Below are 115,343 nucleotides of genomic sequence, written 5' to 3' on the forward strand. Positions count from 1 at the left end.
CCAGGCTGACCGCTGCGCACACGTCGTCCGACCCGAGCGACCACTCGCCGTCGGACGACCCGAGCACGTCCCCGTCGGGGTTGCGCAGCTCGAGCGAGAAGGCGGTGCCGTCGGAGAGACCCCTCACCGCGAAGTGCGCGAAGAGGGTCGCGGGGAGCTCCACCCCCGACAGCGTCTGCGGGTCGTCCAGGGTGCTCGGCTCCGAGCAGTCGTTCTCGCCGTCTATCGACCAGCCGGCGCCACCGGCGCTGGCCTGGCCCATCGGGTCGGACGGCGGGGCCGGTACGTCGTCGAGGTACGGCGACACGTACTCCGGATCGCCGCCCTTCTTCGCGATCTCGACAATCTCCCTGGTCAGGTTGACCGGCCGGATCCGGGCCGAGCCGCCGGTGAAGCTGCCGCCCGCACCGGACTGTCCGACCGTCGCCTCGGTGACGACGGCACTGTTGACGCCGACGAGCTCGCCGTCGAGGTTGATCGAGGCGCCGCCCGAGTTGCCGGACCCGATCCGGATGTCGCTGTCGATCCAGGCGCGCGGGCTGTCGACCGCGGACTCGGTCAGGAACGTCGACACGACGCCACGCGTGACGGTGAGGCCGCTCTCGATGCCGTCGTCCGACGCCACGTGCGCAACCGCAGGGAAGCCGAGCGCCGTGATCTCGTCACCGGTGCGCAGCTCGTCGCTGTCACCGAGCTCCACCGGCGCGGGCAGGTCGAGGTCGCCCTTGATCTCCTTGCCGTCGGCATCCGCGGTGATCTTGAGGACCGCGAGGTCGAGCACCCCGTCGGCCACGATCGGCTCCGCCGTGTACGACGCAGCGACGGGCACGTCGTCGTTCATCGAGGTGAGCGCGATCCGCAGCGCGGCCGGGTCCTCGGCCGGTGGCTGCTGGCCCGGTGCGCTCGGCTTGCCGACGTGCGCGTTCGTCAGGATCAGGCCGTCGTCGCTGATGATCGTGCCCGAGCCGGTGTAGAGCGGCTCGTTGGAGTCGTCGACCGCGATGATCAGGACGCTGGCGAGCTTGGCGCGGTCGAGCTCGGCGGTCGTCAGGCCCTCATCGGAGCCACCGGGCCCGTTGGCGTTCGACGTGGTGTCGTCGTCGCCACCGAGCAGGACCGCAGCCGTGACGCCGCCACCGAGGAGCACCAGGGCAGCGGCGATGCCGCCGACCAGGGCCAGGGTGCGCTTGCGCTTCTTCTTCGCGATCGACTTCTGGGCCTTGCCGGCCGCCACGATCGGGACCACCTCGACCTCGGCGCCCGCAGTGGGGTGGCCGAGCATCAGCGTGGTCGGGTCGACGAGCTTGCGCTGGGCGACCCGGTCCTCCTCGAGGTACGTCCCGGCGGTCGACCGGTCGACGTACCACCAGCCGTCGGGACGGCCCTCGATCACGCCGTGCAGCCGCGACACCGACGGGTCGTCGATGGTCACCTCGTTGGCGGGGTCGCGGCCGATCCGCACGACGCTGCCCGGCGGGAAGCGCAGCGGGCCGGACGCCGTACGCACGAGCAGGCCGGGGCCGCTGACGTAGTTCGGGCCGAGCGGGCCGACGCCCGGGAGCACGGTCTGGGCGAGTCCCGGAGGGATGCCGGCGACGTCGACGGTCGGGGTCGGGCGCTGGGCGGTGGCGGCCGGGGTGAGGACCAGTTCCTCGCCGTCGTGGGAGCCGAACCGGATCGCCGTACGGCCGTTGATCCGGACCTCGGTCACGCGCACGCCGCCCTGCCAGGTACCGCTGCTGGACCCGCTGTCGACGAGCGACCAGCCCGAGCCGTCGTACTGCAGGCGGGCGTGCTGGCGGGAGACGGACGGTCCGCTGAGGACGATGTCGCAGCCGGGGTCGCGACCGATGGTCACGGCACGCTGGCCATCGAAGTCCCACGCTCGGCCCGCGACCTCGACATGAAGGGTGCTCACGGGGTCGAACGCTAGCCCCGGTGGGCGGTCGCGGCGAGCCGCACCGCCGGGTTCGGGTGTCGGAGCCGCTGCCTACGATGGCGGCCATGAGCGAGCTGCGCATCGGTGCCCACGTCGACCAGACCGACCCCATCGGCGAGGCCCGCGCCCGCAACGCCCCGCTGGTGCAGTTCTTCCTCGGCAACCCGCAGTCCTACAAGGGCCCCGTCCTTGCGTACGACGGCGGGCCGGCCCAGCTGCGTGCCGACGCCGAGGAGGCCGGCATCGACCTGTACGTGCACGCGCCGTACCTGATCAACGTGGCGACGACGAACAACCGCCAGCGGATCCCGAGCCGCAAGCTGCTGCAGCAACACGTCGACGCCGCGGCCGAGATCGGCGCGAAGGGGCTGATCGTCCACGGCGGGCACGTCACCGACGAGGACGACCCGGCCAAGGGCTTCGACAACTGGCGCAAGGCGATCGAGGCCACCGACCTCAAGCTCCCGTTGCTGATCGAGAACACCGCGGGCGGCACCAACGCGATGACGCGCTACCTCGACCGGATCAAGGGCACCTGGGACGCGATCGCGGCGGCCGAGGGTGCCGACATGGTCGGTTTCTGCCTCGACACCTGCCACGCCCACGCGGGCGGCAACCGGCTCGAGACGATCGTCGACGACATCCGCGCCATCACCGGCCGGATCGACCTGGTCCACGCCAACGACAGCCGCGACGACTTCGACTCCGGCGCCGACCGGCACGCCAACTTCGGCGCCGGGCGGATCGACCCCGACCTGCTCGCCCAGGTCGTCCGCGACGCCGGTGCCCCGGTGGTCTGCGAGACGCCCGGTGGAGCGGACGAGCACGTCACCGACTTCGCCTGGCTCCGCGAGCGGCTCTGACTGCCCCGGGCAGACCCGATAGCCTCGGGGCCATGCCCAGCGTGCGCCCGATCACCCCGACCGAGCACCGCGACTACCTCGCCACGCTCCCCTCCGCGAGCTTCCTGCAGACGCCCGGGTGGGCGCAGGTGAAGAGCGAGTGGCGCAGCGAGTCGATCGGCTGGTTCGACGACGCCGGCAAGCAACAGGGGGTGGCCCTGGTGCTCTACCGCCAGCTCCCGAAGCTGAAGCGCTCGCTCGCGTACCTGCCCGAGGGTCCGGTCCTGGACTGGACCACCGACCAGCTCGGCGACTGGCTCGCGCCGATGGTGGCGCACCTGAAGAAGCAGGGCGCGTTCGCCGTCCGGATCGGTCCGCCCGTCGTGACCCGGCGCTGGTCGACCGCCCAGGTCAAGGAAGGCATCGCCGACCCCGAGGTCAGGCTGCTCAGCCAGATCCCGCCGGTCGAGCGCGCCCCCGCCGGTGCCCGCGTCGTCGCCCAGCTCCACGAGCTGGGGTGGCGCCACCAGGGCGTCGAGGGCGGGTTCGCCGCGGGGCAGCCGCAGTTCGTCTTCCAGATCCCGCTCCGGGACGCCGACGGCACCCAGCGCACCGAGGACGACCTCCTCAAGGGGATGAACCAGCTCTGGCGCCGCAACATCAAGAAGGCCGCCAAGGAAGGGGTCGAGGTTGTCCGCGGCACGCGCGACGACCTGGCCGCCTTCCACGAGCTGTACGTCCACACCGCCGAGCGCGACCACTTCACCCCGCGCCCGTTGCGTTACTTCGAGACGATGTACGACGCCCTGACGGCCGACGACCCCGACCGGTTCGTGCTCTGGCTGGCCCGCCACGACGGCGACCTGGTTGCCTCGACGATCGCGATCCGGGTCGGCGAGCACGCCTGGTACTCCTACGGCGCCTCCTCCACCGAGAAGCGCGAGGTCCGCGGCTCCAACGCCATCCAGTGGGCCATGATCCGGGACGCCGTCGCCGCCGGTGCGGCCGTCTACGACCTGCGCGGCATCACCGAGACCCTCGACACCGACGACTCGCACGTCGGCCTGATCCAGTTCAAGGTCGGCACCGGCGGCGAAGCCGTCGAGTACGCCGGCGAGTGGGACCTGCCGATCAACCGGGCGCTCTACAAGGCGTTCCAGGTCTACCTGGCTCGGCGGGGCTGAGCCGTGTCCCTCACCCTCACCGTCGACGGCCCGCGCTGGCGCGAGCACCTCGAGTCCGTCGCCACCGCCCACCCCGGCCTGGTGCCGGTCGCGAAGGGCAACGGCTACGGCTTCACCAACGCCCGCCTCGCCCGCAAGGCGCAGTGGCTGGTCGAGCGCGGCCACGACGTCCACGCCCTCGCGGTCGGGATGTACGACGAGCTGCCGGACGTCGTCCAACGCTGGCACGGTGACGTGCTGGTCCTCACGCCGTGGCGCCCGTGGGTGGCCCTGCCCGAGCCTGCACTCGCGCGTCGACTGATCCACACCGTCAGCCGGGTCACCGACCTGCGCGACCTGCTCCACGCCGACCCGACCGCCCGCGTCGTCCTCGAGCGGATGACCTCGATGCGCCGCCACGGCATGGCCGCGCGCGAACTGTGGGAAGCCGGCGACCTGCTGCGCAAGCACCCGGGCGCCCGCGTCGAGGGCCTCGCGCTGCACCTGCCGCTCGGCCAGGGCACGCACCTGGGCGAGGTCACCCGGTTGATGAACGACTACGTCGCCGCCGAGCTCCCTTCCGAGTCACCCGCGCACCGGCCCACGGTCTGGGTCAGCCACCTGACCGACGCCGAGCTGGCGACCCTGCGCAGCCAGTACGGCGACTTCACCTTCCGCCCGCGCATCGGCACCGGCCTCTGGCTGGGTGCGCGGTCCGCGCTGCGCGTGACCGCGACCGTCCTCGACGTGCATGCCGTCGACCGGGGCGACGCCTTCGGGTACCGCGGCCGAACCGCCCCCAAGTCCGGCCACGTGCTGGTCGTCTCCGGTGGCACCGCCCACGGCATCGGCCTGGAAGCGCCGACCGGCGAGCAGACCATCAAGGCGCGCGCCGCGACGCTCGCCCGGGGCGGCCTCGACGCGGTCGGATTCGTGCGGTCGCCGTACTCCATCGACGGGAAGCAGCGGCTCTTCGCCGAGCCCCCGCACATGCAGGCCTCGATGCTGTTCCTCCCGCACGGTTCGCGGGTGCCCGAGGTGGGCGAGGAGGTCGACGTACGGGTGCGTTACACCGCGACCGCGTTCGACCGGGTCGTGGTCACGCCGTAGGCGTCTCGATACGCCCTCGCCTAGCGGCTCGGGCTACTCGACGAGCCTGCCTGCGCAAGGTCGTCCGGTGCGTCGAGACGAACGGGGTCGTGGTCGGGGCGGTACAGGTCGCGCACGATGACCGCCGCGAGGTAGAGCTCCCCGAGCACCCGGACCGCGATGCCGACCCAGTAGAACCCGGCGTCACCGCCGCCCGCCGGGGTCAGGTAGCCGCCGAGGTACCACCAGATCGTGCAGAAGTAGAAGACCTCCGTGCCCTGCCAGATCAGCTGGTCGCGCCAGCGCGGCCGGGCGAGCACGGCGAGCGGCAGCAGCCACAGGACGTACTGCGGGGAGTAGACCTTGTTGACCAGGAGGAAGCCGACCACGATCAGGTAGCCGAGCTGGGCTAGGCGCGGGGTGACACTGTCGGCGCACCCACTTCCTGACGTCTTCTGACGCTTCTTGCCCGTTGCAACGGGCAGGAAGCGCAGGAATACCCGCTTCAGCGGGGATTCCTGCGCCCCTCGCCCAGCGGTCATGCCGATCACGAACACCCCGAGGCACCAGGCGCCGAAGATGATCCACGACCACACGTTGATCGTGTGTGCCTTGAAGCCGATGTCGCCGGCCTGGTCGATCAGCATCCACACCGACCCGAGGTCGGCGGTGCGTTCGGCGTTGAAGCTCCAGAACACTTTCCACTGGTCCGGGCCGGTGAGGAACCCGGGCGCGTTCGCGACCAGCCAGGCCAGCGCGGCGGAGACGGTCACGGACCCGAACGTCCAGTACTGGCGCCGGCGCAGGCAGATCACCAGGATCGCGCCGAGCAGGAAGAGCGGATAGAGCTTCGCCGCCGTCCCGAGCCCGATCAGGATGCCGGTCAGCACGGGCCGGTCGCGCGACCACGACCAGAGCGCCCCGGCCACCAGCGCGACGGCGATCAGGTCCCAGTTGATCAGGCCGGTGAGCAGCAGGGCGGGTGAGAGGGCGAACGCCGCGGCGTCCCAGGGACGGCGCTCGTGGGTGCGCGAGAGGAGCCACACGGCGGCCAGGGCGAGGAAGGCGAACCCGATCGCGTTCACCAGCAGGAAGATGGTCTGCTCGTCGTCGACCTCCTCGTCGTCGTACAAACGGTCGACGGGCGACTGGTAACGCTGCTCGACGTCGGGCGAACCGTTCAGCCAGTGCGTCACCCACGCCGTGCCCCACGCCCAGTAGGCGATGCCGACGGGGTACTCCATCACCTCGTAGCGCGCCCGGGTCTGCTCGTCGTCGGAGTACGGCCAGGCGTGCTCGGCCAGCCCCCGCGGCACGTAGAGCGGCCGCAGGTCGGTGTAACACATGTGGGAGTAGACCCAGTTCTGGTCCTTGCCGTCGACCAGCGAGCACGGCGCCTTCTGGACCAGGCCCAGGCAGCAGGTCAGCGCGGTCAGCAGCAGCAGCACCCGCATCGGCGTCCACCAGCGGTGCGGCCGCGCGCGCTCACCCATCGGCCCGCCGACCACCTCGCTCAGCGCGGTGACGACGGGATCGTCGTTGGTGGCGTGGACGTGCGGCATCCGCTCGCGGGGCATCGAGCCGTCGGCCTCAGGCGGCGGTACGACGACGGCCGACCCGCACCCGGTTGTTGCCGTTGCCATTGCCCGGCACGGCCGGGTTCAGCGGTTGCGGATCCGAGACGTCCGGCACGCCGTCGCCGTCGTCGTCCTCGTCGAAGACGTCCGGGTTGCCGTCGCCGTCCGTGTCGGTCGTCGGGTCGGGCGGCGTGCTGGACGGCGGACCCGGCTCCTTGGTCGGCGTCGGGGTGGGCGTCGGCGTCGGGGTGGGCGTCGGCGTCGGCTTCGGCGTCTTGCTCGGCGTCGGCTTCGGCGGCGGGGGCGGCTCGTGGCCCTCGCCGGGCGCCTCGCCCTTGACGTACGCAGCCGGCGGGAGGTCCTCGATGTCGACGTCCTCCATGGCCCGCTTCATCACCTCGGTCCAGGTCTGCGCCGGATAGGCGCCACCGAAGTACGACGGCAGCCAGCCCTGCAGCTGCTCGTTGCCCTTGCCTCGGACGTACATCACGGCGGTGGCCAGCTGCGGGGTGTAGCCGACGAACCAGGCCGAGGAGACCTCGCCCTTGCCGTTGGTGGCGGTGCCGGTCTTGCCGCCGACGGGACGACCCAGGGCGAGCGCTGCCGAACCGGAACCCGACTTCACGACCTGCTGGAGCGCGAAGCCGACGTCGTCGGACACACCTTCACGAATGGCGCGGTGGTCGGTGACCTTGTGGGCGTAACGGACCACGCCGTCGCCGTCGACCACCTTCTCGATGATGTAGGCGTCCGCCGCGACACCGCGGTTCGCGATCGTCGCGTAGCCGTTGGCCATGTTGATCGGGCTGACCGTCTGCGAACCCAGCGCGACACCGGTGTTCGCCTGCAGGCCGGGACTGGAGGTCGGGAACCCATAGGGCTTGGCGGCAGGCTCGGCCGGCGGGACGCCCATCTTGTTCGCCGTCTCGATGATCTTCTCGGGGCCGTCGGGCGTCGCCAGCGTCAGGTCGATGTAGGCGGTGTTGATCGAGTCCTCGGTGGCCTTGATCAGGTTGACCTTGCCGTAGTCCTGGTCGCCCTGGTTCTCGATCGGTCGACCGCCTCCGGGCAGCTCGTAGGGCGAGTTGCCGTCGAAGGTGTCCTTGAGCTCCCAGCCCGACTCGATCCCGGCCGCCAGCGCGAACGGCTTGAACGTCGACCCGGCCTGGCCACCGGCCACGGCCCAGTTGAGCTGCGACTTGAGGAAGTCGTGGCCGCCGTAGAACCCGCGCACCGCGCCGGTCCCGGGCTCGACCGAGGCGACTCCGATGTGGAGGTTCGCGCCGAAGCCTTCGGGCCGCGCCGCCTGGACACCCTGCTGGGCGGCCCGCATCGCCTTCCGGGTGAACGTGGTCGTGACCTTCAGGCCGCTGCCGTCGATCTCGTCCTCGCTGAACCCGAGGCGGATCAGCTCCTTGCGGACCATCGTCAGCGCGTGGCCCTTCTGGCCGGCGTACTGGTCGCCCTGCTTGATGACCGGGAACTTCGGCAGGCCCTCCTCGAGAGCCTTCGCCGCGACGTCGGGGTCGACGGTGTCCATGTCGAGCATGGCCTTGATGATGCGCTCGTGGCGGCTCTCGAGCCGGGCCGTCGCGGCCTCGCCGTTGGCGGGGTCGAAGAGGAGCGGGTTGTTGAGGACAGCCGCCAGGACGACCGACTGGCTCAGCGTCAGGTCCTTCGCGTCCCGCCCGAAGTACGCCTGGGCAGCCGCCTGGATGCCATACGCACCGCGCCCGAAGTAGATGGTGTTGAGGTAGCCCTCGAGGATCTCCTGCTTGCTCAGCTGGTTCTTGATCTTCAGCGACAGCAGCGCTTCCCTGGCCTTGCGCTTCCAGGTGCGGTCCTGGGTCAGGTAGAGGATCTTCACGTACTGCTGGGTGATGGTGGAGGCACCCTGCTTCGAGTTGCCCTGGGCGTTGCTGAACGCGGCACGCAGGATGCCCTTGGGGTCCAGCCCGCTGTCGGTCCAGAACGTCTGGTTCTCCGAGGCGACGACCGCGTCCTTCACGAACTGCGGCATCTCCTCGTACGGGATCGAGTCGCGCTTCTGGATCGCGAACTCACCGAGCTCGGCCTTGCCGCCGGCGTAGAAGACCTGGGTGGTCTCGGTCAGGAACTCCGCGTTGGGGTCCGGAATGTCGATCGTCCGGTAGGCGATGAACAGGGAGAGCAGGCCGAGCAGGCCGAAAACGACGCTGGCGACCATGCCCCACAGGGCGAACCGCTTCACCTTCTGCTTGAACGTGCGCGGCGCCTTGCTGCCCGACTTGCCCTTGCCGGCCGACTTGCCCGACTTGCCGGACCTGCCGCGCGACGACGACGTCCCTTGCTTTCGCTTTCCCTCGACCACGCACCACAGGGTACGGCGCACACCTGTGTCACCCGATTCGTGACGGGCGGTCGGCCGCTGGACACTCCCGATCCATCGAAAGTTCACGTTCCGTGGATATATCGCTACGATAGGTCGCATGGCACGGCGTGGCGACACCATCGAGTTGGCAGTCCTCGGACTGCTGCACGAGGGACCCATGCACGGCTACGAGCTGCGCAAGCGGCTCAACCTGATGCTCGGATGGGGCCGCCTGCTGTCGTACGGCTCGCTCTACCCGGCGTTGAAGAAGATGCTCCGCGGCAATCTCATCGAGGAAGTCGTTCCGTCAGGCCCCCAGAGCCGCCGGCAGCGAATCGTCTACGAGGTGACACCGCAGGGCACCGCAGAGTTCCAGCGCCTCATGTCGGAGGTGGGTCCTGCCGCATGGGAGGACGACAACTTCGACATCCGGTTCCGGTTCTTCTCCTCCACCGACATGGAGATCCGCCTGCGCGTCCTCGAAGGACGACGTTCGCGCCTCCAGGAGCGGCTGGAACGGGTTCAGCGCGACCTTGCGATGACCCAGAAGGAAGCCGACCGCTACGCCTCCGAGCTCCAGAGGCACGGCGTCGAATCGGTCGAGCGGGAGGTCCGATGGCTCTCGGACCTCATCAACGCCGAGCGCGGCGCCCAGTCGCGCGCCGAAGCAGCGCCCGAGACGCCGACACCGTCGACGTCTTGATCTCCACCTCCAGCACACGTTCATGAACAGTCACCAGTCATGAGTACCAAGGAAGGAACACACCCCATGGGTTCGGTTCGAGTAGCGATCGCCGGCGTGGGCAACTGCGCCACCTCCCTGATCCAGGGCGTGCAGTACTACCGGGACGCCGATGCGACGAGCACCGTCCCGGGGCTCATGCACGTGAAGTTCGGTCAGTACCACGTCTCTGACGTCCAGTTCGTCGCGGCGTTCGACGTCGACGACAAGAAGGTCGGCAAGGACCTTTCCGAGGCCATCAACGCCTCGGAGAACAACACCATCCAGATCGCCGAGGTCCCGACCCTCGGTGTCGAGGTCCTCCGCGGCCCGACGCTCGACGGTCTCGGCAAGTACTACCGGATGACGATCGAGGAGTCCGCCGCCGAGGCGGTCGACGTCGTCCAGGCCCTCAAGGACGCCGAGGTCGACGTGCTGGTCTCGTACCTGCCCGTTGGTTCCGAGGAGGCTGACAAGTTCTACGCCCAGTGCGCCATCGACGCGGGCGTGGCCTTCGTCAACGCCCTGCCCGTCTTCATCGCCTCCGACCCCGAGTGGGCCAAGAAGTTCGAGGACGCCGGCGTCCCGATCGTCGGTGACGACATCAAGTCGCAGGTCGGCGCCACCATCACGCACCGCGTGATGGCGAAGCTGTTCGAAGACCGTGGCGTGGCGCTGGACCGCACGTACCAGCTCAACGTCGGCGGCAACATGGACTTCAAGAACATGCTCGAGCGTGAGCGCCTCGAGTCCAAGAAGGTCTCCAAGACCCAGGCCGTGACCTCGAACCTCACCGGTTCGCTGGCCAACCTGACGGACAGCAAGAACGTCCACATCGGCCCGTCCGACTACGTCGCGTGGCTCGACGACCGCAAGTGGGCCTACGTCCGCCTCGAAGGTCGCGCCTTCGGTGACGTTCCGCTGAACCTCGAGTACAAGCTCGAGGTCTGGGACTCCCCGAACTCCGCCGGCATCATCATCGACGCCGTGCGCGCCGCGAAGATCGCCCTGGACCGTGGCGTCGGTGGCCCGATCATCGCCGCGTCGGCGTACCTCATGAAGAGCCCGCCGGTCCAGATCGAGGACACCGAGGGTCGCCTCCTGCTGGAGCAGTTCATCTCCGGCGAGTGACCTGACGACCAGATAGCCGAAGGGCCGGTTCCCCCACGGGGAACCGGCCCTTCGTCATGGTCAGGTGGGGCTCAGGCCGCCTCGGCCTCGGCCTTGATCTTCTCGAGCGTCGCGCGGATGCCGGCGCGCAGTTCCTCGGCGAACGGCTCCTGGCCACCGAGGACCAGCTTGGTCAGCACCTGCGACAGCTGCGAGATGCCGTCGGGGGCCTCGCGGCGCTCGGTGAGGCGGGTGCCACCGGTCGCGGTCGGCTCGATCTCGAACGACCAGACGGTCCAGTTCTCGCGGATCCGGAACGCGAACTCGCCCACGGAGGAGTCGGTGGGAGGGGTGAAGCGCACCACCTTGCCGGCCGTCGGCCAGCGCTTGATGCCCTGCTTGTTGAGGTTGCGGAAGGTCGCACCTTCCTTGACCACGCCACCCTTGACGGTCGACTTCACGACCTGCGGGCTTCGCCTGGACATGGCGGGGATGTCGGTGACGAGCGCCCACACCTTGTCCGCGGGAGCGTCGATCTCGATGGAGTCTTCGAGGAGCTTGTCGATCGTGTCAGTCATGCGCGGAGGCTACCGGCCAGTAGGGATCGCCGGCATCCGCCCCAGGTAGGACATGTCAGGCGCGCGCGGCCCACCACTCCTTGAGCGCGACGATCGCGTCGGCCTCGGCCATCGGACCGTTGTCGAGGCGCTGCTCCATCAGGAACTTGTAGGCCTCGCCCACCTCGCGGCCGGGGCCGATGCCCAAGATCTCCATGATCTGGTTGCCGTCGAGGTCCGGGCGGAGGGAGGCGAGCCCCTCCTCCTCGTTGAGCCGGTCGATGCGGGCCTCGAGGTCGTCGTACGTCCGGCTGAGGCGGTCGGCCTTGCGCTTGTTGCGCGTCGTGCAGTCGGCGCGGGTCAGCACGTGGAGACGCTCGAGCTGGTCGCCGGCGTCGCGGACATAGCGACGTACGGCGGAATCGGTCCACTCGCCGGAGCCGTAGCCGTGGAAGCGCAGGTGCAGCTCGACCAGGTCACCGACCGCGTCGATCTGGTCGTTGGAGAAGCGCAGCGCCTTCATCCGCTTGCGGGTCAGCTTGGCGCCGACCACGTCGTGGTGGTGGAACGTGACGATGCCGTCGTCCTGGAAGCGCCGCGTCTTCGGCTTGCCCACGTCGTGCATCAACGCGGCGAAGCGGGACACGAAGTCGGGGGCGGCGATCCCGGCCCGCTCGGTCAGCCGCGGCTCGAGGTCGATCGCCTGCTCGAGCACGGTCAGGGTGTGGTCGTAGACGTCCTTGTGGCTGTGGTGCTCGTCGCGCTCGAGCTTGAGCGCCGGCAGCTCCGGCAGCACGTGCTCGGCCAGCCCGGTCTCGACGAGGAGCGACAGGCCCTGGCGCGGGTGGGCGGCGCAGATCAGCTTGACCAGCTCGTCGCGGACGCGCTCGGCGGAGACGATCTCGATGCGGTCGGCCATCTCGGTCATCGCACGGACGACGTCCGGGTCGACCGTGAAACCGAGCTGGGACGCGAAGCGGGCAGCCCGCATCATCCGCAGCGGGTCGTCGGAGAAGGACTGCTCCGGCGTCCCGGGCGTGCGGAGCACCTGGTGCGCCAGGTCCATCACGCCGCCGAACGGGTCCTCGATCACCCGACCCGGAACCCGGACCGCCATGGCGTTGACGCTGAAGTCGCGGCGACCCAGGTCGCCGGCCAGCGTGTCGCCGTACTGCACCTCGGGCTTGCGGGAGTCGGCGTCGTACTCCTCGGAACGGTAGGTGGTCACCTCGACCACCCAGTCGCCCTTGCGGCAGCCGATGGTGCCGAAGTCGCGGCCCATGTCCCACCAGGCGTCGCCCCAGGCCTTCAGCAGCTTCTCGGTCTGCTCGGGGCGCGCGGACGTCGCGAAGTCGAGGTCGTTGGAGCGCCGGCCGAGCATCGCGTCACGGACCGGTCCGCCGACGAGCGCGAGCTCGTGGCCAGCCGCTTCGAAGAGGCGGCCGAGGTCGTCGATGACTGGTGCGATCCGGTCCAGCTCGGCGGTGACGGCCGCTTGTACGTCGACCAGCCGCAGTGGGGCAGCGGGCGAGTCGTCAGCGGGGTCGGTCACGGCGCAGGAGTCTAGGCCGTAGGAGCCATGACCCCTTCCTCGCCGAGGTTGATTGATGTCAATCAACCTCGGCGAGGGCACCTGCGCCGTGGGGTCCGCTGGGTGCCGGGGTGGCCCCACTACCCTCGGGGGGTGGTCGTCCGTCGTTCTCCCCTGCGCTCTCTCGCGGGTGGACTGACCGGACTGCTGCTCGGCGCGGCCGTCCTGGCCGGGCCTGCGGCCAGCGCCGACGACAATGCCGACGACAGTGCCACCGCTGCCTACGAGGGCGGCCACGCCACCACTCCACGCGTCGCGGCAGGCCCCGATGACGACGGTGACGACGCCCCGCTGGCGATCACCATCGACGAGCTGACCCCCGGTGGACTGCCCCGCTCCGGACCACTCGTCGTCAGCGGCACGATCACCAACGTCGGCCTGGAGACCTGGGAGGACGTCAGCCTCTACCCGATGTTCAGCTCCGGGCCGGGCTGCACCATCTGCGCCAGCGTGATGACCACGTCGGCAGAGCTGGAGGTCGCTGCCGACCTCGACGCGGAGGCACCGGTCGGCGAGCGCTACACCGCCGTGCAGTCGCAGGTGAGCGCACTCGTGCCGGGCCAGGTGGCTTCGTACACCCTGCGGATCCCGCAGGCGGCGCTGCGGGTCCTGTTCCCGGCGCCGACCGCGGGCGTCTACTGGTTCGGCGTGCACGCCCTCGGCGCCAGCCAGAGCACGCCGCGCGACCTGATCGCGGACGGGCGGGCGCGCACCTTCCTGCCGTACATCCCGGGCAACGTCGACGGAACCGTCGAGACCGCCGTCGTGGTGCCCCTGCGCGGCCCGGTCACCCACGCCAGCGACGGTTCCCTCAGTCGTACGGCGTCGTGGCAGGAGGCGCTCACCCTCGACGGCAACCTCGGCGGACCGCTGGCCTTCGGCGCGGCCAGTGGGATCAACCCCGTGACGTGGCTGGTCGATCCCGCCGTGCTCGACGCCGTGCGGCACCTGTCCCTGCGCAACCTGCCGCGCGACGTGGCACCGGCACCCGATCCCGAGGAACCCCCGGCCAGCGAGGAACCCGCGGGCAACGAGGACGAGGAACCCGCGGGCAGCGAGGACGAGCCCGGCCTGCCGGCCGACCATCCCCTCGTCACCGCCGCAACGTCGTGGCTGCTGCAGGCCAAGACCGTCCTCACCATCGACACCACCGCCGCGCTGCCCTACGGCGACCCGGACCTCTCCGCCGCCGCCCACCACCTGCCCAGCCTCTACGACACGGCCCGCAAGCACCCGAGCGCCGAGTTCGACGCATGGGACGTCGAGCCGCTCCCCGTGGTCACGGGCCCCGACGGCTTCCTCAGCCCGGGCGGCATCGACACCGTGGACGACGGCGCCGCGGTGCTGCTGGGCGACCAGATGTTCCCGACCGAGACCTTCTCCGGCCGACCGCCGACCGACGGGCTGATCGGCGACCGGCCGGTCATCGTGACGGCGACGACGGCTGCCAGCGGCGGCCCCGGACCCGACCCCGTCACCGCGCCCGTGGCCCTGCGCCAGCGGATCCTGAGCGAGGCCGCGGTGCGACTGCTGGGCGCGAAGGGCCAGGCGCCCGAGCCCCTGGTCGTGGTCGTGCCCGACACCGTCACCGCGACCGATGCCGCGGCCTTCTGGACCGGGCTCGACGTCCGCTGGCTCGACCTCACCGACCTCCGCCAGGTCGTCGCCACGGCGCAGCCGACCGAGGGCACCGGCACCGACGAGCGGCAGATCGACGCCAGCACGCTGACCTATCCGAAGTCCCAGGCCAAGGCGGAGCTCAGTTCCAGCGTCCTCGTCGAGGCCGGCCAGCTGGTCCGGGCCGCGCGCTCGCTCCAGGCGATCCTCGGCGACGACTACGACATCGGCGACGAGCTGATCGCGGAGGCGATCGCCGGGACGTCGTACGCCCTGCGCGGGGACCGCGACGCCGCCGTACGCCTGACCCGCACGCGGCAGTGGATCGAGGAGCAGCTCGGCCAGGTCACCATCGACGCCCCGAACGGCGTGACCCTGTCCGGCACGTCCGGCGGCTTCAGCGTCTCGGTGCGCAACGCACTGCCCTACCCCGTCACCGTCAACGTCGATGCCCGCACCGACGACGGCGCCAGGATCGGCGTCGCCAACCCGGTCCGCCTCGCCGCGAGGAGTCGTACGTCGGTCCCGATCACCGCCGACATGACCCGCACCGGCGTCCACAACGTCACCCTGCGCCTGACCGACCCCGACGGCGCCGCGATCGGCGCGGACGACGCGCTGCCGCTGCGTTCGGGCCAGGTCGGCGTCGTCATCTGGATCATCATGGGCACCGGCGCCGCGATCCTGTTCCTGGCGATCGGGATCCGCCTGGCCCGCCGGTTCCGGAGGCGCAGCGAGCAGGACGCCGAGGCCGTCGAGGCGACACCGTGAGCGAGACCTCCGCCGGCACCGGCTCCACCGAGCAGAAGCGGATCCTCGCCAACACCGCCGTGATGGCGGCCGGGACGGTCGTGTCGCGGTTCAGCGGCTTCATCCGGTCCACCCTGCTGGCCGCCGCGCTGGGCATCTCTCTGCACGCGGACATCTTCACCATCGCCAACACCGTCCCGAACATGCTCTACATCCTGATCGCGGGCGGGGTCTTCAACGCGGTCCTCGTGCCGCAGCTCGTGCGCGCGATGAAGAACGACACCGACGGCGGAGCCGCGTACGTCGACCGGGTGATGACGCTCGCGATCTGCTTCCTCGCCACCGTGACCGTGCTGCTGGTCGTGGCGGCACCGTGGGTCATGCAGGTGATGCTCAACCACGACTACAACGAGCCGGCGCTCGCCGACCAACGCCAGTCCGCGATCGACTTCGCCCGCTTCTGCCTGCCGCAGGTCTTCTTCTACGGGATGTTCGCGCTGATCGGGCAGATCCTCAACAGCCGCGGCAAGTTCGGACCGATGATGTGGGCGCCGATCGCCAACAACATCATCTCGATCGCGGTGCTGGTGACCTACCTCGTCGTGTTCGGCGCGGCGACGAGCTCCGAGCAGCAGGGGGCGTTCAGCGCGAACCAGGAGCTGCTGCTCGGCATCGGCTCCACCCTCGGCATCGCCGCCCAGCTGCTGATCCTGGTCCCGTACCTGCGCGCCGCCGGCGTGCGCTACCGACCCCGCTTCGACTTCCGCGGCGTGGGCCTGGGCCAGACCTTCAAGCTCGGCGTGTGGACCGTCCTGTTCGTGGTCGTCAACCAGATCGCGTACGTCGTCGTGGTGCGCCTCGCGTCCGGCGGTACCGCCTCCTCGGCCGAAGGCACCGGCATCACCATCTACTCCAGCGTGATGCTCGCGGTGATGGTGCCGCACTCGGTCATCACCGTCTCGCTGGCCACCGCCATCCTGCCCCGTCTCTCGGCCTCCGCCGCGCGCGGCGACCTCGCCGCGCTGGGTGCCACGCTCGGCAGCACCCTGCGCACGGCGCTCGTCGTCGTCGTACCGTTTGCGGCGCTGCTGCCGGCCCTGGCGCTCCCGTTGGCGACGGTGCTGTGGGGACACGGTGCGACCGCCGGGAAGGCCGGCCGGTTCGAGCCGTCGATGGTGCTGTTCGGGCTGGGCGTCGTGGCGTTCACGGTGCACTACCTGGTGCTGCGCGGGTTCTACGCGCTGGAGCGCAACCGCGCCGTCTTCTTCGTGCAGTGCGTGATCGCCGCGACCAACATCGGCCTGGCCACGCTGCTGGTGGGCCGGGTCGACGAGGACCACACCGCGCCGATGCTGGTCGTCGCCTACACCGGCGCCTACACCGTCGGCGCCACCCTCTCGACGATCGTGCTGCTGCGGTTGCTCCGCTCGGGCGAGGAGCCCGCGCCCCGGCGGATCGGGGAGTGGGTCGGGTTCGTGGTGCGCCTGCTCGTGGCCGCCGCAGTCGTGCTCGGCGTCGGCCTCTTCCTCGACCTCGTGGTCACCGACACGATCGCCGAATTCGTGAGCCGCCCGCACTGGACCTGGTCGGTGCTGGAGGCCGCGATCGTGAGCGCCGGTGCCGGTGGAGCCTTCCTCGCGGCGGCCCAGCTGCTCCGCCTGGACGAGGTGACCTCGGTCGTCTCGACGGTCACGGCACGCGTTCGACGCAGGTGACCCCCGTGATCTCGGGGGTCTCCTAGGATGGCAAAGGATCCGAGGAGATCGGAGGGGGACTGGGTGGCGACGTCGACGCGGTCGGGGGATGTGCTCGCTGGCCGGTACCGGTTGATCGACCTGTTGAGCGAGACCGGTGGCGGTCGGTTCTGGCGCGCGCGCGACGCCGTCCTCGAACGCTTCGTCGCCCTGCACGTCATCGCTGAGGACGACCCGCGGGCGCCCGGCCTCTTCGACGCTGCCCGTACGTCGGCCTCCGTGCTCGACCCGCGGATCCTGCGCGTGCTGGACGCCGAGAGCGAGGACGGCCGCTCCTTCGTCGTCAACGAGTGGGGCACCGGGATCTCCCTCGACATCCTGGTCACCAACGCCGGCCCGCTCGGTCCACGACGGGCCGCCTGGCTGGTCGCCGACGTGGCGTCCGCCATCGCCCGCGCCCATGCCGCAGGCGTCACCCACGGCCGGCTGAACCCCGAGAACATCCTGATCGACCGGTACGGCTCGGTGCGCATCATCGGCATGTGCGTCGATGCTGCGTTGCACGGCCTGCCCCCCGGCGAGGTCCGCGGCGACCTCGAGGACCTCGGCGGACTGCTCTACTGCGCGCTGACCGGCACCTGGCCCGGCCCCTCGGGCTCGATCGTCCCGGCCGCGCCCCGCGAGAACGACGCCTTCCTCAGCCCGCGCCAGGTCCGCGCCGGCGTCCCGAAGCCGCTCGACCTGCTCTGGCGCGAGTTCGACTGCAACCAGGACCACGGCCGCCGGCGCCGGCTCGGCTCGGACCATCCGGACGTCACCACGGCCCAGGGCATCGCGGCCGAGCTCCTGGAGTTCGTCGGGGACCCGGCGGGGATGCCGGACGCGCTGGCACAGTCGATCCCCCCGATCAACGAGCTGCGGCCGATCTGGCTGCCTGCGGTCCTCGACCCGCTGCCGCACGACGCCTCCCAGGACGACCTGCCGGTGGTTCCGCCGGAACGGGAGGAGCCCGAGCCCGCGCCCGTCGTGATCGAGGTCGACGAGCGGACCCAGGAGAGCGTCGACGCACGTCCGACGCCCGAGCCCGACGAGCCCGACGAGCCGCCCATTCCGCTCGTCTCCGAGCTTCCCACCGAGGCCGGCATCCCGCTCTTCGGTGGTGACGACGACGACGAGGTCCAGTGGCTGCGCACCCGCAGCACGCCACCGCCGCCCCCACCGCCGTTCGAGGACCCGCCCGAGCGCCCCCTCTTCGTGCCCGACTCCCCCGACGGTCCCGCCGTACGACGCCCGCGACCCGACGCCGTACCCCTGGATCCGCACCCCGGCGATCCCGGCGAGGACGGCGTGCGCCCGCACGGCTACTGGCCGTGGGACCCGAGTGGTGCCCCGGCGACGGACGCCGACGACACCACGGAAGCGGAGGCCGTACCCGGCCGCAACTGGCTGCGCCTGGCCATGGCGGTGGCGATCGCCGTGATCCTCCTGGTGGCGGTCGCGATCGCGTTCAACCTCGGGCGCGGCCGCACGGCGCTGGGCGGCGACCCGGACCCCGATCCGACCGAGCCGACCACCAGCGCGGCCACCCAGGCGCCCGTGATCACGGGAGTGCGCGCCACCGACTTCGACCCGCTCGGCGAGGACGGCGAGAACCCCGACGGGTTGCCGAACCTCTTCGACGGCGACAACGCGACGAGCTGGAACACCTCGACCTACAAGGACCAGTTCGGCCCGCCCCTGGGACTGAAGACCGGGGTCGGCCTGGTCCTCGACCTGGGCCGCAAGCGCGACGTCCGCAGCGTCAACCTCCGCCTCGCCCAGGGCACCGCGACCGTCGAGCTCTACTCCTTCGACACACCTCCCGAGGCCGCGCCGACCGGCAAGCCCGTCGCCACCGCCACCGGCTCGGGTCGGCTGACCCTTGCTCCGCCGGCTGAGGGCGCGGCGGCTGCTCCGGTCACCGGCCGCTACCTTGTCCTCTGGTTGACGGCATTGCCCGAGGTCGATGGAGACTTCCGGGCCGAGATCTCTGAGGTGGTGGTCCGTGGAGAGTGAGCCCCGCGAGCTGCCCGACTCCGACCTCCTCGCCGCCCACATCGCCGGTGACCCCGACGCCTTCGGCATCCTCTTCGCCCGCCACCGCGACCGCCTCTGGGCCGTCGCCCTGCGCACCTGCAGCGACCCCGAGACCGCGGCCGACGGGCTCCAGGAGGGCGTGATCGCGGCGTTCCGGCGGGCGTCCTCCTACCGTGGTGACGCCCAGGTCACCACCTGGCTGCACCGGATCGTCGTCAACGCCTGCCTCGACCGGCTCCGCTCGGCCAAGGTACGACGGGCAGAACCCCTGCCCGAGGACCTGGACGAGCACGCGAGCAGTGCCCGCACCACCGTCGGCGACAGCATCGACCCGGCCGAGTCCAGCGTCGCGCGCGAACGCCGCGACCGGGTCCGCGCCGCCCTGGCCACCCTGCCGGTGGAGCAGCGTGCGGCCGTGGTGCTGGTCGACATGGAGGGCTACCCCGTCGCCGAGGTCGCCCGGATCCTGGACTGCGCCGAGGGCACCGTGAAGAGTCGCTGCTCGCGGGGGCGCGCGCGCCTCGCCGGGCTCCTGGCCGATGTACTCCACGACGGTGAGGACGAGGCCGACATCACCTCGCCCACCGCAGCCCGCGACGCCGTACCGGGGAACCCGGCGGCGGACCCGCACGTCGGACCCTTGGCGACGCGTGGGCCTCCCCCGGCCGGCGCGCCGACAACCGACTGACTCCGACCGCACCCGGCCGGGGTCCGAATGCCAGGGGACCTGATGACTGACCCGATCGACCCGATCGACCCGAGCGCCACCGATGGTGCCGACGACGCCGAGGACACCGGTGCGCCGTTGACGCCTGCCCAGGACGCCGCCGTACGACGCGCGCTCGCCGAGGCCGGCGGTCCGGAGCCGATGCCCGAGGAGGTCGTCGCACGACTGGACGCCGTGATCACGTCCCTGGCCGCCGACCGCCCCGTCACCCCCGAGATCTCGCACCCCGAGGACCACCGGATCCTCCCCCTGGACCCGTTCGCCCGGCACCGGCGCGTCCGCGCCCGCTACCTGCTCGCCGCTGCCGCGGTGGTCGTCGCCGGTGCGGTCGGCGCCGGCATCGTCAGCGACCGCGGGGGCTCCGACGACGCCATGACCGCGGCCGACCAGATGTCCGACGACGACCCCGCCCGCAGCGACGCCGGCGGTGATTCCGGCCTGGCCGAGTCGCCGGCGTCCGGGGACGACAAGGCCGTCGTACCGTCCACGGCGGGCCAGGAGGCCGCGCCCTCACAGCCGTCGTCGCTCCCGGTCGAGCCCCGGCGCATCGTGACGGACGAGCCGCTGCGCGAGGTGCGCGCGGACTCGCTGCGCGAGGACCTCGTCGCGCTCCAGCACATCACGCTGCCGCACCCGGCAGCCGCCGAGTACGACGGCGCGACGCTCACGGCACCGAAGGACTTCATGTGCGAGCCGGCCGACTTCGGCCTCGGCTACCTCGTCGGCATCGTGTACGACGGCAAGTCGGCCGTCGCTGCCTTCCGCGAACCCGTGGGCCAGACCCAGGAGGCCGAGGTGCTGGCCTGCGGTACCGGCGACGTGCTGCACTCGACCACGCTGGCGGCCACGGGCTGACTCCCTCGTCACACGGGGAACAGGGCCGCCTACCATCGGGTTGTTCCGTCGAGCCCACTGTCGACCCATCGGGGAGTTCCATGTCCACCGCCGCCACGTCCGAGACCCGCAACGTCATCGTCATCGGGTCCGGTCCCTCCGGCTACACCGCGGCGATCTACGCCGCCCGCGCCCAGCTCGCGCCCCTGGTGTTCGAGGGTTCCGTGACCGCCGGTGGTGCGCTGATGAACACCACCGAGGTCGAGAACTTCCCCGGCTTCCGTGACGGCATCCAGGGCCCGGCCCTGATGGACGAGATGCGCGCGCAGGCCGAGCGCTTCGGCGCCGAGCTGATCGCCGACGACGTCATCGAGGTCGACCTCACCGGTGACATCAAGGTCGTCAAGACCGCCGACGCCACCTACACCGCCCGCTCGGTGATCCTCTCGACCGGCTCCGGCTACCGCCACCTCGACCTCCCGAACGAGGAGAAGCTGTCCGGCCGCGGCGTCTCCTACTGCGCCACCTGCGACGGGTTCTTCTTCCGCGAGCAGCACATCGCCGTCGTCGGTGGTGGTGACTCCGCCGTCGAGGAGGCCACGTTCCTGACCCGCTTCGGCTCCAAGGTGTCGCTGATCGTGCGCCGCGACGAGCTGCGCGCCTCGAAGATCATGCAGGAGCGGGCCTTCGCTGACCCGAAGCTCGAGATCATCTGGAACTCCGCCGTCGAGACCATCAACGGTGAGGAGTCCCTGGAGTCGCTGACCCTGAAGGACACCGTCACCGGCGAGCTCAGCGAGCTGCCCGCTACCGGCCTGTTCATCGCGATCGGCCACGAGCCCCGCTCCGAGCTGCTCGTCGGCCAGGTCGACCTCGACGACAACGGCTACGTGCTGGTCAAGCCCGGCTCGACCGCGACCAACATCGACGGCGTGTTCGCGGCCGGCGACCTGGTCGACCACGTCTACCGCCAGGCCATCACCGCCGCCGGCACCGGCTGCGCCGCCGCCCTCGACGCGGAGCGCTACATCGGCTTCCTCGACCACGCCGCAGCGACCGCAGGGAATACCCCCGCGAACGCGTAGGTTCTACGACCAGACGTTTCGTTCAAGATTCAAAATACCCCTGAAGGAGCCCTCGTGGCCGACAACATCTCCGCAGTGACCGACGCCGAGTTCGACGCTCAGGTCCTCAAGTCCGACAAGCCTGTCCTCGTGGACTTCTGGGCCGAATGGTGCGGTCCGTGCCGCCAGGTCGCCCCGATCCTCGACGAGATCGCCGGTGCCCACGGTGACAAGATCACGTTCTACAAGCTGAACGTCGACGAGAACCCGGTCACCCCGGCCTCGTACCGCGTCACCGGCATCCCGACGATCAACGTCTACCAGGGTGGCGAGGTCGTGAAGACGATCGTCGGCGCCCGCCCGAAGGCCGCGATCCTCAAGGAGCTCTCGGAGTTCATCGACGCCTGAGCACGACCGCTGGTTGAGGTGCGAGGCCGCCCGCGGCCGAGCCTCGAAACCACGCAGACGCCCCCGGGGACTCAACCCCGGGGGCTTCCTGTTTCCCGTGAAACAGGCGTCGGCGCCGGCTTCGGCCGTCGTACGACGCCCACGATCCGCTCCCACGCAGCCTCCACCTCGCCCCGCCAGGTGATGAGCGAGCGCATCTCCATCCGCATCCGCGGCGTCCGCGGGTGCGCCCGGTGCGTCTTGAAGCCCACCCGGGCCAGGAATTCCGCCGGTACGACGCAGGTCGGGCTCTTCCGGGCGCCCGGAACGGCCACACCGGTGCTGGCGAACGCCTCCACGGCGCGGATGTCGTCGCGGCCGACCAGGTCGCGGGCCATGCCCTGCACCAGGAGGCGTCCCAGGCCGGCTCCGGTGAACTCCGGACGCACCCAGGCCGTCGTCAGCAGCACGGCATCGGCCGAGACGGGGGCGGTGGGGAACGCGGCGGATCCCGGCACGAACGCGGGCGGGGCGTAGGTCAGGTAGCCGACCGGCTCGCCGTCGACCAGGGCCACCCGACCGCAGGAGCCCCACTCCCGCAGCACCTCGGAGATCCAGGTCTCCTTCTCGCGCGCCCACTCGGGCTCGGGGATCGCGTCGCGGTGCACCGGTTCGCGCTCCCAGAACAGGCAGGAGTGGCAGGGCGCGTCGAGGGCCTCGAGCAGGTCGAGGGTCAGCGGAACCGTCGTACGCGCCATCGCGCTCTCCTTGGCGGGGTGCTGTCGATGGTAGTCCCGAAATCCGCTGGCGCGGACCTGCGAGAATGCCGTGTGCGCAAGATCCGCCAGAGCCAGAAGCTTCGCAATGTCCGGTACGACGTCCGGGGACCCATCCTCGTCGAGGCCCAGCGCCTCGAGGCCGAGGGCCACCGGATCCTGAAGCTCAACATCGGCAACCCGGCACCGTTCGGGTTCGAGGCTCCGGAGGCGATCCTCGCCGACGTGATCCACCACCTGCCCGAGGCGCAGGGCTACAGCGACTCGCGCGGCATCTACTCCGCCCGCACCGCGGTCGCGCAGTACTACCAGTCCCGCGGGCTCAAGGACACCGACGTCGAGGACGTCTTCATCGGCAACGGCGTCTCCGAGCTGATCTCGATGGTGCTCCAGGCGTTCATCGACGACGGCAACGAGATCCTGGTGCCGGCGCCCGACTACCCGCTGTGGACCGGCGCGGTGTCGCTGTCCGGTGGCAAGCCCGTGCACTACAAGTGCGACGAGGACAACGACTGGATGCCGGACCTCGCCGACATCGAGTCGAAGATCACCGAGAACACGCACGCGCTGGTCATCATCAACCCCAACAACCCCACGGGTGCCGTCTACAGCAAGGACATGGTCGCCAAGCTCGTCGACATCGCGCGGCGCCACGACCTCGTGGTCTTCGCCGACGAGATCTACGAGAAGATCCTGTTCGACGACGCGGTGCACCACCACGCAGCCGCAGCAGCCGGTTCCGACGTCCTGTGCCTGACCTTCAGCGGCCTCTCGAAGGCCTACCGCGTCTGTGGGTACCGCGCCGGCTGGGTGATGATCTCGGGCCCCAAGGAGATCGCCGAGGAGTTCCTCGAGGGCCTCACCCTGATCGCGAACATGCGGATGTGCGCCAACGTGCCTGCCCAGCACGCGATCCAGACCGCCCTGGGCGGCTACCAGTCGATCAACGAGCTGATCGTGCCCGGAGGCCGCTTCTACGAGCAGTCGATGCTCGCCGACCGGCTCCTGAACGAGATCCCCGGCGTCTCCTCGGTCCGCCCGCGCGGCGCGCTCTACTGCTTCCCCCGCCTGGACCCCGAGGTCTACGCCATCGACGACGACGAGCAGTTCGTGATCGACCTGTTGCGCTCGAAGAAGATCCTGGTCACCCACGGCTCCGGCTTCAACTGGCCCGCCCCCGACCACTTCCGCCTCGTCACGCTCCCCGACGTCGACGTGCTCGAAGAGGCCATTGGCCGGATCGCGGAATTCCTCGCCACACGACGCTGACACACTGGGGGGTATGCGCGACATCACGTACCCGCCCGTCATCATCACGGCCAAGGTCCTCTTCAAGGCCCTCGGCCAGAAGTTCCAGCTGTCCGGCACGGAGAACGTGCCGAGGACCGGCGGGGCGCTGCTGGCGATCAACCACACCGGGTACGTCGACTTCATCTACGGCGGCCTCGGCGCCAACCCGTCCAAGCGGCTGGTCCGGTTCATGATCAAGAAGGAGATGATGGACACCCCCGGGGTGGGCCACCTGCTGCGTTCCTTCCACCACATCACCGTGGACCGCTCGTCGGGCGCACAGTCGATGCTCGACGCGAAGGCCTACCTGGAGGCGGGGGAGGTCGTGGGCATCTACCCCGAGGCCACCATCTCGCGTTCCTTCGAGATCAAGGAGCTGAAGGTCGGGGCGGTCAAGATCGCCGCCGAGACCGGCGTCCCCCTGATCCCGATGATCGTGTGGGGCGCCCACCGGCTGATGACCAAGGACCACGCGAAGGACTTCTCCCGCAAGCGCAAGACGATCGCGGTCAAGGTCGGCGATCCGATGTACCCGACCGGCGAGGACCTCGCCGCCGAGACCGCCGCCCTGCGAGCGGCGATGCAGAAGATGCTCGACGAGGTCATCGCGGAGTACCCCGAGGACGAGAAGGCCCCGGGCTCCTGGTGGACCCCCGCCCGCTTCGGTGGCTCCGCGCCGACGCCGGAGAAGGCCCTCGAGATGGACGCCGCCGAGCTCAAGGAACGGGCCGCCAAGCGTGCGGCCAAGGCGGCCGAGAAGCGCGCTGCGAAGAAGGACAAGTAGACCTACCGATATATCGGTTTGTCGCCTTGTCGCTTTGTCGACAATCGGTGTTTCCGCAGGTCAGCCCGGTGGTTGAGATGCGAGGAGCGCCAGTGACTGGCCTCGGAACCTCCGAGCTGATCCTGCTGCGGGTTCATCAAGGTATGTCGGCGAATCTGCACTTCCCCGGCATTGCACGTCGAGGGAAGTGTCGCCTCGACCACATCCCTTGATGAACCCGCACGAGGTCAGATCGGCCGGTCCTGGCGGTTGCGCGGGTCGATCAGGTCGACGATGCGCTGTAGGTCGCCGGTGTTGGCGAACTCGATACTGATCTTGCCCTTGGCCTTGCCCAGGTCGATCTTGACCCGCGTCTCGAGCCGGTCGCCGAGGCGATCCGAGAGCTCGACCAGCCCGGGCGCCTTCGGGCGGGCCCGGGGCGGACGCGGGGCAGCGCCGCCGACGTCACCGACCGCGACGATCTCCTCGAGGCCGCGCACCGAGATGCCCTCGGCCACGACCCGCTGCGCGAGCCGGTCCTGGAGGTCGGCCTCGGAGACGCCGAGCAACGCCCGGGCGTGACCGGCGGACAGGACGCCCGCTGCGACCCGGCGCTGGACGGCCGGGGAGAGCTTGAGCAGGCGCATCGTGTTGCTGATCTGCGGACGCGAGCGACCGATCCGCTGGGCGAGCTCCTCGTGCGTGCACGCGAAGTCCTCGAGCAGCTGCTGGTAGGCCGCGGCCTCCTCCAGCGGGTTCAGGTTGCTGCGGTGCAGGTTCTCCAGCAACGCATCGCGGAGCATCGCGGTGTCGTCGGTCTCCCGGACGATCGCCGGGATGGTGGCGAGGCCGGCCTGCTGGGTCGCGCGCCAACGCCGCTCCCCCATGACCAGCTCGAAGGTGTCCGGGCCGCTTCGTCGTACGACGACGGGCTGGAGCAGGCCGATTTCGCGGATCGAGTGGACCAATTCGGCCATCGCGTCCTCGTCGAAGACCGTCCGCGGGTTGACCGCGTTGGGCTTGATCTGGTCGACGGGCAATTCGGCGAAGTAGGCCCCGTCAACGGGCGCCAGACCCGAATCTTCGATCTGAGGGCCTCGCGCCGATTCGGTGGACCCGGGGTCCACGGACGCGCTGGAAGTGGCTCCTGCGGAAAGGTCCGCATCCTGAAATGTCGAGTTGACAGGGGGAGCCGTCGGGATGAGCGATCCGAGGCCGCGACCGAGGCCGCGACGAGGTGCCCCGGCGTTCACTGAAGACTGCCCTTCGTGACGATCTCGCGCGCCGCTTCGAGGTAGCTGAGGGCCCCCGGCGAGCCCGGATCGTAGGTCATCACGGTCTGTCCGTACGACGGTGCCTCGGAGACGCGGACCGATCGCGGGATGGCCGTCTTCACGACCTGGTCACCGAAGTGGTCGCGGACCTCCTGGGCGACACCGGCCGCGAGGCGGGTCCGGGCGTCGTACATCGTCAGCAGGATGGTGGAGACCGCGAGGTCGGGGTTCAGGTGGGCGCGGACCATGTCGACGGTCTTGAGCAGCTGGCCGAGGCCCTCCAGGGCGTAGTACTCGGCCTGGATCGGGATCATCATCTCGGCACCCGCGACGAGCGCGTTCAGGGTGAGCAGGCCGAGCGACGGCGGGCAGTCGATGAAGACGTAGTCGAACCGGTCCTCCCCCACCTTCTCCGCGGAACCGATCCGCGGGTGGGCGTCGATCGCCTTCTTCAGGCGCTGCTCGCGGGCGACGACGCTGACCAGCTCGATCTCGGCTCCGGCGAGATCGATGGTCGCCGGGACGACCCAGAGACCGGCCGCGTCGGGGCACGGCTGCGCGATGTCGGCGATCGCCAGGCCGTCCACGAGGAGCTCGTAGGTCGAGGGGGTGCCCTGGTGGTGATCGATGTTCAGCGCGGTCGACGCGTTGCCCTGGGGGTCGAGGTCGATGACCAGGACCTTCTGGCCGAGCTGGGTCATCGCCGCAGCGAGGTTGACGGTCGAGGTGGTCTTGCCGACCCCGCCCTTCTGGTTCGCCACGACGAAGACGCGCGTCTCCGAGGGTCGGGCGAGGTGCTCCTGCGGGATGCCGGCGCGCACCAGGACGGTGGCCTGTGCGGCCCGCGCCAGGGGCGTCAGGTCGTCGTCGAAGTCGGCGGCGGCCTCGGCCAGCTGAGCCGCGGTCCGGACCTGGCTCGACATCGGCGGGTACGGCGCCGTCACCGTTTCACGTGAAACGTCAGCGTCCTCGGCGGGACCGGTTTCACGTGAAACATCGTCGTTGGCCGCGACATCACTCGACACCGCTACCTGTGGATAACCAGGGCCGGTCTGTGGATGGGCACGCTCAGGACCGGTACTCCCATCGGTGGAAAACCCTTCGGGGGTGAACGGGTCGCTCACGACTTCCTCCTCTTGGAACGTGACGTACCGGGACGTGATTCGCGAGAACCACGGGTGCCACGAGGGGGCAACGATACGCGTGTTGGGTCGGCCCAGGTGACCCGGACGACCTGAATCGGATCGACACCGTCCAGGCCACCAACCTCGGCGCCGAGGGTGTCGATGGTGGGGGGAGCGCACCGCAGCTTCGACAGCGTCGGACCCGCGGCGGCGACCTCGTCGGCAGCCGAGCTGCCCTTCATGGCGACGAGGGCTCCGTGCGGTGCGACGAGCGGCATGCTCCACCCGAGCAGTCGCTCCAGGGGAGCCACCGCGCGGGACGTGACGACGTCGTACGTCGCCTTGCCGTGCAACGCGTCGGCGCGGCCCCGGACGACCGTGACGTTGGACAGGTCCAGTTCCGCCACGACCTCCTCCAGGAACGTCGTACGACGCAGCAGGGGCTCCACCAGGGTGATGGAGAGGTCAGGGCGGGCAACAGCCACCACGAGGCCGGGCAGGCCCGCCCCGGAGCCGATGTCGACCACCGTGGCGCCCTGGGGGAGCGCGGGCGACAGCAGCGCGCAGTTGATCAGGTGCCGGTCCCACAGGCGCGGGGCTTCACGCGGCCCGATCAGGCCGCGGATCACTCCCTCGGTGGCCAGCAGCTCGGCGTACCGGATCGCCAGCGGCAACCGGTCGGCCGGGAAGACCTCGGCGGCAGCGGCCGGGACGGGTCCCACAGAAGACCGCACCCCCGGGCCTTCCGGATCCTGCGGATCCGGAGACACCGGGGGTGTGGTGGAGTCGTCTTGTTTCACGTGAAACGTCGACTGGGCCGCGGAGGCTCAGGCGTCCGCGGGGAGCACGACGACGTAGCGACGCGGCTCGACGCCCGCGGACTCCGACCGGAGACCGGCAGCGGCGACGGCGTCGTGGACGATCTTGCGCTCGAACGGCGACATCGCGTCGAGCGACACCGGCTCGCCGGAGGCGATGACCTGGGCGGCCGTCTCCGCACCGAGCTGGGTGAGGCGGGTGCGCTTGTCCGCACGGAAGCCGGAGATGTCCAGCATCAGGCGCGAACGCTCGCCGGTCTCGCGGTAGACGGCGAGGCGGGTGAGCTCCTGCAGGGCTTCGAGCACCTTGCCGTCGGAGCCCACGAGCTGCGAGAGGTCGGCACCGACGATCGACACGGCGGCTCGGTCGGCCTCCACGTCGATGTCCAGGTCGCCGTCGAGGTCCGCGATGTCGAGCAGCTCCTCGAGGTAGTCGGCGGCGATGTCGCCTTCCTGCTCGAGGCGGGCAACCCGGTCGGCCTCGGTCTTCGGGGCGGCAGCGGCCGGAGCGTCGACGTCCGCGGCGTCCGTCTCCTGCGCGTCCGTCTCCCGCGCGTCCGTCTCCACGACCTCGTTCTCGGTCACGGCTTCGGTCTCGATGTCGGCGCTCATTCGGGTTCTCCCTGGTTCGTGGTGGGCTTCGTCTTGTTGGCGGCGCTGTTACTGGCGCCGCCGGCGTTCTTCTTGCGCTGGGCCTTCGTCTGGCGCTTGGGCTGCTGTCGTACGGCGGCCGCACGGCGCTCCTCGGCGGCAGCAGCCTCAGCGGCCTCCGCCTCGGCGACGAGGTCGACCTTGCCGTGCTTCAGGGCCTTGGCGCGGTCGCGCTCCTTCTTGGCCTGCTCGGCCGGCGTTCCGGGCGCAGGGTTGTTGCGGATGACGTAGAACTGCTGGCTCATCGTCCACAGGTTCGAGGTGGTCCAGTAGAGGAGCACGCCGATCGGGAACGCGACGCCACCGAGGCCGAAGGCCACCGGGAGGATGTAGAGAAGCATCTTCTGCTGCTGGGCGTACGGGCCGCTCATCGCCTCGGCCGGCATGTTCTTGGCCATCAGCTGGCGCTGGGTGAAGAAGGTGGTGGCGGTCATCGCGAGCACGAGGACGAGCGCGACGATCATGACGGCCGTCTGGGGCTCGGGGCCCCAGGTGCGCGAGCCCCAGAACGAGTCGGCGAGCGGGATCTTGCCGAAGACCTCGGACTGGCCGAACTGCTTGGCGCGGTCGGCGTCGAGGAAGCCGTGGGCCTTGTTCTTCTTGGCGGCCTGGTCGAGCAGGCGGAACAGGGCGAAGAAGATCGGCATCTGCAGCAGGATCGGCAGGCAGGACGCGAACGGGTTGGTCCCCGCGTCCTTGTAGAGCTTCATCGTCTCTTCGGCCAGCTTCTGCCGGTCGTGGCCGTACTTCTTCTGCAGCTCCTTGACCTTGGGCTGCAGCAGCTGCATGTTGCGGCTGGACTTGATCTGCTTCACGAACAGCGGGATCAGCGCCGCCCGGATCACGAGCGTCAGGCCGATGATCGACAGTGCCCACGACAGACCACCGGCGGGATCCAGGCCCAGCAGGCTGAACAGCTCGTGCCAGCCGATGAGCACCGCGGAGATGATGTAGTAGAGCGGCACCATGATGAAGTGGCCGATGTCGCCGAAGATGCCCACGGATCAGGCTCCTTGCTGAGTGTGAGGTCCGCCGGCGGACGCCGTACGGAGTTCGGGGGAGCGCGGAGTGCGCTCAGGGACGTGGTCAACGCCCCCGGGAGACCAGGGGTGGCACCGCAGCAGGCGTCGTACGGCCAGCCAGGTGCCCTTGAAGGCTCCGTGCACCTGCAGCGCCTGGACGGCGTACGCCGAACAGGAGGGGTAGTAGCGGCAGGTGGGACCCAGCATCGGGCTGATCAGGAGCTGATAGCCGCGCACCAGACCGATCAGCAGCCACTTCATCACGCCTCCCCGGCCATGGCGTCGGACGGGACCACGCGTTGCAGACAACGGTCGAGGTCCGCCACCAGTTCCGGGTACGACGCCGTGGCAGCCGGTGCCTGGGCCCGCACCACGAGCAGGGAGCCCGCGGGAAGCGCGTCCAGGCGATCGCGCATGGCGTGCCGCAACCGGCGCTTGACCTGGTTGCGGACCACCGCCGTACCGACGGCCTTGCTGACGACGAACCCGACGCGCGCGGAACCTGCTCCGGACACGCCAACGACCTGCGTGCCCTCAGGGGGCAGCAGGTGGGTGACGACGGAGCGGCTTCCGGCGCGACGGCCGCGACGACTCGCCGCCCGAAAACCCTCGGGGTCGGTGAGCCGGGAACCGGCGGTGAGCACGGTCAGCCCCACGGAATGCGCTGGGCGGACACGAGCCGTCCTCAGACGGACAGGCTCTGACGGCCCTTTCGGCGACGGTTCGCCAGAATCGAGCGACCCGCGCGGGTCCGCATACGAAGGCGGAAGCCGTGGACCTTGTGCCGGCGGCGGTTGTTCGGCTGGTACGTGCGCTTGCTCACGATGACCTCTCAGGTGCAAATGTCGGGAAGGGTCAGCCGGCAGCCCAGGAGAGGCTCCGGTCAGGAGCCGCAGGACCTGTCGGCCGGCACCGCGCAGCCACGAGGCGGTCAGGGCCTCGTGGACATGCGGCACCGGTCGACTCCGGTTGACCAATCAACGGTACGCGCAGGCCCAATCCGGGGTCAAACCGACGGCACCCCCGCCCTCCTTGCACAGATGAAGGTGAAAACCTGTGGATAGCGGGTTGATCCGCAGGCCGATCGGCGTCTAGGTTCGATGGATCCGGGTTTCCCCGCCGGACCTCGAAGCAGCCCGTCGACACCGTGACCCGCAGCACCATCAACCCCCACCACAAGGCGTTGACCTGCGGAAACAGTGATCGGAGCGCCGATTCGAGGCGGCCTCGGTTTCGTATCACGCGCCAGTGATGCAAATGTTCACAACCTGTGGACAAACTTGTGGAGCCAGCCCCTTGAATTCGGCCGGCACCACCCGAAGGCCGCCCACCGGCGGACCGGACAAGACGAACAGCGAGAGGTGTGAGGCGTGACCGGCAACCCCGATCAGCCCCAGAACGACCCCAACCCGGACTCGGTCCCGGACTCGGCGACGACCCGTCTCGGCGTCGAGTGGTCCGCTGTCGTCGGTGAGCTCCAGGCCCATCAGCGTGCCTGGCTCCAGGCGAGCCGGCCCGTCACGCTGCACGGCACCACCGCGATCGTGGCCGTCCCGGACGACTTCACCCGCAAGCGCCTCGAGGGTCGGCTGCGCAGCCAGCTCGAGGACGCCCTGACCGAACGCTTCGGCCAGGAGGTGCAGCTGGCGGTGACCGTCGACAGCACGCTGCGCCATGACGTGCCGTTCGAGGGTGGCCCGGCGCCGTACGACCAGGGACCCGGCTACGACCAGCCGACGTTCGAGCAGCCGGCCCCGACGCCGCAGATCGACTTGTCGACAAAGCCACAAACCGATTCGTCGACGTACGACGCGGCCGCAGTCGTCGCCGCCCCCGGGTACGACGCCACGTTCACCCCGCCCGACCTGAACGCCGCCAACGCGGCCGGCCCCTCGGCCACCGGGACCGGCGAATCGCGCCTGAACCCGAAGTACACCTTCGAGACGTTCGTCATCGGCTCGTCCAACCGCTTCCCCCACGCCGCGGCCGTCGCGGTCAGCGAGGCGCCGGGCAAGAGCTACAACCCGCTGCTGGTCTACGGGGAGTCCGGCCTCGGCAAGACGCACCTGCTGCACGCGATCGGGCACTACGTCCGCACGATCTATGCCGGTTCCAAGGTGCGCTACGTCTCCAGCGAGGAGTTCACCAACGAGTTCATCAACGCGATCCGCGACGACCGGCAGGACCGGTTCAAGCGGAAGTACCGCGAGGTGGACGTGCTGCTGATCGACGACATCCAGTTCCTGGCGGGCAAGACGCAGACCCAGGAGGAGTTCTTCCACACCTTCAACACGCTCCACAACGCGAACAAGCAGATCGTGCTGACCTCCGACCGGCCGCCCAAGCTGCTCGAGGCGCTGGAGGACCGGCTGCGCAACCGCTTCGAGTGGGGCCTCATCACCGACGTCCAGGCGCCCGACCTCGAGACCCGGATCGCGATCCTTCGCAAGAAGGCCGCCATGGACCGCCTCACCGCGCCCTCCGACGTCCTCGAGTTCATCGCCAGCAAGATCCAGACGAACATCCGCGAGCTCGAGGGCGCCCTGATCCGGGTCACCGCCTTCGCGAACCTCAACCGCCAGGACGTCGACATGACGCTGGCCGAGATCGTGCTCAAGGACCTGATCCCCGACGGTGGCGAGCCGGAGATCACCGCGCCGCTCATCATCGCCCAGACCGCGGCGTACTTCGGCCTCTCCATCGAGGAGCTCACCGGTCCCAGCCGCGGCCGGCACCTGGTGATGGCCCGTCAGATCGCCATGTACCTGTGCCGTGAGCTCACCGGCCTGTCGCTGCCGAAGATCGGTGCGCAGTTCGGCAACCGTGACCACACGACCGTGATGTACGCCGAGCGCAAGATCAACCAGCTCCTCGGCGAGCGTCGTGCCGTCTTCAACCAGGTCAGCGAACTGACCAACCGCGTGAAGATGCAGGCCCGGCAGGGCTGATCCTGCGGCTCGTGCCAGAAATCTTCTGGTGATTCCAGCCTGTGGAGAAACCACCCCGAATTGTGCGAACTACACGGGGAGGATTCCGTGGAACCACCTGGAGCTCGTCGTACGACCGGGGGTTCGTGCACAGGGGCACCCCGTTCGTACCGATTTCATCCACACCCTTCATCCACCGGTCATCTGCGGTCTGACCTGCGAAGACGTCGGTCATCCACAGTTTCCACCGCACCTATGACTACTCCCTCTTGAACTCCAACACTTCGAAGCGCAGCACCTCTCCGGGCCCTTTCCCTGTGCACTCAGCGGACCGGGACCGATCCCCGAGGGGCTTCGACGAGGTTCTGGGTGCAGGTCTTGGGAATGACATGGCAGGATGCAACCCCACACGGGCACGAACTCCAGATCTGTCATTCCCCGGCAGGCGCACCGCAGCGAGTTGGGCCCGGCTCCTTCGAACTAGTGATGAGGTACGACGCCGTGAAGTTCCGTGTCGACCGTGACGTCCTCGCCGACGCCGTGGCCTGGGCTGCCCGCAGCCTTCCGGTGCGCCCCAGTGCCCCTGTCCTCGCCGGCCTGTTGATCGAGGCCAGCGACGAGGGCCTGATCCTCTCGACGTTCGACTACGAGACGTCGGCCCGCGCCACGCTCAACGCGGAGGTCAGCGACGAGGGCAAGGCACTCGTCAGTGGCCGGCTGCTCGCCGACATCTGCCGCAGCCTCCCGAACAAGCCCGTCGACATCACCCTCGACGGCACCCGCGTCTCGCTCACCTGCGGATCCTCGCGCTTCTCGCTGCAGACGATGCCCGTCGAGGACTACCCGTCGATCCCGGACATGCCGAGCGCCACGGGCACCGTCCCGAGCGAGGCGTTCGCCCACGCCGTCGCCCAGGCCGTCACGGCCGCGGGTCGCGACGACATGCTTCCCGTCCTCACGGGCGTCCGGGTCGAGATCGAGGGTGACACCATCGCCCTGCTCGCCACCGACCGGTTCCGGCTGTCGCAGCGCGAGCTGACCTGGAACCCCGGCACCCCCGACGTCACGATGGCCGCCCTGGTCCCCGCGAAGGTCCTCGGCGACACCGCCAAGTCCCTCACCGCCGGCCCCGAGGTCACCATCGCGCTCTCCGCATCGGGTGCCGGCGACGGCATCATCGGCTTCGAGGGCACGGGCCCCGGCGGTGTTCGTCGTACGACGACCCGACTGCTCGACGGCGAGTTCCCCAAGGTGCGGGCACTCTTCCCGAGCGAGAAGCTGACCGTGGCGCGCATCGACCGGGCCGAGCTGATCGAGTCCGTCAAGCGCGTCTCGCTCGTCGCCGACCGCAACACCGCCGTCCAGCTCAGCTTCCGCGACGGCGCCCTGGTGCTCGACGCCGGCTCGGGCGATGACGCCCAGGCGTCGGAGTCGGTGCCCGCGCAGATCGACGGTGAGGACCTGGTGACCGGCTTCAACCCGGCGTTCCTGCTCGACGGCCTCGGCGCCATCGACGAACCGGTCGTGGAGCTCGCGTTCACCCAGGCCTCCAAGCCCGTCGTCATCAGCGGCACCGGTGACGAGAGTGCGCCCACCGATGGTGGTTCCTTCCGCTACCTGCTGATGCCGCGCCGCCTGCTCAGCTGACCCGTAGCACCCTTCGTCGTCACCCATTCGTCGCCAGCTGGAGGAATGCGCCATGGACATCGGACTGGTCGGACTCGGCAAGATGGGTGGCAACATGCGCACCCGGTTGCGCAATGCGGGCCACACGGTCGTGGGCTACGACCGCAACCCCGAGCTCGCCGACGTGGAGAGCCTGGCCGCGCTGGTCGAGGCACTCCCCTCCCCCAAGGTCGTCTGGGTGATGGTTCCTGCCGGTGACCCGACGCGGTCCACGATCGAAGAGCTCAAGGGCCTGCTCAGCGCCGGCGACGTGGTCGTCGACGGCGGCAACTCCAAGTACACCGACGACGCCATCAACGCCGCCTCCCTTGCGGAGAACGGCATCGGCTTCGTCGACTGCGGCACCTCGGGTGGCGTGTGGGGCCTGCAGAACGGCTACGCCCTGATGTACGGCGGCTCCGTCGAGGACGCCGCCAAGGTGATGCCCGCGTTCGAGGCGTTGAAGCCCGCCGACACCGAGGACGGGCTGGTCCACTGCGGCCCGACGCCGGGTGCCGGCCACTTCGCCAAGATGGTCCACAACGGCATCGAGTACGCGATGATGCAGGCCTACGCCGAGGGCTGGGAGCTGCTCGACAAGGTCGACATCGTCGAGAACGTGCCCGAGATCTTCGCCTCCTGGCGCACCGGCACCGTCGTCCGGTCGTGGCTGCTCGACCTGCTGGTCGACCAGCTCCGTGCCGACGAGCACCTCGACGGGATCCGTGGCTACGCCGACGACTCGGGTGAGGGCCGCTGGACCGTCGAGGCCGCGATCGAGAACGCCGTGCCGATGCCGGCGATCTCCGCCTCGCTGTTCGCGCGGTTCGTGTCGCGGCAGCCGGAGGACCACGCCATGAAGGCGATCTCGGCGATGCGCGCCGGCTTCGGCGGCCACGCCATCAAGAAGGACTGAGTCGAAGAAGGCTCAGATGGCCAGGGCCAGGCGGATCAACCCGTAGCCCAGCCAGATCGCACCCAGGCCGATGGCCACCGGGTGCCGCAGCATCCTGTCCAGTGAGGGCGGCGGCAGTCGCCGCGCCCGTCGTACGACGACCAGGACCACGAACGTCACGACCGCCGCGAGGGCGACCAGGCCGAACGGGTTGGCGGCGAACGACTCCGGCCACCAGCCGTGGGCGCCGTAGACCCACGACCGGGTCAGGCCGCAGCCGGGACACGGGAGTCCGGTGACGGCGCGGAACGGGCAGAGGACCGGCCCGTCCTCGATGTGGTCGGGCGACAGCAGGAACGCCGTACCGACGGCAGCGACCCCACCCGCCGCGACGACGTCCGCGCTCGAGAGGCGGACGTGTCGGAGGAGGCTCCTGGTGGAGGGCTCCTCGGTGGCGGGTGGGGTCGTGGTCACGCGTGTGCTGCCGGGGTGATGATCAGCGGAAGGGGCGGCCGTCGGCGTCGTGCTGCTTGCGCAGCGCGAACATGATCAGGTCGTAGATCGCCCAGATGCCGCAGCCACCGCAGGTGAAAAGCTTGCCGAGGCCCAGGCCGGTCTGGCCGAGGTAGAAGCGGTCGACACCGAAGCTGCCGAGCAGCCAGGAGAGCAGGACAACGGTCAGCCACTCCTTGTCGGAGTACAGGCCGGGGACGTCCTTGGCCGCGATGTACTGCTGGCTGTCAGCCGAACGCACCGGGGCGTCGGACTTGATCTGGCCGGAGACAGCCATCTGCGCGAGCGTGTTGAAATCGATCGGGCCCTGCTCCTGGCCGAGCACGTTCACGTAGAAGGGGCCGCCGGAGGGGATGGGCGCGGGGGCGCCGTAGCCATAGCCGCCGGGGGGCGGAGGGTTCTGAGGAGGTTGCGTCATGGACGTCAGCCTAGGTCCCCGAGGGCCTCTTCAAACATGTTGCCCCGGAGGATGTCCGATGAGGCACGTAAAAGTTGTCGTCGGTGAGGGGGATGATGGGGCTGTGCACGTCTCGCATCTGACCCTCCACGACTTCCGGTCCTACGCCGATGTCGACGTGGCGCTCGACGCCGGGGTCACCGCGTTCGTGGGACGCAACGGGCAGGGGAAGACCAATCTGGTCGAGGCGATCGACTACCTGTCGCGGCTCTCGTCGCACCGGGTCGCGACCGATGCCCCGTTGATCCGGGCCGGTGCCGACCAGGCCGTGATCCGCGCGGCGGTCGTCCGCGAGGGGCGTACCGCGATCCTCGAGGTCGAGCTCAACCCCGGTCGCGCCAACCGTGCCCGCATCAACCGTTCACCCCTGTCGCGCGCACGCGACCTCGCGGGAATCGTGCGCACCGTCGTGTTCAGCCCCGAGGACCTCGCCCTCGTGAAGGGCGACCCGAGCCAGCGCCGCCGGTTCCTCGATGACCTGATCGTGCTCCGCACGCCACGGATGGCGGGCGTGCTCTCCGACTACGAGCGCGTGCTGCGCCAACGCAACACCCTGCTGAAGACGATGTACGCCGCCCGGGGCTCCTCGCGCGACGGCGCCCTCGCGACGCTGGCGGTGTGGGACGACCACCTCGTCGCCACCGGCACCGAGCTGCTGCGGGCCCGGCAGGCGCTCGCGACCGACCTGGCGCCGTACCTCGGCAAGGCGTACGAGGCGGTGGCCCGTGGGGCGTCGCGGGACGACGCGCGCCTGGAGTACCAGCCGAGCGTCCCGCCGCCCGGGCCGGAGGTCGAGGAGCTTGCTCTGCAAGCGTCTCGAGACCCCCTCACCGACAGCTTCCGCGCCGAGCTCGAGCGCCGCCAGCACGACGAGATCGGGCGCGGGGTCACGCTCGTCGGCCCGCACCGCGACGACATCCTGCTGACCCTCGGTCCCGGTGACGAGCAGCGGTTGCCCGTGCGCGGCTACGCCAGTCACGGCGAGTCCTGGTCGTTCGCGCTGGCGCTGCGGCTGGCGTCGTACGACCTGCTGAGGGCCGACGGCGACGACCCGATCCTGGTCCTCGACGACGTGTTCGCCGAGCTCGATGCCGAACGGCGTACCCAGCTGGCCGAGCTCGTCGCCGGCGCCGAGCAGGTGCTCGTCACCGCAGCGGTCGAGGCCGACGTCCCGCCCCAGCTGCGGGGTGTCACCTTCCACGTGGCCGGCGGTGAGGTGACCCGTGACTGAGCCGCCGATCGAACCCGACGACGCAGCAGCCGACACCGCAGCCGACGTTGCTGATGACCTCGACGAGATCGCCGTCGAGCCCGATCCGGACCACCACGCCGACGGCCTCGACCTGGCCCGCGCGCAGACCCTCGGCACCGCCGGGTCGAGCACGACGCCCGCCAAGCACCGCGGCGGACGGTTCTCCGACACGACGGCGTCGGCCAACGGCACCTTCCGTCCGGGCTCGTGGGCCCGGCGCGGTGACCCGCAGTTCAGTGGCGCCTTCCCGGACGGCCGCGACCCGCAGGGGCTCTCGGGCGAGCTCGGCAAGCTGATCAAGGACCGCGGCTGGGCCCTGGACCTGCAGGTGCGCGGGGTGTTCGGTCGATGGACGGAGATCGTCGGCGACGAGATCGGCGCCCACTCGACCCCCGAGTCGCTGGTCGACGGCGTCCTGGTCGTCCGGACCGAGTCGACCGCGTGGGCGACCCAGCTCAAGCTGCTCGCCACGACCATCGTGCGTCGCCTGAACGAGGAGCTCGGGACGGGCACGGTCACGGTCGTGGAGGTGCTCGGACCGCTCGCGCCGACCTGGAAGCACGGCAAGCGCGGCGTCCGCGACGGCCGCGGTCCGCGGGACACCTACGGGTGATCCGGTTGCGGCGGATCTGCGGCCCGAACAGCCCTCTCGGCCGTACGGGGACACATCGGACCCCCTCGCAGGCCCTCCAAACCGGCGTTATGAGCCGCTCAGGGCCGGTTTTCCACAAGGATCCCCCCGTACCGAGGGCTTAGAACGTGTTCTGAGGCCCTCAGCAGGCTAGAATGGCCATCTGGCCGGGAACGCGTCACCTGTGTGCACGACTCGGCCTTCGCCATGCCTCCGGCATGGCGGTGAAGAGGTCCAGCCAGAAGAGGTCCTGCGTGTCCAACGACAACCAGCCCGTGTCCGCGGTTCCCGCCGATGAGGTCGAGTACGACGCCTCGGCAATCCAGGTGCTGGAGGGGCTCGAAGCCGTCCGCAAGCGCCCCGGCATGTACATCGGTTCGACCGGTGAGCGCGGCCTGCACCACCTGATCTGGGAGATCGTGGACAACGCGGTCGACGAGGCGCTGGCCGGCTACTGCGACACGATCAACATCACGTTGAACGCCGACGGCTCGATCAGCGTGATCGACAACGGCCGCGGCATCCCGACCGACACCGCACCCGGCCAGGACCTGCCGGCGGCGACGCTGGCCCTGACCGTCCTGCACGCCGGCGGCAAGTTCGGTGGCGGCGGCTACAAGGTCTCCGGCGGTCTGCACGGCGTCGGTTCGTCGGTCGTCAACGCGCTCTCGACGCACCTGCACCTGGAGGTGAAGAACCGCGGCTACCTCTGGGAGCAGGAGTTCTCCCTCGGCGTACCCGACTATCCCCTGCGCCAGGTCCGCCCCCTCGAGGACGGCGAGAGCACCGGCACCACCGTCACGTGGTGGGCCTCCCCCGACATCTTCGAGACGACCGACTACAGCCTCGAGACGATCGCGACCCGCTTCCGCGAGATGGCCTTCCTGAACAAGGGCCTCAAGATCGTGCTCGTCGACGCCCGGCCCAAGGCCGAGGAGCTGGCCGACGCGGTGGAGGACGGCACGGTCGAGGTGGAGGGCGTGGCTGCTGCCGCGACCGAGATCCACGCGACCGAGGTCGACGGCCACAAGGCCCTGGAGCAGGTCTTCCAGTACGAGCGCGGCCTGGCCGACTACGTCGACTTCCTCAACCGTCGCAAGACGGTCGTCGGCTCGATCATCGACTTCGATGCCGAGACCCCGGTCGACGCGAACAACCCGATGAGCCTCGAGCTCGCGATGCAGTGGCAGACGACGTCGTACAACGAGTCGGTCCACACCTTCGCGAACACCATCAACACCCCCGAGGGTGGCACCCACGAAGAGGGCTTCCGCGCTGCACTCACCACGCTCATCAACAAGTGGGGTGAGGAGTGGGGAATGATCAAGAAGAAGGAAGATCGCCTCACCGGTGACGACATCCGCGAGGGCCTGACCGCGATCATCAGCCTCAAGATCTCCGAGCCCCAGTTCGAGGGCCAGACCAAGGCCAAGCTCGGCAACACCGAGGCCAAGGGCTTCGTCCAGTCGATCGTCAACGACCGCCTCGGCGCGTGGCTCGAGCAGAACCCGAGCGACGGCAAGGAGATCATCCGCAAGGCGCAGGCCGCGGCGACTGCCCGGATCGCCGCCCGCAAGGCGCGCGACCTGGCCCGCGGCCGCAAGGGCCTGCTCGGCAACGGCAGCCTGCCCGGCAAGCTGTCGGACTGCCAGTCGACGAACCCCGCCGAGTGCGAGGTCTTCATCGTCGAGGGTGACTCCGCCGGTGGCTCGGCGCGCCAGGGTCGCGACCCGCGCATCCAGGCGATCCTCCCGATCCGCGGAAAGATCCTGAACGTCGAGAAGGCGCGCATCGACAAGGTGCTCGGCAACGCCGAGGTCCAGTCGATCATCTCCGCCCTCGGCACGGGCATCCACGAGGAGTTCAACGAGGACAAGCTGCGCTACCACAAGGTCGTGCTGATGGCGGACGCCGATGTCGACGGCCACCACATCAACACCCTGCTGCTCACGCTGCTGTTCCGCTTCATGAAGCCGCTCATCGAGCACGGCTACGTCTACATGGCCCAGCCGCCGCTCTACCGGCTGCGCTGGAACAAGCCGCACGAGCACGAGTTCGTCTATTCCGACCATGAGCGCGACTCGCTGATGGCCGACGGCCTGAGCAAGGGCAAGAAGCTCCCCAAGGAGAACCCGGTCCAGCGCTACAAGGGTCTCGGCGAGATGAACGCCAAGGAGCTGTGGGAGACCACGATGGACCCCGACCAGCGCCTCATGCTGCAGGTGACGCTCGACGACGCGGCCCAGGCCGACGAGATCTTCTCGATCCTGATGGGCGAGGACGTCGAGCAGCGTCGTTCCTTCATCCAGCGCAACGCCAAGGACGTCCGATTCCTCGATATCTAGAACTCTCGCGGTTTTCTTAGATATCGATAGACGACGCCAGAAAGACCAATCGTGACTGAGACTCCCACTCCCCTCGGCGGCCGGATCGAGCCGATCGAGCTGCAGACCTCCATGCAGCGCGCCTACATCGACTACGCCATGGCCGTCATCGTCGGCCGGGCGCTGCCCGACGTGCGCGACGGCCTCAAGCCCGTGCACCGCCGCGTCCTCTACGCCATGTACGACGGCGGGTACCGCCCCGATCGCGGCTTCTCCAAGTGCTCGCGCGTCGTCGGTGACGTCATGGGCCAGTACCACCCGCACGGCGACACGGCGATCTACGACACCCTCGTCCGGCTCGCCCAGCCGTGGGTGATGCGCGCGCCGTTGATCAACGGCCAGGGCAACTTCGGTTCGCCGGGCAACGACTCCGCCGCAGCCATGCGGTACACCGAGTGCCGGATGGCGCCGCTGGCGCTGGAGATGGTCCGCGACATCGAGAAGGAGACCGTCGACTTCCAGCCGAACTACGACGGTCGGTCCGCCGAGCCCGTCGTCCTCCCGGCCCGGTTCCCGAACCTGCTGGTCAACGGCTCCGCCGGCATCGCGGTCGGCATGGCCACCAGCATCCCGCCGCACAACCTGCGTGAGGTCGCGGCCGGCGCGACCTGGGCGCTCGAGCACCCGGACGCCACCCGCGAGGAGCTCCAGGAGGCGCTGCTCGAGCGGATCAAGGGCCCCGACTTCCCCAACGGTGCGCTGATCGTCGGCACCACCGGCATCGAGCAGGCGTACCGCACCGGTCGTGGCTCGATCACCCAGCGTGCGGTGATCGAGGTCGACGAGGACAGCAAGGGCAGGACCTGCCTGGTCATCACCGAGCTGCCCTACATGGTGAACCCGGACAACCTGGCGCTGAAGATCGCCGAGCTCGCCGACTCCGGCAAGGTGCAGGGCATCAGCGACGTCCGCGACGACACCTCGGACCGCACCGGCCAGCGCCTGGTGGTCGTGCTCAAGCGCGACGCCGTCGCCCGCGTCGTGCTCAACAACCTGCTCAAGCACACCGAGCTGCAGACCAACTTCAGCGCCAACATGCTGGCACTGGTCGACGGCGTTCCGCGCACGCTGACGATCGACCAGTTCATCAGCAACTGGGTGACCCACCAGATCGAGGTCATCCGACGTCGTACGGAGTACGAGCTCCGCAAGGCCGAGGAGCGCGCCCACATCCTGCGCGGCCTGGTCAAGGCGCTCGACATGCTCGACGAGGTGATCGCCCTCATCCGGCGCTCCCCCGACGCCAACGAGGCCCGCACCGGCCTGATGGCGCTGCTCGACGTCGACGAGGTCCAGGCCGAGGCCATCCTCGGCATGCAGCTGCGCCAGCTGGCGGCGCTGCAGCGCCAGAAGATCATCGACGACCTGGCCGAGATCGAGATCGAGATCGCCGACTACAAGGACATCCTCGCCAACGTCGGCCGCCAGCGGCAGATCGTCATCGACGAGCTCGGCGAGATCGTCGAGAAGTACGGCAACGACCGCCGCTCGCAGATCATCGCGGCCGACGGCGACCTGTCGATGGAGGACCTGATCCCCGACGAGGAGCTCGTCGTCTCCATCACCCGCGGCGGCTACGCCAAGCGGACCCTTGCCAGCCAGTACCGCACCCAGAAGCGTGGCGGGAAGGGCGTTCGTGGCGCCTCGCTGCGCGGTGACGACGTCGTCGAGCACTTCATCTCGACGACCAACCACCACTGGTTGCTGTTCTTCACGACCGCCGGCCGGGTCTACCGCACCAAGGCGTACAACCTGCCCGAGGCGTCGCGCGACGCCAAGGGCGGCCACGTCGCCGGACTGCTGTCGTTCCAGCCGGACGAGTCGATCGCCCAGGTGCTCGCGATCCGGGACTACGAGCAGGCGCCGTACCTCGTCCTCGCGACGCGACGCGGCCTGGTCAAGAAGACCCGCCTCGGGGACTACAACAGCCCCCGCCAGGCCGGCGTCATCGCGATCAACTTCCGCGAGGACGACGACGAGCTGATCGGGGCCGAGCTGGTCAACAGCGAGGACCACATCCTGCTGGTGTCCCGCAAGGGACAGGCGATCCGATTCCCCGCGGACGACTCGCAGCTGCGGCCGATGGGCCGGGCCACGTCCGGTGTCACGGGCATGAAGTTCCGCTCGGGCGACGCACTGCTGTCCATGGCGGTGATCCGGGCGGCCGACGTGGCGCACGAGGAGTCCGACGCCGATGTCCAGTACGTCTTCACGATCACCGACGCCGGCAAGGCCAAGCGGACCCGGATCTCCGAGTACCGCCTCCAGTCGCGCGGCGGCCTCGGCATCAAGGCGATGACCCTGACCAACGAGGACCGCGGTTCGCTGGTCGGCGCGTTCATCGTGATCGACGGCGACGGGATCCTCTCCATCACTGCCACCGGCCAGGTCGTGCGCAGCCCGATCAACGAGGACTTCCGGGTCACCGGCCGGTCCACGCAGGGCGTCAACTTCGTCACCCCGAAGAAGGGCGACTCGGTTGCGGTCGTCGCTCGATCGGTCGAGGCGAAGGAGCTGGACGAGGAGGGTGCGGGCGAGGAGGCCGACGCCTCCGCGCCGGCGACGGAATCGCCCGATCAGGCTCCGGATGCCACAATCGAAGGATCCGAATCCGGAGAGAGTGAGAGCTGATGACCGAGCGCATCGATGACACGGCGAGCCGCACCGCCTTTGCAGCGGCGCCGGGCGCAGGTCAGTCGGCGCGCGCTCCGATGCCGCAGGCGACACCGGCCGCTGCGGCGGCCGGGGCCGCCGCACGGGGGCGTGCTCCGCGTCGCGCACGGCTGCGCCTGACGCGGATCGACCCCTGGTCGGTCATGAAGACGGCGTTCCTGTTGTCGATCGCGTTCGCCGTCGTCACCGTGGTCTCGGTCGCGATGGTGTGGCAGGTCCTCGGCGCTGCGGGCGTCTGGGACTCGATCAACTCCACGATCCAGGAGAGCATCGGCGGTGAGGACGTCGCCGGGTTCCGGATCGAGGACTACGTCGGCACCAGCCGCGTGCTCGGCTTCACCATGCTCGTGGCAGCCATCGACGTCGTACTCATCACCGCGACGGCGACGCTCACCGCGTTCCTCTACAACATGGCCGCAGCCCTGCTGGGCGGCATCGAGATCACCCTCGCCGAGGACCCGCACTGATCCACCGCACACCGCGTTTTGTTCGGTGATCCAGTGCTCCGGTAAGGTTCCTTCTCGGTCTGCTGCGGAGGGGCTTCCACCCAGAAGCAGCAGGCCACCCGGGCCTATAGCTCAGACGGTTAGAGCACCACACTGATAATGTGGGGGTCAGAGGTTCAAGTCCTCTTAGGCCCACAAGTTGCCCCGGCTGCGGACACGCAGACCGGGGCTTCTTCGAAAAAGGAGTGGACCAGTGAAGAAGCTGATTCTCGCAGCGCTCGCCGCTGCCGGAGCCGTGTTCGCACGCAAGAAGCTCCAGGAGAGCAAGGCGGAGCAGGCCCTGTGGGCCGAGGCCACCGACACCCTCCCCAAGAACTGAACAACCCGACCGGAGGTCGAGGAGGTTGCCCAGCAACCGTCTCGAGACCCCCGGCCAGGGGCCTTAGCTCAGCTGGTAGAGCGCTGCCTTTGCAAGGCAGATGTCAGGAGTTCGAATCTCCTAGGCTCCACCGATGAAACCGCAGCTCATGCTGCGGTTTCTTCTCGTTGTGGGGTTTGTCGGGACCGGACCGGGGGGAGGGTCGCCATCCATGAACCTCTCTGGAGTCCGGCGTGCTCCCCTCGCCGTACTGGTGGCCTGCGTGGTCCTGGCCGTCGCGGGCTGCAACGACCAGGACCGGTCTGGCGGACCCGGAGGGGAATCGCGGCACGAACCGACCAGTCCCAGCGCCGCGACCTCGGACGCTGCTGTCGACGAGCAGGCGATGCACGCCCCGGTCGACACGTGTGCGCTGCTCTCCGCCGACGACCAGGTCGAGGTGATCGGCGCCGAGAAGGTGACGGGTGTCGGTGCGGAGATGGATCCCACAGACGCACGACTGGCCCGCTGTGTCGTCGCCGGCAACGACGGCGTCGCACTCATCTACTACGGCTTCAGCCAGGTTCCCGGCCGGAAGTTCGCCGCTGACCTTCGTAGTGCGGCCGAGTTCCGGGGAAAGCTGATACCCCTCGCTGGTGTGGGCGACGAGGCGCTCTACGTGCGCGGCTCGAAGTACGGCTTCGACGCGTGGGCACGCGAGGGTGACTATGCGGTGTTCGTCGGCTCGGGGTGGTTCCAGGGCTCTCCGGCAACCGTCCAGGAGCTCCTCACCAGGTTGCTCGACCAGGCGACTCCGGGAATGCACGAGCATCCGATCCAGGTTCCGCGCGCCTGCCCGTCGCCGCGCTCGAAGATGGTCACGGCGGCGGTCGGCGAGGTGAAGTACGCCACCGGGCATGACAACGACGAGGCCGGGCTCCTCTGCACGTACGCCGGAAAGCGGGTGCGGGTGTCACTGGCCGCTGGGCGCAGCACCCGGAAGGAGGTGGCCGACAGCTACGACCGGTTGAAGGCAGCCCCGAAGTTCGGCGACGACGAGTCGGTGGAGTTCAGGATCGTGCCCGATGCACTGACCGTCCTCGAACCGTCCGTGTACGGACCGTGGGCCAATACCTATGCGTCCAAGCCGCCGGCATTGATCCGGGTCTCGATGAATGAGTCGATTGACCCGACGGGCGGGCGGGACATCAGGTTCTCCCAGGCCGACTTCCGCCGCGTCAACGAGGCATGGGTGCGCAACCGGCTCGCCGCGTTGCGCTAGGTGCGTTTCGAGCCAGGTGCGTTCGAGGGTGACGCGCAGGTGGGGGCCACGCCGGCGTCAGCGGTACTCGGGGTTCTCGTGGTCGAACCGGGCACCGGCGTCCCAGGCCGAGCGCTGGTTGCCGTACGCCGGGATCCCGCCGGCCTGCTTGAGCATCCGTGCCAGGTGCAGCAGGTTCCAGGTCATGAACGTGGTGTTGCGGTTGGTGAAGTCGTTCTCGGGGCCGCCGCTGCCGGGGTCGAGGTACGACGGCCCCGGCCCGGCTTCGCCGATCCACCCGGCGTCGGCCTGCGGCGGGATCGTGTAGCCGAGGTGCTGGAGCGAGTAGAGGATGTTCATCGCGCAGTGCTTGACCCCGTCCTCGTTGCCGGTGATCAGGCAGCCGCCGACCCGCCCGTAGTAGGCGTACTGCCCGCGATCGTTGAGGTCGGCGCTGCCGCCGTACAACCGCTCGATGACCTGCTTCATGACGCTGCTGTTGTCGCCCAGCCAGATCGGTCCGGCGAGGACCAGGATGTCGCTGGCCATCACCGTGCGGTGGATGTCCGGCCACGCGTCGACCTCCCAGCCGCGCTCGCGCATGTCCGTGTAGACACCGGTCGCGATCGGGTGGTCGACGGCACGGAACTTGTCGACGGTGACGCCGTGCTTGCGCATGATGGCGGCGCTCACGTCGACGAGTCCCTCGGTGTGGCTGAGGTCGGGTGACCGCTTCAGGGTGCAGTTGATGAAGGTGGCCCGCAGGTCACTGAAGTCGTAGCTCTCGGACATCCGACCAGCATGGACCCTTCGGTTTGTCGGTGCACTCTCCTAGGCTCAAGTCATGACTGCTGGACAGTGGACTGCAGACTCGATCCTTCAGCGGTACGACGAGGTCCGCTCCCACACCGAAAGGCTCGCGGCACCGCTCTCGCCCGAGGACCAGACGGTCCAGTCGATGCCCGACGTCTCGCCGACCAAGTGGCACCGCGCGCACGTGACGTGGTTCTTCGAGACGTTCCTGCTGGCGGACAACGAGGCGGGCTTCGCGCCGTACCAGGACACGTACTGGTTCCTCTTCAACAGCTACTACGAGGCGGTGGGTCCTCGCTATGCGCGCGCCGAGCGCGGCGTGATCAGTCGCCCCGGGGCCCATGACGTCGGGGTCTACCGCAGCAACGTCGATGACCGGGTGCGCACGCTGGTCGACGCCCTCGACCAGGGCAGCATCGACAAGCTGGCCGCCACCATCGAGCTCGGCTTCCACCACGAGCAGCAGCACCAGGAGCTGTTGTTGATGGACATCAAGCACGTGCTGTCCCTCAACCCGCTGCAGCCGGTCTACGCGGGCGCACCTGCAGCGACCGCGTCCTCCGACCAGCTCGGCTGGGTCGAGATCGAGGGCGGGCTGGTCGAGATCGGCCACTCCGGCAGCGGATTCTCCTTCGACAACGAGCTCCCCGAGCACCGCGTGCACCTCGAGCCGTACCGGCTGGCCGACCGGTTGGTCACCAACGAGGAGTGGCTCGCGTTCATGGCCGACGGCGGCTACCAGCGTCCGGAGCTGTGGCTCTCCGACGGCTGGGCGGGACTCGACAAGGTCGACCAGCGCAACAACGCGCCCTTCTACTGGCAGCAGGTCGACGGGGTCTGGTTCGAGCACACCCTGAACGGCACCTGGCCGGTCAACCCGGGCCTGCCCGTGAGCCACGTCAGCCACTACGAGGCGGACGCCTATGCGACGTGGGCGGGCAAGCGGCTGCCGACGGAGGCGGAGTGGGAGCACGGCGTCTCCGTCGCCGGGGACGTCGAGGCCGTCGGCCGCCCCGACACGTGGCACCCGCAGGCAGCCGGCCCGGCCACCGGCCGGCTCCGCCAGGTCGGCGGCGACTGCTGGGAGTGGACCTCTTCGGCCTACCTCCCCTACCCCGGCTTCCATCCGGCCGCCGGGGCCATCGGCGAGTACAACGGGAAGTTCATGTCGAACCAGATGGTCCTTCGGGGCGGGTGCGCGTTGACGTCGCCCGACCACGCCCGCGTGACGTACCGCAACTTCTTCCCGCCAGGTGCCCGCTGGGCGCTCAGCGGGGTGCGCCTCGCCGACGGGGGCGTGCCGGCATGAGCGAACGACTCGAGCCCGAGCTGGCGGTGCTGCTGGACCCCGACTGGGCCAGCGGCAGCCTCGTCGACGACGTACGCCGTGGCCTGACCCGGCACCCGCGGACCCTCCCCCCGAGGTGGTTGTACGACGACCACGGGTCGGCCCTGTTCGACCAGATCACCCGGCAGCCCGAGTACTACCCGTTCAACGCCGAGCGGGCGATCCTCGAGGCGCACGCCGACGAGATCGTGGCCGCCAGCGGTGCGACCGCGCTCGTCGAGCTCGGCAGCGGCACCAGCGAGAAGACGCGGCTGCTGCTCGACGCGTTCACCCGCACCGGCCAGCTGACGCGCTTCTCCCCCGTCGACGTCTCCGAGGGGACCCTGCGCGAGGCAGCCGCGCAGATCGCCGATGCCTATCCCGGCCTGGAGGTCGCGGGTGTGGTCGGTGACTTCACGCTGCACCTGTCCCACCTGCCCGAAGGCGGTCGGCGGATGGTGGCCTTCCTGGGCGGCACGATCGGCAACCTGTACCTCGAGGAGCGCAAGGCGTTCCTCAGCATCCTCGCCGACCTGCTGGAGCCCGGGGACTCCCTGCTCCTCGGCACGGACCTGGTCAAGAGCACCGACCGGTTGATCGCCGCCTATCACGACGCGGCCGGCGTGACCGAGGACTTCATCCGCAACTCCCTCACGGTCATCAACCGCCAGCTCGGCGCCGACTTCGACCAGTCGGGGTTCACCTACATCCCGTTCTGGGACGCCCACATGGAGCGGATCGACATGCGGCTGCGCTCCGAGGTCCCGCAACGCGTCACGGTTCCCGGTGCCCTGGTGCTCGACCTGGACGTGGGTGAGGAGATCCGGGTGGAGATCTCGACCAAGTTCCGGATCAGCAAGGTGGCCGCCGAGCTGGAGGCCGCGGGCCTCGTGGTCGGTCGGGTCTGGACCGATGAACCCGGCGACTTCGCTCTGACGCTCGCGACCAAGCCCTGATCCGGCGCCGGGCGTGGCAAGATCAGCGCCGTGATGGGCGTGCGGATGGGTGCAGCGCTGGCCGGGCTTGCCCTGCTGACCGCCTGCAGTGGTGACCCGAAACCGGTCTACCAGGACGCACCCGCGCCGGCCGCCGTCGTGTCGCAGTACGACGAATCGCTGGAACCCTCGGCCGCCGTACTCGCCCTGGTGCCGGCCGACGCCACCACCGTGATGGTGACGGACTTCGACCAGCTACGCCTCGTGCTGGGCTTCGGGTCCCTGGCCAGGGACAGTGCGCCGACCGAGCGCGACGAGTTCTGGGCCGAGGTCCCGCGCACGGCAGCGCTGTCGCGTGGCATGTTGCGCCCGTTCGAGGCTCGCCTGCGCGACGACTTCGGCATCAGCCAGGACGACGTCGCGTGGGAAGCCACCTACGCCGGCGCCGACGGGACCGGCTGGGTGCTGGCCTTCCGGCCGACGACCGCGATGGCCGCCGTGTCGCGCGCGGTGCAGGCCGGCGTCGGTCCGCTCAAGGGCGCGTCGGTCGACACCGCCCGCCGCCTGGTCACCTCGGCCGCGGCGCCGGACGTCGCGGATTCCTGGGGTGCCGAGCCGACGTTGGTCGCCCTGTCCGGACGCGAAGCCGTGTCGACGTACGTCACGCGCGGTTGTCTCGACTTCGACACCGTCTTCGGCGCCGGGATGGAAGCCCAGCTGGCGGCCGCACCTGCCGCCGCGCTCGGGTCCCTCGACGAGCTCGACGGGTTCGCCGTGGCGCTCGGTACCGAGCTCGCCACGGTCCTGTTGGGTGACGACCGCTCCGATGCCTTCGAGCGCGCTCGCCTCGCCGAGGTGATGCCGCCGACCGATCCCGAGTTCCCGCTCGCGATGAGCCGCCCCGTGGCCGACCCGTCGACCGGCCGGCTCGGCTACACGCTGAGCAACCCGGCGGCCGCCGCCGAGCTCACCCGGACCCAGCACCTGCCGTTCGCCGTCTGCCGCGGCTAGTTCAGCGCCCCAGGTCGTGCAGGCGCTGCACGGTCGGCGAGGTCGGGACGCTGCTCGGCTCGGGCGCCGTACCGAAGAGCCGGTCCGCCGTACCCGCGGAGGTGACGGTGAACCAGTAGTGCTCGCTCTTGTAGTGGTGCAGGCGGTGGTTGCGCCAGATCTTGCGGTAGTACGCCGACTTCGGCCGGTAGTCGCTGTGCAGCAGGTAGTGCGTCCACTCGTAGCCGGACATCAGCGTGTAGATGGCGATCAGCAGCGAGAACATGGCGCTCGGGTCGGGTGTCGTCACCCAGGCGAGCGCGGTGTACGCGGGCGCCAGCCACAGCTGGGCCTGCCACGGGATGAAGACGAGCGGGATCTCGCGCGGGTTGGCGTGGTGGGCGCGGTGCTTGCGGGCGAGCAGCGGGTCCAGGGTCAGGCCGGCGAGCTTCCGCGGCCGCCAGTGCAGGATGAAGACGTGGACCAGCCACTCCACCACGGGCAGGATCGCGACCAGCCCCAGCGGGATCGCGAGCTCCCACCAGGAACCGCCACCGTCGCGGCCGGCCAGCACGCGGCCGGTGATCGCCGCAACCAGGCAGGTGCTGAGCAGGTACGGGCTCGGGTGCTTCCAGTACTCCCGGAACACCTCCCCCGGGCTGAGGTTGGTACGACGACCGGTGGCCTTGTCGCCGACGATCAACCGGGCTTCGTCGGCATCGACCCGCTGGGCCGCGAGGGTGGATCTCGAGACGGTCGCTGCGCGACCTCCTCGATCAGCGGAACGCGGGCTCACAGGTCGTCTCCGCTCAACGCGGCCAGCGCACCGAGCAACGAGCTCGCCGTCGGGGTGAGGACACGGGTCGCGGCGGCGCGGGCGGTGGCCGGGTCGCCGGCCCGGATCGCGGCGGCCAGCAGGCGGTAGGGCTCGACCTGTCCGACCTCGTCGGCGAGCACGGCCGCGAGGGCCGGGAGGGCGGGCTCGTAGGCCGCGCGGAGGCTGTTGTACATGAGCCGGAAGACCAGGGAGTCGGCTCCGTCGACGAGCAGGTCCCAGTAGTCGAGGGCGAGGCGCTGCCAGGTGATCGCGTCGTCGGTGGCCGCCAGGTCCTGGACGACGGCGTCGAGCGCCACCGCCAGTGCCGGGCCTCCGCGTTCCGCAGCCAGCGCCGCGATGCCGGGGCCGACCTCGGCGCGGGCCTCGACGACGCTGCGCGCGATGGCCGCGTCGAGGCGCCCGCCGCGCACCAGGAGCTTCGGGAGGAGGTCCAGTCCGGCGGACTTCCGGAAGTCTCGGACCGTGGTGGCGCCGCCGTGGCGGACCTCGACCAGGCCGGTCTGTCCGATCCGCTGGAGCGCCTCGCGGACCGCGGGGCGGGAGATGCCGAGCACCTCGGCCAGTCGGCGTTCGCTCGGGAGGGCTTCGCCGACCGCGATCTCGCCGTCGACGACGTCGTCGACCAGCTGGTCGAAGACCTGATCGGACACGGAGCGGCGGGTGACGGGTCGCAGGGCCATGGCAGGACCGTAAGCCGGATGTGGCCAGCTGGTCAAGTGGTCAGACCAGTACGCTTCAAGTGTGGTCCAGGAGTCGAGAGTGCGCCCCTGGAGCCCGCGTCTGCTGGGCGCCCACCTGCTCGCCCTGGTCTGCATCGCGTTCGCCGCCGGCATGGGCCTGTGGCAGTACGACGCCTGGCAGGAACGGCGCGCGGCCGAACGGGTCGACCTGACCGAGGCCGAGCCGGTGCCACTGACCGACGTCCTCGGACCCGACCAGCCCTTCCAGACCGCCGGACTCGGGCGCCCCGTGGAGGTGCGCGGCACCTTCCTGGCGGAGGGCACCGTGCTCGTCTCCGACCGCGAGAGCGCCGACGGCAAGCCGGGCCGCTGGCTGGTCACGCCGATCAGCGTGGGTGCGCCCGGTGCGCCCGCCGTACCCGTCGTGCGCGGCTGGGTCCCCGCCGACACTGCGATCGAGGACCTGCCACCGCCGCCGTCGGGAGAGGTCGACGTCCTCGGCTGGCTCCAGCCCACGGAGGCAGCGGGCGAGCCCGACGACGACCCGAAGGACGCCGTCGTCCCCGCACTGCGGATCGCCGACCTGCTCCAGCTCCTCGACGAGGACCAGGACCTCTATGAGGCCTACGTCGTCACCGAGGAGCCGTTGGCCACCGACCTCGCCGACGGCGTCACCGCGGCCACGCTCGACCAGCTCCCGCCCGCCAGCCGGTTCACCGGTCTGCGCAACATCCTCTACGCGATCGAGTGGTGGGTGTTCGCTGCGTTCGCGGGGTTCCTGTGGTGGCGCTACGTGCGCGACGCCGTACGCTCGCAGTCGTGACCAAGCTCTTCAACACCTACCGCGTGCTCGCCCTCGTGGTCGGCGTACTTCTCGTCATCGGCACCCTCGGCTCCGTCCTGAAGTACCTGCTCGAGGACGGCAGCGGACTGCAGCAGTTCGGCGACGACCTGACGCCGATCTGGCTGGTGCACGGGTGGATCTACATGGTCTACGTCGCCGTGGCGTTCGTGCTCACGCAGAAGGCCCGCTGGACGCTGCCGCAGTTCGGCCTGATGATGATCGCCGGCCTGATCCCCGGTCTGATCTTCTGGGTCGAGCGCCGGGTGGCTGATCGGCTGCGCGAGGAACATCCCGAGCTCGTCAGCTCCTGAGAAGGGTGCCTGCTCGCAGGTTGATTGATATCAATCAACCTGCGGCATGGGGCGGTGTTTCGGGGCCACCGATCTCGCTTGTGGAGAGTCCGTGTCGATGTCGGCGCCGGGTGTCACCGTCGTCCACATGCGATTGATCAGCTCCCCCTACGAGCGCCCGTTCCTTCGGCCGGCCTCACTGAATCCCTTCGACATCATCGGGGACGGCGTGGTGGAGACCCTTCGTGACCGTGGCGCCCAGGAGCTCAGCATCAGGTCCGTGGCCAAGGCCCTCGGGGTGACATCGCAGGGCCTGCACCAGCGATTGCAGAGTCACCGTCATGACGACACCGAGACGCCGACCGCGGTCCTGTGCCGCATGGCATCGGTGGCACTGGGGCAACGATGGTTCACGTGGGTCCGTGAGTCGCTGATGGCACTCGCCCCGGAGGTTCCAGAGATCCGCCTCCCGCAGACAGAGCACGAGCGCATGGGAGTCGCGGTCTGGACGGCCTGGCATGAAGTCGCCCGGGGACGGGACCTCCTCGGGGATCCGGTACCGGGCGAGATCCTTGCCGCGACGCGGGACGACGAGCGCCAGTTGCTCGCGGACGAGATGGATCGGGCCATGGGTCGGCGGCCGTCCGATCACCAGCTGGTGACCCTGCTGGCTCTGGCCGATGGGTTGCGTGCCCAGTTGGTGCAGCCGGCTTCGAACTTGCCGGTGGGTACTGCGCAGGAGGTGATGGCCCGACAGGTGGCCTCTGTTCTCCAGGTGGAGACGCGACCGGCCGCCTGACGGCCATCACCGGGATCGGTCAGGCGGTCGGCCCTGCCGACTGCCACTGGGAAGCTTCGGCGCTGCCACCCTGCAGCTTCTTGGCCACGGCGGCCACGACCGCACCGAGTGCGGCAACCAGCACGAGCGTCTTCAACTTCTTCATCCCGAGTACTCCTTGCGGTGGTGGTTGTACGGGTAGGACCCAGCATGTCCCATCGCGCAAGCACGGTGCCCGTAGGATCGACCGCGCACGAAGACGTACCCATCACCGAGACGAGGATTTCATGGCAGACCAGGCCATCCTGAAGACGAACAAGGGCGACATCAACGTCACCCTGTTCCCGAACCACGCGCCGGAGACGGTTGCGAACTTCACCGGCCTCGCCACGGGCGAGAAGGCGTACGACGCCGGCAACGGCAAGACGGGCCCGTTCTACGACGGCCTCGGCTTCCACCGCATCATTCCGGGCTTCATGATCCAGGGCGGGTGCCCCCTCGGCACCGGCACCGGTGGCCCCGGCTACACGTTCAAGGACGAGCCGCACCCCGAGCTCGTCTTCGACAAGCCGTACCTGCTCGCGATGGCGAACGCCGGCCCCGGCACCAACGGTTCGCAGTTCTTCATCACCGTCGGCGCGACCACGTGGCTGAACTTCAAGCACACCATCTTCGGTGAGGTCGCCGACCAGGCTGGCCGCGACGTCGTCGACGCCATCGCCGCCGTGCCGACCGGTCGCAACGACAAGCCGGTCGAGCCGATCGTCATCGAGTCCGTCGAAATCGTCGGCTGACCTCGGGTCACGACAGGCTCGACCACCGAGAAAAATGACCAACCCTCCGGTCGGGGTGCCGACCTGTTACCGGCACCCCGACCGCGAGTCCTGGATCCGCTGCCAGCGCTGCGACAAGTCCATCTGTCCGGACTGCATGAATGACGCGGCCGTCGGTTTCCAGTGCCCTGACTGCGTGGCCGAGGGCCGCAAGTCAGTCCGCCAGGCAACAGCGGCGTACGGCGGCGCGCGCTCCACGAACCCGGCGCTGACGTCGCAGGTCCTGATCGGCATCAACGCCGTGATCTGGATCGCGATCATGGCCACCGGCCGGTACGGCAGCTGGCTGTACCAACACTTCGCGCTGCAGCCCACGGGCTCGTGTCGCGAGAGCGACGGGTCGTACTACCCGTTCATCACCGACTCGGCGACGTGCACCAGCGGTGCCACCGCGCAGTGGGTGCTTGGTGTCCACGACGGCGCGTACTGGCAGTTGCTCACCAGCATGTTCACCCACGTCGAGCCGTGGCACCTCGGCTTCAACATGCTGGCGCTGTGGGTGCTCGGCCCCCAACTGGAGCAGGTCTTCGGCCGGACCCGTTTCCTCGCCATCTACCTCCTCTCGGGCCTCTCCGGCTCGGTCGCGGTCTACTGGCTCTCCGCCGAGGCCGGCAGCACTGTCGGTGCCTCCGGCGCGATCTTCGGGATGATGGGCGCGCTGGTCATCGTCGGCCTCAAGGTCGGCGGCCAGCTCCAGGGCCTGCTGATGTGGATCGGCATCAACGTCGCCCTGACGTTCACGTTGTCCAACGTGTCGTGGCAGGGCCACTTCGGCGGCCTGGCCGGCGGCGCGCTGATCGCGGCGGTCATCGCCTACGCGCCGAAGGGTCGTCGTACCCAGCTCCAGGTGATCGGCCTGAGTGCCGTGGGTGTCGCCCTGATCGCGGCGACCCTGGTCCGCACGCTCACCCTGTCCTGATCCGGCCGTGGGCGGCACCTTCATCCACAGGGTTATCCACCATTGTGGATGAATAACACCGGTGTAGTTCTCCACAGCTGGGGACAAGCCTGTGGAACGACAAACGCCGGCGGACCCTGAGGTCCACCGGCGTTCGGGTCTCGAGACGGTTGCTACGCAACCTTCTCGACCAACGACGTCACTCCCAACGCGTGGCGAAGGTGAAGCCGACCGCCATGAAGGCGATGCCGACGAACAGGTTCTTCTGACCGAGGTCGTTGAAGATCGCCAGGTCCTTCGGGTCGTTGCCCGTGAGGAAGATGTAGAAGATGCAGATCCAGATCAGGCCGATGATGAAGCAGCCGAGCATGCCGACCACGACACCGCGGCCACGGCCCAGCGGCGTCTTCGGGTGGGCCGAGATGGCCAGGCCGAGGAACAGCGCGATGAACCCGATCAGGTAGTTCTTGCCCTCGAGGTCCTGGAGGAACGACGGCCCGGTCGGCTGGTTCGGCTTGCCGTCGGCGTTGATGCTGCCGAAGCCGTCGGTCGGACGGACGCCGAAGTAGTAGAAGAGGATCCAGGCGATGCCGCCGACGATGAGCAGCAGGGCGAGCGCGAACCGCAGTGTGAACAGCGGACCGCGGTCCGGCGCGAGCACGTCGCGTTCCTTGCTCTTCAACAGGCGGGGCAACTTGGCCACGGAGGGCTCCTCGATCGTTCTGGGACTTGGGTAGTAGACACTGTCAGTATGACGGGTACGCACACCGGAGGTCCGACGGGCCATCGCTCAGGCCGCTCGTTGGCCTGGCGCATCGGTACGCCCGCCGTTGCCGTGCTGTGCGGCAGCCTGCTCGCGGTGTCGGCCACCAACAGCGACGGCACCGACCTGCGGCCCGGTCGCTACAACGATCTCGCCGGTCTCGTCGAGGGTGAAGCGGCCGACTACCAGGACGTCGAGGACCAGTTCAACACGCTGTCGGCCGAGGTCGACCGGCTCGGCGCCGACGTCAGCGACGAGGGCGTCGACAGCGCCCGTGCGAAGGTCGAGGAGCTCAACGACCCCGCCGGGTTCACCACCCGGCGCGGCGAGGGCCTGCGGATCACGCTCGCCGACGGCCCCGAGGACCTCCTCGAGGAGGCCGCCGAGCGCAACCGCGACCTCCCGCCCGAGAAGCGGCTGAACCTGAACCGCTTCGTCGTGCACCAGCAGGACATCCAGGCCGTGGTCAACGCCCTGTGGAGCGGTGGCGCGCGGGCGGTCACGATCGCCGGCCAGCGCGTCATCAGCACCACCGGCATCAAGTGCACGGGGCCAGTCGTCCAGCTCGCCGGTGTGCCGTACCCGCAGCCGTACGTCATCGAAGCGGTCGGGGACCAGACCGCCCTGCTCGCCTCGGTGGAGAACGACGAGCTGGTCAGTCGCTACCGCTCGGACTCCGACAACCCCGAGATCCAGATCGGCTGGACACTCGAGGAGCCTGACCTGGTCACGGCGCCGGCGTACGACGCCGTCCTCGACCTGCAGTACGCCCGACCGCTGCGCTAGCCGCCGGGTGGCGGGTCGAGCGGGTTGAGCGGGTCGGTGCCGGCGGTGACCTCCGCGCCGTCGCTGACGCCGTCCAGGTCGGTGTCAGCGATCGTCGGGTTGGTGCCCCGCGTCGCCTCGTCCGCATCGGAGAGTCCGTCGCCGTCGGTGTCCACCGGCTCGGGCGGCTTCACGTAGATCGACACGTACAGGACGACCCGGTCGCCCTGGCGCAACGGCTCACCGGCGACCGGGTCCTGGCGCGTGATCCGGCCCTTGGGCTGGGTGTCGTCGTCGGCGGCCGCATTGTTGACGACAGGGATGAACCCGGCGTCGCGGATCGCCTTCTCGGCCGCCGCCTGCGTGCGCCCGACGACGTTCGGCACCTTGGCCGGACCGTCGGACACGCACAGCTCGACGATGGCGGACGTGTCGACGGCCATGCCCGCGTCGGGCGACTGGCTGACGACGGTGCCCGCCGGGTCGTCGGACTCCTTGCACTCGGTCTTCTTGATGTTCGCACGCAGGATGCCGACGTCGAGCAGGTCGTTGACGGCGTCCTTGAACAGCTGGTCGGTGACCGGCGGGAGCGGGAAGTCGCAGGGTCCGGTGGACAGGGTCAGGAAGACCGTCCCGGTGGGCTCGATGTAGCGGTCGCCCAGCGGGTCCTGCTTGATGACCTGCCCGCCTTCGGGGTAGTCGTCGCTGCACTCGGTGGTGCGGTCGTCGATGGCCAGGCCGACGTCGCCGATCCGGTCCCGGGCCAGGTCGCTGTCGAGGCCGATCACCGACGGCACCTTCACGTCGGGCGCCTCGGTGTCGAAGAGCTTCGGCCACACGACGGCTGCCGTGGCGAGCAGGGCGAGGAGGAGGACGCCGAGCACGACCCACAGTGCGACCCGGCTGCGCCGGTCGTCGTCGCGCACCGGCGGCACTGCCGAACGGACGGCGGTCTCGTGGTGCGCGTCGGTCGTGCTGGTCGCGGGCCCCGTCACGACGGGAACGGGCGACACGAGGGCCGTGTTGTCGGCCACGGCCGCCTGGACCGGGCGGCCGGCGAGGTAGCGCTCGATGTCGGCGCGCATCTGCGCGGCGGACTGGTAGCGGTCCTCGACGCGCTTGGCGAGCGACTTCATCACGATCGCGTCGATCTGCGGCGTGAGGTCACCCTCGTGCGTCGACGGGGGTACGGCGGGCTCCCGCACGTGCTGGTACGCGACGGCCACGGGTGAGTCGCCGACGAACGGCGGCCGTCCGGTGAGGAGCTCGTAGAGCAGGCAGCCGGCGGAGTACACGTCGGAGCGGGAGTCGACGGTCTCGCCCCGCGCCTGCTCCGGGGAGAGGTACTGCGCCGTACCGACGACCGCAGCGGTCTGCGTCATCGACGACTGGGCGTCGCTCATCGCGCGGGCGATGCCGAAGTCCATCACCTTCACGTCACCCGACGGCGTGAGCATCACGTTGCCGGGCTTGATGTCGCGGTGGATGATCCCCGCGCGGTGGCTGTAGTCCAGCGCGGACAGCACGCCGCTGGTGATCTCCAGGGCGCGCTCGGGCAGGATCTTGCGACCCTCGCGCAGGATGTCGCGCAGGGTCCGCCCGGCGACGTACTCCATGACGATGTAGGGGACGATCTCGCCGTCGTCGACGCCGCCGACGGTGCGTTCCTCGCCCGTGTCGTAGACCGACACGATCGAGGGGTGGTTCAGCGAGGCGGACGACTGTGCCTCACGGCGGAACCGGGCCTGGAAGGTCGGGTCGCTGGCGAGGTCGGTGCGCAGGCGCTTGACGGCGACGACGCGGCCGAGTCGCGTGTCGGTGCCCTTGCGGACCTCGGCCATGCCGCCGCGGCCGAGGAGCTCGGCGAGCTCGTAGCGGCCGCCGACCGTGGTGCCGCTGGAGCCGGGTTCGGTGGGGGGAGTCGTCATCCGTCTTCACCCCCTGGGAGTTCGGTGAGCGGGTTGCTCGGGTCAGTGGTCTCGTCGGTCGGGCTGGTCTCCTCGGACGGTTCGACGACCGGGCCCCAGTAGTAGACGGTGATCGGGTCGCCCTCGTTCAGGGTGCCGTTGGTGGAGAAGCGGCTCACGGTGTCGGCGGGGCAGGTGCCGTCGTTGACGGTGGAGTCCTGCTCCCAGGTGACCTGGAGACCGTCGTCCTGCAGGTCGGCCACCGCATCGCGGTAGTCGGCGGTGCAGGAGTACGGGGTGTCATCGACCTGGACCGTGGTGGCTTCGGGGGTGGTCTCGGTGGTCTCGGTGGGCTCGCTCGAGGACGACTCCGTGGTGGCCTCGGAGGTCACGTCGGAGGTGGTGTCGTCGGCGGCCGGGTCGTCGTCGCGGTCGCGCCCGAGCAGCAGCGCGGCCACGACCACTGCGGCGATGACGAGCAGGATGACGGCGATCGCGACGGGCCACGGGGAGCGCCCCTCGCGCTGGTTCTCCGGGGAGCCGGCGTAGGCGCCCGGCGCGTCCAGGCGCTGGATCGGCTGGGCGGGCACGGGGACGGGCATCGGGGTGTGGGTCGGCGTGGCCGGCGGGATCGGACCGGTGACCGACGGCAGGACCTGGGTGGAGCCCTCGGACGGCGGCGGGAACGCGCCGGGAACCGGACCGGCCCCCAGGTCGGCCCCGCGTACGGCGGCGGCGAACGCCGCTCCGTCCGGGTAGCGGTCGGCAGGGTCCTTGGAGAGGGCGCGCGTGACGATCGCGGCCAGCGCCGGCGGCACCGTCGAGGGCAGCGCCGGGACGGGCTGCTGCAGGTGCGCGAGGGCCGTGGCGACGGGTGTCTCGGCATCGAAGGGACGCCGGCCGGTGAGGCACTCGAAGGCCACGACACCCAGCGAGTAGACGTCGGAGGCGGGCGTGGACGGGTTGCCGCGGGCCTGCTCAGGGCTGAGGTACTGCGGGGTGCCCATCACCGATCCGGTGCGGGTCAGCGCCACGGCGTCGGCCGCGCGGGCAATGCCGAAGTCGGTGATCTTGACCCGGCGGTCGGCGGTGATCAGCAGGTTTGCGGGCTTCACGTCGCGGTGCACGGTCCCGGCCCGGTGCGCCACGGCCAGCGCCTCGCCGGTCTGTGCGATGAGGTCCTGCACGACGGCGGTGTCGAGCGTGCGGTCGTTGCCGCGCGCGGTCGCGAGCAGGTTCGAGAGCGGCTGGCCGTCGACCAGCTCCATGACGAGGTACGGCGGCATGTTGCCGCTGACCTCGCCGGCGCCGTAGTCGTAGACGCCCGCGATGCCCGGGTGGTGCAGGGCAGCGGCACTGCGCGCCTCGGCCTCGAAGCGGGTGCGGAACATCGGGTCGTCGGCGTACTCGGGCTTGAGCACCTTCACGGCGACGGAACGGTTGAGGCGCGTGTCGGTGCCCCGCCACACCACGCCCATGCCGCCGGTGGCGATCACGGAGTCGAGGTGATAGCGACCTGCCTGGTCTGCGAACTGCCCCTGTGCCGAGTTCACTTCTTCAACACCGCTTCCATCACTGCCTTTGCGATCGGGCCGCCGAGCTGGCCGCCCGCGATCTGCTTGCCGGGTGCTTCCTGGATCATCACGGCCACCGCGACCTGAGCGTCTTCCGCAGGCGCGAAGGACACAAACCACCCGTACGGTGCCTTCCCGGTCACACCGCGCTGGGCGGTACCGGTCTTGCCGGCGACGCTGACGCCGTCGATCGCGGCGGGCGAGGCGGTGCCGTCGTCGACGGTCGCGACCAGCAGGTCCGTGAGCTGGTCCGCGGTCTGGGGCGAGATCGCGTCACGGAGGCTCTCCGGCTCGGTCGTCTCCAGGACGTCGAACGTCGCGGTCTGCACCTCGTCGACGAGGTAGGGCCGCATCAGCGAGCCCCGGTTGGCGATCGCGGAGACCACCATCGCCATCTGGAGCGGCGTCGACTGGACCGAGAACTGGCCGAAGCCGGAGCGGGCCGTCTCGGCGTCATTGAGATCGCGCGGGTCCTGCTGGACGCCGTCGATCGTGTCGATGACCTCTTCGGGGAACACCGACCGCGCCTGCGGGCCGAGATCCCGCAGGTAGTCGCTGTTGAAGCCGAACGCCTCGGCCTGCTCGCGCAGCTTCTCCGGTCCCAGCTCGACCGCCATCTTCGCGAAGGCCGTGTTGCAGGAGTTCTCCATCGCCGCCGAGAACGAGATCTTCGCGGGGTTGCAGCCGCTGCGACCCTCGTTGTCGATCACGTTCTGGGAGCCCGTCGTGCCGGGGGCCTGCCAGGTCGCGCCCGCGGGGACGTCGTCGTCGGCGTCATAGAGCCCGTTCTCGATCGCGGCGGCAGCGGTGACCACCTTGAACGTCGAGCCGGGGAAGAGCCGGGTCTGGATCGCGCGGTTGAGCAGCGGCTGGCGCTTGCTGGCGTCGAGGCGGTCGTACGCCTTCTCGCGGACCTCCCGGTCGTGGGAGGCCAGCTGGTTCGGGTCGTACGACGGGAAGGACACCATCGCGAGGATCCGGCCGGTCTTCGGCTCGATCGCCACGACCGCACCCTCGCCCTCGGGACCGACGGTGTCGCGCAACGACTTGTAGGCAGCGCGCTGGGCGGCCGGGTCGAGGGTCAGCAGGACGTTGCCGCCCTGGTTGGTGTCGCCCTTGAGCAGGTCGACGAGGCGGTTCACGAACAGCCGCGGGTCCTCTCCCGAGAGCACCTCGTTCTGGCTGCGCTCGATGCCGGTCTGGCTGCCGAGCTGGAGGTAGCCGGTGACCGACGCGTACAGCTGCTTCTCGGGATAGACCCGGAGGTACTTGTACTGGTCGTCGACCGGTTCACTGCGGGCGATCGGCTCCTCGCCGACCAGGATCAGGCCCCGCTCACGGCTGAACGCGGCGGCCGCGACCCGGGAGTTCTTCGGATCGGTGTTGTAGTCGTCGGCCTTCCAGAACTGCAGGAACGTCACGTTCGCCATCAGGGCGAGGAACAGGAACATGCAGAAGATGGAGACCGCGCGGATCGGCTTGTTCACTGCGGCACCACCTTCACGATCTGGGTCTGCTGGTCGTCGGGGTCTTCCTGCTGCTCGTTGAGGTCGGGCACCGGGCGGCGGGCCTGGTCGGAGATGCGCAGCAGGATCGCGATGATCACCCAGTTCGCGACCAGGGAAGAACCGCCGTACGACAGGAACGGTGTGGTGAGGCCGGTCAGCGGGATCAGCCGGGTGACGCCGCCGATGACTACGAAGATCTGCAGCGCGAACACGGCCGCGAGGCCGGTGGCGACCAGCTTGCCGAAGCCGTCGCGCGAGATCAGGGCTGCACGCAGGGCGCGCTCGACGACGAGTCCGTAGAGCAGCAGGACAGCCATGACAGCGGTCAGGCCGAGCTCCTCGCCGATCGCGGCGAGGATGAAGTCGGACTCGGCGTACGGCACCCGCTCGGGCATGCCTTCACCGAGGCCGCGCCCGATCAGGCCGCCCCAGGCGAAGCCGTAGAGGGCCTGGACCAGCTGGTAGCCGCTGCCGCTCGGGTCGGCGAACGGGTCGAGCCAGATGTCGACACGGTTCTGCACGTGGCCGAAGATCCGCACGGCCGTCGCGGCGCCGCTGAAGAACATCAGCGCGCCCACCACGATCCAGCCCGGGCGCTCGGTGGCGACGTACAGCATCACCAGGAAGAGGCCGAAGAACAGCAGGCTGGAGCCGAGGTCGCGCTGCAGGATGAGGATGCCGAGGCTGACGACCCACATCATCAGGATCGGCCCGAGGTCGCGGCCACGGGGCAGGTCCAGGAACAGCACCCGGCGGCCGGCCAGGGCGAGCGCGTCGCGGTGGACCACGAGGTAGCCGGCGAAGGTGATGACGAGGAGCAGCTTCGCGATCTCGCCCGGCTGGAAGCTGAACGGGCCGATCGAGATCCAGATCCGGGCGCCGTTGATCTCGGTGCCGAGCACCGGGAGCATCGGCAGGATCAGCAGCGCGATGGCCGCCAGGCCGGAGGTGTAGGTGAAGCGCGCGAGCAGCCGGTGGTCGGGCAGGACCACCAGGGTGCCGATGAACAGCACGACACCGAGCGTCATCCAGGTCAGCTGCTGGCTGGCCAGCCCGCTCTCCTTGGCCAGGTCGAGGCGGTGGATGATCGCCAGGCCCAGGCCGTTGAGGGCCGCCACCACGGGCAACAGCACCGGGTCGGCGTACGGCGCGACCCTGCGGACCGCGACGTGGGCGGCGACGACGAGCAGGGTCAACCAGCCGCCGTACCCGATCAGGTTCGTCGGGACCTCGCCGTCGACGCCGAGCCCGACGGCGGCGTACGCGCCGACGCCGACGAGCAGCGCGAGGACCAGCAAGAAGAGCTCCGCGCCCCGCCTCCGGCGGTGGACGAAGCCCATCAGGGCTGAGTTGGTGGCCATGTCAGTGCCGTCGCGGTTCGCTCAGGAGCCGTCGGGGCTGCCGAAGTCGCTCGCCTCGCCGGCGGGCGTGGTGGGCGGCGGCGCGGACGTGGTGGTGGACGTCGGGGGCGTGACGGAGGGCTCCTCGGTCGGGTCGTCGTTCGGCGCCGGGTCCGTCTGGTCGCCGAGCTGGCGCAGCTTCTTGACGGCGTCTTCGTAGTTGTCGTAGTTCAGCCGGCCGTCGACGGCGCTCTTGTCGGCCTGGCTGAGGTCGTCGAAGGACAGGCCGGGGCGCCAGACGACGTCGGAGAGGCCCGGGACGTCGACGCCCTGGAAGAGCACGACCTCACCCTTCTCCTCGCCGATGTAGTACTGCCGCTGGCTCCACCAGTACGCCGTACCGAGGACCACCCAGACCAGGCCGAGGAGGACGGCGAGCGCGAGCAGGCGGCGCGCCCAGGTGAACCGCGGCGGGGGCTGCAGGGCGTAGCGGACCGCTTCGGGGTCCGGCGGCGGATCGGCGCGGATGGCGTACTCGACGCCGGGCAGGATCTCCTCGTCGATCGGCTCGAGCTCGCCCGTGTCACCGGAGCGATGGCCGCGGAACAGGGCCCGCGGACGGCGGTGCCTGAGCTCGGCGGCAGCGCCGACGACCTGCGCCTCCGGGGGTACGACGGCCGTGTCGCCCGCCTGGGGAGCGAGATGGACGTCGGCGACCACGCAGGTCACGTTGTCGGAGCTGCCGGCCTCGAGGCTGGCCCGGACCATCTCGACCGCCGAGAACTCGGGGGTCCCGTCGGCGAGGATCTCGGTGATCCGCGGGTCGTCGAGCACACCGCACGCGCCGTCACTGCAGAAGAACAGGCGGTCGCCGGCGACGAGCTCGATCGTGAAAAGGTCCGGCTCGACGTCGTGCAGGCCGTCGAGGGCCTTGAGGATGAGGTTGCGGTGCGGGTGGACCCGCGCCTCCTCCTCGGTGATCCGGCCCTCGTCGATCAGGCTCTGGACGAACGTGTGGTCGCTGGTGAGCTGGGACAGCTCGCCGTCGCGGTACAGGTAGGCGCGCGAGTCGCCGACGTGCCCGAGCGCGAGCCGGGCGCCGTCGAAGAGCCCGACGGTGACCGTCGTGCTCGTGCCGTTGAGCGAGGGGTCCTGGTCGACCTGGGCGCCGATGGAGACGTGGGCCTCGTTGAGGCCGTCGGTGATCCGGTGGATCAGGTCGACCGAACCGGGTGCCTCGTCGAGCTGGCGCAGCTCGTTGACGGCCGTGCTGGACGCGATGTCACCGCGGGCCGCACCCCCGACCCCGTCGCAGACGGCGAGCAGCCACGGGCCGGCGTACCCGGAGTCCTGGTTGTCCTTGCGGACCCGGCCCACGTCGGAGACCGCGTGGAAGCTGAACGCCAGGGCCGGCCGCGGCGCGGGAGTGGGGGCGTCGACGGTGTCGACCGGGACCGGCGGAAGGACCGTGTCGTTCTCGACCGTCGGGCCCGAGATGGGGTCCGGGTCGACGGGGCGGTCGCTGGTGGGCTCGGGAAGCGGCTCGGCGATCGGCGGGGCGGGCGGCGGGAGGGGAGCCTCGGGACCGTCCGGTGCTGTCGGTTCGGTCATCTACTTCCTCAGCTCCACGATGGTCTTTCCGATCCGGATCTGCGAGCCGAGGCCCACGGGGACGGGCTGGGTGAGCCGCTGGCTGCCGATGTAGGTGCCGTTGGTGGAGCCGAGGTCCTCGACGTACCACTGCCCGCCGGACGACACGATCCGTGCGTGCCGGGTGGAGACGTAGTCGTCGTCGAGCCGGATGGCCGCGTCGTTGCCGCGGCCGATGAGGACGGGCGCGTGCGCGAGGTCGGCGACGATGCCCGTGTTGACGCCCTGGACGACGGCGACCTGCTTGGGCTGGCCGCGGCGCGGGGCGGGGGCCTTCGCCGGCTTGGGCTGCTTGCCGGGGCTGGCGGGCGCGGGAACCCGCGCACCGAACATGTCGGACCGGATCACCGAGATGGCGGAGAGGACGAAGATCCACAGGATCGCGAGGTAGGCGATCCGGACCAGGAACAGGGTCAGCTCAGACATCGGCCGCCTCCTCGAGCATTCGAAGTACGAGCGACGTGTGGCCGATCTGGACGCGGGAGCCCTCGCGCAGCACGGCGCGGGCGACCTTCTGTCCGTCGACCCGGATGCCGTTGGTGGAACCCATGTCGTGGACCTCGATGAGGAGCGGCCCCTCGCCGGGGGCGAAGCCGTCACCGGACTGGGTGCTGATCAGGAACTCGGCGTGCCGCCGGCTCACGCCCGGGTCGTTGATCCGGATGTCGGCCTCGCTGCCGCGACCGACCACCAGGCCCGGCGGCTGCAGCGGGTGCTGGGTGCCGTTGACCTCGATGACCGCGCGGGTGCGCTGGTTGCCGCCGCGACGCGAGTGACCGGTGACGGTGGCCTCGGCCTGGCTGCGGACCCGGAACCGCCCGGTGCCGAGGTCGTCAGCGGCCTCGAAGACGATCCGGATCGGGCCGGGGAAGACGTAGGACTGCAGCTCGGCGTGCTCGGTGAGCTGCTCGACGAGCTCGGTCTCGAGCGCGGAGTCGTAGGGCCCCAGCCGCTCCAGGTCGCCCGGGGAGAGCTCGACGGCGAAGCTGTTGGGCACCAGTCGGCGGTGCCGCGACAGCACCTGCGCCTTGTTGTCCAGCTCGCGCTGGAGAGCGGCCGCGATCTCGACCGGCTGGACGGCGCTCCGGAAGGTGCGCGCGAAGGCGCCCGAGATCGCTTGCTCGAGGCGCTGCTCGAAGCGCTGCAGTCCCCCCACGTGGGGTGCCCTCCCTTCCGAGGTCGCCTGACGGGTCTCTCGATCGTATCGGTGGCACCCTTCCGCACCCGGTACATCGTCCGCGACCCCGCGGTTCGTCACCCGGTTTTGGGCGAGCGGTGAGGACTGGGATAACCTTGCCGACGCTTCACGCGCGAGTGGCGGAACGGCAGACGCGCTGCGTTCAGGTCGCAGTGTCCGAAAGGGCGTGGGGGTTCAAATCCCCCCTCGCGCACGTGAGACGAAGCCCCGGGTCATCGATCCGGGGCTTCGTTCATTTTCGGATCGCCGCCCGTGGACTTCATTCCTCCCTCAGGACGGCCGCCGGGTCTGGACCGTGCTTGCGGACGTGGGACGGAGAGGCTCCGAACCAGCGCCTGCTGGCCCGGGTCAGTGCACTCTGCTCGCTCAGGCCCAGGACGCCGGCCAGCTGGCCCAGGGGCATGTCGGTCTCGCGCAGATAGCGCGCGGCCTCCTCGCGACGTACCTGGTCGACGAGCCCGGCGAAGGTGACGCCGCGCTCCGCGAGCTGGCGCTGCAGCGTGCGGCGGTGCAGCGCCAGCTGCTCGGACACCAGGTCCAGGTCGAGCCCGCCGGTCGGCAGCATCGTGCGAACGAGCCGGGTGACGGCATCGACCACGCTGGTCGTGGTCGGGGCCACGACGGTGCTCAGGTAGTCCTCCACGACGGCGTGGACCGCGCTGTCGGCATCGAGCGGGCGGGCCAGGACCGCGGCCGGGAACCGGAAGCCGTAGGTGCTCGCGGAGAACTCCACCGGGCAACCGAAGTAGCGCACGTACCCGGACCGGTCGGTCAGGGCATCGTGACGCAGTTGTACCGAGGTCGGTACGAAGTCCGGGTCGGACAGGAGGCGGAACACCCGGCAGGTCACTCCCAACGCCAGTTCGGCCGACTGTCGATGTGCGGGCGGGCGGTCGACGATGATCCGCCACTCGAAGGTGGCCAGACGGTGGCCCGGCTCATGGGTGACGGTGATGGCGATGGCCGGGCTGTAGACCGTCATGTACTTCTCGATCGACCCGAACGCAGCCCCGACCGTCGGTGCGGTGCGGGCCGCCACGCCGAGGGGCCCCAGGATGTCCAGCCCCTGCCTGTCCGCGAGGCGACGCCCGAAGTCACCTGTGCCGGTCGCTCGAGCGGCGGCTTCGAGGACGCTGATGACGCTTCGGTAGTCGACGAAGGCGTCGTGGCGGCCGACCACCTCGGGGCTCAGGTGCGCGAACCGGAGCAGGCCTTCTGCGTCCGCACCCAGCTCGTCTACGAGCTCGACGAACCCCTGCAGCGAGGTCCCGCGGATCAGCGACATGTCACCCAGAGTCAAGAATCAGTCGTCCTGGGTCAAGACCCACGGGTCGTTGCGACGAGATTCTGGTGGCACCCCAGCGCCACCCGACCAGGAGACCCCGATGAGCCGCTTCGACATCACCCAGACCAACATCGCCGTCGAGCGCCTGCTCGAGACGACGGAGAACCCGCGCCATCGGTGGCTGCTGCACGCCTACAACCGGCACCGCTACCTGGAGATGGCCGGGCGTTGGAAGGAGATCTTCGCCCCGGAGATGACCGTCGAGCACCCCGTCTACCACTTCAACGTCTTCGGCATCAGCACCGTTCTCGACGGCGCCGAGGCCGTGCAGGCGGTGTACGAGGAGTGGTCCCGGACAGCCCAGTGCGTCTTCTACGCCGAGGACGAGAAGCTCGCGGTTGGGGACAACATGATCGTCTCCACCGCCACCATCTACCAGCAGACACCCGGCCGCCTGCTCGTCGAAGCCGGTGCTCCCGCTGACCCGGACGCGCACTACCTGGTCGCCAACGTCGAGCACATGATCTGGCCGTACGACGACGAGGGCCGCCTGGTTGGCGAGGACGTGTGGGAGATCGACGAGTCCCAGCGACAGGTCATCCCGCTCGATGCCACCGAGGTGCTGACCGTGGAGATGACCGCCAGGCTCCTCGACCCGTTCATCAAGCCGCTCCCCGTCCGGCCGTTCTGACCAGTCCGTCCTCCGGGAGGCACGTCCCCGTCGCTGGGACGAGAGCGAACCTCAGAGCAGGTCTGCGATCTTCCGGGCCAGGTCCTCAGGCGACTGTGTCGCGATCTCCTCAGGGGCAAGCCGGTCGCGGTAGATCACTGCCAGTCCCTGCACCAGCGACCAGCACATGAGAGCCACGACGTTGGTCGGCTGACCTTCCCGCCAACCCTCGGCCTGGGCGTCCGTGACGGCGTTGACGAGCACCAGCCAGGCCTCGTTGCGCGCGCGTACCAGGTCGGGGTCGGTCAGGTCGAGCACCTCGGAGCGGCTGGCCAGCGCGAACAGTGCCTGTTCGCGCAGTGCGACCTCGATGTAGTGCTGGCCGATGGCGACGACCACCTGCGCGCCGCTCTTGCCCGACGCCCGCGTTTCCTCGGCGGCGGCGATCAGCTCGTCACGCATCCGGACCACGGCCTCGGTTGCCAGCGCCGTGAGAAGCCCCCTGCGAGAGCCGAAGACATGGGCCGGCGCCTGGTGGGAGACGCCGATGCGACGAGCGATGGCACGCAGGCTGACACCGTCGACCCCGACCTCGGACACCTCGACCGCGGTCGCCACCAGCAGGCGCTCCCGGAGGGAACCGGGTGCCAGGTCCGCGCTGGGTCGGGGCTTCGGCACGCTCCGATCGTGGTGCGCCACCGACACGGAGTCAACTCGAGCCATCCCCGGTGGGGCACGCGTGGCTGCGATCACAGGGGGTTTTGGTTGACACTGTCACATCGCGCACTTGACAGTGTCACAGGACCCGATCGACGGGTCAGACGTCGACGGCGCTACGGCGCATCGCAAGGAGTGCACGCCATGGCGCACGAGCCCAGTCGCTGGATGGTCACCCTGGCCCGTACCTGTATTCGGCGACCCCTGCCGGTGTTGGTGGCGTGCCTGGCCCTGGTCGGACTGGTCAACGTGCTGGTCCCCCAGCTGGAGCAGGTGATGGCGAAGGACACGACACCGGTGGTCCCGCCGCAGGCACCTGCAGTGCAGGCCCTTCGCACGATGGATCGTGAGTTCGGGAATGGCCGCAGCCTCGGCACCGTCTTCGTCGTACTGGAGCGCGACGGCGGTCTCACCCGGGCGGACAAGGCCTACTTCGGCCAGCTCCTCAAGGACCTCCGAGCGGACGAGGAGAACGTCGCGTTCGTCCAGGACGTGACGAAGAGTCCCGAGATCATGAAGGCGGTGACCAGCCGCGACGGTGAGGCGGTCTACGTCCAGGTCGGCCTTCCCGGCGACGTCGGCGCACCGGCCGCACTCGGCCAGATCCACGCGGTTCGGGACATCGTCAGGGAGAACCAGCCGGCCGGCCTGAACGTGGTCGTCACCGGACCGGCGGCGACGATCGCGGACATGTCCGTCGAGGTGGAGCACAGCATCCTGCACATCACCTTCGTGACGGTTGCCTTGATCGCGATCATCCTTATGCTCATCTACCGATCGGTCCTGATCACCTCCCTCATCCTGGGATTCATCGGGATCGCCCTGGCGAGTGCCCGAGGTCTCACCGCTCTCCTGGGAGGCCATGCCTTCGACGTCTCGACCTTCACTGCCTCGTTCCTGACGGCGGTGGTCCTGGGGGCCGCCACCGACTACGCGGTGTTCCTGGTCAGTCGCTTCCAGGAGCTGCGCAGGGAAGGGGTTGCGCCGCGAGAGGCCGCCGTCCAGGCCTGCAGTCGCGTCGCACCGGTCATCATCGGTTCCGCGATGACCGTCGTCCTCGCAAATGCCTGCATGGCTCTGGCCGACGTCGGGATCTACCTCACCACCGGTCCAGCGATCGCCGTCAGCATCGTGGCGACGCTGGTCCTCTCGCTCACGCTGATGCCGGCACTCATCGGCCTGCTGGGCGTGCGGGGGTGGCTGGATCCACGACCTCGCGCCACGGGGCCGACGGGGTGGGAGCGCATCGCGGGGGTCGTGGTGGCGCGGCCCGCACGAGTGCTTGCGGCCGGTCTGGTTCCGCTGATCGGGTTGGCCTGCTTCTACCCGCTGCTGCAACCGAGCTTCAACGAAGCGTCCGTGCAGCCGGACGACACCGAGAGCAACATCGGGTACCAGCTGCTCGGCGAACACTTTCCGCTCAACGAGACCCTTCCCGACTACGTCCTGGTGACCGCCGACCACGACCTCCGCAACGCGAAGGATCTCGCTGCGCTGGAGCAGATGTCGGCCGCCGTCGCACGGACCCCGGGAGTGGTGTCGGTCCGTGGGGTGACCCGACCGCTCGGCGCGACGATCACCGAGGCCTCGCTCGGTTACCAGGCCGAGAAGGTCGGCGACCGGCTCAACGGCGCCGGCGAGGACCTTCGTGAGGGTGAAGCCGACGCGGAACGGCTCGCCGAGGGTGCCGGCCAGGTGAGCGACGGGACCGTCGCCGTTGCCGACGGGGCCGACCAGGCCGTCGACGGCGCGGGTCAGCTGGTGGCGGGAGTCCGTCAGCTGCAGGCCGGTGTCGAACGCCTGGCCACGGGCAACGGCAAGGCCCTGGCGGGCAGCGAAAGGCTGCGCGTCGGTGCCGACCAGCTGGCTGACGGGCTCGAGCTGGCGCACACCCAGACCAAGGTCGCGGTCGACGGCCTGGGGTTGGCATACGGCGCCCTGAAGCGCAGCCTGACCTGCTCGCTGGACCCGGTCTGCAAGGCCGCTCGTGACGGAGTCCGCCAGGTCTACGAGGGCGAGCGCGACCAGCTGTTGCCCGGGTTGAGTGAAGCCGCGACGGCCGCTCGCCAGATCGCCGACGGAACCGTGGATCTCGAGCGTGGGCTCAGTGCTCTCGACGCGGGACTGTCACGCGCGGAGCGGGGGGTCGAGAAGCTCGAGACGGGTTCCCGAACGATGGAGTCGAAGCTCGGCGAGCTCGCGCTCGGCGCCGACAAGGTCGCCGACGGGAGCAAGGCGGTGGAGGACGGCACGGGGGAGATCGTCGTCTCGGTCACCGAGCTCCGAGGCGGCCTGGAGCGCGCTGCGTCGTACCTCCGCGAGGCCGGGAGGGCTGGCAAGGACCCGGCGATCGGTGGCTTCTACCTGCCTCCCGCGGCCCTCGACAGCCCGCGGTTCGCATTGGCCAGTGGCCTCTTCCTCTCTCCCGACGGCAGGACCGCCCGCTTCGTGGTGCTCGGTGACACGGACGCGTTCGAGCGCTCTGCGACCGAGCGGGCCCTGGAGGTCAGGAAGGCAGCGGAGCGGGGCCTGCGGGGCACCCAGCTCGAGGACAGCACGGTCACCACGACGGGGATGGCTTCGACGATGGCCGATCTGGAGGCGATCAATGACGGGGACTTCGCCCTGATCGCGGTGGTGGCGCTGATCGGCGTCTTCCTCATCCTGCTGGTGCTGCTGCGGAGCGTCGTGGCAGCCGGGTTCCTCCTGGCCTCGGTCGCGCTGTCCTATGCGGCGGCCATGGGCCTGGGCGTCCTGGTCTGGCAGATCGCACTCGACCGTCCGATGGACTGGAGCGTGCCGACCATCGCCTTCATCCTCCTCGTTGCTGTCGGCGCCGACTACAACCTGCTGTTGATGAAGCGGATGCTGGAGGAGGCTCCCGACGGCTCGCGGGAGGGAATCGCACGCGCCGTGACAGCCACGGGAGGCGTGATCACGGCGGCGGGGGTCATCTTCGCGGCGAGCCTGTTCGCGATGATGGCCGGCAGCGTCCTCACGCTCGTGCAGATCGGGTTCACCATCGGGGTGGGCCTGCTGCTCGACACCTTCGTGGTGCGCACGCTCGTGGTCCCGGCCGGGGCCGCCCTGCTCGGTCCACGGTTGTGGTGGCCACGGACAGCGGACGAGGTGTCCTGACGGCGATGCCGTCAGGGCAGCAGCGTTCGTCCCTGCCACGTCCCGTGCTCCGACAGCGGCCGGAACCGCATGAACGCCGATTCGTGGTGGAACTCGCGCCGGCGCTGCTCGGCCATCGCGACCGTGTGGGCGGGTTGTTCGCCGACTCCCTCGCTGCGCCCGTGCACCATCTCGGTCATCTCCCGCACGGTGCGCCAGATCGAGAAGGTGGAGAAGGTGTGCGGCGGGCGCATCGCGGCGGTGGAGAAGACCGCGGCCGGGTGACCGGCCACGAGGCGTTCGACCGGCTTGCCCCAGCTGAGGAAGCGGGGCAGCTCGCGCAGGCGCAGCCGGGCCAGGGTGACCGCGACGATCGGCTCCTCCGGGTCCCAGTCACCGGCCTTCTGCGGCAGCGGCGCGAGGGCCGCCACCTCGCCGTACCTCCGCAGGAACTGCAACCGCACGTGCCAGCCGGTGGCGAGCTGCCGGCCGAGCGGCTGCGTCGCCAGGAAGGACTCGAGCGCGGCCTCGTCCTCCCACGCAGCGAACACCGCGAGCCGGCGCAGCTGCATCCGCTCCAGTGACACGGTCGGTGAACCGAGGCGCATCATCGCGAGGGTCTCCGCATGCTTCAGGCCGGGTACGACGCCCGCGCGGGGCGGGCGCAGCATCGCGCGGCTCGTGGAGCGGGGCGGCAGCTCGGCCAGGTGGAAGGAGTGCAGCACCGGCTCATTGAAACAGTGCTGCCGGCCCGGGGGTTTCGAGGCTCGCTTCGCTCGCACCTCAACCACCGGGCCGGCACGTGCAGGGTCAGCGGCCGGTCGGCACCAGCACCCCGTTCTGGGACTCCCACGACGTGGGCGGCAACTCCGGTGCGCTCGACGCGACGGGAGTACGACGCCTCGGCCAGGCCCGGTCCCCGAGCAGGACCAGGATCGCGGGCAGCACGACCAGGCGGATGACCGTCGCGTCGATGAGGATCGCGGCCGAGAGGCCGACGCCCATCATCTTCATCTCCATCATCGACAGTGTCGCGAAGATCGCGAACACCGAGACCATCACCGCCGCAGCACTGGTGATCACGCCGGCGGTGTCGGCGATGCCCCGATGGACGGCGTCCCTCGCAGAGAGACCGGAGTCGATGAGCTCGCGGATCCGGCTGAGCACGAACACGTGGTAGTCCATCGACAACCCGACGAGCACCACGAGGACGAACACGGGGATCCAGTCGATGACGAAGCCCGGGCTGGTGAAGTCGAGCAGCGACTCGCCCACGCCGTGCTGGAAGACGACCGCGAGGATGCCGAACGCGACGCCCACCGACGCCAGGTTGAGCACGGTCGACACCACGCCGAGCAGCACGCTGCGGAACGCGGCGATCATCATCACCATCGTCAGCAGCAGCACGAACCCGAGCAGGAACGGCATCCGCTCCGACTGCTTCTCCGAGCTGTCGAGCGCCTCGGCCGCGCTGCCGCCGACGGCGTGCTCCGCCCCGGTGAGGTCGTCGAGTGCGGCCGGCACGAGGTCGGTCCGCAACCGCTCGATCGCCGCAGTGGCGCGGTCGTCGGACTCCTCGTAGGGCATCGGCAGGTCGAGCACCGACGTGTTGCCGTCGTCGGAGACCTGCACTTCAGCACCGGCCGTCGCGAAGTCGTCGAAGCGACCGGCCTCGTCGGCGAGGCGCTCCAGGGCCGCCTTCGCGGCGGACGGGTCGGCGCCGGTGACGACGACCTGGGCCGACGTGCCCTCGCTCGGGTACGCCGCCGTGATCGCCTTGAACGTCTGCACCGTGGGGATGTCGCCGGGCAGGGTCTCGGGCGTGGCCTGGTGGGTCTTCATCGACAACGCCGGGACGGCGAGCGCGACGATGCCCACCGAGGCGACGACCAGGGCGGCGACGGGGTGACGGACCACGGGGCCGAGCAACCGTCCGCTGATGGAGCCGGTCGTCGTACGACGGGTGAGGCGCCAGAGCAACGGAACCCGCGGCCGGTCGACCCAGCGGCCGAGCTTGGCGAGGAGTGCCGGAAGGACGGTGATGGAGCCGAGCACGGCGACGGCCACCACGATGATCGAGCCGGTGGCGAGCGAGTTGAACGTGACGTCGGTGAGCACGAACAGCCCCGCCAGTGCGGCGATCACGGCGCCACCGGACACGAGGATCGCGTGGCCCGAGGTCTCGGCGGCGATCGCGACGGCGTCGAGGGTGGAGCGTCCGGCGGCCCGTTCCTGGCGCTCCCGCTTGAGGTAGAAGAGTGAGTAGTCGACGCCGACGGCCATGCCGATCAGCACGATCATGCTGGTCACCGTGGGCTCGGCGGGCACGAGCAGCGACACCGGTGCGCTGATCCCGATCGTGGCGGCGACGCTCGTCGCGGCGAGCAGGACGGGCAGTCCGGCGGCGATCAGCGCACCGAACGCCAGCAGCATCAGCACCAGCGTGATCGGCAGGCTGATGAACTCCGCGGAGTGCAGGTCCTCGGCGACGCGCTCGTTGATGGCTTCGTCGATCGTGACGTCACCCGCCTGCTCGACGACCAGCCCCGGATGTGCCTTCTGTACGGCGGCCGTCGCATCGAGCAGCGGCTCGGCATCGATCTCGTCGGAGGTGAGCTCGACCGGGACGAGCAGGGCGTTGCCGTCGTCGCTGGCGATGGCGTCCCCGACACCGACGACGCCCTTCACGTCGGCCATCGAGGACGCGACCTCGGCGGCGGCTGCCTGGGCGTCGGCGCCGTCCAGGTCGCCGGACCTGCTGGTGATCAGCACGTTCTCGGTCGGCGGATGGTCGAGGCCGGCACTGTCGAGCAACGCCTCGGCGCGGCCGGACTCACCGATCCGGTAGTCGGCGTCCTTGACCTCGTTGGTCGACACGGTCATGGCGAGGCCGACGGCGACGGCCACGAGGAGGAACCAGGCGCCTATGGCGCGCCACGGATGGGTGGCGCTCCAGCGCGCCGCGCGGGTCGGTAGCTGGGCGAGGGGGTTGGACATCGGGACTCCTGGGGGCTGGGAAGCTGTGGCCTCCAGCGAATCGCCCCGGGCGCCGTGGGTCAGGGGTGGAGCGTCCCGACCCGGGGTGGTGCCTGCACCACTGTCCGGCAGCCGCCGACGCGAGAGACTGGGCCCATGACTGATGGCCCGTCCCACGCCGACGACCTGCGCGCCGGTCCCTGGGCGGCCACCGGGTACGCCGCGCTGCACCTGCTGCTGTTCGTGCCGGTGGTGGTCGTCTTCGTCCTGGTCAAGGTCAGTGCGGTGCTGGTCGTGGTGTGGGTGGGAGTGCTCCTGCTCGCGGGCCTGCTGCCGCTGATGCGGGCCCTGGTCGGCGTCCACCGGTCGATCGCGGGCCGGCTGCTCGGCATGCCGCTGGCGGCGCCGTACCACCCCCTGCCGGGCGGGCTGCTGCGCAACCTCCACACGCGCGCCACGGACCCGATGACCTGGCGCGACATCCTCTGGATGCTCTGGGCGATGACGTTCGGGTTCGCGATCTCGCTGCTGGCGCTCGTGCTGTTCGTCGGCGTGGTGACCTGGCCGGTCTGGTGGTACGGCGTCGGACCGCTGATGCGCGCCCGGGCGACGGTCGACCGCGCGATCCTCACGGTCGGCCGGACCGAACGCCTCGAGCAGCGTGTACAGGTGCTGACCGAGTCCCGCGCCGTCGTGGTCGACCACTCGGCGGCCGAGCTGCGCCGGATCGAGCGCGACCTGCACGACGGCCCCCAGGCCCGGTTGGCCGCCGTGTCGTTGAGCCTGGGTCTGGCCGAGGACCTGTTCGAGAGCGACCCCGAGACGGCCCGTCGCCTCGTGCTCGACGCGCGGTCCAACTCGTCGGCGGTGCTCGGCGAGCTCCGTGACGTGGTCCGCGGGATCCACCCGCCGGTGCTGGCCGACCGCGGCCTCACCGGCGCCGTCTCCGCACTGGCGCTGGACATGGCCGTGCCCGTCGAGCTCTCCCTTGCCGTCGACACACGGCTGCCGGCACCGGTCGAGTCGGCCGTCTACTTCACCGTCGCCGAGTGCCTCGCCAATGCCACCAAGCACGCGAGTGCCGCCCGGACCTGGGTGCGCCTCCACCACTCCGATGGCGTCCTGAGGGGCGAGGTGGGCGACGACGGACGCGGTGGTGCGGACCCGCGCACCGGCACCGGCCTGCAGGGAATTGCCGCGCGCCTGGCCGCCTTTGACGGCACGATGGCCGTGTCGAGCCCGGTCGGTGGCCCGACCGTCGTCAACTGGGAGATCCCGTGCCGCCCCTCCGCGTAGTCCTCGCCGAGGACCACGCCCTGCTCCGCGCCGGCCTCACCCAGCTCCTCGAGGCCAAGGGCTTCGAGGTGATCGCCGCGGTCGACAACCTCCCCGAGCTGGAGCGCGCGCTCGCCGACCCCCGCGCGGATGCGGCCGTGGTCGACGTACGCATGCCGCCGACGTTCACCGACGAGGGCCTGCGCGCCGCGATCGCGGTGCGGGCGGCGCGGCCGGGCTTCCCGGTGCTGGTGCTGTCGCAGTACGTCGAACAGCTCTACGCCCGCGAGCTCCTGGCGAGCGGCGAGGGTGCGGTGGGGTACCTGCTCAAGGACCGGGTCTCCGACGTCGCCGAGTTCGTCGACGCCGTACGACGGGTGGCCGACGGCGCCACGGTGCTGGACCCCTCGGTCGTGGCGGCCGTGATGGAACGCCGCAAGGACTCGCCCATCGAGCGGCTGACCGAGCGCGAGCGCGAGGTCCTCGCCCTGATGGCCGAAGGCCGCGCCAATGCGGGGATTGCGGAGTCGCTAGTGGTCAGCGAGAAGGCCGTGGCCAAGCACATCAACAGCATCTTCGCGAAGCTCGACCTGCCGGCCGACACCGACGACCACCGCCGGGTCCGCGCCGTCCTGGCGTGGCTGCGTGTGTAGCCGCTCCAGCTGCGCTGCGTCGTACATCTCCAGCGGGGCGGTCTCGCCGCCGGAGTCGCGGTACCGAGCGGTGAGGGACGCCAGCGCGGCCCGGACCCGCGCGTGCGCCGGGTCGTCGGCGAGGTTGTGGATCTCGTACGGGTCCGCGTTGCGGTCGTAGAGCTCCACGCCGCCGCGGCGGTACTCGACGTACGTCCACGGCCCGACCCGGACGCCGGCGTACATCCCGAGGGCAGTGAGGCCGACGCCGACGGCTCGCCAGGCCGCGACCGGCACCACCCGTACCTGTGTCGGTGCGTCGATCCAGGGCAGCACGTCGACGCCGTCGAGAGGCCGGGGCGCCGAGACCCCGGTGGCGGCGAAGATCGTCGCGGTCAGGTCCGGGACGGTCACGGCGGTGTCGACCACGACGCCGCGCGGCAGGCCGGGACCCCGCATGTAGAGCGGGATCCGGAGCGACTCGTCGTAGTGGAAGCGCTTGCCGTTCATGTTGTGCGGGCCGATGGCGTAGCCGTTGTCGGAGTGGAAGATGACGAGCGTGCGGTCCAGCTGCCCGGTCCGGCGCAGGGTGCGGAACAACCTGCCCATCGCGCGGTCCAGGCTGCGGGCCGCCTCGATCCTGCGCTGGTAGACGACGTCGAGCGCGCGCTTCTCCAGTGCGTCGAAGCGTTGCGCGTTGGCCGGCGCGTGGGCCGGGACGGACGGGTCGCCGTCCGGGAACGAGCTGGGCACCAGGGGCAGGGGCACCTTGCGGTAGTGGCCGCGGTCCTTCGGGTCGGGCACGGTGGTCTCGAACTTGCCCGCAGGGGTGCCGGGGTACAGCTTCTTCGGGTCGCCCGGGCCGGCCGGCCCGCCCACGTGGGGCGCGACGTAGTTGACCCACGCGAACCACGGCTTGTCGCCGCGGTCGGCGCTGATCATGTCCTGGGCGTGCCGGGTCATCACGTCGGTGGTGTAGCCCTTCGACCGCACCAGCGTCCCGTTGACGTTCAGCTTCGGGTTGAAGAACCTGTACGTCGACGGGTCGACCGTTGCGCGCCAGTCGGTCCAGCCCTGCGGCACGTCGTGGTCGGTGCCGTCCTTGCCGTAGCCGTTGATGTACTTGCCGGTGAAGAGCGTGTCGTAGCCCGCCGCCTGGAGGGCGGTGGCGAGCGTGCCGTGGTCGGCGAACGCGGTGTAGCCGCCGTTCGGGCCGTTGACCGAGAGGGCGCCGTGGTTGTGGGCGTACTGGCCGCTGAGCAGGGAGGCGCGCGACGGGGCGCACAGGGGCGTCGGTGCGATGGCGTCGCTGAAGGCCACGCCACCCTTCTCCATCAGCCGCCGCACGCGCGGCAGGTACGGCATGTCGATGGTGGCCAGGTCGTCGATCGTGACCACCAGGACGTTGGGTCGCTCCACCCGGCGGGTGACACCGGGTGGCGGCGTCGGCGTCACCGCGTCCTGGTCGATGCCGATGAGCGCGTCGCTGCTCACGGCGACCGCCGCCCGCAATTCGCCTGTCCTTCGTCGTCCCACGACGCCTCCTCTGACCGTCCGGTCAAAGTGAGGTTACTCGATAGACTTAGGAAAGTACGAACGCGCGCTCCGATCAGGCCAGGGCGACCGCCGGCGGCTGCACCCCGAGCTCGGTGAGCTCGGCGGCGTACTTCTCCACGTTGCGGAGCTTCACGTGCTCGTAGCCACGGACCAGGTCGGGCAGCTCGGCGATCCGCACGGCCCGCTCGTAGTCGCCGGCCAGACCGCCCGGAGCAGAGGCCAGGTCGGCGACGAGCGCGCGGTAGTGGTCGCGCAGCTCCCGCTCGACCTTGCGCAGGTGGGCGCGGCCGAACGGGTCGGCGGCGGTGCCACGCAGGCGCTTCATCCGGGCCAGGGTGCGCAGGGTGCCGTGCGAGCGGGGACCGAAGCTGATCTTCTTGTCGCGACCCAGGGCACGCAGTGCCGGCGGGTGCAGCTGGAAGGCCACGGTGCCACCGGGGAACTCCTCGCCGGTCGCGGCCAGGAAGGCCGGGTCGGTCAGCAGTCGGGCGACCTCGTACTCGTCCTTGTAGGCGGTGAGCTTGAAGAGGTGGCGGGCCACGGCCTCGCTGAACCGGGTCTCGGTCGTCACCGCACGCTCGGCCGCGGCGACCTGGGCCACGAGCGCGACGTACCCGTCGGCGAGCTTCTCGTCCTGGTAGTCGACGAGGTCGGCGGCGCGCAGGCTGACCAGGCGCAGCAGCTCGCCGTCGAGGCCGGACGCCGCGACGGATGCCGGGACCGGCCGCTCGCGGACGACGGCGGTCCGCTCGTTGGCGGCGCGGAAGGCGGCCGGGTCGGCGACCGCGGCGCGTCCCCACCGGAAGGCCGCGATGTTGGCCGCGACGGCGGTGCCGTTGATCCCGATGGCCTCCTCGATGGCGGCGGCCGGCAGCCGGAGCGCACCGGTCTGGTGGGCTGCACCGACGAGGAGGAAGTTCGCGGCCACGGTGTTGCCGAAGATCCGGTCCGCCGCCTCGAGGGCGTCGAAGTCGAACAGCTCGGCACTCGCGGTCCGGACGCGGTCGAGGAGGCCGGCCTCCTCGGGGTGCTGGACGGTCACGTCGTGGACCATCGCACCGGTGGCGGTGCGGCTGGTCGAGACGACCGTGCGGGTCGCGGCGGCGCTGCCGAAGACGAGGTTGCGGTCCTCGGCGAGCGTGAGCAGGTCGAAGCCGAGGAAGCAGTCCGCCGAGCCCGGGGTCAGCCGGTTGGCGGGCTCGAGGTCGCCGTCGGCGAACCGCAGGTGCCCGACGACCGGCCCCGCCTTCTGGCTCAGGCCCGTCTGGTCGAGCGACTCGACGGCGTACCCGGCCCGGAGGGCGGCGGTCGCGAGGACCTGGTTGACGGTCACGATGCCGGTGCCGCCGATGCCCACCATGAAGACGTTCTGGGTCGCGGTGACCCGCTCCTCGGCCGGGCTGGCGGCGACGGTCGGCGGCGTCGGGTACGTCCGCTTCTTCTTCGCGGCCTTGGTCGTCCGGGTCTCCTGGCGCTTCGCCTTGCGGAGGGTACGACGGGTGCGGGGTGCCGTCTCGACGGTCACGAACGACGGGCAGTCGCCGTCGAGGCAGCTGTAGTCGGTGTTGCAGGACGTCTGCTCGATGCGGGTCTTGCGGCCGTACTCGGTGTCGACGGGCTGGACGGAGAGGCAGTTGCTCTTCACGCCGCAGTCGCCGCAGCCCTCGCAGACGGCCTCGTTGATGACGACCCGCTTGGTGCGGGTGGGCAGCGAGCCGCGCTTGCGCTGGCGGCGCGCGTCGGCGGCGCAGTGCTGGTCGTAGATCAGCACCGTCACGCCGGGGATGTCGCGCAGCATCCGTTGCGCCTCGTCGAGGCGGTCGCGGTCCCACAGCAGGGTGCCGGGCGCCAGGTCGCGCTTGCGGTGCCGGTCGGGCTCGTCGGCGCAGATGATGATCTTCGCGACGCCCTCGGTGTGCAGCTTGTGGGTCAGCTTCGGCACGGACAGCGCACCCTCGGCGTCCTGGGCGCCGGTCATGGCGACGACGTCGTTGTAGAGCACCTTGTAGGTGATGTTCACGCCGGCCGCGATGCAGGCCTGGACGGCCAGCTGGGCGGAGTGGAAGAAGGTGCCGTCGCCGACGTTCTGGAAGATGTGCGGGGCGTCGGTGAACCACGCCTGCCCGATCCACTGGGCGCCCTCGCCGCCCATCTGGGTCACGCCGGTCACGGCGCTCTCCGGGCGGTCGGAGATGGTCACCATGGCGTGGCAGCCGATGCCGCCACCACCCATCGAGCCCTCGGGGATCACGGTGGAGCGGTTGTGGGGGCAACCGCTGCAGAAGTACGCGCCGCGGCTGGCCGAGAGCAGCGGCAGCGGCGTGCGCTTCGCGGCCGGCGGCTTCAGCTCGACGACACCCTGGAGCAGGTGGCGCATGGGCGCGAGCAGCCGCCCGGAGGTGAGCTCGCCGTCCGCGGGCACCAGCAGCATCCCGGCGGCGTCGCGCTTGCCGAGGACCTGCGGGGCGGCGGGCGTGCCGTAGAGGATGTCGCGGATCTGGGCCTCGATGAACGAGGTCTTGTCCTCGATGACGACGATGCGGTCCAGTCCGTCGGCGAACCGGTGGATGACCGACGGGTCGACCGGGCTCATCATGCCGAGCCGGAGCACACGGATGCCTGCCGCGGCGAGCGCCTCGTCGGTGATGCCGAGGTCCGTCATCGACTGGCGCATCGAGTCGTAGCAGCTCCCGGACGCGATGAACCCGGTGCTCGCGCCCGTGACGTCGACGTCGACGACGTCGAGGTGGTTCGTGGCGGCGTACGCGCGCACCACCTCCGTGCGGGGGCCGACCAGCTCGGCCTCGGCCCCGACGATCATCGCGGGGCGCAGCACGATCGGGCTCTGGGTGTAGACGTAGGGCAGGCCGTTCCACTCGATGGCGGGGATGACCGGTGAGACGTCCAGGTCGGTGCCGTCGACGACCCAGGCGCCGTCCGCGACGTCGGCCACGATCTTGAGGGCGACCACGCAGCCCGAGGCCCGCGAGATCTCGATCGCGTGCAGCCCGAGCGTCACGATCTCGCTGGCGTTGCGGGGGAACAGGACGGGAATCCCCAGCGCGGCGAGGGACCGCTCGCTCACGGCCGGGACGGTCGAGGACTTCGAGGCGGGGTCGTCTCCGACCAGCAGGACGGCGCCCCCGCGCCGGTTGACGCCGTACATGTTGAGGTGGCGCAGGGCATCGGTGGCGCGGTCGACGCCCGGTCCCTTGCCGTACCAGAAACCGGTGACGCCGTCGTGCGTCGCGTTGGCGGCCGGGAGGTCGACCTGGCTGCCCCAGACGGCCGTGGCGGCAAGCTCCTCGTTGAGGCCGGGGACGAAGCGGATGTCGTTCTCGTCCAGGACGTCCTGCATGTCGGCGAGCATCTTGTCGAGGCCACCGAGCGGGCTGCCCTGGTAGCCCGAGACGAACGACGCCGTGTGCAGTCCGCGGCGGCGGTCCAGGGCGCGGTGCTCGACGAGCAGGCGCGCGATGGCCTGCACGCCGGTCAGCAGCGTTGGGGGTGCACCCACGCGGAACCGGTCGTCGAGGTCGTACGACGGCGTCGGCTCGGAGGCCGGGCGGTTCAACAATTCGGTCACGCGCACGAGCGTGCGCCTTCGGTGGGGTGGATCACAACCTGTGTCGTCGAGTTTGGCGACAATCCGCAATCCGCGGAGGGTCTGAGGCCAGTACCGCGCAACGGATCGGATGCAGAGCCTCCTGTTTGTTGCGCAGTCGACGCGCTTCAGTCCTCGGCAGTGCCTGGCGCGTCACCGATGGCCGTGGCGATCGCGACGAACCGGTCGTAGCCGGCGGGCGAAGGCGACTTCCAGGTCTTCTGGGCGACGACCCGCAGGCCGATCAGGCTTCCGTCGAGGATCTGCTGGTCCGTCATGACCGGGCCATCGCTCCAGATCGCGAGCTTGGAGCCGAGGTTGTCCGGTTCGTCGGGCCGAACCGACTGTGGGGGCGCCTGGATCGTCGAGTTGTAGTAGAGGGTTCCGTAGAAGTCGTGCACTCGCCACTTGTCGTAGGCCTGGTTGAAGTCGGGGGCCGGCAGGCCGCGAGCCGCGTAGTACGTCGGCCACCAGCCGTTGTTCAGGACCCGGTGCCCACGGTCGAGCAACCGCTGGGGGCTGGGCGGGATCAGGCCCGAAAGGGGCGTGAAGTCGGTCCACCACTCGACCACGATGCGGGGGTCGAGGCGCACGGCAAAGCCTCCGCCGGCGTCGTCGTTCCAGATGCGTGGGGCGCGGCCATTCGCCCGGAGGTGGGCCGCCATCTCGTTGACGAAGTCATGGACGGCGTCCTTGCCGTTGGAGAACAGCCCGAACTTCTTTCGCGCGTAGGTCGCGAGCGCGGGATGGAGCGGGTACTCGTAGGCCGGCATGTACTCGTCCGCGCCGATGTGCCACTCGGCGTCGGGGAACAGTGGCAGCAACTCGTCGATCAGGTCGCGAGCGAACGCGCGGGCAGAGGGAGAGGTGACGTCCAGTCGGCTGGCCTGCGGTTGGCCGAACGCGTTCCGCAGCTGGAGCTCGGGGTGGCTGCGAAGGATGCCGGTCATGTGTCCCGGCATGTCGATCTCGGGCATCACCCGGATGTGGTGCTGCTGCGCGAGCTCGACGATGTCGCGGATCTCGTCCTTCGTCAGGTGCTGGGGAGCCACTGACTCGGGGTGCCGCGTGCTCTCGACGCCGAGCCCGGCATCGTCGCTGAGGTGGAGGTGCAGCAGGTTCAGCTTGAGGTAGGCCATCTGCCGGATCTGGCGGTGGTAGAACGAGGGCGGGAAGTAGCGGCGCCCGGCGTCGACCATGAGCCCCCGATCGGGGTAGCGCGGTTGGTCCGTCGCGGCGCCAGCGGGGACGGTGGTGCCCTGGCGCATCAGCTGGATCAGGCTCCGCCCGCCGTAGAAGGCACCGGTCGTCGTCGGTGCCGTGATCGCGAAGGTGTCGCCGACGTCGAGTCGATAGCCTTCCGTGCCCAGCGTGGGATCGGGGTCGAGCGACAGTACGACGTCGCCGGGCCGGGGTACGGCGCCGGTGGCGACGCTCGGCGTGGTCGTCGTCATCCGGGCGAGATCGGTCGCGAGGAGGTGCGCTTCCGCGCCCAGTGCGTCGGCGTCCTCGTGGGCGACGACGACGCGTGGGTCGGCACGGAGCGTGAATGCCCCTGTCGCCGGGGTCCACTCCTGCAGCGCCGGGATGGTGGCCGGTGTCCCCGCCGGGGCTTCGGGGGCAGCGGCTGATCCGGGCGGAGTGCCGAGGGTGACGGGCAGGCCCACCGTCACGATCACGCTTGCGGCCACGGCGATGAGGTTCTTGCGCACAGCGAGAGCGTAAGCCGCTCCCTTGAGGGTATCAAGCAGCGTGCCTTGCTGATTTAAAGCAAGTGGATTAGCGTCCGGATCTGGTCCTGCTGTCCATCGTCGGAGGAAGATCATGCGTAGACGTCGTACTGCATCAGCCCTGCTGTTGGGCGCCCTGCTCGGGAGCACGCTCGCCCTGTTCGGTGTGGCGGCACCGGTCAGCTCGGCGGCCGCAGCCTGCAGCACCACCACGACGAACGGCACCAGGACCGTCACCGTCTGGGCCGGGTGGGACCAGGGCTTCCGGTCCTACAACCTGCACGTGCCGACGGGGTTGACCGGGAGCACGCCTCTCTTGGTCGACCTGCACGGACTGGGATCGAACGCCTTCTTCCAGGAGGTCACCTCCGGCTGGAGCGGGTACGCCGACAGCGAGAAGTTCATCGTCGCCTACCCTGCCGGTTCGGCCTGGGGCCAGGCGTGGAACGTGGGGCAGGGCTCGGCCGATGTCGCGTTCCTCAAGCAGGTGGTCGCCGACATCAAGGGCAAGTACTGCGTTGACGCCGACCGGGTCTTCGTCGAGGGCGGCTCGCTCGGGGGCTTCATGGCGCAGCGGATGCTGTGCGACGCCGAGAGCACCTTCGCTGCCGGCGCCAGCACGATCTCGTCGTCGCTCGACTACTTCAACAACCCGTGCACCTTGAGTCGTGGCGTTGGATTCGCCGCCTTCGGTGCGGAGAGCGACCCACTGTTCGGCTCACTCAGCGCTCATCAGAAGGACTGGTGGGTCGCCAGGAACGGCTGCTCGACGACCGGTACGGCGGACCCGAACCCGTACGGCGCGAACGGCTCTGTCCACGGCGGTTGTGACGACGGTGTCCGGGTGCTGTGGCGGACCTACGGCTCTGCGCACGCCAACGGGCATGCCTACCCGACCGGCGCCGCGTTGGACGACCTCCACGCCAAGGCCTGGTCGTTCCTGATGGCGCACCCGCGACCGTGACGACGGGAGATCGGCGCCACTGGGGGGTGGCGCCGATCTCCCGTCGCGGAGATTGCGAGCACCGGACAGTCAGGGAGCCTGCGGTGCGGTGAGCATGCCGACCAGCATGTCGACCACCGGCGCGGCGGCGGCCGCCTTCGGCCGCCGCCCTGCCCGCTCCAGCTGCCGCTCGGCGTCGGCGAGCAGCGCGAACATCGCCGACATCATCGACCGCAGTCGAAGCTCGACCAGCCGGGGCGGGAGATCGTCCAGGGCCTTGGCCATCCGGCCGATCAGCATCTTGGTCGCCGGCCACTGGCGGCTCTCCAGCGCTGAGCTCTCCAGGGCGGGGTGGTCCCGGACCTTCTCGAGGAACCGGGCGTAGTGGGTGGCGCCCATGGCGTACGGCGTGTGGAATGCAGGTGCGACGAGGACCTCGACGAGGGAGTGGAGGTCCGTGCCGCCGTCGGCGTCGAGCTGGACCAGGCGCTCCAGTCGTTCCTGCTCCAGGGCCTGCTGGCGCAATTCCACGACCGCTTCCACGAGGGCGTCCCGGGTGCCGAAGTGGTAGTGCACGGCGGAGTTGTTGCGCTGGCCGGCAGCCACCGCGATCTCCCGGAGCGACACCTCGAGACCGCGCTCGCCGATCAGCCGCTCTGCGGCGGCAAGGAGCAGGTCGCGTGCGCCGGTCGAGCCTGAGGGCTGTGCGGTCGCGTCGGGACGGGTGACGGTCATGGGCCCATCCTAGGTGGGTGACTTGACAGAATAAAGCAAATGTCTTAATCATGCCTTCCGTGGAAGTCCCGTGATCAACTGAAGAGAGGTCCGCGATGACCATCGTCTCCGGTCCCGTTGTCCAGCTCTGCTGGGTGGTCGCCGACATCGAGGCCGCCGAGGCCTTCCATGCCGACCACTTCGGCGTCGGGGAGTGGACGCGGATGGTCGATGTCCACTTCGGCCCCGGGGAGGCGACCTACCGGGGGGCCCCTGCGGACTTCACCGCCCATGTCTCGCTCGCCTACGCCGGCGACCTGCAACTCGAGCTGATCCAGCCGGTGGCGGGGAAGTCGATCTACTCGGAGTTCCTCGACCAGGCGGGACCCGAGTGGTCGCGCGGCGGCCTGCACCACCTCTGCTTCGAGACCGACGACCTCGCGGCCGCGCTCGAACGCGCACGCAGCGCCGACCTGGAGATCGTCCAGCAGGGCGTGATGGCCGGGGGACTGATGTCCTTCGCGTACGTCGACGGCGCTCGCTGGGGGGCGCCGTACGTCGAGATCGTCGAGCTGACCGATGACATGCGGGCCTTCTTTGCCGCGATCAGACGAGGAAAGGGATGAACACGCACTGCTGGGCGCAACGACTGACCTGTCCGACGTAGTGTTTGTTGCGTGACCGACCAAGCTGTTCTCGACCGGACCGATCGCGCGATCCTCGATCTCCTGCGTGAGAACGCCCGCCGCCCCCTGCGGGAGATCGCGGGGATCGTCGGACTGACCGTCGCGCCCGTGCAGCGCCGGATCGCGCGCCTGGAGAAGATGGGCGTGATCGAGCGCTACACGGTGCAGATCAACCACGGGCGGATCGCCAGCGGGATCGAGGCGGTGACCGAGCTCCAGTTCGCCGACGACCTGGACCTCGCCCAGATCATGGAGTTCGTCGCCGGTATCCCGGAGGTCGAGGAGGTGCTCACCCTGGCCGGTGACCCCGACGCACTGCTGCGCATCCGGGTCGACGGCGTGGAGGACCTCCGGCGGGTGGTCAGCCAGCTGCGCTCGGGTGGTCAGATCTCCAGCACCAAGACGCTGGTCGTCCTGGAGGAGTGGAACCGCTTCAAGTGAGGGGCCGGGTCAGCGCGGGCGCCACGAGCAGCTCGAAGCGCTGGTCCTGGAGCGTCCGTTCCTGGTCGACGAGGTGCCGGAGGTCGGTGAGGAGCTGGCGCGGGAGCCGGAGCGCGTCGGCGGCCCGCGTGATCCGGTCCAGCTCGTCGGCGGTGAGGTCGCCGTCCGCCGTACACATGCGCAAGGTGCAGTAGAGGACACCCCGGCCGCCCGCGGCCATCCCGGGCAACGCCATGACCGTCTCGAGGTCCTCGTCGACGTCGTAAGCGCGCAGGTCGTCGAGTACCCACGGCGCGGCACCCGCGGCGGCCTCGAAGCCGAGCGCCCACTCGCGCTGGCGCGGCGTGATGCGGCTGACGCCCCCGGCCGCGGCGAACATCGCCCGTACCCAGGATCGCTGGTCCTCCTGCGTGAGCTGGTCGTAGGTCTCGGCCGGGAGCTCGTACATCTCCCAGCCCACCCAGCGCAGGGCGGCCAGGCTGTACGGGTCGCGGACGGTGACCGGGTGGTCGGCGAGCGGGATGCAGGCGCTGATCGTGGTGCCTTCCCCCGCACGGCTCTCGATCTCGAGTCGCCCCCCGAGGACCGCGACGCGGTCGGACAGGCCTTCGAGCCCCGAGCCCGGTGAGGGTGCGGCGCCGCCGCGACCGTCGTCGGTGATCGCGATCCGCAGGCCCGCCGCGGTGAGGGTGGCCTCGACCACGGCGTGGGTGGCGTCGGCGTGCTTCGTGGCGTTGGTGAGCGCCTCCGCGACGACGTAGTAGGCGGCGACCTCAACCAGGTCCGACAGGGCAGTCGGTACGTCGACCCGGAGCTCGACCGGCAGTCCCGGCCGCTCGGCCAGTGACTCGAGCGCGCCGACCAGGCCGGTGGCCCCGAAGATCGCCGGGTGCATGCCGCGGGAGAGCTCGCGCAGCTCGCCGATGGCGCCGTCGAGCTCGCCCGCCGCGCTGGTGAGGATCGCCGCCAGCGCAGCGTCGGCGATCGACCGGTTGCCGGCCAGCCGCAGCATCAGGGCCACTCCGACCAGGCGCTGCTGGGCGCCGTCGTGCAGGTTGCGCTCGGTGCGCCGACGCTCGAGGTCGATGGCCTCCAGGATCCGGGCTCGCGACGCTCGGAGGTCGGCGACCTCGGCGCGCAGGTCGGCTCGCTCCTGCTCGTTCTCGAAGGCCAGGGCGGCCGCGTCGACCGCGGCCTTCAGGCGCCCCCGGTTGCGCAGCAGCGCCGGGTCGTGGATGAGCGCAGCGATCGGCTTCCCGCCGCGGTCGATCGGTGTCACCGAGCGCCCGTCGGTGCTGACGGGTGCCGTCAGGGACTGGCCGCGTTCGTCGATCCAGCCGCCGCTCCCGACGCGGAGGTAGACGATGTCGAGGTCGGGGTCGCCGAGGGACCTGCGCAGTGCGTTGCGGAGGGTGTTTCCGGGCCCGACGGTCTGCAGGTCGGCGACCATTTCGACCAGCCGCTGTGCGGCATGCCGGTCGCCGAGTCGCCATGGCCGGAGCCTCGTGATCACCACGTGCCCAGCCTGACCTGCGCGAAGCCGCTGCGCCACTGCCTCCGGGGGTCCATAATTGGCAAGGTGCAGGCAATTCGGGTGGTCCTGGTCGATGACGCCGCCCTTGTGCGTGAAGGAATCGCCCGCCTGCTCGACGAAGAAGGACTCGACGTCGCTGCCCAGCTCGCCGACGCCACCGACCTCGTGGCGATCGTGGACGAGACCAGGCCGGACGTGGTCATCCTCGACGTACGGATGCCCCCGACCCACACGACCGAGGGCCTCGACGCCGCCGTCGAGCTCAAGCGCACCCATCCGCACGTCGGTGTCCTGGTGCTGTCGCAGTACGTCGAGACCCACCACGCGATGGACCTGCTGACCGATGGCCACCGCGGCGTCGGGTACCTGCTCAAGGAGCGCATCGCGAAGCCGGAGGACCTGGTCGATGCCGTGAGGCGGGTGGCTGCCGGCGGGACCGTCGTCGACCCGGACGTCGTACGACGAGTGCTCGAGACGCCGCGGCGGGCGGACCCGGTCACCCGGCTGACCGTCAAGGAGCGGGAGGTCCTGACGCTGGTGGCGGAGGGGCACTCGAACGCCACCATCGCCCTCCTCCTCGACTCGAACGTCCGGACGGTCGAGACCCACACGAGCCGGATCTTCACGAAGCTCGAGCTGGAGATGAGCGCGACGACGCATCGGCGGGTGCTGGCGGTCCTGGCGCATCTTCGGGCCCGGTCGTCGGCCGCCGACGACTAGGCACGAGGGAGTACGTGCCAGCACGGACGACAGCCGGGTGCGTGCGGCTTTACGTTCCCCGGGAACACACAGGGGTTTGAACTCGGGTCGCCATGGGGCAATCCGGCGACCCCTGCTTCCGGCCCTCCTCCGCTCCCCCTTCTGGAGGGCTTGTGCCTTTCCGTCAGTTGCTGCGCCCGGTCGGCTACGTCGCCGTGACCCTCTGTCTCGCTTCCACCGTCCTCGGCGGGACGCTCGTGCCGGTCAGCGACGCCGCTCCGTTCGCCGCGCGTGCGAGCGTGTCGCCCGGGTTCCAGTACCTCGGCGACTCCGCGGGCACCACGTTCACCGTCACGATCAAGAACACCAGCACGTCCGACTCCATCGGTGCCGTCGAGGTCGGGCGCCCGGGCAAGTCATGGTCGATCACTGCGTGCCCGGGGGCACCGGCCGGGTGGACGGCCCAGGTCGCCGACACCAAGTGCCGGTACCGCAGCAGTGCCTCCACCGCTGACGACATCCCGGCCGGAGGGGAGAGTTCTGCCTTCCAGGTCACCGCAACGTCGCCGTCCGGGCCCCAGAACCAGACCGGTACGTGGCCGGTCAAGGTCAGCCGCAGCAGCAACTTCGACACCAAGAGCACGCTGATTGCGGCGTCCGCGACGCCTCCCGGCCTGGACCTCACGGCGTACTCGTTCGAGGTCCTCGACGTCGTCGTCGATCCGGAGGAGACCACGCCGGGTGACCCCTGTCCGGAGGCCAGCCGCTCGGCCGAGTCGGCGACCACCGGGCACACGCTGGTGGTCTGCGGACGCAACCGCACGACCGGGACGCTGACGCCCACGGCGTCGCGATCGAGCCTGGCCGGCACCTTCATCGCCGGCGCGGACGGGTTCAGCTCCGGCCCGGTCGCGCCCACCACGGACAGCCGGATCCTCGGCTCGTGGGATGACGTGGCGATCGTTGCGGCGCTGGGCGACGACAAGACGGTCATCGCCCGGATCGGGTCCGCGACCAACCGCACCTCGCCGCTGACCACGCTGGAGGACTACGAGGTGACGGGGGCCTCCCCCAACCACCCGCCCGTGGCAGTCGCTGACGAGGCCGACGTGGCGGCGGACTCGACCGGGGTCGACGTGGACGTGCTGGGCAACGACACCGATGCGGACGGCGACGCGTTGTCGGTGCTGACGGTCGACACCGGCGGGACGCTGGGGGTGGTGACGGACAACGACTCGGATGTCACCTACGACCCGAATGGTGCCTTCGACGGGCTCGGTGCGGGTGAGACCGCGACCGACACCTTCGAGTACACGGTCACGGACGGGAACGGCGGGACGGACACCGCGTCAGTGACGATCACCGTGACCGGGGTGGGAGCGCCCAACACGCCGCCGGTCGCGGTGGACGACGAGGCCGACGTGGCGGCGGACTCGACCGGTGTGGACGTGGACGTGCTGGCCAACGACACGGATGCCGATGGCGACGCGTTGTCGGTTCTGACGGTCGACACGGTCGGGACGCTGGGGGTGGTGACGGACAACGACTCCGATGTCACCTACGACCCGAACGGTGCCTTCGATGCGCTCGGTGCGGGCGAGACCGCGACCGACACCTTCGAGTACACGGTGTCCGACGGCCAGGGTGGGACGGACACCGCGACGGTGACCATCACGGTGACCGGGGTCGAGACGCCCAATGCCGCGCCGGTGGCGGGCGATGACGAGCAATCGCTGGCGGAGGACTCCGCCGGAGTGACGGTGGACGTGTTGGCCAACGACACCGACGCGGATGGGGACGTGTTGTCGGTGTCGGCGATCGACACGGTCGGGACGCTGGGCCTGGTGACCGGCAACGGCACCGACGTCGGCTACGACCCGAACGGTGCGTTCGACTCATTGGGTGTGGGGGAGTCGACCACGGACACGTTCGGGTACACCGTCTCCGACGGAAACGGGGGCACCGACACCGGGACCGTGACGATCACGGTCACGGGTGTCAACGGTGCCCCCGTGCTCGCCGGCATCGAGGGCTCGGCGCTGAGTTACACCGAGAACGCTGCCGCGACGCCGATCACCGCGACGGGCACGGCGGTCGACATCGACTCCGACGACCTCGCCACGGGCACGCTGACGGCGAGCTTCATCGCGGGTGGCCAGGCCGAGGACCGGCTCGCCGTTGACGGCGGTACGACGATCGGCACCGTCGTGGGCGGCACCAACGGGAGCACCCCGCTGGTGATCACGCTCAACGCGACCGCGACACCGGTCGCCGTACAGGCGCTGTTTCGGGACATCACCTACCGCAACGTCTCCGACAGCCCGTCCACGACGCCGCGGACGGTGCGGTTCGTGCTGACCGACGGGGACGGCGGCACCAGCGCGCCGGTCACCCGCGACATCACCGTGGTGCCGGTCAACGACGACCCGGTAGCGGCGAACGACTCCGCGACGGTGGCCGAGGACGCCACCTCGACGGTGGTCACGGTGCTGGACAATGACACGGACGCGGACGGCGACTCGCTGGCGGTGACAGAGGTCGACACGACCGGGACCGCCGGGACGGTGACCAACAACGGCACCGACATCAGCTATGACCCGAACGGTGCCTTCGACGACCTGGGCGCGGGCGACACGGCGCCCGACACCTTCTCCTACACCGTCTCCGATGGCCATGGCGGCACGGACACCGCGACGGTGACGATCACGATCACCGGTGTGGCCACCCCCAACACGGCCCCGGTCGCCGTCGACGATTCCGCGACGATCGGCGAGAACGCCGGTCCGACGGTGGTCTCGGTGCTGGGCAACGACACCGACGCCAATGGCGACACCCTGGCCGTGTCGGTGATCGACCAGACCGGGACGCTCGGGGTGGTCACCAACAACGGCACCTCTGTCAGCTACAACCCCAACGGGGCGTTCGAGGCGCTCGGCGTGGGCCAGACTGGGTCCGACACGTTCGGCTACACCGTCTCCGACGGGCACGGGGGCACGGACACGGCCGTCGTCACGGTCACCGTGACCGGGGCGAATGATGCACCGGTGATCGCGGCGATCGAGGCCGGTTCGCTGGCCTACACCGAGAACGCTGCCGCGACGCCGATCACCGCGACCGGCACCGTTGTCGATGTCGACTCCGACGACCTGGCGACGGGCACGTTGACGGCGAGCTTCACCGCGGGTGGCCAGGCCGAGGACCGCCTCGCCGTTTCCGGCGGTACGACGATCGGCACCGTCGTGGGCGGCACCAATGGGAGTACACCGTTGGTCATCACCCTGAACGCGACCGCGACACCGGCCGCCGTCCAGGCGTTGTTGCGGGACATCACCTACAGCAACGTGTCGAACAACCCGTCCACGACGCCGCGGACCGTTCAGTTCGTGCTGACCGACGGGGACGGCGGCACCAGCACGCCCGACACCCGCGGCATCACCGTGTCCGCCGTCGACGACGCTCCCACAGCGGTCAACGACGCGACCATCGTCGGCCAGGACGCACCGGCAACGGCCGTTGCCGTCCTCGGCAACGACACCGACGTGGACGCGGGTCCGAAGGTGATCGCGTCGGCCAGCGACCCGGTCCACGGCACCGTGGTGCTCACCGGTGGCACCCCGGGCGCCCACACCGGACTGACCTACGAACCCGACGCGGGCTACTGCAACAACCCGCCAGGCGGCATTCCCGACACCTTCACCTACACCCTCAACGGTGGCAGTACGGCGACCGTCTCCGTCACCGTCGACTGCACGCCCAACGCCTCGCCCGTCGCGGACGACGACGCGGCGACCATCGGCGAGAACGCCGGTCCGACGGTGGTCCCGGTGCTTGGCAACGACACCGACGCCGACGGTGACACCCTGGCCGTGTCGGTGATCGACCAGACCGCGACCGCGGGTGTCGTCACCAACAACGGCACCAGCGTCAGCTACAACCCGAACGGCGCGTTCGAGGGGCTCGGCGTGGGCCAGACCGCGTCCGACACGTTCGGCTACACCGTGTCCGACGGCAACGGCGGCACGGACACGGCGGTCGTGACGATCACGGTGACCGGGGCCAACGACGCACCGGTGATCGCGGCGATCGAGGCCGGTTCGCTGGCCTACACCGAGAACGCCGCGGCGACGCCGATCACTGCGACCGGCACCGTTGCCGATGTCGACTCCGACGACCTGGCGACGGGCACGTTGACGGCGAGCTTCACCGCGGGTGGCCAGGCCGAGGACCGCCTCGCCGTTTCCGGCGGTACGACGATCGGCACCGTCGTGGGCGGCACCAATGGCAGTACCCCGTTGGTGATCACCCTCAACGCGTCCGCGACGCCGGCCGCCGTACAGGCGCTGCTGCGGAGCGTCACCTATCGCAACGTGTCCGAGAACCCCTCGACCGCGGCGCGGACCGTTCAGTTCGTGCTGACCGATGGCGATGGCGGCACCAGCACGCCGGACACCCGCGGCATCACCGTGACGCCGGTCGATGACCTCCCGGTGGCCGTCAACGACACCGCGACCGTTGGCCAGAACGCACTGGCCACGGCCGTTCCCGTGCTCACCAACGACACCGATGTCGACGCCGGGCCGAAGGCGATCGCGTCGGCCAGCGACCCGGTCCACGGCACCGTGGTGCTCACGGGCGGCACCTCTGGCGCGCACACCGGGCTGAACTACCAACCCGATGCGGCGTACTGCAACAACCCGCCAGGCAGCCTTCCGGACACCTTCACCTACACCCTCAACGGGGGCAGTACGGCGACCGTCTCCGTCACCGTCGACTGCACGCCCAACGCCGCGCCGGTCGCGGACGACGACGCGGCGACCATCGGTGAGAACGCGGGCGCGACGGTGGTCCCGGTGCTGGTCGGTGACACCGATGCGAACGGCGACTCCCTTGCCGTGACGGGTGTGGACGTGACCGGGACGGTCGGTCTCGTGACCAACAACGGCACCGACGTCAGCTATGACCCGAACGGGGCCTTCGAGTCCCTGGGCGCCGGCCAGACCGTGACCGACACCTTCAGCTACACCGTCTCCGACGGCCACGGCGGCACCGACACCGGACTGGTCACCATCACGGTGACCGGCGTCAACGACGCCCCTGCGATCGCCAACATCGAGGCCGGGGCGCTCGCCTACACGGAGAACGCCGCCGCGACCCCGGTCACCGCGACCGGCACCGTTGCCGACATCGACTCCGCGAACCTCGCGACCGGAACGCTGACGGTCAGCTTCTCGGCCGGGGGCCTCGCCGAGGACCGGCTGGAGATCGCCGGCGGTACGACGATCGGCACCGCCGTGGGCGGCACCGGCACGACGCCCCTGGTGATCACCCTCAACGCGACCGCGACCCCGGCCGCCGTCCAGACGCTGTTGCGCAGCGTGACCTACCGGAACGTGTCCGAGGCACCGTCCACAGCGGCACGGACCGTGCGGTTCGTGCTGACCGATGGCGACGGCGGCACGAGCAACGCCCCGACCCGGCAGGTCAATGTGACGGCTGCCAACGACGCCCCGGTGATCGCCAACATCGAGGCGGGGGCGCTCGCCTACACCGAGAACGCCGCGGCGACTCCGATCACCGCGACCGGCACCGTGGTCGACGCTGACTCGGCCGACCTGGCCACGGGCACGCTGACGGTGTCCTTCACTGCTGGAGGTGCCGCCGAGGACCGCCTCGCCATCGCGGGCGGTACGACGATCGGCACCGTCGTGGGCGGCACCAACGGCAGCACGCCGCTGGTGATCACCCTCAACGCGACCGCGACACCGGCCGCCGTACAGACCCTGGTGCGCTCCATCACCTACGCCAACGTCTCGAACAACCCGTCGACCGCTGCGCGGACGGTGCGGTTCGTGCTGACCGACGGCGACGGCGGCACCAGCGCACCCGTCACCCGCGGCATCACCGTGACGGCTGTCGACGATGCGCCGGTCGCGGTCGATGACGGGACCACCGTTCCCCAGGGCGCCACACCCACGGCGATTCCGGTGCTCACCAACGACACCGACGTGGACGCCGGGCCGAAGACGATCGCGTCGGCCAGCGACCCGGCCAACGGCACGGTCGCCCTCACCGGCGGCACCACCGGCGCCCACACCGGACTGACCTACGCGCCCGACCCGGGCTACTGCAACAACCCGCCCGGCACGACTCTGGACACCTTCACCTACACGCTCAACGGTGGCAGTACGGCGACCGTCTCGGTCACCGTGACCTGCGCGGTCAACGGCGCCCCCGTGATCGCAGCCATCGAGGCCTCGCCCCTGGCCGTCAGCGAGGGCGACCCGTTCGCGCCGATCACCGCAACGGGCACCGTCACCGACACCGACTCGGCGAACTTCGCGACGGGCACCCTGACCGTCGACTTCTCGGTCGGCATCCAGCCCGCTGACCAGCTCGGCATCCGCAACGAGGGCGTCGCGGCGGGCCAGATCGGCGTCTCGGGATCGAACGTCACCTACGGCGGAACGAACATCGGCGTGTACGCGGGCGGTCTCATCGAGCCGCTCGTGGTCAACCTCAACGTGAGCGCCACGCCCGCCGCCGTACAGGCCCTGCTGCGCAATGTCACCTACCGCAGCCTGTCCGACACGCCGGCCGCGTCCCGGACCGTCCGGTTCGTCCTCACCGACGGGGACGGCGGCACCAGCAACGCGGCCACCCGGGCCATCACCGTCACGCCCGTGAACGATGCGCCGGTCCTGCTGATGGGAGACTTCGGCTCCCTCGCGTACGACGCCGGCGACCCGGCGACCGTGATCACGCCGAACAGCTCGGTCAACGATCCCGACTCGGCCAACTTCGACACCGGCAGCCTGTTCGTCGACTTCCCGTCCGGTGGCCACGCCGATGACCGGTTGGAGATCCAGAACCAGGGCACGGCCGCCGGCCAGATCGGCGTCTCGGGAACGAACGTCACCTACGGCGGCACCACGATCGGCACCTTCAGCGGCGGGACCGGCCTCACGCCACTGGTCACCACCTTCAACGCCAACGCCACCCAGCCGGCGGCCCAGGCGCTGCTCCGCGCCATCACCTACCGCAATGTCGCGGCGAACCCGGTGACCACGGACCGGTTCGCCCGTTTCGTGCTCGCCGACGGTGACGGCGGGGTCAGTGGCCCGATCATGCGGACCATCACGGTCACTGCGCCGGCCCAGCCGCCCGTGGTGACCACCAGCGCCGGTACGACGGCGTACACGGAGAACGGTGCGGCCCTCGTCGTCGACGCCACCGTGACGGTCACCGACAGCGACAACGCGAACCTGGCGGGCGCCACCGTCCAGATCACCGGCGGCTTCGTCAGCGCGGAGGACGTCCTGTCCCTCACCCCGCCCGCGGGAATCACACAGTCGTACGACGCCGCGACCGGGACGCTCACGCTCAGCGGCTCCGCCCTGGTGGCGACCTACCAGACCGCCCTGCGCGGTGTCCGGTACAACAACAGCAGCAACAACCCGGCGACGGCCAACCGCACGCTGACCTTCATCGCCAACGACGGCAGCGCGCCCAGCAACAGCGCCACGAAGACGCTCTCGGTCGCAGCGGTCAACGACCCGCCGGCGGCCTCGCTCGAGGGCGCGGTCCTGGCGTACACGGAGAACGCCGCGGCCACGCCGATCACCGTCGCGGGCACGGTCACCGACGTCGACTCCGCCGACTTCGCGGGCGGCACCTACACCGCCGACTTCTCGGTGGGTGGCCAGGCCGAGGACCGGTTGGCGATCCGCAACCAGGGCGTCGCTGCGGGACAGATCGGTGTGTCCGGCGCCAACGTCACGTTCGGTGGCGTCACCATCGGCACCTTCGTCGGCGGCAACCCCGGCACCACCCCGCTGGTGGTCACCCTCAACGCCAGCGCGACCCCGGCCGCCGTACAGGCTCTCCATCGGAACGTGACCTACCAGAACGTCTCCGAGAACCCGGTGACGGCGTCGCGGACCGTGCGGGTCGTGGTCTCCGACGGCGACGGCGGCACCAGCGGTGCAGGCATCCGCACGATCACGGTCGCCAGGGTCAACGACGCGCCCGCCGTCTCGGTCTTCGAAGCCGCTGCGCTGGCCTACACCGAGAACGCGGCCGCGACCCCGATCACGGCGACCATGACGGTCACCGACGTCGACTCCGCCGACCTCGCGACCGGCACCCTCACCGTCGACTTCTCCGCCGGCGGCCTGGCCGAGGACCGGTTGGCGATCCGCAACCAGGGCACGGCGGCCGGCGAGGTCGGGGTCTCGGGGGCGAACGTCACCTTCGGTGGCGTCACGATCGGCACCTTCGTCGGCGGCAACCCCGGCACCACACCGCTGGTCGTGACCTTCAACGCCAGCGCCACCGCCGCCACCGTGCAGGCCGTCGTCCGCAATGTCACCTACGCCAACGTCTCCGAGGCACCGTCGACCGCCGCGCGCACCGTGCGGGCGGTGGTGACCGACGGCGACGGCGGCACCAGTGCCGCGCGCACCCGCACCATCACCGTCGCCGCGGTGGACGACGCCCCCGTCGTCGCGGCGAGCGCCGGGACCACGCCGTACACCGAGCAGGCGCCGGCCGTCGTGGTCGATGCTGGACTCAGCGCGACCGACCTGGACGCGGGCAACGTGACCGGGGCGACGGTCTCGATCGTGTCCCCGCTCGCCGGCGACACCCTGCACTTCACGACGCAGGGCACGATCACCGGTGTCTTCGCCTCGAACGTGCTGACCCTCTCGGGATCGGCGACCCTGGCGCAGTACCAGGCCGCGTTGCGGACGGTGCAGTTCTCCAACGCCACCAACGACGCACCCGGAGCCACCCGGTTGATCGGCTTCCGGATCACCACTCCCGTCGCGTCCAACACGTCGAACAAGACGATCGCGATAACCCAGGTCAACGACGCGCCGGTCGTCGATCTCAACGCCGCGACCCCGCTGGCCTACGCCGAGCAGGCACCGAACCTGGCGGTCGCACCGGCGGCCACCATCGTCGATCCCGACTCCCCGACGCTGAGCTCGCTCGTCGTCACCATCACGGTTGGCCGATCGGCCCTCGACACCCTGCGGCTCGACCCGCTGACGACGGGCTTCACTGCGAACTACGTCGCGGCCACGGGGGCACTCACGATCACCCGTGCGGGCGGCACACTCGCCCAGTTCCAGGCCGCGCTGCGCACCGTCCAGTTCGCCAACACGTCGAACGACCCGGACAGCCGCAATGACGGTACGCCGAACCCGACCGACGCCGACCGCACCTTGTCCGCAGTGGTCAACGACGGGGTTGCATTGAGTGCGCCGGTCACGCGCGGCGTGACCATCACCCCGGTCAACGATGCCCCGGGTGCGCCGACGACGCTGCCGGTCACGACCGGCATCCGCAACACGGCGATCAGTGAGGGAGCGATCCCGGACTGGGCACCGCACATCGATCGAGCCATCGACTTCGTGGGTGGCTCGGTCGACCCCGATGGCCTGGAGAGCAACATCTTCGCCGCGAACGCGTCGGCAGCGACGGCCCAGGGCGGGAGCATCCTGCTGTCGGGCGGCGGCATGACGTCCTACAACCCGCCGGCCAGCGGGACTCTGGCCAGCGACACCTTCGGCTACTCGTTGACCGATGGGACCACGGCGTCGGCGCCGTTCACCTTCACCATCAACTTCTCCGGTGCCGTCTGGTACGTCAGCCCCGGTCAGTCCGGCAACGGCACCTCGGGGAGCCCGTTCGGCACGATCGCCGCTGGTCTGGCGGCAGCGGGAACCGGCCAGCCCGTCTTCGTCTTCGAGACGAACGGCGGCTCCATCGCCAATGGACCCGTGGTGCTCGCCGCCGGCGACAAGCTGCTCGGCGAGGGAATCGCCCTCACCTGGACCGAAGTCGGCTCAGCGGCCCCCGATCAGATCCTGGCTGCTGGGGACCGGCCGGTCCTGACCGCCTCGGGCGCGGACGTGGTCACGCTGGCCTCGAACACCACCGTCGCCGGGCTGAGCATCAACCCGGACGGCGCCAGCAACGGCGTGTTCGGCAACGCCACCTCGGGAGTGAACCTCCGCTCGATGGACGTGACCGACACCGGTACGGCGGCCACCCAGCCCGGCATCGAGATGACGGGGAGCGGCAACGGCCTGACCTTCACTGCGCCGGTGTCGCTGAGCACGACCCAGGCCGGTGCCCTCAACCTCACCGGTGCGGCGGTGACCGGCACCGTCGACTCGATCACGGTCAGCAACGCCAGCACGAGTCCCGGCATCCGGCTGGACAACACGACCGGCACGCGGACGTTCACGAACGTGGCGATCACCACCACCGGCCAGCCCGGTGTCGTGCTGAACAGCGCAGGCACGGTGAACTTCCCGGCGGCGGGCGCGGTCACCGTTGCGACAACGGGTGGCAAGGCTCTCGACGCCACCTCCACCAACCTGGCGACCAGCGTGTTCGACAGCATCACGGTGACCGGATCGAGCTCGGGCGGCGTCCGGCTCAGCAGCACGACCGGCGCGCCGCGTCTCGGCGACGGCGTCGGCACCGACCTGTCGCTGCAGACCACTTCCGGCGCGGCCGCGGCCCTCGACATCGCCAGCACCGACAACGTGATGGTCGACGCGGCCGGCACCGACGCGATCTCGGCCACCGGTGGACCGGCCCTCGACATCCGCAACAGCAACGGGTCGTCGTACACCTTCGACACGGTCAACTCGACGAACAGCGCGAACGATGGCATCAATCTCGACACCAACCTCGTGTCGCCGGTCGACGCCAACGCCGGGGCGATCAGTGGCGCCGCAGGCATCGCGGTCGACGTCAACGGCGGTGCTGCTGTCGTCAACTTCGCCGGCGCGGTCAACGACGGCTTCGGCCAGTCGGTCGAGGTCACCGGCCGGACCGGCGGAGTGGTGACCCTGAGCGGATCCATTGCCGACGGCACCGATGCCGGTGGCGGAATCGTCGTCAATGCCAACTTCGGGGGCAGTACGACGTTCAGCGGCACGTCCAAGATCCTCAACACGGGCACCGCCGGCGCCGTCCTCCTCAGCAACAACGGCGCGCCGGGCGCCGGCCACCTGGTGACGTTCAGCAACGGCGGTCTCGACATCGACACGGTCACCGGCCAGGGCCTCGCTGCGAGCACCGGTCAGGTGGCGGTCACCGGGACGGGCAACTCGATCACCACCTTCACCGGGATCGCGCTGAGCATCTCGGGTACGACGATCGGCTCGGCTGACGTGACCTTCCAGAGCATCTCCGCCAACGGTGCCCCGAGCGGGATCGTGTTGAACGACACCGGGTCCCTGGGCGGCGTCAACGTCACCGGAACGGGCGCAGCGCCCACCGGTGGGGTCATCCTCAACACGACCGGCGCCGGCATCTCGCTGACCAACGCCGACGACGTCTCGTTCAACAACATGCGGATCGCCGGAACCAACCGCAGCGGCGTCCAGGGCGTCGGGGTCACCGGGTTCTCCTTCACCAACGGGATCATCCTGCAGGCCGGTGACTCCGCGGTGAACGACAACGACTCCTCCATCGCGTTCAACACCACCACCGGCGGCCAGAACAACAACGTCGACGGCGCCGTCACGATCACCGGCAACTCGCTCCAGGCCGCCTACGGCGGCGGGGTCGACATCTTCAACTACGCGGGCACGATCACCAACGCGAACATCTCGAACAACCAGATCTCCAGCTCGTTCGACAACGCGCTCTCCCGGCGCAGCGGCATCGCGCTCAACCTCTTCGGTTCGACGACGACGGTGGCCAGCCTGGTCATGGGAACCATCGACAACAACACCGTCACCGGTTTCCCGAGCGGTGACGGCATCACGGTCCAGGGCGCCAACACGGCCAGCGCGACCGCGCCCCAGGGCACCTACGGAACGCCGGGCGGAGCGCGCGTCACGATCAGCGGGAACATCGTCATCGGCGACACCACCAACAGGATGAACGGGTTCGGCATCTCGGCTAGCGTCACCGGGCGTGGCCAGGGCAACTTCGCGATCACCAACAACGGTTCAGCCGGCAGTCCGATGCAGAACATGAAGGGGTCGGCGATCGGCATCGGTGCCGCCGGGGACGTCACCGTGACATTCACGGTGACGGGCAACCGGATCGCCGCCAACAACCTCTTCGGCAGCTCCGGGATCGCGCTCGGAACCGACAAGAACATCCAGGCCGACCTGAGCACGCTCGCGAACCCGGTCGTGCGGGCGACGATCACCGGCAACATGGTCTCGAACACCAGTGGCTCGGGTGTGGGCGTGCTGCACCGCGATTCCAACGGCAGCCTGGACCTGCGGCTCGAGAACAATGTGGTCCAGCTCGTGCAACAGAGCGGTCCCGGCATCCGCGTCGACCACGGCAGCTCCGGCAACGCCGCCTACAACCCGACGATGTGCGCCAGCATCGCCAACAACAACTCGGCCACCGGTCCCGTCGACGGCTTCGGGGACACCACCCCCGGCATCACCCTCTCCAAGCGGAGCGCGCTCGCGGCGACGTACAAGTTCGGACTGGTCGGACTGGTGCCCTCACCGGCGACCAACGCCCAGGTCGAGACGCACCTGACGACGTTGAACCCGTTCAGCGCCCTCGGTGCGGGCTTCTTCGCCGGCAAGAAGGTCGCCGTCCGGACCGGCAGCAACTTCACCAGTTGCAGCCTGCCGGCGGGGGTGTAGGCATCCGCCCGCGGCGGCCTGCCGCAATACTCCCTCCATGAACCCCGTCGACATCGTCGAGCCCCTCCGCTCCCGCTGGAGCCCCAGCGTCTTCGACGCCGCCCACGAGTTGAGCGACACGGAGATCAGCCGACTCCTCGAAGCGGCCCAATGGGCGCCGAGCAGCGGCAACCGACAGCCCTGGCGCTACCTCGTGGCGGTGCGTGGCAACGCGGCCCACGACGTGCTGGTCCCGCACCTGAGTCGCGGCAACGCGGGCTGGGTGCCGCGGGCCTCGGTCGTCTTCATCTCGGTCACCGTGGTGGAGCCCGAGGGCGACGGGCCCGGCGACCCGACGTACCCGCTCCACGACCTCGGCCAGGCCTCCGCCCACCTCACCCTGCAGGCGAAGGCGATGGGCCTGGAAGCCCACCAGTTCGCGGGATTCGACCACGACGCGGTCGGTGCGGCGCTCGGAGTACCCGACCATGCGCGGGTCGTGGCGGGCATCGCGGTCGGGGTGCGCGGCAACCCCGCGGAGGTCAGCGAGCGCGACGCGGAGCGTGAGCACAAGGTCCGGACCCGACGCCCCCTGGTCGAGACGGCGTACGGCGACCGCTGGGGCACGCCCTGGCCGGGGATCACCCCCTCGGGGCCGACCACGGCCGAGCCCGCATGACCTCTGACGTCATCGTCAGGAGACACCCCGGCGGGTGAGGGTCGGGGCATGACCAACACCATCACTCCCCGCACCACCGCTGCTTCCACCACGACCGGGCGGTTCTGGTTCGCCGCCGACGCCGTCATCTCCGGCGTCAACGGCCTCGCGTACCTCGCCGCCGCCGGCCCGATCGCCGACCTGCTCGGCGGGCAGGCCGCCACCTACCGCTGGCTCGGCGTCTTCATGCTGGGCTACGCCGCCGTCGTCGGGCTCTACGCCCGCAGCTCCCTGTCCAAGCGGACGGGTTGGGCGGTCGTCGTCGGCAACGTCGTGTGGGTGCTCGCCTCGCTCGAAGTCGCCCTCACCGGGATGTTCGACATCGACGGATTCGGCCGGGCCTGGGTCGTCGCGCAGGCACTCGTCGTCGCCGACCTGGCCCTCATGCAGGCACGGTCGCTTCGCGCCCGATGACAGACTGGGCGCCATGACCAGTCTCCACGACTTCTCCGCCACCGCCATCGACGGCAAGCCCATCGAGCTGTCGTCGTACGACGGCAAGGTGGTGCTCGTCGTCAACACCGCCTCCAAGTGCGGGTTGACCCCGCAGTTCGAGGGTCTGCAGCAGCTCTACGACGAGTACGGCGACAGCGAGTTCACCATCCTCGGCTTCCCGTGTGACCAGTTCGCCAACCAGGAGCTCGCCGCCGACGACGCCATCGCAGACTTCTGCCAGAAGAACTACGGCGTCACCTTCCCGATGTTCTCGAAGATCGACGTGAACGGCGACGAGACCCACCCGCTCTACCAGTGGCTCAAGGAGCAGAAGGGCGGGCTGGGCAGCGACGGCATCAAGTGGAACTTCACGAAGTTCCTCGTGGGCAGGGACGGCCAGGTCATCGACCGCTACGCCCCCACCACCAAGCCCAGCAAGATCAGCAAGGACATCAAGAAGGCCCTCGCCTGATCGCGAGTTGGGGTTTGTCACGCGCGAGTTGGGGTTTGTCACCGGGTGAGCCGGTGCGAAACCCCAACTCGGCGGTGACAAACCCCAACTCGGTGGATCAGACGCTGACCAGCTCGCGGTCCTCGTCGCCCTTGCCGACGTGCACGGGACCCGAGGTGCGCTCGAGGGACTCGCCCTCGATGTCGACGTTCGGGAGGATCCGGTCGAGCCAGGCGGGCAGCCACCAGGCCTTCTCGCCGAGCAGGTAGAGCACCGAGGGAATCAGCACCATCCGCACGATGAACGCGTCGAAGATGATCGAGGCGGCCAGGGCGAAGCCCATCGACTTGATGATGGCGTCGTCCTCGAGGATGAAGCCGGCGAACACCGCGATCATGATCGTGGCGGCCGCGGTCACGACCCGGGCGCTGTTGCGGAACCCGTCGATGACGGCCTCGTGCATGGGCAGTCCGTGGACGTGTGCCTCGCGCATCCGGGTGACGAGGAAGACCTGGTAGTCCATGGCGAGCCCGAAGACCACGCCGATCAGGAACACCGGCATGAAGCTGACGATCGGCTGTCCCTCGAAGATCCCGAAGGCACCTTCCTGGAAGATCGCCACCGTCGCACCCAGCGTGGCCAGCACCGAGAGCAGGAAGCCCAGGGTGGCGGTCAGCGGGATCAGGATCGAGCGGAACACCAGCACCAGCAGGATGAATGCCAGCCCGATGACCACCGCGAGGTAGACCGGCAGCGCGTTGTTGAGGCGGTCCGACACGTCGGTCGTGATGGCGGTGAGGCCGGTGACGCCGACAGTGGTGCCGGTGTCGGACTCGATCGCTCCCTGGCCGTTGCGCAGTGCCTCGAGGAGGTCGAGCGTGGCCGGCTCGTCGGGACCCGACGACGGCGTGACCTGGATGATCGCGCCGGTGCCGACACCGGTCGGCGTGCCGTTCTCGTCGTACGACGCATTGGTGGCGACGAGGTCCGCACTGGCGACGTCGTCCTGGGCACCTGCCCAGGCCACGACCTTGTCGAAGGCCGCCTGGCGCTGGTCGTCGTTGGCGATGTCGCGGCCGTCGACCACGACCACGAGCGGACCCTCGCGGCCGGGGCCGAACGCCTCGGTCATCAGGTCGGACGCCTGGCGCTGCGTCGTGTCCGACGAGGCGGTGCTGTCGGTCGGGAACGCGAGGTACATCTGCGTGATCGGCGCGGCGAGCGCACCGAGCAGCAGGACGACGCCGAGCGCCCAGGCGACGGGAGCCTTCGCGAGGACCCGCGCCCAGCGGACGCCGTTGTTCTCGACACGGCCGTGCTCGTCGCGCTTCGGCTCGTACTTGCGCACCTGGCCGCGGAACGCCCACGACTTTGTCAGGCCCAGCAGTGCGGGCAGCAAGGTCAGCGCCACCATCACGGCGACGAACACGGTCGCCGCTGCGGCCAGGCCCATGGCCGTCAGGAACGGAATGCGTACGACGGCAAGGGCCGACAGCGCGATCAGGACCGTGAGTCCGGCGAAGACCACGGCGGAACCCGCCGTACCGACGGCGATCCCGGCCGCGTGGGCCCGGTCGTCGGTGTGGTGCAGCTCGGTGCGGTAGCGGGCGAGGATGAACAGCGTGTAGTCGATGCCGACCGCGAGGCCGATCATCGTGGCGAGCATGGGCGTGCTCGAGCCGACGTCCATGACCGCGGTCATCGCGGTGATGCCGGTCATGCCGAGGCCGACGCCGAACACGGCGTTGAGCAGGGGCATGCCTGCAGCGAGCAGCGAGCCGAAGGTCAGCACCAGCACGATCAGGGCGATGCCGAGCCCGAGGAGCTCGGCCGAGCCGCCCGGCGGTTCCATGACGGCCATGCCGGGACCGTTGGCCGTGGCCACCAGGCCGGTGTCGTCGGTGGTCTCGGTGAGCAGGTCCTTGAGGTCGTCGACCGTCGTCGTCTTGAGGTCGGAGGGCGACTTCACGTCCCAGGTGAACGACAGCACGCCGATCCGGCCGTCGCCGGAGAGCGTCACGGCGCCGGGCGGCGTACCTTCGGCTGCCGCGACGGGCGCGACCAGCTGCGGGTTCTCCGCAGCGGTCTGCGGCAGCGTCGGGACTTCGCCGATTAGGTGCTGGATCGCCGCCTGGTAGTGCGGTTCCGCGAGGGTGTGGCCCTCGGGCGCGGCCACCACGATGTTGACCGTGGCGTCGTCGAAGGCGTCACCGGTGTCGGGGAACAGCTCCTTCTGGATGTCGGCGGCCTGCTCCGAGGGGATGCCCGGGATCGTGAACGAGTCCGTCATGGGCTTGGAGAAGGCGGCGGCAAGGCTGCCGACGATGACGGCGAGCAACAGCCAGCCGGCGATGAAGAAGGGCCAACGGCGGTACGCCGTCGAGCCGATGCGGTAGAGCAGGCGGGCCATGTGAGGACTCCTGTGAGGGTGGCGAGGTCGACACAGGGATCGCCCGTGTCGGACCGGATGGGGTGGGGAAGGGGTCAGGCGAGGATGCTGCGGGCATCGCTGACCGCTGCGTCGAAGTGCTCGGAGAAGGTGCGCGTGGTGTCCTCGACGGTGCGTTCCAGCGCGTGGTCGAAGCAGGTGATCAGGATCCGCAGCAGGAGGCGGACCTTCTCGGGCGGGAAGTCGTTGCCCTCGCGCTGCCGGACGCAGTCACCGAGGAGCGTGGCGGCCAGCTCGAAGCGCTTGTGCACCAGCTGCAGCAGGCGGGGTTCGCCCATGATGGCCTCGCGGACGGCGCCCATGGCCTGGCCGGCCTCGGCCCGCTCCCGCGTCGCCTCGTGGGCGATCAGGATCAGGTCGTCGAACAGCTGGCCCGTGGGCCCGCCGGCCACGAACGTGTCGACGTGCTCCTGGTCGACCTCGGGCTCCGGGCCGAGGATGACCTCCGCCTTGCCGTCGAAGTAGTTGAAGACGGTCCGGCGGGACACGTCGGCGGCAGCGGCGAGGTCGTCGATGGTCCAGCCGTCGAACCCGCGGTCGATCGTGAGCTGCACTGCGCACTGCTGGAGACGGAGCGCGGTCTGGGTCCGCTTCGTCTCACGGCGATTGCACAGTTCGTTCATGAGTGCATCTTTGCACCGCTATGAATCGAAGTGCAAGTTTTGTGAGGGCGGTCACGCGCAGGGTGGGCTCGTGGGGTCAGCCGGGTGCCGGGGTGACCAGCCCGTTGTCGTAGGCGTAGACGATCGCGGCGGGCCGGTCGCGCAGGCCGAGCTTGGTGAAGATCCGGCCGACGTGGCTCTTCACGGTCAGCTCCGAGATCACCAGGTCGAGGGCGATCTCGCCGTTGCTGCGCCCGAGCGCCATCCGGCGCAGCACCTCGAGCTCGCGGACGGTCAGCTGGTCGACGGCACCCCGCACGCCCGACGCCTCGGGGCGCGGAGCAATGCTCCGGAACCGGTGCAGCACCCGGCCGGTCACCGACGGGTCGAGCCAGTTGCCGCCTTCGGCGACGGTGCGTACGGCGCGGATCAGGTCGTCCGCCGAGGAGTCCTTCAGCAAGAAGCCCGCAGCGCCGGCGCGCAATGCACCGGACAGCATCTCGTCGTCGTCGAAGGTCGTCAGGACCAGGACGGGCGGACCGTCGCCCCGCGCGACCACCGCGCCCGTCGCGGTGATCCCGTCGACGGTGCGCATCCGCAGGTCCATCACGATCACGTCGACGCCACCGGGCAGGCCGTCGAGGACGGCGGGCACCTCCGAGCCGTCGCCGCACTCGGCGACGATCTCGAACCCGTCGCGTCGGCGCAGGATCCGGCGCAGTCCGGACCGCACCAGCTCCTGGTCGTCGACGAGCACGACCCGCACGGTCGGTTCGATCACGTGGGACTCACCTTTCCGATCGTCCTGCCGCACGGCAGCTCCACCCAGGCCTCGCGACGTGTGCCCCGTTCCGGTCCCAGTCGTACGACGACCTCCCACTCACCGTCCGCGACGCCGGTGCGCAGCGTCGCCCCGAGCTGGGTCGCCCGCGCCTGCATGCCGGCGAGGCCAGAGCCGAGCCCGTCGGCACGGGGTCGACCGGGCGGCAGGGGGTTGCGGACCCGCAGCGTGGCGGCACCAGCACCGGTCACCTGGAACGACACCCGGGCCACGCCGCCGCCGTGCTTGGTGACGTTGGCCAGCGACTCCTGGGCGATCCGGTACAGACCGAGGCCGGCGGCGGCACTGAGGGTGCCGGGGTCGCCCTGCTCGTCGTACTCCACGCGAAGGCCGGCGGCGGACACCTCCTGCACGAGGGCCGCGATGTCGGTGGCACCGGGCAGGGCGTTGCGGTCGCTGGGGCCGTCGGCCATGGCGCTGACGGTGCGGCGGATGTCGGCCATGGCGCGTCGGCCGACCTGTTCGGCGTCGGCGAGCGCTGCGTCGACCTCGGCCACGGCGTCGGCGGTCTCGGCCGGACCGGGCGCGTCGGCGATGTCCCTGAGGGCCCGGCGGGCGCCGGTGACCTGGAGCAGCGAGACGCTCAGCGAATGGGCGACGAGGTCGTGGATCTCGCGGGCGATGCGTTCGCGTTCGGCGGTGGTGGCCTGGGCCCAGGCGCCCTCGCGGGCCGCGCGCTCCGATGCCAACGCACGCATCTGCCACCACAGCATGGCGCCGACGACGAAGCCGAGGAGCACCTCCAGCAGGTAGACGCCGTAGCTGTCGAGGTCGGCAGTGACCTCGGTCGCCACGATCACGACGGCCGCGACCGTGGCGACCACGGCCCCGGGTCGCAGGCCGTCACGGGCGACCGCCTCAGCCGCGATCAGGGCCAGCAGGGCCGGGGCGAGGTCGATGCCGGACGCCACGGGGGACGCCATCAGCACGGCCGCGGCCACGATCGTGGCCGCGCTGTCGATCCACCACGGCAGCCAGCCGCCGAGGCCGAAGTGCACGACCGGTGAGACGAGCACCAGCAGCACGGTCGCGGTCATCGGCTGCACCGGCCACAGGGCGTCGCGTTGGGCGATGGCCACGACGACGGCGACGATCTGCCCGACGAAACAGGTCATCGGCACCCACCACGGGTAGAGGATGTCGCGGCGCGCGAGATTGCGCTCGATCCGCTGGTGCACCCAGCGCGGCAGCCGCCACAACATGACCCCAGCCTAGGCACCCCGCGCGGGGTCGGCATCGGTCCGCGGGAGGTGGTCGGACTACTCCCGTGGGAGGAGTCCAGGTGCCTGCCGTGGACCGATGTCCCTGCCGCTGGTCCTCCGTAGCGTCGTCGGCATCCCCCGGGACACCTCCGTCCCACCGAAGAGAGGCCGTGAGGACCATGACCTGGACCGAGACCCACCGACGCTGGCAGGCGCTGCGCTCCATCGAGGAGCAGTTGGCCGACGCCACGAACCCCGAGCTTCCCTGGAACGACGAGCTCGCGCTGATCTTCGGCGATCGCGCCGGCCTGCTCGCCGCGCTTCGCTACCGCCACCACCTGAGCGTCAACACCCAGATGGACACGCACCTGCCCGAGCGGGTGCTCGAGGAGCAACGCGCCGAGCTGATCCGCCGGACCCGTGGGGTGTTGCGGGTCCTGCAGGCCGAGGCGGATGCTGACCACGTGCGCGGGAGCCAGGACCACCAGGACAAGAGGGGTACGACGCGTGCGGTCGCCTGATCTGCCGCGCTCCTTCGCTGCGTGGACCCTCGCCCACGGGATCCAGCGCGCACTCATCCAGCGCGGGGCGCGCAAGGGTGACCTGATCAGCCGGATGGTGATGGATCCCGCGCTGCGCCTCGACCCGTTCCCGGCGTACGAGGAACTGCGTGGCCGTGGGTTGATCAGCGCCAATGAACTGATCTCGGCGAGTGTCGATCACGCCGTGTGCAACGAGGTGCTCCGTAGCGATGCCTTCGGTACCGCCGGCGGGCAGGGTGAACTGCCCAAGCCGTTGCAGTGGCTGCACCACAAGGTGATCGACCCCGACACCCTGGGCCCGGTGGACCCGCCGTCGATGCTCGCGGTCGATCCGCCGCTGCACACCCGCTATCGCAAGCAGGTGGCTCGCGCGTTCACCGCCCGCAAGGTCGGCCGGATGGGGGACCGGGTCGAGTCCGTGGCGGCCGGCCTGCTCGACGACCTGGACGGCGTCGAGGACTTCGACCTCATCGACCGCTACGCCTCCCAGTTGCCGGTCACGGTGATCGCTGACCTCCTCGGTGTCCCGGAGCAGGACCGCGGCCGGCTGCTGGAGCTGGGCAACGCGGCCGCCGTCACTCTCGACCCGGGCCTGCCGTGGCGCGAGTTCCGCCGGGCCGAACGTGCCATCCGCGAGATGCACACGTGGTTTCGCGGTCACGTCGAGAGAATCGAGGCGAATCCCGGCGACGACCTGATCAGTCAGCTCGTCCTGCTCGACGGCCCCGACCGGCTGGACCCGGTCGAGCTGCGCCAGGTCGGCCTGCTGGTGCTCGCGGCCGGCTTCGAGACGACCGTGAACCTCATCGGCAACGCCGTGGCGATGCTGGACGAGCACCCCGAACAGCTGGCCTGGCTGCTGCAGAATCCCGACGGCTGGGGCAATGCGGTGGACGAGGTGCTCCGGCACCAGTCGCCGGTGCAGCTCACCTTGCGGATCGCGCTGCGCGAGACCGTGGTGGCCGGAAAGGTGTTCGAACCGGGCCACGGCATCCTGCTCTACTTCGGCGGTGCCAACCGCGACCCGGCCGTCTTCGAGAACCCTGCGGCGTTCGACGTGACGCGCACCAATGCCGACCAGCACCTCGGCTTCTCGGCGGGTGTGCACTTCTGTCTCGGTGCGAGCCTGGCCCGGCTCGAAGCCGCGGTGGCGTTGCGAGCGTTGTACGAGCGCTACCCGGACCTCCGCGTGGCGAGCGCTCCCGAGCGTCGTGGCACGCGCGTGCTGCGGGGCTTCGAGCACCTGCCGGTGACGACCGGGGCCCGGGTCGTCGCCTGACGGTGCTCACCAGCCAGGGCGCAGGTCAGAGGCGCTGGATCGGACCACTCGAGGCGCCCACCACGCCGAATGCCTCACGCAGCCCGGACGCCTGGCCGCCGGACTCCAGCGCGTCGGCGAGCTTGCCGACCGGGCGCGCCCACGGCCACACGTGCACGACCATCAGGACCAGTGCGACGAGTGCGCCGCCGGCGTAGATGAGGAAGCCACCATCGGTCAGCACGAAGGCCAGCGCGAGCGACAGGATCGCGATCGTCTCGCTGAGGGCGAAGCGCACGATCATGGTCGACTGCCAGCTTGCCCTGGCCTGGGCCTCGGCGTCGTCGCCGGTGAGCGAGGGATCCAGTGCAGCGACGTGGTAGCCGATCGCCTCGAGCACGGTGTGGACGGCGATGCCGGCAACCACCTGGGCGATCGGGACCCACAGCGGCGGAGCCTCGTCGACCGGGAGCACGAAGAAGCACGCCAGTCCGATGAAGACCAGGGCCCCCATCAGCGAGCCGCTCAGGATCCGGGTCGACGTGGCGAACGGGGCGGCGGCAGGCGCGGGCGTGGTTGACGGCATGACGTGACACTACCGAGCACCGTGAGCCCTCCGGGGCGCAGCCGCGGGCCGTCCGGGCCAACGGTGACCGGCGTCATCCACTTTACAGATCACTGGGGGTTGTCAAATGCCCTTTACAAGTCGTACCGTCTTGTCAAGCGACATTGAACGTCGCTGCCGCTGTGCCCGGGGAGGGACCCAGCGTGTACCCAGATGGAAGGCAGAGATCGATGGAGACCTCGAGCGCCGGGATGAATCCCGAGCAGATCGGCAAGACCGTCCCCGACGGTTCCACCGAGAAGTGGAAGGACAAGAAGCGCTACCTGTGGCTTCTTGGGCTGATGGTGCCCGGGCTCGGCATCACTGCCGTCATCGCGTGGCTCTACACCGACTGGATGTGGCTGCTGCTCGCCGGACCGATCCTGGTGAACGCGGTCATCCCGCTGCTCGACCTGGCGCTCGGCCTCGACCCGTCCAACCCGCCGGACGACGTGATGGAGGAGCTCGAGAACGACAAGTACTACCGCTGGGTGGTCTACGCGTACATCCCGCTCCAGTTCTTCATCCTGTTCGCGGGCTTCGCCATCATCGCGGGCACCAACCCCGTCGCCTGGTTCACCGACCTCGTCGGCGCGACCAGCTGGGTCACCGACAACCTCGGTGCCGACCTCGTGCGCTCGGTCGACATGACCTGGTACGAGAAGCTCTTCCTCGCCGTGTCGATCGCCGGCGTCCAGGGCATTGCGATCAACACGGCCCACGAGCTCGGCCACAAGAAGGAGAACGTCGAGCGCTGGCTCAGCAAGATCGCCCTCGCGCCGACCTTCTACGGCCACTTCTACATCGAGCACAACCGGGGCCACCACGTCCGCGTCGCCACCCCCGAGGACCCCGCGTCCAGCCGCCTGGGTGAGTCGTTCTGGGCCTTCTGGCCGCGCACCGTCATGGGCTCGCTCAAGTCCGGGTGGGGCGTCGAGGCCAAGCGCTACAAGCGCAAGGGCACGCACCCGTTCCACGTCGGCAACGACGTGCTCAACGCCTGGGTGATGTCGGCAGTCCTGTACGGCGGCATGTTCGCGTTGTTCGGCTGGCAGATCGCGCCGTACGCCCTGGTCACGATCGTCTTCGGCTTCTCGCTGCTGGAGATCATCAACTACCTCGAGCACTACGGCATGAAGCGCCAGAAGGTCGGCGAGAAGCAGCGCTACGAGCGGGTGCTGCCGATGCACAGCTGGAACAGCAACAACATCGTCACCAACCTGTTCCTGTACCACCTGCAGCGCCACAGCGACCACCACGCCAACCCGACCCGGCGCTACCAGACGCTGCGCGACTTCAAGGAGTCGCCGGCCCTGCCGACCGGCTACGCCGGCATGCTGACCCTCGCCCTGTTCCCGCCGCTGTGGCGCAAGGTGATGGACCACCGCGTGGTCGAGCACCTCGACGGCGACGTCACCCTGGCCAACATCCACCCGAGGAAGGTGGAGAAGTACCTCGCCAAGTTCCCGCCGCCGGAGGTGCACGTCCAGCACGAGGACCACTGGCTGCAGAACCAGACGGGCGAGGTCCTCGCCGCCAAGTGCCCCGGCTGCTCCTACACCTACGAGGTGGCTGCGGGCGACGAGCACCAGGGCTTCGCAGCGGGTACGGCGTGGGCCGACATCCCCGAGGACTGGTTCTGCCCTGACTGCGGCGTCCGGGACAAGGCAGACTTTGTCCCCTTCGACCCCGAGAAGATTGAGGCCTGATCCAGATGAACCACCCCACGAAGTTCTTCTCCCCCGCTTCGCTCCTCCGAACAACTTCGCGGGGGCCCCGGTGAAGATCGTCGCTGACCTGAACAAGTGTGAAGGCCTCGGCATGTGCGAGGCCATGGCCAACGACTACTTCATGGTCGACGAGGACGAGGACAAGGTCGAGGTGCTCGACGACTCGCCCCCGGAGGCGGATCGCGCGCACGTCTACGCTGCAGTCCAGGCTTGCCCCGTCCTTGCGCTGACCCTGGAAGGCTGATTTTCCCGATGTCGATTCTCGCGGGACGTCCCGCGAAGGCGTACGAGGTTGTCTCCCCTGCGGGGGAGGCAGCCTCGTCGCTGCGGGATCGCCTGATCGATTCCGCGGTCGGGGTCATGACGACCGCCGGCTGGGGGAAGGTCACCATGGCCCGCCTGGCCGACGAGGTCGGCGTCAGCCGGCAGACGGTCTACAACGAGATCGGCACCAAGAACGACCTCGCCGAAGCGATGGTCATGCGCGAGCTCGACCGGTTCCTCGCCGGCGTGACGCGCTCGTTCGACGAGAACCCGGCCGACCTGATCAACGCGATCCGCGCCTCCGCGCGCCGCGTGCTGAAGTACGCCGAGGACAACGCCCTGCTCCACGCGGTCGTGTCCGCCACCCATGGCGCCGACACCGAGCTGCTGCCGCTGCTGACCACCCACTCGGAGTACCTCCTCGAGGGAGCCAAGACCGTCATCTCCGAGCGCGTGGCGTCGTACGACGTCGACCTGCCCGCGGAACGTCTCGACGCCAGCATCGACATGGTCGTGAGGCTGGTGCTCAGTCACGTCATGCAGCCGTCGGGCGACCCGGCCCGGACGGGCGACGACATCGCATGGATCGCTGAACGCGTCCTGCGCTGACCGGTATCCTCCCTGTGGGAGGACTACCGGGTCACCGGTGGCAGGGAAGGGACAATGGGGTTGGCGCGAGGACGCGTACGGCTGACGGCTGGCCTGACGACTGGGCTGTCGGCCGTCGTTGCCGCGACGCTGCTGGTCGGGTGTGGAACGCCCGAGAAGGGCACGTCGGAGGCCAAGCCGAGCAAGGCGGCCGCCTCCACGACCGAGATTCCGACCGACGCGGCTGATCCGTCCCACGCCGTGGCGCCACCGGGCAAGTTCGACGGCACCCAGTTCGGCGACGACCTGCTCCTGGTCAGCAACAAGACCATCCCCGCCGACGTCCTCAAGCAGATCACCGGCGTGAAGGTGAAGGGCAAGGTGGGCGTGGCCGCCCACACCCAGCTGTCCTACGGACAGTTCTCCGTCGAGAACAAGCTGTTCAACATCGCCGCGGTCGACCCGGCGGAGTACCGCCGCTTCTCCGGTCCGAACAGCGCGAAGTTCCAGGAGCAGTGGGACCGGATCGCCGGTGGCGAGGTCTCCGTGGCCGTGCACCTGCAGCAGGAGCTCCCGATCGACGGCAAGGGCTACCTCGAGGTCGGCAAGCAGAGCATCCACGTCGGCTCGTGGGACCGCGAGGGAGTCGACAGCGTCGACGCCGTGGTCAACGAGAAGTGGGGCGAGGAGCTCGGCCTGCCCGAGGACAACGCCGTACTGATCAACACCGGCATCACCTCGCCGCAGGCGGTCCGCAAGGTCATCGAGAGAACCTTCGGCGAGGACGCCTTCTCCATCACGGCCCTCGACATCGTCGCCCAGGCCGGCATCGACCTCGACACCTTCCAGAACGTCATCCCCGTCGGCGCCTTCGGCGACGCGGTCGGGGTGTTCCGGTACCGCCCGATCGGCGGCGGCCGGATCGCGCCCGACCCTGCGTGGGTGCGGTCCCACATCGTCACCGAACAGGTGCCGATCCTCGGCCGGGTGACCTGCAACAAGTACATGATGCCGCAGCTCAAGGCCGCGCTTATTGAGATTCAGCGCCGCGGGTTGGCGCAGGAGATCCACCCCGGCGAGTACGCCGGGTGCTACTACCCGCGATTCATCGCGGGATCCGCGACCCTCTCCAACCACTCGTTCGGGTTGGCGTTGGACTTCAACGTGCCCGGCAACCAGCGCGGGACCGTCGGTCAGATGAACCGGGAGGTCGTCCAGGTCTTCAAATACTGGGGCTTTGCCTGGGGTGGGGACTGGGCATACACAGACCCAATGCACTTCGAACTGGCCCGCATCGTCAATCCTGGTTAGATCCGGCAGGCGTCGGTCGAGCCGGGCAGCTTGTAGCGGTACCGCGCCACCAGCCGGTAGCCGATCGCCGCGAACGGCCGCACCACGGGCCAGGTGAGCACGCGGCCCATCCAGCGCCACGGACGGCCGCAGGTCAGCAGTGCCTGCGCGATCGCGTCGGCCCCGCTCGCGGTGACCGCGCCGGTCGGGTCCTGCCACTGGACCGCCGTGGAGACCTGCTCCTCGGTGAGGCCGAGGGCGTCGAGGTCGAGCGCCTGCCACGGGACGATCGCGCAGTCGCCGTGGCGCTGCAGCCACTGGGCCGACCGGGTGCAGAAACCGCAGTCGCCGTCGTAGATGCAGGTGCCGGTCATGCCTCCAGCGTACGGCGTCAGGTCTCACGGGACGGCGGACGTTGACACCATCACTGTCACGTTCATGCCATGATCGGGCCATGACGTTCGCACTGGGTCAGGGAACCGGTCCGCTCAAGGGCCTCAAGGTCGTCGAGATCGCCGGCATCGGGCCGAGCCCGCACGCGTGCATGCTGCTGGCGGACCTGGGCGCCGACGTGATCCGGGTCGAGCGCCCCGGCGGGCAGATGCTCTCCGGTGGTTCGCACGACCTGCTCAACCGGGGCCGGCCGAGCATCGCGCTCGACCTGAAGAACCCCGAAGCCGTCGCGACCGTGCTGGACCTGGTGGCCGAGGCGGACGTCCTCGTGGAGGGCATGCGCCCCGGCGTCACCGAGCGCCTCGGCCTCGGCCCCGAGGACTGCCATGCGCGCAACCCGCGCCTGGTCTACGCCCGGATGACCGGCTGGGGCCAGGACGGCCCGTGGTCACAGGTCGCCGGCCACGACATGAACTACATCGCCATCACCGGCACCCTCCACGGCCTCGGCCAGTCCAAGGACAAGCCGCAGTTCCCGACCAACCTCGTCGGTGACTTCGGTGGCGGGTCGACGTACCTCGTCATCGGGATCCTGGCCGCGATCTTCGAGGCGAAGACCTCCGGCCAGGGCCAGGTCGTCGATGCCGCGATCGTCGATGGCACCGCGAGCCTCAACGCCATGACCTCGGCCTTCCTGGCCGGCAGCGGCTTCAAGGAGGAGCGGGCCGCCAACATGCTCGACGGTGGGGCGCCGTACTACGACATCTACGAGACCTCGGACGGCGAGCACCTCTCGGTCGGCGCGCTGGAGCCGCAGTTCTACGACCTGCTGATCGACCTGCTCGGACTCAAGGAGCAGGCCCCGGACCGCTGGGACCCGGAGAAGACCGACGAGCTGCGCAAGCTCCTCACCACCACGTTCCTCACCAAGACGCGCGACGAGTGGTGCGCGATCTTCGACGGCACCGACGCCTGCGTGGCGCCGATCCTCAAGCTCAGCGAGGCGCCCGAGCACCCGCACATCAAGGGCCGCGGAGTCTTCGTCGAGCACGAGGGGATCCTGCAGCCGCAGCCCGCGCCGCGGTTCTCCCGCACGCAGGCCACCCTGTCGCACCCGCCCGCCCCCGGCGCCGGCGCCCACACCCGCGAGGCCCTGCTGGCCTGGGGGATCGAGGACGTCGACGGGCTGATCGAGCGCGGCGCGGCGGTGCAGCTCGGCTGATCGGGCCGCCCGGCTGTAACACGCTGTCCGCCCCTCAAGGCGCCCCATGTCAGTGGTAGCCGCCCCTCACAGAGCCCCCTTTGCGATGTCATCGGTCGGGCAGTGGAGCGGACAACGTGTTACAGCCCACACCCGCTCCACGCTCCGGGATGCAACGCGACACGTCCGCAACCCCTAGTGTGGAGTCACCGATCCGGCCAGTCTTGCCCTGGATCCTGCGCTCCGCCCGCGGATGCGCCCTCTACCTGAGGCACCGCTTCACCGCCCGTCACCAGACGGGCAGCACGGCGAGACGCCCACATCAGGGGGCTGCGCCGAGTTGTTGCGGTCCCCGGAGAGAACCATCCAGTGACTT

At 69.9% G+C, this 115,343-nt stretch carries 95 protein-coding genes, 3 tRNA genes and 1 pseudogene (2 of these 99 running past the window's edge); 56 read left to right on the forward strand and 43 right to left on the reverse strand.

Annotated elements, in window-relative coordinates; genetic code table 11:
• Positions 1–1,918: the 5' portion of an FHA domain-containing protein gene (locus ACOACQ_RS15680; protein ID WP_378596170.1), read on the reverse strand. It extends 83 nt beyond the left edge of the window; 1,918 of the gene's 2,001 nt are visible here — the first part of the coding sequence; its start codon is at positions 1,916–1,918; the stop codon falls past the left edge of the window.
• A gap of 86 nt (positions 1,919–2,004) precedes the next feature.
• Here ACOACQ_RS15680 and ACOACQ_RS15685 point away from each other — a divergent pair, with 86 nt between their 5' ends.
• Genes ACOACQ_RS15685 through ACOACQ_RS15695 form a run of 3 tightly spaced genes read left to right on the forward strand, consistent with a single transcriptional unit; the run spans position 2,005 to position 5,054 of the window.
• Positions 2,005–2,802, forward strand: a complete 798-nt coding sequence (locus ACOACQ_RS15685) for a deoxyribonuclease IV (RefSeq protein WP_378596171.1) — start codon at positions 2,005–2,007, stop codon at positions 2,800–2,802.
• Positions 2,803–2,834: 32 nt separating this feature from the next.
• Entirely contained in the window at positions 2,835–3,965 is a 1,131-nt protein-coding gene (locus ACOACQ_RS15690; protein WP_378596172.1) for a lipid II:glycine glycyltransferase FemX, read from the forward strand.
• Between the two features lie 3 nt (positions 3,966–3,968).
• Complete coding sequence (locus ACOACQ_RS15695; RefSeq protein ID WP_420288717.1) at positions 3,969–5,054, forward strand: alanine racemase; 1,086 nt, start codon at positions 3,969–3,971, stop codon at positions 5,052–5,054.
• Between the two features lie 20 nt (positions 5,055–5,074).
• On the opposite strand, the gene ACOACQ_RS15700 is transcribed toward ACOACQ_RS15695, so the two are convergent.
• Together ACOACQ_RS15700 and ACOACQ_RS15705 are read right to left on the reverse strand one after the other, a co-directional pair.
• Positions 5,075–6,676, reverse strand: coding sequence for a glycosyltransferase family 87 protein (locus ACOACQ_RS15700; protein ID WP_378596174.1), 1,602 nt, complete (start codon positions 6,674–6,676; stop codon positions 5,075–5,077).
• Positions 6,624–8,960, reverse strand: a complete 2,337-nt coding sequence (locus ACOACQ_RS15705; protein ID WP_420288718.1) for a transglycosylase domain-containing protein — start codon at positions 8,958–8,960, stop codon at positions 6,624–6,626. Before ACOACQ_RS15705 ends, ACOACQ_RS15700 begins: the two co-directional genes overlap by 53 nt.
• 118 nt (positions 8,961–9,078) lie before the next feature.
• Between ACOACQ_RS15705 and ACOACQ_RS15710 the strand changes: the two genes are divergently transcribed.
• Both ACOACQ_RS15710 and ACOACQ_RS15715 read left to right on the forward strand, forming a co-directional pair.
• Positions 9,079–9,663 (forward strand): PadR family transcriptional regulator, encoded by a 585-nt coding sequence (locus ACOACQ_RS15710; protein ID WP_378596176.1) that lies wholly within the window; start codon positions 9,079–9,081, stop codon positions 9,661–9,663.
• 66 nt (positions 9,664–9,729) lie between these two features.
• Positions 9,730–10,812 carry an inositol-3-phosphate synthase gene (locus ACOACQ_RS15715; protein WP_378596190.1) on the forward strand — a complete coding sequence of 361 codons (1,083 nt, stop codon included), beginning with the start codon at positions 9,730–9,732 and terminating at the stop codon, positions 10,810–10,812.
• A gap of 71 nt (positions 10,813–10,883) precedes the next feature.
• Here ACOACQ_RS15715 and ACOACQ_RS15720 read toward each other — a convergent pair whose 3' ends face one another.
• On the reverse strand, positions 10,884–11,369 hold the full coding sequence (locus ACOACQ_RS15720; protein WP_378596177.1) for an SRPBCC family protein: 486 nt from the start codon (positions 11,367–11,369) through the stop codon (positions 10,884–10,886).
• A gap of 55 nt (positions 11,370–11,424) precedes the next feature.
• The gene (locus tag ACOACQ_RS15725) at positions 11,425–12,864 is read right to left on the reverse strand and encodes a CCA tRNA nucleotidyltransferase (RefSeq protein ID WP_420288822.1); all 1,440 of its coding nucleotides are present in this window, start codon (positions 12,862–12,864) and stop codon (positions 11,425–11,427) included.
• 168 nt (positions 12,865–13,032) lie between these two features.
• Here ACOACQ_RS15725 and ACOACQ_RS15730 point away from each other — a divergent pair, with 168 nt between their 5' ends.
• From ACOACQ_RS15730 to trxA, 7 genes are all read left to right on the forward strand, one after another.
• Positions 13,033–15,327, forward strand: a complete 2,295-nt coding sequence (locus ACOACQ_RS15730) for a DUF6049 family protein (RefSeq protein ID WP_420288719.1) — start codon at positions 13,033–13,035, stop codon at positions 15,325–15,327.
• The gene (murJ, locus tag ACOACQ_RS15735) at positions 15,324–17,021 is read left to right on the forward strand and encodes a murein biosynthesis integral membrane protein MurJ (RefSeq protein ID WP_420288720.1); all 1,698 of its coding nucleotides are present in this window, start codon (positions 15,324–15,326) and stop codon (positions 17,019–17,021) included. The genes ACOACQ_RS15730 and murJ overlap by 4 nt, the downstream gene beginning before the upstream one ends.
• Before the next feature lie 63 nt (positions 17,022–17,084).
• The gene (locus tag ACOACQ_RS15740; protein WP_420288721.1) at positions 17,085–19,055 is read left to right on the forward strand and encodes a hypothetical protein; all 1,971 of its coding nucleotides are present in this window, start codon (positions 17,085–17,087) and stop codon (positions 19,053–19,055) included.
• Positions 19,045–19,764 (forward strand): RNA polymerase sigma factor SigM, encoded by a 720-nt coding sequence (gene sigM / locus ACOACQ_RS15745; RefSeq protein WP_420288722.1) that lies wholly within the window; start codon positions 19,045–19,047, stop codon positions 19,762–19,764. Before ACOACQ_RS15740 ends, sigM begins: the two co-directional genes overlap by 11 nt.
• 42 nt (positions 19,765–19,806) lie before the next feature.
• Positions 19,807–20,658: a hypothetical protein gene (locus ACOACQ_RS15750; RefSeq protein WP_420288723.1), complete on the forward strand. Its 852-nt coding sequence runs from the start codon at positions 19,807–19,809 to the stop codon at positions 20,656–20,658.
• Positions 20,659–20,738: 80 nt separating this feature from the next.
• A complete protein-coding gene (gene trxB / locus ACOACQ_RS15755) occupies positions 20,739–21,722 on the forward strand; it encodes a thioredoxin-disulfide reductase (protein ID WP_420288724.1) in 984 nt (327 codons plus the stop codon).
• 54 nt (positions 21,723–21,776) lie between these two features.
• Positions 21,777–22,109: a thioredoxin gene (gene trxA / locus ACOACQ_RS15760; protein ID WP_036543871.1), complete on the forward strand. Its 333-nt coding sequence runs from the start codon at positions 21,777–21,779 to the stop codon at positions 22,107–22,109.
• A 71-nt stretch (positions 22,110–22,180) separates the two neighbouring features.
• Here the strand turns inward: trxA and ACOACQ_RS15765 are convergent, their stop codons facing one another.
• The gene (locus ACOACQ_RS15765; protein WP_378596185.1) at positions 22,181–22,846 is read right to left on the reverse strand and encodes a GNAT family N-acetyltransferase; all 666 of its coding nucleotides are present in this window, start codon (positions 22,844–22,846) and stop codon (positions 22,181–22,183) included.
• Between the two features lie 72 nt (positions 22,847–22,918).
• On the opposite strand from ACOACQ_RS15765, the gene ACOACQ_RS15770 reads away from it, so the two are divergent.
• Together ACOACQ_RS15770 and ACOACQ_RS15775 are read left to right on the forward strand one after the other, a co-directional pair.
• A complete protein-coding gene (locus ACOACQ_RS15770) occupies positions 22,919–24,133 on the forward strand; it encodes a pyridoxal phosphate-dependent aminotransferase (protein WP_378596186.1) in 1,215 nt (404 codons plus the stop codon).
• A gap of 13 nt (positions 24,134–24,146) precedes the next feature.
• Positions 24,147–24,938 carry a lysophospholipid acyltransferase family protein gene (locus ACOACQ_RS15775; protein ID WP_420288725.1) on the forward strand — a complete coding sequence of 264 codons (792 nt, stop codon included), beginning with the start codon at positions 24,147–24,149 and terminating at the stop codon, positions 24,936–24,938.
• A gap of 227 nt (positions 24,939–25,165) precedes the next feature.
• Here the strand turns inward: ACOACQ_RS15775 and ACOACQ_RS15780 are convergent, their stop codons facing one another.
• The 8 genes from ACOACQ_RS15780 to rpmH form a co-directional block, all read right to left on the reverse strand.
• Positions 25,166–26,170 (reverse strand): ParB/RepB/Spo0J family partition protein, encoded by a 1,005-nt coding sequence (locus tag ACOACQ_RS15780; protein WP_420288726.1) that lies wholly within the window; start codon positions 26,168–26,170, stop codon positions 25,166–25,168.
• Complete coding sequence (locus ACOACQ_RS15785) at positions 26,167–27,135, reverse strand: ParA family protein (protein ID WP_420288727.1); 969 nt, start codon at positions 27,133–27,135, stop codon at positions 26,167–26,169. The genes ACOACQ_RS15780 and ACOACQ_RS15785 overlap by 4 nt, the downstream gene beginning before the upstream one ends.
• Before the next feature lie 176 nt (positions 27,136–27,311).
• Positions 27,312–28,049, reverse strand: coding sequence for a 16S rRNA (guanine(527)-N(7))-methyltransferase RsmG (rsmG, locus tag ACOACQ_RS15790; protein ID WP_420288728.1), 738 nt, complete (start codon positions 28,047–28,049; stop codon positions 27,312–27,314).
• Between the two features lie 93 nt (positions 28,050–28,142).
• The gene (locus tag ACOACQ_RS15795) at positions 28,143–28,745 is read right to left on the reverse strand and encodes a protein jag (RefSeq protein WP_420288729.1); all 603 of its coding nucleotides are present in this window, start codon (positions 28,743–28,745) and stop codon (positions 28,143–28,145) included.
• The gene (gene yidC, locus ACOACQ_RS15800) at positions 28,742–29,785 is read right to left on the reverse strand and encodes a membrane protein insertase YidC (protein WP_378596918.1); all 1,044 of its coding nucleotides are present in this window, start codon (positions 29,783–29,785) and stop codon (positions 28,742–28,744) included. The genes ACOACQ_RS15795 and yidC overlap by 4 nt, the downstream gene beginning before the upstream one ends.
• Before the next feature lie 3 nt (positions 29,786–29,788).
• A complete protein-coding gene (gene yidD, locus ACOACQ_RS15805; protein ID WP_378596917.1) occupies positions 29,789–30,067 on the reverse strand; it encodes a membrane protein insertion efficiency factor YidD in 279 nt (92 codons plus the stop codon).
• A complete protein-coding gene (rnpA, locus tag ACOACQ_RS15810; protein ID WP_420288730.1) occupies positions 30,067–30,450 on the reverse strand; it encodes a ribonuclease P protein component in 384 nt (127 codons plus the stop codon). Before rnpA ends, yidD begins: the two co-directional genes overlap by 1 nt.
• A gap of 41 nt (positions 30,451–30,491) precedes the next feature.
• On the reverse strand, positions 30,492–30,629 hold the full coding sequence (gene rpmH, locus ACOACQ_RS15815; RefSeq protein WP_082573308.1) for a 50S ribosomal protein L34: 138 nt from the start codon (positions 30,627–30,629) through the stop codon (positions 30,492–30,494).
• 547 nt (positions 30,630–31,176) lie between these two features.
• Here rpmH and dnaA point away from each other — a divergent pair.
• From dnaA to gnd, 3 genes are all read left to right on the forward strand, one after another.
• Positions 31,177–32,754, forward strand: a complete 1,578-nt coding sequence (dnaA, locus tag ACOACQ_RS15820) for a chromosomal replication initiator protein DnaA (RefSeq protein ID WP_420288731.1) — start codon at positions 31,177–31,179, stop codon at positions 32,752–32,754.
• Positions 32,755–33,234: 480 nt separating this feature from the next.
• On the forward strand, positions 33,235–34,380 hold the full coding sequence (dnaN, locus tag ACOACQ_RS15825; protein WP_420288732.1) for a DNA polymerase III subunit beta: 1,146 nt from the start codon (positions 33,235–33,237) through the stop codon (positions 34,378–34,380).
• Between the two features lie 52 nt (positions 34,381–34,432).
• Positions 34,433–35,314: a phosphogluconate dehydrogenase (NAD(+)-dependent, decarboxylating) gene (gene gnd / locus ACOACQ_RS15830; RefSeq protein WP_378596914.1), complete on the forward strand. Its 882-nt coding sequence runs from the start codon at positions 34,433–34,435 to the stop codon at positions 35,312–35,314.
• A 12-nt stretch (positions 35,315–35,326) separates the two neighbouring features.
• Here gnd and ACOACQ_RS15835 read toward each other — a convergent pair whose 3' ends face one another.
• On the reverse strand, positions 35,327–35,767 hold the full coding sequence (locus tag ACOACQ_RS15835; protein ID WP_378596913.1) for a DUF2752 domain-containing protein: 441 nt from the start codon (positions 35,765–35,767) through the stop codon (positions 35,327–35,329).
• 22 nt (positions 35,768–35,789) lie between these two features.
• Complete coding sequence (locus tag ACOACQ_RS15840) at positions 35,790–36,224, reverse strand: NINE protein (protein WP_420288733.1); 435 nt, start codon at positions 36,222–36,224, stop codon at positions 35,790–35,792.
• 103 nt (positions 36,225–36,327) lie between these two features.
• On the opposite strand from ACOACQ_RS15840, the gene recF reads away from it, so the two are divergent.
• The 9 genes from recF (at position 36,328) to ACOACQ_RS15885 (ending at position 45,289) form a co-directional block, all read left to right on the forward strand.
• The gene (gene recF, locus ACOACQ_RS15845; protein ID WP_420288734.1) at positions 36,328–37,494 is read left to right on the forward strand and encodes a DNA replication/repair protein RecF; all 1,167 of its coding nucleotides are present in this window, start codon (positions 36,328–36,330) and stop codon (positions 37,492–37,494) included.
• Positions 37,487–38,128 carry a DUF721 domain-containing protein gene (locus ACOACQ_RS15850; RefSeq protein WP_378596910.1) on the forward strand — a complete coding sequence of 214 codons (642 nt, stop codon included), beginning with the start codon at positions 37,487–37,489 and terminating at the stop codon, positions 38,126–38,128. Before recF ends, ACOACQ_RS15850 begins: the two co-directional genes overlap by 8 nt.
• A gap of 272 nt (positions 38,129–38,400) precedes the next feature.
• Entirely contained in the window at positions 38,401–40,491 is a 2,091-nt protein-coding gene (gene gyrB, locus ACOACQ_RS15855) for a DNA topoisomerase (ATP-hydrolyzing) subunit B (protein ID WP_378596909.1), read from the forward strand.
• A 51-nt stretch (positions 40,492–40,542) separates the two neighbouring features.
• Positions 40,543–43,161, forward strand: a complete 2,619-nt coding sequence (gene gyrA, locus ACOACQ_RS15860; protein ID WP_420288735.1) for a DNA gyrase subunit A — start codon at positions 40,543–40,545, stop codon at positions 43,159–43,161.
• Positions 43,161–43,670, forward strand: a complete 510-nt coding sequence (locus tag ACOACQ_RS15865) for a DUF3566 domain-containing protein (RefSeq protein WP_378596907.1) — start codon at positions 43,161–43,163, stop codon at positions 43,668–43,670. The genes gyrA and ACOACQ_RS15865 overlap by 1 nt, the downstream gene beginning before the upstream one ends.
• A gap of 100 nt (positions 43,671–43,770) precedes the next feature.
• Positions 43,771–43,844 (forward strand) — tRNA-Ile (locus ACOACQ_RS15870).
• A gap of 58 nt (positions 43,845–43,902) precedes the next feature.
• Positions 43,903–44,028 (forward strand): DLW-39 family protein, encoded by a 126-nt coding sequence (locus ACOACQ_RS15875; RefSeq protein ID WP_235531065.1) that lies wholly within the window; start codon positions 43,903–43,905, stop codon positions 44,026–44,028.
• 57 nt (positions 44,029–44,085) lie between these two features.
• Positions 44,086–44,158, forward strand: a tRNA-Ala gene (locus ACOACQ_RS15880).
• A gap of 81 nt (positions 44,159–44,239) precedes the next feature.
• Positions 44,240–45,289 (forward strand): hypothetical protein, encoded by a 1,050-nt coding sequence (locus ACOACQ_RS15885; protein ID WP_420288736.1) that lies wholly within the window; start codon positions 44,240–44,242, stop codon positions 45,287–45,289.
• A gap of 57 nt (positions 45,290–45,346) precedes the next feature.
• Here the strand turns inward: ACOACQ_RS15885 and ACOACQ_RS15890 are convergent, their stop codons facing one another.
• Complete coding sequence (locus tag ACOACQ_RS15890; RefSeq protein WP_378596309.1) at positions 45,347–46,060, reverse strand: flavodoxin family protein; 714 nt, start codon at positions 46,058–46,060, stop codon at positions 45,347–45,349.
• A gap of 52 nt (positions 46,061–46,112) precedes the next feature.
• On the opposite strand from ACOACQ_RS15890, the gene egtB reads away from it, so the two are divergent.
• From egtB to ACOACQ_RS15905, 3 genes are read left to right on the forward strand one after another with little or no spacing between them, the layout of a single operon-like run.
• Positions 46,113–47,390 (forward strand): ergothioneine biosynthesis protein EgtB, encoded by a 1,278-nt coding sequence (gene egtB / locus ACOACQ_RS15895; RefSeq protein WP_420288737.1) that lies wholly within the window; start codon positions 46,113–46,115, stop codon positions 47,388–47,390.
• Positions 47,387–48,364: an L-histidine N(alpha)-methyltransferase gene (gene egtD, locus ACOACQ_RS15900; RefSeq protein ID WP_378596312.1), complete on the forward strand. Its 978-nt coding sequence runs from the start codon at positions 47,387–47,389 to the stop codon at positions 48,362–48,364. The genes egtB and egtD overlap by 4 nt, the downstream gene beginning before the upstream one ends.
• A gap of 45 nt (positions 48,365–48,409) precedes the next feature.
• Complete coding sequence (locus ACOACQ_RS15905; RefSeq protein WP_420288738.1) at positions 48,410–49,354, forward strand: hypothetical protein; 945 nt, start codon at positions 48,410–48,412, stop codon at positions 49,352–49,354.
• A gap of 1 nt (position 49,355) precedes the next feature.
• On the opposite strand, the gene ACOACQ_RS15910 is transcribed toward ACOACQ_RS15905, so the two are convergent.
• Positions 49,356–50,129, reverse strand: a complete 774-nt coding sequence (locus ACOACQ_RS15910; RefSeq protein WP_420288739.1) for a sterol desaturase family protein — start codon at positions 50,127–50,129, stop codon at positions 49,356–49,358.
• Positions 50,126–50,851, reverse strand: coding sequence for a FadR/GntR family transcriptional regulator (locus ACOACQ_RS15915; RefSeq protein WP_420288740.1), 726 nt, complete (start codon positions 50,849–50,851; stop codon positions 50,126–50,128). The genes ACOACQ_RS15910 and ACOACQ_RS15915 overlap by 4 nt, the downstream gene beginning before the upstream one ends.
• Before the next feature lie 79 nt (positions 50,852–50,930).
• Here ACOACQ_RS15915 and ACOACQ_RS15920 point away from each other — a divergent pair, with 79 nt between their 5' ends.
• From ACOACQ_RS15920 to ACOACQ_RS15930, 3 genes are all read left to right on the forward strand, one after another.
• Positions 50,931–51,674, forward strand: a complete 744-nt coding sequence (locus ACOACQ_RS15920) for an SURF1 family protein (protein ID WP_420288741.1) — start codon at positions 50,931–50,933, stop codon at positions 51,672–51,674.
• Positions 51,671–52,006, forward strand: a complete 336-nt coding sequence (locus ACOACQ_RS15925; protein WP_378596318.1) for a DUF3817 domain-containing protein — start codon at positions 51,671–51,673, stop codon at positions 52,004–52,006. The genes ACOACQ_RS15920 and ACOACQ_RS15925 overlap by 4 nt, the downstream gene beginning before the upstream one ends.
• A gap of 91 nt (positions 52,007–52,097) precedes the next feature.
• Positions 52,098–52,784 carry a hypothetical protein gene (locus tag ACOACQ_RS15930; RefSeq protein WP_420288742.1) on the forward strand — a complete coding sequence of 229 codons (687 nt, stop codon included), beginning with the start codon at positions 52,098–52,100 and terminating at the stop codon, positions 52,782–52,784.
• A gap of 19 nt (positions 52,785–52,803) precedes the next feature.
• Here ACOACQ_RS15930 and ACOACQ_RS15935 read toward each other — a convergent pair whose 3' ends face one another.
• A complete protein-coding gene (locus ACOACQ_RS15935; protein WP_378596321.1) occupies positions 52,804–52,929 on the reverse strand; it encodes a DLW-39 family protein in 126 nt (41 codons plus the stop codon).
• A gap of 121 nt (positions 52,930–53,050) precedes the next feature.
• On the opposite strand from ACOACQ_RS15935, the gene ACOACQ_RS15940 reads away from it, so the two are divergent.
• Positions 53,051–53,557, forward strand: coding sequence for a peptidylprolyl isomerase (locus tag ACOACQ_RS15940; RefSeq protein ID WP_378596322.1), 507 nt, complete (start codon positions 53,051–53,053; stop codon positions 53,555–53,557).
• Positions 53,558–53,591: 34 nt separating this feature from the next.
• Positions 53,592–54,515 carry a rhomboid family intramembrane serine protease gene (locus ACOACQ_RS15945; protein WP_378596323.1) on the forward strand — a complete coding sequence of 308 codons (924 nt, stop codon included), beginning with the start codon at positions 53,592–53,594 and terminating at the stop codon, positions 54,513–54,515.
• A gap of 178 nt (positions 54,516–54,693) precedes the next feature.
• On the opposite strand, the gene ACOACQ_RS15950 is transcribed toward ACOACQ_RS15945, so the two are convergent.
• Positions 54,694–55,197, reverse strand: coding sequence for a cell division protein CrgA (locus ACOACQ_RS15950; RefSeq protein ID WP_378596324.1), 504 nt, complete (start codon positions 55,195–55,197; stop codon positions 54,694–54,696).
• Positions 55,198–55,245: 48 nt separating this feature from the next.
• Here ACOACQ_RS15950 and ACOACQ_RS15955 point away from each other — a divergent pair, with 48 nt between their 5' ends.
• The gene (locus ACOACQ_RS15955) at positions 55,246–56,043 is read left to right on the forward strand and encodes a DUF881 domain-containing protein (RefSeq protein ID WP_420288743.1); all 798 of its coding nucleotides are present in this window, start codon (positions 55,246–55,248) and stop codon (positions 56,041–56,043) included.
• Here the strand turns inward: ACOACQ_RS15955 and pknB are convergent.
• The 7 genes from pknB to ACOACQ_RS15990 are packed head-to-tail and all read right to left on the reverse strand — an operon-like array spanning position 56,040 to position 65,157.
• On the reverse strand, positions 56,040–57,950 hold the full coding sequence (pknB, locus tag ACOACQ_RS15960; RefSeq protein WP_420288744.1) for a Stk1 family PASTA domain-containing Ser/Thr kinase: 1,911 nt from the start codon (positions 57,948–57,950) through the stop codon (positions 56,040–56,042). The two genes, ACOACQ_RS15955 and pknB, sit on opposite strands and share 4 nt — an antisense overlap.
• Positions 57,947–59,482, reverse strand: coding sequence for a serine/threonine-protein kinase (locus ACOACQ_RS15965; RefSeq protein WP_378596328.1), 1,536 nt, complete (start codon positions 59,480–59,482; stop codon positions 57,947–57,949). Before ACOACQ_RS15965 ends, pknB begins: the two co-directional genes overlap by 4 nt.
• The gene (locus tag ACOACQ_RS15970; protein WP_378596329.1) at positions 59,479–60,990 is read right to left on the reverse strand and encodes a peptidoglycan D,D-transpeptidase FtsI family protein; all 1,512 of its coding nucleotides are present in this window, start codon (positions 60,988–60,990) and stop codon (positions 59,479–59,481) included. Before ACOACQ_RS15970 ends, ACOACQ_RS15965 begins: the two co-directional genes overlap by 4 nt.
• A complete protein-coding gene (locus tag ACOACQ_RS15975) occupies positions 60,987–62,372 on the reverse strand; it encodes an FtsW/RodA/SpoVE family cell cycle protein (RefSeq protein ID WP_378596330.1) in 1,386 nt (461 codons plus the stop codon). The genes ACOACQ_RS15970 and ACOACQ_RS15975 overlap by 4 nt, the downstream gene beginning before the upstream one ends.
• A 21-nt stretch (positions 62,373–62,393) precedes the next feature.
• Complete coding sequence (locus ACOACQ_RS15980) at positions 62,394–63,962, reverse strand: PP2C family protein-serine/threonine phosphatase (RefSeq protein ID WP_378596331.1); 1,569 nt, start codon at positions 63,960–63,962, stop codon at positions 62,394–62,396.
• Positions 63,963–64,427, reverse strand: coding sequence for an FHA domain-containing protein FhaB/FipA (locus tag ACOACQ_RS15985; protein ID WP_378596332.1), 465 nt, complete (start codon positions 64,425–64,427; stop codon positions 63,963–63,965). It abuts the gene before it with no gap.
• The gene (locus tag ACOACQ_RS15990) at positions 64,420–65,157 is read right to left on the reverse strand and encodes an FhaA domain-containing protein (RefSeq protein ID WP_378596333.1); all 738 of its coding nucleotides are present in this window, start codon (positions 65,155–65,157) and stop codon (positions 64,420–64,422) included. Before ACOACQ_RS15990 ends, ACOACQ_RS15985 begins: the two co-directional genes overlap by 8 nt.
• 152 nt (positions 65,158–65,309) lie before the next feature.
• Between ACOACQ_RS15990 and ACOACQ_RS15995 the strand changes: the two genes are divergently transcribed.
• A tRNA-Leu gene (locus ACOACQ_RS15995) sits at positions 65,310–65,392 on the forward strand.
• Positions 65,393–65,458: 66 nt separating this feature from the next.
• On the opposite strand, the gene ACOACQ_RS16000 is transcribed toward ACOACQ_RS15995, so the two are convergent.
• Positions 65,459–66,484: an AraC family transcriptional regulator ligand-binding domain-containing protein gene (locus tag ACOACQ_RS16000; RefSeq protein ID WP_378597272.1), complete on the reverse strand. Its 1,026-nt coding sequence runs from the start codon at positions 66,482–66,484 to the stop codon at positions 65,459–65,461.
• A gap of 100 nt (positions 66,485–66,584) precedes the next feature.
• Here ACOACQ_RS16000 and ACOACQ_RS16005 point away from each other — a divergent pair, with 100 nt between their 5' ends.
• Positions 66,585–67,175: a hypothetical protein gene (locus ACOACQ_RS16005; protein ID WP_378597273.1), complete on the forward strand. Its 591-nt coding sequence runs from the start codon at positions 66,585–66,587 to the stop codon at positions 67,173–67,175.
• A 51-nt stretch (positions 67,176–67,226) separates the two neighbouring features.
• Here ACOACQ_RS16005 and ACOACQ_RS16010 read toward each other — a convergent pair whose 3' ends face one another.
• Positions 67,227–67,832 (reverse strand): TetR/AcrR family transcriptional regulator, encoded by a 606-nt coding sequence (locus ACOACQ_RS16010; RefSeq protein WP_378597274.1) that lies wholly within the window; start codon positions 67,830–67,832, stop codon positions 67,227–67,229.
• A 183-nt stretch (positions 67,833–68,015) separates the two neighbouring features.
• Between ACOACQ_RS16010 and ACOACQ_RS16015 the strand changes: the two genes are divergently transcribed.
• Positions 68,016–71,009: an RND family transporter gene (locus ACOACQ_RS16015; protein WP_420288745.1), complete on the forward strand. Its 2,994-nt coding sequence runs from the start codon at positions 68,016–68,018 to the stop codon at positions 71,007–71,009.
• An 11-nt stretch (positions 71,010–71,020) separates the two neighbouring features.
• Here ACOACQ_RS16015 and ACOACQ_RS16020 read toward each other — a convergent pair whose 3' ends face one another.
• Entirely contained in the window at positions 71,021–71,713 is a 693-nt protein-coding gene (locus tag ACOACQ_RS16020) for a hypothetical protein (protein ID WP_378597276.1), read from the reverse strand.
• A gap of 85 nt (positions 71,714–71,798) precedes the next feature.
• A complete protein-coding gene (locus tag ACOACQ_RS16025; protein WP_378597277.1) occupies positions 71,799–73,985 on the reverse strand; it encodes an MMPL family transporter in 2,187 nt (728 codons plus the stop codon).
• Positions 73,986–74,120: 135 nt separating this feature from the next.
• On the opposite strand from ACOACQ_RS16025, the gene ACOACQ_RS16030 reads away from it, so the two are divergent.
• Positions 74,121–75,260, forward strand: coding sequence for a sensor histidine kinase (locus tag ACOACQ_RS16030; protein WP_378597278.1), 1,140 nt, complete (start codon positions 74,121–74,123; stop codon positions 75,258–75,260).
• Positions 75,242–75,892: a response regulator gene (locus ACOACQ_RS16035; protein ID WP_378597279.1), complete on the forward strand. Its 651-nt coding sequence runs from the start codon at positions 75,242–75,244 to the stop codon at positions 75,890–75,892. The genes ACOACQ_RS16030 and ACOACQ_RS16035 overlap by 19 nt, the downstream gene beginning before the upstream one ends.
• 87 nt (positions 75,893–75,979) lie before the next feature.
• On the opposite strand, the pseudogene ACOACQ_RS16040 reads toward ACOACQ_RS16035, so the two are convergent.
• The 3 genes and pseudogenes from ACOACQ_RS16040 to ACOACQ_RS16050 all read right to left on the reverse strand — a co-directional run.
• Positions 75,980–77,407: pseudogene (locus tag ACOACQ_RS16040) on the reverse strand (sulfatase); the annotation flags it as partial.
• A gap of 73 nt (positions 77,408–77,480) precedes the next feature.
• Positions 77,481–81,014 (reverse strand): indolepyruvate ferredoxin oxidoreductase family protein, encoded by a 3,534-nt coding sequence (locus ACOACQ_RS16045; protein ID WP_378597280.1) that lies wholly within the window; start codon positions 81,012–81,014, stop codon positions 77,481–77,483.
• 146 nt (positions 81,015–81,160) lie between these two features.
• Positions 81,161–82,744, reverse strand: a complete 1,584-nt coding sequence (locus ACOACQ_RS16050; RefSeq protein WP_420288746.1) for a family 20 glycosylhydrolase — start codon at positions 82,742–82,744, stop codon at positions 81,161–81,163.
• 112 nt (positions 82,745–82,856) lie between these two features.
• Between ACOACQ_RS16050 and ACOACQ_RS16055 the strand changes: the two genes are divergently transcribed.
• Complete coding sequence (locus ACOACQ_RS16055) at positions 82,857–83,726, forward strand: alpha/beta hydrolase family esterase (protein ID WP_420288747.1); 870 nt, start codon at positions 82,857–82,859, stop codon at positions 83,724–83,726.
• A gap of 69 nt (positions 83,727–83,795) precedes the next feature.
• Here ACOACQ_RS16055 and ACOACQ_RS16060 read toward each other — a convergent pair whose 3' ends face one another.
• A complete protein-coding gene (locus ACOACQ_RS16060) occupies positions 83,796–84,440 on the reverse strand; it encodes a TetR family transcriptional regulator (protein WP_420288748.1) in 645 nt (214 codons plus the stop codon).
• A gap of 95 nt (positions 84,441–84,535) precedes the next feature.
• On the opposite strand from ACOACQ_RS16060, the gene ACOACQ_RS16065 reads away from it, so the two are divergent.
• Both ACOACQ_RS16065 and ACOACQ_RS16070 read left to right on the forward strand, forming a co-directional pair.
• Entirely contained in the window at positions 84,536–85,045 is a 510-nt protein-coding gene (locus ACOACQ_RS16065) for a VOC family protein (RefSeq protein WP_420288749.1), read from the forward strand.
• A 51-nt stretch (positions 85,046–85,096) separates the two neighbouring features.
• On the forward strand, positions 85,097–85,546 hold the full coding sequence (locus ACOACQ_RS16070; protein WP_378597286.1) for an Lrp/AsnC family transcriptional regulator: 450 nt from the start codon (positions 85,097–85,099) through the stop codon (positions 85,544–85,546).
• On the opposite strand, the gene ACOACQ_RS16075 is transcribed toward ACOACQ_RS16070, so the two are convergent.
• Positions 85,539–87,062, reverse strand: a complete 1,524-nt coding sequence (locus tag ACOACQ_RS16075; RefSeq protein ID WP_378597287.1) for an ATP-binding protein — start codon at positions 87,060–87,062, stop codon at positions 85,539–85,541. The genes ACOACQ_RS16070 and ACOACQ_RS16075 overlap by 8 nt on opposite strands.
• 63 nt (positions 87,063–87,125) lie before the next feature.
• Between ACOACQ_RS16075 and ACOACQ_RS16080 the strand changes: the two genes are divergently transcribed.
• The 5 genes from ACOACQ_RS16080 to ACOACQ_RS16100 all read left to right on the forward strand — a co-directional run bounded on the left by ACOACQ_RS16080 (position 87,126) and on the right by ACOACQ_RS16100 (position 102,024).
• On the forward strand, positions 87,126–87,800 hold the full coding sequence (locus tag ACOACQ_RS16080; RefSeq protein ID WP_378597288.1) for a response regulator transcription factor: 675 nt from the start codon (positions 87,126–87,128) through the stop codon (positions 87,798–87,800).
• A 152-nt stretch (positions 87,801–87,952) separates the two neighbouring features.
• Positions 87,953–100,420: an Ig-like domain-containing protein gene (locus ACOACQ_RS16085; protein ID WP_420288750.1), complete on the forward strand. Its 12,468-nt coding sequence runs from the start codon at positions 87,953–87,955 to the stop codon at positions 100,418–100,420.
• 37 nt (positions 100,421–100,457) lie between these two features.
• Positions 100,458–101,078: a nitroreductase family protein gene (locus tag ACOACQ_RS16090; RefSeq protein WP_420288751.1), complete on the forward strand. Its 621-nt coding sequence runs from the start codon at positions 100,458–100,460 to the stop codon at positions 101,076–101,078.
• 48 nt (positions 101,079–101,126) lie between these two features.
• Positions 101,127–101,531: a hypothetical protein gene (locus ACOACQ_RS16095; RefSeq protein WP_420288752.1), complete on the forward strand. Its 405-nt coding sequence runs from the start codon at positions 101,127–101,129 to the stop codon at positions 101,529–101,531.
• Between the two features lie 13 nt (positions 101,532–101,544).
• The gene (locus tag ACOACQ_RS16100; protein WP_420288753.1) at positions 101,545–102,024 is read left to right on the forward strand and encodes a glutathione peroxidase; all 480 of its coding nucleotides are present in this window, start codon (positions 101,545–101,547) and stop codon (positions 102,022–102,024) included.
• 97 nt (positions 102,025–102,121) lie between these two features.
• On the opposite strand, the gene ACOACQ_RS16105 is transcribed toward ACOACQ_RS16100, so the two are convergent.
• The 4 genes from ACOACQ_RS16105 to ACOACQ_RS16120 all read right to left on the reverse strand — a co-directional run bounded on the left by ACOACQ_RS16105 (position 102,122) and on the right by ACOACQ_RS16120 (position 107,097).
• Positions 102,122–104,413, reverse strand: coding sequence for an MMPL family transporter (locus ACOACQ_RS16105; RefSeq protein ID WP_420288754.1), 2,292 nt, complete (start codon positions 104,411–104,413; stop codon positions 102,122–102,124).
• Positions 104,414–104,487: 74 nt separating this feature from the next.
• Entirely contained in the window at positions 104,488–105,075 is a 588-nt protein-coding gene (locus ACOACQ_RS16110) for a TetR/AcrR family transcriptional regulator (protein ID WP_378601538.1), read from the reverse strand.
• A gap of 76 nt (positions 105,076–105,151) precedes the next feature.
• Positions 105,152–105,835, reverse strand: coding sequence for a response regulator (locus ACOACQ_RS16115; RefSeq protein WP_420288755.1), 684 nt, complete (start codon positions 105,833–105,835; stop codon positions 105,152–105,154).
• Complete coding sequence (locus ACOACQ_RS16120; protein WP_420288756.1) at positions 105,832–107,097, reverse strand: sensor histidine kinase; 1,266 nt, start codon at positions 107,095–107,097, stop codon at positions 105,832–105,834. The genes ACOACQ_RS16115 and ACOACQ_RS16120 overlap by 4 nt, the downstream gene beginning before the upstream one ends.
• A 179-nt stretch (positions 107,098–107,276) precedes the next feature.
• Here ACOACQ_RS16120 and ACOACQ_RS16125 point away from each other — a divergent pair, with 179 nt between their 5' ends.
• Both ACOACQ_RS16125 and ACOACQ_RS16130 read left to right on the forward strand, forming a co-directional pair.
• Entirely contained in the window at positions 107,277–107,618 is a 342-nt protein-coding gene (locus ACOACQ_RS16125; RefSeq protein ID WP_420288757.1) for a hypothetical protein, read from the forward strand.
• Entirely contained in the window at positions 107,605–108,918 is a 1,314-nt protein-coding gene (locus ACOACQ_RS16130) for a cytochrome P450 (protein WP_420288758.1), read from the forward strand. Before ACOACQ_RS16125 ends, ACOACQ_RS16130 begins: the two co-directional genes overlap by 14 nt.
• A gap of 25 nt (positions 108,919–108,943) precedes the next feature.
• Here ACOACQ_RS16130 and ACOACQ_RS16135 read toward each other — a convergent pair whose 3' ends face one another.
• Entirely contained in the window at positions 108,944–109,483 is a 540-nt protein-coding gene (locus tag ACOACQ_RS16135) for a hypothetical protein (protein WP_378601547.1), read from the reverse strand.
• 209 nt (positions 109,484–109,692) lie between these two features.
• Here ACOACQ_RS16135 and ACOACQ_RS16140 point away from each other — a divergent pair, with 209 nt between their 5' ends.
• The 4 genes from ACOACQ_RS16140 (at position 109,693) to ACOACQ_RS16155 (ending at position 113,394) form a co-directional block, all read left to right on the forward strand.
• A complete protein-coding gene (locus ACOACQ_RS16140; RefSeq protein WP_420288759.1) occupies positions 109,693–111,210 on the forward strand; it encodes a fatty acid desaturase in 1,518 nt (505 codons plus the stop codon).
• Positions 111,211–111,280: 70 nt separating this feature from the next.
• Complete coding sequence (locus ACOACQ_RS16145; RefSeq protein WP_182378523.1) at positions 111,281–111,475, forward strand: ferredoxin; 195 nt, start codon at positions 111,281–111,283, stop codon at positions 111,473–111,475.
• 8 nt (positions 111,476–111,483) lie between these two features.
• Entirely contained in the window at positions 111,484–112,104 is a 621-nt protein-coding gene (locus ACOACQ_RS16150; protein WP_378601551.1) for a TetR/AcrR family transcriptional regulator, read from the forward strand.
• 54 nt (positions 112,105–112,158) lie between these two features.
• Entirely contained in the window at positions 112,159–113,394 is a 1,236-nt protein-coding gene (locus ACOACQ_RS16155) for a M15 family metallopeptidase (RefSeq protein ID WP_420288760.1), read from the forward strand.
• On the opposite strand, the gene ACOACQ_RS16160 is transcribed toward ACOACQ_RS16155, so the two are convergent.
• Positions 113,391–113,747: a thiol-disulfide oxidoreductase DCC family protein gene (locus ACOACQ_RS16160; RefSeq protein ID WP_420288761.1), complete on the reverse strand. Its 357-nt coding sequence runs from the start codon at positions 113,745–113,747 to the stop codon at positions 113,391–113,393. The genes ACOACQ_RS16155 and ACOACQ_RS16160 overlap by 4 nt on opposite strands.
• 80 nt (positions 113,748–113,827) lie before the next feature.
• Here ACOACQ_RS16160 and ACOACQ_RS16165 point away from each other — a divergent pair, with 80 nt between their 5' ends.
• Complete coding sequence (locus tag ACOACQ_RS16165) at positions 113,828–114,988, forward strand: CaiB/BaiF CoA transferase family protein (protein WP_420288762.1); 1,161 nt, start codon at positions 113,828–113,830, stop codon at positions 114,986–114,988.
• 348 nt (positions 114,989–115,336) lie between these two features.
• Positions 115,337–115,343: the beginning of a DEAD/DEAH box helicase gene (locus ACOACQ_RS16170; protein ID WP_420288763.1), read on the forward strand. The gene runs 1,481 nt beyond the window's last position; 7 of the gene's 1,488 nt are visible here — the first part of the coding sequence; its start codon is at positions 115,337–115,339; its stop codon lies beyond the right edge, outside the window.

This window comes from Nocardioides sp. CPCC 206347 (genome assembly GCF_048654605.1).
GTDB lineage: Bacteria > Actinomycetota > Actinomycetes > Propionibacteriales > Nocardioidaceae > Nocardioides.

Coding starts and splice junctions, on each gene's coding strand:
- ACOACQ_RS15685 (WP_378596171.1), top strand. CDS start 2,005: ATGAGCGAGCTGCGCATCGGTGCCCACGTCGACCAGACCGACCCCATC.
- ACOACQ_RS15690 (WP_378596172.1), top strand. CDS start 2,835: ATGCCCAGCGTGCGCCCGATCACCCCGACCGAGCACCGCGACTACCTC.
- ACOACQ_RS15700 (WP_378596174.1), bottom strand. CDS start 6,676: ATGGCAACGGCAACAACCGGGTGCGGGTCGGCCGTCGTCGTACCGCCG.
- ACOACQ_RS15710 (WP_378596176.1), top strand. CDS start 9,079: ATGGCACGGCGTGGCGACACCATCGAGTTGGCAGTCCTCGGACTGCTG.
- ACOACQ_RS15715 (WP_378596190.1), top strand. CDS start 9,730: ATGGGTTCGGTTCGAGTAGCGATCGCCGGCGTGGGCAACTGCGCCACC.
- ACOACQ_RS15720 (WP_378596177.1), bottom strand. CDS start 11,369: ATGACTGACACGATCGACAAGCTCCTCGAAGACTCCATCGAGATCGAC.
- ACOACQ_RS15750 (WP_420288723.1), top strand. CDS start 19,807: ATGACTGACCCGATCGACCCGATCGACCCGAGCGCCACCGATGGTGCC.
- trxB (WP_420288724.1), top strand. CDS start 20,739: ATGTCCACCGCCGCCACGTCCGAGACCCGCAACGTCATCGTCATCGGG.
- ACOACQ_RS15765 (WP_378596185.1), bottom strand. CDS start 22,846: ATGGCGCGTACGACGGTTCCGCTGACCCTCGACCTGCTCGAGGCCCTC.
- ACOACQ_RS15775 (WP_420288725.1), top strand. CDS start 24,147: ATGCGCGACATCACGTACCCGCCCGTCATCATCACGGCCAAGGTCCTC.
- ACOACQ_RS15795 (WP_420288729.1), bottom strand. CDS start 28,745: ATGAGCGCCGACATCGAGACCGAAGCCGTGACCGAGAACGAGGTCGTG.
- yidD (WP_378596917.1), bottom strand. CDS start 30,067: ATGAAGTGGCTGCTGATCGGTCTGGTGCGCGGCTATCAGCTCCTGATC.
- gnd (WP_378596914.1), top strand. CDS start 34,433: ATGGACATCGGACTGGTCGGACTCGGCAAGATGGGTGGCAACATGCGC.
- ACOACQ_RS15840 (WP_420288733.1), bottom strand. CDS start 36,224: ATGACGCAACCTCCTCAGAACCCTCCGCCCCCCGGCGGCTATGGCTAC.
- ACOACQ_RS15865 (WP_378596907.1), top strand. CDS start 43,161: ATGACCGAGCGCATCGATGACACGGCGAGCCGCACCGCCTTTGCAGCG.
- ACOACQ_RS15885 (WP_420288736.1), top strand. CDS start 44,240: ATGAACCTCTCTGGAGTCCGGCGTGCTCCCCTCGCCGTACTGGTGGCC.
- ACOACQ_RS15890 (WP_378596309.1), bottom strand. CDS start 46,060: ATGTCCGAGAGCTACGACTTCAGTGACCTGCGGGCCACCTTCATCAAC.
- egtB (WP_420288737.1), top strand. CDS start 46,113: ATGACTGCTGGACAGTGGACTGCAGACTCGATCCTTCAGCGGTACGAC.
- egtD (WP_378596312.1), top strand. CDS start 47,387: ATGAGCGAACGACTCGAGCCCGAGCTGGCGGTGCTGCTGGACCCCGAC.
- ACOACQ_RS15905 (WP_420288738.1), top strand. CDS start 48,410: ATGGGTGCAGCGCTGGCCGGGCTTGCCCTGCTGACCGCCTGCAGTGGT.
- ACOACQ_RS15915 (WP_420288740.1), bottom strand. CDS start 50,851: ATGGCCCTGCGACCCGTCACCCGCCGCTCCGTGTCCGATCAGGTCTTC.
- ACOACQ_RS15935 (WP_378596321.1), bottom strand. CDS start 52,929: ATGAAGAAGTTGAAGACGCTCGTGCTGGTTGCCGCACTCGGTGCGGTC.
- ACOACQ_RS15940 (WP_378596322.1), top strand. CDS start 53,051: ATGGCAGACCAGGCCATCCTGAAGACGAACAAGGGCGACATCAACGTC.
- ACOACQ_RS15945 (WP_378596323.1), top strand. CDS start 53,592: ATGACCAACCCTCCGGTCGGGGTGCCGACCTGTTACCGGCACCCCGAC.
- ACOACQ_RS15955 (WP_420288743.1), top strand. CDS start 55,246: ATGACGGGTACGCACACCGGAGGTCCGACGGGCCATCGCTCAGGCCGC.
- pknB (WP_420288744.1), bottom strand. CDS start 57,950: ATGACGACTCCCCCCACCGAACCCGGCTCCAGCGGCACCACGGTCGGC.
- ACOACQ_RS15975 (WP_378596330.1), bottom strand. CDS start 62,372: ATGGCCACCAACTCAGCCCTGATGGGCTTCGTCCACCGCCGGAGGCGG.
- ACOACQ_RS15980 (WP_378596331.1), bottom strand. CDS start 63,962: ATGACCGAACCGACAGCACCGGACGGTCCCGAGGCTCCCCTCCCGCCG.
- ACOACQ_RS15985 (WP_378596332.1), bottom strand. CDS start 64,427: ATGTCTGAGCTGACCCTGTTCCTGGTCCGGATCGCCTACCTCGCGATC.
- ACOACQ_RS16000 (WP_378597272.1), bottom strand. CDS start 66,484: ATGTCGCTGATCCGCGGGACCTCGCTGCAGGGGTTCGTCGAGCTCGTA.
- ACOACQ_RS16005 (WP_378597273.1), top strand. CDS start 66,585: ATGAGCCGCTTCGACATCACCCAGACCAACATCGCCGTCGAGCGCCTG.
- ACOACQ_RS16015 (WP_420288745.1), top strand. CDS start 68,016: ATGGCGCACGAGCCCAGTCGCTGGATGGTCACCCTGGCCCGTACCTGT.
- ACOACQ_RS16025 (WP_378597277.1), bottom strand. CDS start 73,985: ATGTCCAACCCCCTCGCCCAGCTACCGACCCGCGCGGCGCGCTGGAGC.
- ACOACQ_RS16030 (WP_378597278.1), top strand. CDS start 74,121: ATGACTGATGGCCCGTCCCACGCCGACGACCTGCGCGCCGGTCCCTGG.
- ACOACQ_RS16055 (WP_420288747.1), top strand. CDS start 82,857: ATGCGTAGACGTCGTACTGCATCAGCCCTGCTGTTGGGCGCCCTGCTC.
- ACOACQ_RS16060 (WP_420288748.1), bottom strand. CDS start 84,440: ATGACCGTCACCCGTCCCGACGCGACCGCACAGCCCTCAGGCTCGACC.
- ACOACQ_RS16065 (WP_420288749.1), top strand. CDS start 84,536: ATGACCATCGTCTCCGGTCCCGTTGTCCAGCTCTGCTGGGTGGTCGCC.
- ACOACQ_RS16090 (WP_420288751.1), top strand. CDS start 100,458: ATGAACCCCGTCGACATCGTCGAGCCCCTCCGCTCCCGCTGGAGCCCC.
- ACOACQ_RS16095 (WP_420288752.1), top strand. CDS start 101,127: ATGACCAACACCATCACTCCCCGCACCACCGCTGCTTCCACCACGACC.
- ACOACQ_RS16100 (WP_420288753.1), top strand. CDS start 101,545: ATGACCAGTCTCCACGACTTCTCCGCCACCGCCATCGACGGCAAGCCC.
- ACOACQ_RS16105 (WP_420288754.1), bottom strand. CDS start 104,413: ATGGCCCGCCTGCTCTACCGCATCGGCTCGACGGCGTACCGCCGTTGG.
- ACOACQ_RS16110 (WP_378601538.1), bottom strand. CDS start 105,075: ATGAACGAACTGTGCAATCGCCGTGAGACGAAGCGGACCCAGACCGCG.
- ACOACQ_RS16120 (WP_420288756.1), bottom strand. CDS start 107,097: ATGTTGTGGCGGCTGCCGCGCTGGGTGCACCAGCGGATCGAGCGCAAT.
- ACOACQ_RS16125 (WP_420288757.1), top strand. CDS start 107,277: ATGACCTGGACCGAGACCCACCGACGCTGGCAGGCGCTGCGCTCCATC.
- ACOACQ_RS16135 (WP_378601547.1), bottom strand. CDS start 109,483: ATGCCGTCAACCACGCCCGCGCCTGCCGCCGCCCCGTTCGCCACGTCG.
- ACOACQ_RS16140 (WP_420288759.1), top strand. CDS start 109,693: ATGGAGACCTCGAGCGCCGGGATGAATCCCGAGCAGATCGGCAAGACC.
- ACOACQ_RS16150 (WP_378601551.1), top strand. CDS start 111,484: ATGTCGATTCTCGCGGGACGTCCCGCGAAGGCGTACGAGGTTGTCTCC.
- ACOACQ_RS16155 (WP_420288760.1), top strand. CDS start 112,159: ATGGGGTTGGCGCGAGGACGCGTACGGCTGACGGCTGGCCTGACGACT.
- ACOACQ_RS16160 (WP_420288761.1), bottom strand. CDS start 113,747: ATGACCGGCACCTGCATCTACGACGGCGACTGCGGTTTCTGCACCCGG.
- ACOACQ_RS16165 (WP_420288762.1), top strand. CDS start 113,828: ATGACGTTCGCACTGGGTCAGGGAACCGGTCCGCTCAAGGGCCTCAAG.